Source organism: Methylobacterium sp. A54F, from assembly GCF_053346035.1.
In genome coordinates, this window is the sequence record NZ_JBKFBF010000007.1 from 108129 (window position 1) to 218282 (window position 110154).

The following is a 110154-nucleotide window of genomic DNA, read 5'->3' on the forward strand; positions in this document are numbered from 1 at the left end:
CAGGCGGCGCACGGTCGAGAAGGACAGGCCGCTGGCGCGAGCGAGGTCGTGCATCGACCAGCCGAGCAGGGCGCGGGCGGCGCGGAGGGAAGGGCTGGTGATCTGCTGCTCCAGGCTCTCCTTCAAGCCCGCCGTGAGTTCCGGGGTGCCGAACGTGGTCGGGGCGCTCTGCCCGTACCATTGCGTCACAGTTCCGCGTGCATCGTGCAGCGGCACCAGCAAGACCCAGAACCGTGCCGTGTCGCCCGCCGCTAGCGCGTAGTCGTAGGTTCCATAGGTCAGCGTGCCGGTTCGCATGGCCTTCTCGCTCATCGCGGCACCCCTGGCCTGCTGCTCGGGAACAATGGTGGCACCGGGGTTTTCGCGAAGTTCCTCCATCGACTTGCCGGTCAGTACGCTGACTTCGCGGGGTGGGTCGGGGATTGGGGTCGAGTTCATGACGGCCGAGATCACCTGCGCCTGCTCGAACAAGGCCCACTGCCGCCGCCGCTCTGCGGCCTCGGCGCGCGCCAGGACATCCCGGTCGGTCACGTCGAGGACCACCCCGGCCGCCCCGCGCGGCCGCCCGTCCGGCGCGAAGTAGATCTCGATCCAGGTCGACAGGACGCGGACGTCGCCATTCGGCCGGATCACCCGGAGCGTGTGCTCGCCCGGCATGCCCTCCTGCATCACCTGCGCGCTGGTCGCGAGGCCGAGGCGGTCCTCCGGGTGCACGAGGGAGAGGAACCGCTCGTAGCTCGGGCGGACGAGGCCCGGCTCCAGCCCCAGGAGGCGGAAGAGGCCCTGCGACCACGCGTGCTCGTCGGTCGCGAAGGTCCAGCTCCAGTTGCCGGTCAGCCCGAAGCTCTCGATGAGGCGCAGGTGCTCGCGCGACGAGAAGGCGAAAGCCTTTGGGGAGGTCAGCATCGTCATGGCCGCGCGTCTCCGGGCAGCGGCCGCCGGCATTCGATGGATACCGTCGAGATATCCACGATGACGCGTTCGGCCTGCGCGCACGGATGCAGTGTTCGTGCGACGTGCTGCTGCCCCGAGACGTCTGAGATCTGAGGGGCGGCTCGAGCGCCTGCACCGATGCATACCTGCATCCGCGGTTTTACTTCAAACACTAACATTTGATAACATCGGTCCATCGCGATTGCCAAGAGCGATTCCCGGCGATACGCGCGGCGGAGGGGCCGACGCCGCGCCGGGCTTTACAGGGGCGGCCCGCGGCGCCAGATCCTGCGGGCCTTCCCCGCGAGAGACCGATGGCCGACCCGAGCAACCCCACGCCCGCCCTCGACGACGAGACCCTGGCCTTCGCGGCCCGCGTCTTCCAGTACGCGCGCATGGGCCATGCCGACGAACTCGCCGAATTGTTCGGCCAGGGCCTGCCGGCCAACCTGCGCAACGACAAGGGCGACAGCCTGCTGATGCTCGCCGCCTACAACGGCCAGGAGGCGGCGACCCGGGTGATCCTCGAGGCCGGCGGCGACCCGGAGCTCGCCAACGACCGGGGCCAGACGCCGCTCGCCGGCGCGGCCTTCAAGGGGGAGAGCGCCATCGTCCGGCTCCTCCTCGACCACGGCGCGGCGGTCGACGGGGTCGGGACCGGCAGCCGCACGGCCCTGATGACCGCCGCGATGTTCGACCGGACCGAGATCGTCGCGCTGCTCCTCGCCCGCGGGGCCGACCCGGACCGCCGCGACGCCGCCGGCCAGACGGCCGCCGAGATGGCGCAGGCCATGGGGGCGGCTGCCACGCCGGCCCAGCTCGCCGGCGTCGGCCGCGGGCCCGGCTCGCCGCCCGCGGCCTGATCCGCCCGGCCGTCCGGGGCCGACGGCGGCGCTTGTCCTGTGGGCCTTGCCGGCTAAGGTGCGCGCCGGTTCGAGGGGCGGAGTCGGGTGAACGGATGGGCTACATCGAGGTGCCGGCGCTGGCGGAGCGGATGCGGCGCTTCCCGACCTTCGACGCGACGCGCTACGGCGCGCTGAACCCGGGGCTGGCCGAGGCCGCCCCGAACCTGTTCGAGCATTACGTGCAGCACGGCGTCTGGGAGAACCGGCACTTCTGCACGCCGGACGGCGCCGTCGCGACCCTCGTCCGCCTCTCGGAGGCGCTGGAGCCAGCCCCGCCGCCGGCCCTGCCGCCGGACCTCGCCGGCCTCGTGGCGCGCTTCGTCGGCGAGGAGGTCGGCCTCTACGTCCACAGCCGCAGCGCCCTCACGGTCCGCCTCCAGGCCGAGCTGATGGCGCGGGCGCTCGGGCGCCTCGGCATCGCCGCGCGCCTGCGCAACGAGCGCGCCGACCCGGCGGCCCGCGAGGCCCACTGCCTGGTCTTCGCCCCCCACGAGTTCTTCTTCTTCGAGGTCGACCCGCCCTGGCGGACGGACGCGGTGATCGCCGACGCGGTGCTCTGCCCCACGGTTCCGGTCCACGCGGCGCCGCCCTCGCAGATCCTGCCGCTGGCCTTCGCCTGCCGGGGCCTCCTCGACGGCGACCCGCAGAACGGCCTCCTCTACGAGGCCTGCGGCCTGCCGCACGCCGACATGCTCGTCCTGCCCGAGCGCGTGGACGAGCTGTTCGACCCGGCCCTGTTCGACGCCCCCCTCCTGGAATCCCTCGCGGTCCAGCTTCCGCCGGACGGCGCCCCGGCCTGGAGCTGGGCCGAGCGTCCCCTCGACTTCGCCTTCGCGGGTCCGCGGAGCGAGGTCGCCGAGGATCTCCTGAGCCGCGGCGCCGCGCGTCTCTCCTCCCTCGACGGCTTCGTCTGGTATCCGGGCCCTCCGTCGACCTGCGTGCCGGGGGAGGCCGAGCTTCGGCAGACCCTGCAGATCGGGCTCGCCGCCGCCCGGGCCGCCCGGGTGCTGATCGACCTCGCGCCCGGCGAGGTCGGCCCCGTGCACTGGTACGACATGGCGGTGCGGGGCTTCCTCAACCGCACGCTCGTGGTGACGAACCAGCGCTACCGGCACCCGGCCTTCGTGGCCGGCGAGCACTTCCTCGTGGAGAGCCCCCGCCGCATTCCGCGCCTCGTCGAGTGGCTGACGCGCACGCCCGAGGGGCGGGACACCGCCGAGGCGGTGACGGCGCGGGCCTACGCGGCGGCCCGCGCCCACGGGGCGGCCCTGCCGAACGCCGCGCGCGTCCTCGACTTCCTGGACCGGACCCGCAGAAAACCGTCAGGCTGAGGGTCTGGGCCGCATCACGAGCCAGGGCGTCGGGCCCGAGCGCCACTCCCAGCCGGCGAGCAGCTGGTCGAGGTGGTTGGTGGCCTCGAACCACTCGGGCAGGGCGGGGGGCGCCGGCTGGCCGTCGATGCGCCGCACGGCGTGGCTCGCGCGGAAGCGCCCCGCGATCGCCTCGCACAGGCCCGGCGCGAAGACGTCGTGGCACTCGACCAGGATCGTCATGCGCGCCAGCGCCGGGTAGAGGTCCGGGCGCAGCAGCGCGTCCTCGGCACCCTCGATGTCCACCACGACGAGGGTGCGCCGGTCCGCGAATTCGGCGAAGCGCTCGCCCTGGAACTCGCCGCCGACCTCGATCCGGTCGGCGACGCCGTTGAGCGCCGCGAGCTCCCGGCAGGCCTCCTGCGCCGCCGGGTTGGTATCGTAGGCGTAGACCCGCGTCGTCGTGGTGCGCCGCGCGAGGCCGACCGCGTAGTAGCCCTCCGCGCAGCCCACATCGATGATCGCCTCGTAGGCCGAGCCCGCCACCTCCATCAGGAAGCCGTGCAGCGGCTCCTCGTAGGAGCCGAGGAGCTTGGCCGCGAGGCAGCCCTCCGCCGCCTCGCTGCGGAAGCGCATCCCCGCGAAGGGGCCGTTCTGGATCGTCAGGCCGTGGCGGGCGATGATCTCGCGGTCGATCAGCTTCGAGCGCCAGATCGCCAGGAGCCGCAGGCAGCGGTTGAGGCCGGCGGGCGTGTCGAGCGCGCCCTCCGCCGCCATCGCCTTCACGCGCTGCGCGATGATCGCGTTGAGATCCATCGTGTCGGCCGTCCGCTCGCCGCCGTTCGGGGAGGAATGTCGCGACCTTTCCGTGCAATCGCCCCGAAATTCAAGAGTTGCGCATCTCGGCTGATGTGCTCGACGGCCACGGCCGGGCCGCGAGGCAGCCCGGCCAGGGTGTGACCTCCTTCACGCGGGTAAGGGCGGCGGCCTTGCGCCGCGCGGCCCGGTTCTGGCCGGCGCCGGCCGTGGCCTAGCCTGCCGCGGCGAGGGCGGGCCGGACCATGCTGGCCGGGTTGCGCCGCCCAGCCTGCCCCTGCGCCTCGTCCACCACACGCAAGCCCGCCGTTTCGTCCTCGTTCTCCGGCAGGGCGGCGATCCACGCGGGCGTGTAGGCCTCGCCCGCGGCCGTGCGCACGATCCAGTTGCGGCCCGCCTCGGTGTCGAACGGGGTGGAGCCGGCCGGCCAGTCGGTGGCGTCCGAGAGCGCGCCGTCGGCGTCGCGCAGGAGGCCGTTGGGGAGCACCTCGGTGCCGTGCAGGGCCAGCATGTGGGCCGGCGACCAGACCTCGCGCCCGCCCGCGCCCGAGGTTGCTCCGGCCAGGCAGGGGATGCCGGCGCGGGCCAGGCACACCGTCTCCCCGCCCGTCTCGCGGTCGGGGAACACGATCTGGATGGGGGTGTCGTCGATCGAGCCCACAGGGGCCCCGGTGCGGGCACGTAGGACGGCGCCGCCCTGGGCCAGGACGATGGTGCCGTCCTCCTTCAGGATGGTGCTGATCATCTTGAACACGCCCCGGCCGTGGGCGTCGGTCTCGCCGGTGAGAAAGACGTGGCCGGGGGTGCAGTGCAGGCCGCGCAGGTCGACGACGTGCCGGGCGGTGTTCCGGAAGGTGCGGGTGACGGGACGGGGCACCAGGCCACCGCGGCCGTGATCGGCCGAGCCGTCGAAGGCCATGACGAGGTCGCCCGGGCGCACCTCCTCAATGGGCTTCTCGCTGCCATCCGCCATCAGAACAGGCGTGCCAGAAAGGAAACACTTGGGACCCAGTGTATCGGGAGCGTCGGTAAAACCCGCGCTCCTTTGAATCGCGATAATGTCTCTATCGGGTATTAAGATATTGTTTGCGCCAGGTGTAAGTATCCCAATAAAATTCCTTGGTTCTTCCACGCCCAAACAGGCAGCAACCGTTGATGCCACGGAATTGCTGTTTCTGCCTGTAATCTGATACGTCACATCATCAGCTGAGATTCTTTCTGCACATGCTATAGCAGCGTTGATCCGCGTCTCTATTTCTTGTCTCGAACCAGATACAAGCGGAGTTTCGTTGATGACATTGCTAGGATTGTCTCCGAAATACGCTCTATTATCTATGAACACCCTCAAAGGCTGTCCGAAAGTTCCGATGGCTAGGCGTTCTCCATCCGGCCCTTGCGCAAAGCCGTTGATTTCGTACTGGATTGCGCCTTGCTCATCTCGAACTATAAAAAAATTGTGCTTGAAACCAGCAATAGGTACGCCTGCATAGTTCAGAAGGAGCTGTGCCTCCGAGATGGTCCAATTTCCTGTCGCGTCTGGCATATTAATTCCCCTGTTCAACCCTTACTGAGTGTTGAATTACTGATACATTCAGGTCTTCCAAGGAGTTATGTTTGCTTGGCAAATGCAAAGTCACATCCCAAGTCACGTATCTTGTACGAGAAATAGACCCAATACTTGCGTATCTTTTTACAACATAAGTATATAAGCAAGAATTTGATCTATTGAAGCAATGACGGTTTATGGAACGAAGATAATCCAATGTAATGCCAGATTTTATTATTTGCCTTTTGAGGCAAACGTGAGCTGCAGGAGGATAGTAACCATCACAAGCCAGGATAGCAGCTTCTAATTCATTGGCCGGACCATCTGGGTGCGTTACAACTTGAGAGATTGCGGAATCAATCGGAACAACTAACAATACGCACCATGTGCCAATGATGCTGAGTGCCTTCAACTGCAGAAGCTGACCCAGCTTGGCTATGGTACAGTCAAGAGCCTTCGCCATCGCCGCTTTCACCCTGCAATTAGCTGCGCCCACTTCGCTCTGACTTGCGCTACCCGATCTCCGGCGATGCGCCCAGGGTTGCAGCGGGCTGCCGAGGCATTTCCCGTGTCTCTGCGGCTGCTATGCCACGGCGTCACGCTTCGGCCTCCGCTCTTCCGCGGTTAGCGCCTCAGCCTTGCGGGCGGTGGTGGGCGAGGCACGGCGCGGCGAGCCCTCGGTCATCACGCGCCACGGCCGCCGCGAGGCCGTGGTGATCAGCTTCGAGGAGTGGGAGCGCCTGAGCCGGGTTCCATCGTTCGGGAGCCTGCTCATGGCCGCCCCGTCGAGGCCGGCGAAGTGCCCGAACGCGACGCAAGCCCGCCGCGCGACGCGGAGCTGTGAGCGGTGTACCTGGTCGACACCAACGTGATCTCGGCCGGGGCGCCCTCCAAAGGCCAGCGATGGGCCGAGCTGGCGGAGTGGATGAGGACGATCTGCAAGCGTGTTTCGCATAGCCCAACCCTTTGCTGGATCAGGGCTGGCCGGCCCACGCGGAACTCAAGCGCGCCCGCCCGCCGGCCCCGGGCTTGTGGCCCGGGGCCGATCGTGGGATGGCCCGGCCATGATGCCGCAGGAAGCCGACGATCCGGGCCCGCGCCTCGCGATCCTGTTCTGGTTCTACAAGGCCCTCGACACCTGCGAGGACCGCCTGCGGCAGCTGCGCGCCCTCAACCCCGGCACGGCGATCTACGGTCTCTACGGCGGCGCGCCCGAGGGGGCCGCGGCGGCCGCCGATCGGCTCGGGCCCCTCCTCGACGACCACTACGCCTTCGCGGAGGCCCGCGACGACGCCTGGAAGTGGCACCACGGCGACCAGCTCATCGCCGCCTGGTACCGCGACCGCGGGCGCGACCTGCCCTGGGACACCGTCGTGATCGTCCAGTGGGACATGCTGGTGCTGCGCCCGGTGGACGAGCTGTTCGGCGGCCTCGCCCGCGATGAGGCGCTGTTCTCCGGCCTGCGCCCCGCCGCCGAGGTCGAGGGCTGGTGGGGCTGGCTGAAGCCCGCCACCCCCGAGAAGGGGGCGCATCTCGCGGCCTTCAAGGACTGGCTGCGGGAGCGCCACGGCGGCGTGCCGCCCCTCTGGTGCTGCCTGTTCATCGTGGCCTGCCTGCCGCGCAGCTTCCTCGACCGCTACCTCGCGGACGGCCCGCCGGAGGCCGGCTTCCTCGAGTACAAGCTGCCGACGCTGGCCCACCTCTACGGGACGCGGCTCTGCACCGACCATCCCTTCGTGCCGTGGTGGGCCGCGGACCCCGCGACGCGGAACGCCCCGCCCGAGGCGCGCATCCTCAACGCCATGGGGGCGGACGTGCCCCTGGAGGTCGTGGTGGCCGAGCACGCGGCCGGGCGGGCCCACGTCTTCCATCCCTTCCGGGGGGATTTTCCCGCACCCGCGGACGGTCCCCGATGAGGCTCGCGGACTGGGCGGCGCGGCTTGCCGGCCGGCCCGCCTGCCGGGTCTGCGGCAACCGGGCCGGCAACCGGACCCACGTCGCCCGCGAGATGATGTTCGGCCGCCGCGAGCGCTTCCCCTACCTCGCCTGCGCGGCCTGCGGCTGCCTGCAGATCGCCGAGGTGCCGGCGGATCTCGGCCCCTATTACGGCGACGGCTACTACAGCTTCGGCGACCTCGACGCGGAGTTCTCCGACGCGAACCACCGCGCGGCTCTGGGCGAGCGGGTCCGCGCGCTCCTGACCCTCCCGGAGGCGGAGGCCGCGGCGGTCCCCCACGCGGACATGCGCCGGCCGCTCTGGTCGCTCCGCCGCCTCGGCCTCACCCCCGGTAGCCGCATCCTCGACGTCGGCTGCGGCTCGGGACGGCTCCTCTACCAGCTTCGGCTGGCCGGCTACGAGGGGGGCCTCGGCATCGATCCGTTCCTGCCCGCCGACACCCGCTACGCCAACGGCCTCGAGGTCCGGCGCGCCCGCCTCGACGGGACGGAGGGGGCCTGGGACCTGATCATGCTCCACCACGCCTTCGAGCACCTGCCGGACCCCGCCGAGACGCTCGCGGCCGTCGCCGCGCGCCTCGCGCCGGGCGGCACCTGCCTGCTGCGCCTGCCGCTCGCGGATTCCGAGGCCTGGGACACCTACGGGACGGACTGGGTGCAGCTCGACGCGCCGCGCCACCTCTTCCTCCACACCCGGGCGAGCCTCGCGCACCTCGCCCGCGGGGCGGGCCTGCGCGTCGCCCACGTCGCGCACGATTCCTACGACCTGCAGTTCTGGGGCAGCGAGCAGTACCGGCGCGACATCCCGCTCTTCTCGGAGGAATCCTGGCGCTGGGGGCAGGGCGCGCCGCTGTTCACGCCGGACCAGATCGCCGCCTGGCGCGCGGCCGCCGAGCGGCTCAACCGCGAGGGACGCGGCGACCAGGCGGCGTTCTACCTACGGGCGGCGTGAGGCAGCCTTATAGGATTTCGGTCATAGGAAAAGCTTGATGCTTGCCATACCTACGGCTAAGCCGTAGGTATGGACGATGGCTACTTCCAATGGGACGACGCGAAGGCGACTGCCAATGTCGCCAAGCACGGCGTCACCTTCGAGATGGCGCGCGACGCGTTCCGCGACCCGTTCGCGTTGGACTGGCCCGACGAGCGGTTTGCCTACGGTGAATCTCGTTCGATCCTCGTCGGCATGGTCGAGGGCTACCTGCTGTACGTCGCCTACACGATGAGAAATGACGTCATCCGAATCGTCTCGGCCAGAGCAGCAGGACCGCAGGAGAGGCGGCGCTATCATGAAGCCAACGCCTGACACCCTCGATGCAAACGGGATAGCCGACGCGGCGCCTGCCTCATCCCGCGAGCCCGATGCCCCGGGGCTTCCCGAAGCGCCGGCCTGCGGCGCAGCGATGTCGGGGCACGACTGGAGCCGCCTCGACGCGATGAGCGAGGACGAGCGGCACGCGGCGGCGTTGAGCGACCCCGACGCGCAGCCGCTGACGCCGGATCAGCTGGCGACGATGCGGCGCACGCCGCAGGTACGGGTGATCCGCCGGGCCCTCGGGCTGTCGCAGGACGCGTTCGCAGCCCGCTTCCGCATTCCGGTCGGCACCCTGCGGGACTGGGAGCAGGGCCGCAAGGAGCCCGACGCGGCGGCCCGTGCCTATCTCGTCGTGATCGGACGGGACGCGAAGGCCGTCAGCGAGGCGCTCCAACCGCCGTCACCTTAGCCCGGATTGCACGGCATTCCGCCGCCGCCGCTCGCTCCCGCGATAGTCCGATTCTTGACACCACGCCGGAATGACGGGATTGCGGCGTCCATTCGGGCCGGGGCGGGCCGTGGAGGTGACGGGATGCAGGTGATCGCGACCGAGATTCCCGAGGTCAAGCTCGTGCGGCCCAAGCGCTTCGGCGACGCCCGCGGCTGGTTCTCCGAGACCTACCGGGCCGACGCGCTGGCGGAGGGCGGCATCCCGAACGCCTTCGTGCAGGACAACCAGTCCTTCTCGGCCCCGCAGGGCACGGTCCGCGGCCTGCACTTCCAGATCGCCCCGGCCGCCCAGGCCAAGCTCGTGCGGGTGCTCGCCGGCGCGATCCTCGACGTGGCCGTGGACCTGCGCCGGGCCTCGCCGACCTACGGGCGGCACGTGGCGGTCCGGCTCGATGCCGAGGGCGGGGAGCAGCTCTTCGTCCCGGCAGGCTTCGCCCACGGCTTCTGCACCCTCGTGCCGGACACGATGGTGGCCTACAAGGTCGACGCCTATTACAGCCCCGCCCACGACCGCAATCTCGCCTTCGACGATCCGCAGATCGGCATCGCCTGGCCGGTCGAGGCCGGGGCCGCCATCCTGTCCGACAAGGACCGGGCCGCGCCCCGGCTCGCGGACCTGCCCGACCTGTTCTGAGGAGTAGCCCCATGCGCATCCTGGTCACCGGAGGCTGCGGCTTCATCGGCTCGGCCCTCGTGCTGCACCTCGTGCAGGACCTCGGCCACGAGGTCGCGACGCTGGACGCGATGACCTACGCGGCCAACCCCGTCTCCCTGAAGCCCCTCGCGGGCAGCGACCGGCACCGCCTGGTCGAGGCGGACATCTGCGATGCGCCGGCCGTGCAGGCGGCCTTCGCGGACTTCCGGCCCGAGGCGGTGATGCACCTCGCCGCCGAGAGCCACGTCGACCGCTCGATCACCGAGCCCGGCGCCTTCGTGCGCACCAACGTCATCGGCACGCAGGTGATGCTCCAGGCCGCCCGCGCGCATTACGAGGGGCTGCCGGGCGAGGCGAAGGCGCGGTTCCGCTTCCTCCACGTCTCCACGGACGAGGTCTACGGCTCGCTGCCCCCGGACGGCTACTTCACGGAGGAGAGCCGCTACGATCCGCGCTCGCCCTACTCAGCGTCCAAGGCCGCCTCCGACCACCTGGCCCGGGCCTGGCACGAGACCTACGGCCTGCCGGTGCTGGTGACGAACTGCTCCAACAACTACGGGCCGCGCCACTTCCCCGAGAAGCTCATCCCGCTGATGATCCTCAACGCGCTGGAGGGCAAGCCGCTGCCGGTCTACGGCGACGGGCAGAACGAGCGCGACTGGATCCACGTCGAGGACCACGCCAAGGGCCTCGTGGCGGTGCTGGAGCGGGGCCGCATCGGCGAGACCTACCTGCTCGGCGGCAAGGCGGTGCGCACCAACCTCAGCGTCGTGAAGGCGCTCTGCGCGGCCTTCGACCGCCTGCGCCCCGATGCGGGTCCGCACGAGCGGCTGATCAGCTTCGTGGCCGACCGGCCGGGCCACGACCGGCGCTACGCGATCGATCCCGCCAAGGCCGAGGCCGAGCTCGGCTGGTCGCCCGCCAAGGTCTTCGAGCAGGCGCTCGAGGAGACGGTCGCCTGGTACCTCGACAACCGCGACTGGTGGGAGCCGATCCGCCAGGGCCGCTACAAGGGCGAGCGCCTCGGGCTGACCGAACCCGGCCAGGGCTGAGGCGATGGACATCCTGATCCTCGGGGGCGCCGGCCAGGTCGGCACGGAGCTGCGGAACCTGGTCTGGCCCGAAGGCGTGCGGGTGCACGCCCCGGACCGGGCCGCCCTCGACATCACCGACGCGAGCGCGGTCGCCGCGGCGATCGCCGCGCGTCCCTGGGGGGCGGTGATCAACGCGGCGGCCTACACGGCCGTCGACAAGGCCGAGTCCGAGGTGGCGGCGGCCTGGGCGCTCAACGCCGTGGCGCCCGCGCTCCTCGCGGCCGAGACCCACCGGGCCGGCATCCCTCTCGTCCACGTCTCGACCGACTACGTGTTCGACGGCGCCGGCACCGGGGCCTACCGCCCGGACGACCGCATCGATCCCCGCAGCGTCTACGGCGCCAGCAAGGCCGCGGGGGAGATCGCCGTGCGCAGCGCCAACCCGCGCCACGCCATCCTGCGCACCGCCTGGGTGGTGAGCCCGCACCGGGGCAACTTCGTGAAGACGATGCTGCGGCTCGCCGGCGAGCGCGACCGGCTGACGGTGGTCGACGACCAGCACGGCTGCCCGACCGCGGCCGGGGACCTCGCGGCGGCGCTGGCCGCGGTGGCGCTGCGCCTCGCCCGCGAGCCCGATGCGCCGACCGGCACCTTCCACTGCGTCAATGCCGGCGCCACCACCTGGTGCGACTTCGCGCGGGCGATCGTCGCGGGCGGGGCCCGGCGCGGCGGGCGCAGCGTTCCGGTCGAGGGCATCAAGACGAGCGCCTACCCGACGCCGGCCCGCCGCCCGGCCAATTCCGTGCTCTCCACGGAGAGCCTGACGGCGGCCTACGGCATCCGCCCGCGGCCCTGGGAGGCGGCGCTCGAGGAGATCCTCGACGCGCTGCTGGGGCCCGCCACGACGAGATCAGGAGCCTGACCATGAAGGGGATCGTGCTCGCCGGCGGGTCCGGCACGCGCCTGCATCCGGCGACGCTGTCGATCAACAAGCAGCTGCTGCCGGTCTACGACAAGCCGATGATCTACTACCCGGTCTCGGTGCTGATGCTCGCCGGCATCCGCGACATCCTGATCATCTCGAGCCCGGAGCACCTCGACAACTACCGGCGCCTGTTCGGATCGGGCGAGCAGTTCGGGCTGCGCTTCTCCTACGCCGTGCAGCCCCGGCCGGAGGGGCTCGCACAGGCCTTCATCATCGGCCGGGACTTCGTGGGCCAGGACGACGTCGCCCTGATCCTCGGGGACAACCTGTTCTTCGGCGCGGGCATGAGCGAACTGCTGGAGCGCGCCGCCGCGCGCCGGAAGGGCGCCACCGTGTTCGCCTACCACGTCGAGAATCCGCAGGCCTACGGCGTCGTCACCCTCGATCCCGGCGGACGTCCCTTGCGGCTCGTCGAGAAGCCGAGCGAGCCGGAATCGACCTGGGCGGTCACGGGCCTGTACTTCTACGACAACCAGGTGCTCGACATCGCCGCCGGCGTGACGCCCTCGGCGCGCGGCGAACTCGAGATCACCAGCGTCAACCAGGCCTACCTGGAGCGGGGCGAACTCTCCGTGGAGCGGATGAGCCGCGGCTACGCCTGGCTCGACACGGGAACCCACGACAGCCTGCTCGAGGCCTCCGAGTTCGTGCGCACCATCCAGCACCGGCAGGGCCTGCAGGTGGCCTGCCTTGAAGAAATCGCTTTCCTGCAGGGCTTCATCGACAAGGCGCAGCTCGTCGCCCGCGGCGAGCTGTTCGCCAAGACGGCCTACGGGCAGAACCTCCTCAGGCTCGCCCGCGAGTCCTGAGGGGCGGGCCGCCTCACAGGAGGGTGCCCCGGAGGATCAGCAGCGCCACCGAGAAGTAGATCACGAGCCCGGTCACGTCGACGAGGGTCGCCACGAACGGCGCCGAGGCGGTGGCCGGGTCGAAGCCGATGCGCTGCAGCACGAAGGGCAGCATCGAGCCGGTGAGCGAGCCGAAGGTGACGATGCCGACGAGCGCCGCCCCGACGGTCGCGGCGACGAGGGGCCAGTGCGGCCCGTAATCGTAGAAGCCGAGCTTCTGCCAGATCACGATGCGCACCACCCCGATGAGCCCGAGGATGGCGCCGAGGAGGAGGCCGGTGGGCAGCTCGCGCAAGGCCACCCGCCACCAGTCGCGCAGGCGCACCTGGTGCAGGGCGAGGGCGCGGATCAGCAGCGAGGTCGCCTGGCTGCCGGAATTGCCCCCCGAGGACATGATGAGCGGGATGAACAGCGTCAGCACGATCGCCTTCTCGAGCTCCCCCTCGAAGCCCTGCATCGCGGAGGCGGTGAGCATCTCGGAGAGGAACAGGGCGCAGAGCCAGCCCGCGCGCTTCCGGATCATCGTGAAGAAGCCGATGTCCATGTAGGGCTCGGGCAGCGCCTCCATGCCGCCGAAGCGCTGCACGTCCTGCGTCTGTTTCTGGACCATCGCGTCGATCATGTCGTCGACGGTGACGATGCCGATGACGTGGCCCACCGCGTCCACCACCGGGAGCGCCAGGAGGTCGTACTTCGAGATCAGCCGCGCCGCCTCCTCGCGGCTCGCGGTCGGCGAGACCGCCAGCGGCCGCCGGCCCGGCGCCACGGACAGCACGTTGTCGCCGGGGTTCCCCGAGATCAGGCGCCGCAGCGGCACCGCCTTGGTGAGCGCCCGGGTGCGGGGGTCGAGCACGAAGATCGCATAGATCGTCTCGCGGGTCTTCTCGACGCGGCGGACGTGGTCGAGGGTCTGGGCGACCGTCCAGTTGCCCGGCACCGTCACGAACTCCGTGGTCATCAGCGAGCCGACCGTCTCCTCGCCGTAGGCGCTGAGCCGGTCGACGGCGCCGCGGGTCTCGGCATCGAGCCGGGCGCGCAGGTCCGAGCGGCCCGGCTCCTCGATCTCGCGGAAGAGGTCGGTGACGCGGTCCGCCGACATGCCCGACAGGTAGGAGGCCACCCGGTCGCGGGGCAGCATCTCCACGATGTCGGCGGCGCAGTCGAGCTCGGGCTGGTCGAGCACCTCGACCGCCCGCTCGTGCGGCAGGCCGAGGAGGATCGCGGCGGCGACCTCCGGCGCCTCCTCGTTCAGGGCCTCGACGATGTCGGGCGCGCGCTCGTCCGAGAGCCGCGCGGCGAGCACGGAGGGGTCGACGCGGATGTCGAAGGGGGCGATCTCGTTCATGGGCCTTCGCCTTCTGCCGGGCATTCGCGCGGGCCGTGACCGGGCCGCGCGGTGCGCCCCGCCGGGCTCGCGGCCTCAGGTCAGGGCCGGACGGCGAAGGCAGTGCGCACGGCCGGGCACGGCTCGGGCAATCGAGGGGAACTGTCGCTGGGCATCGGTCACGGAAGCGGAACCCGCCGGCGAAGGTGACGGCGCGCGCCGGGGTGGTGCGCCCCGCGCGCGGGCGCGTCAAGCCCGATTCGCGAGGACTGTCCGGGGCCGCCGCGCGGCCGGTTTGCGAAAGCGGCCGTCCGGCACCATATCTCTGATGCGCCTCGCGAATTCATGCGTCCGCCCACGATCGGGCGGGGCCCCGTCGCAGCGGCCGCGCTGCCTGTGAGAAATATAAGTGTAGGGCCCACTTGTATTGCGCCCAACGCATCGACTATCTTCCGGGCATCGAAGGACGGCGAAGGGAGAACGCCATGACCTGGTCAGCACCGATCGTTCAGGAAGCCTGCGTCGGCATGGAAGTTACCAGCTACGAGTCGGCTGAGATCGACACCTTCCACTAAGCCGATCCGGCTCCTCGGAGCCGCTTCGCACCGTCCTCACCCTACAGTCCACATCTCAATCCGGAGAATTATCATGGCCTGGACCGCCCCCGTCGTTTCCGAGATCTGCGTCGGCATGGAAGTCACCAGCTACGAGTCGGCTGAGATCGACACCTTCCACTAAGGCGTGTCCGGCGCCCGCACGGGCGCCGACCCTTACGTGCCCCCTCAACCGAACCCAACCTGGAGAATCATCATGGCCTGGACCGCTCCCGTCGTTTCCGAGATCTGCGTCGGCATGGAAGTCACCAGCTACGAGTCCGCTGAGATCGACACCTTCCACTAAGCCGGCCGTCGCGTCAGCGACCGCTGTTCGGGCGCCGCCCTGCTAAGGGGCGGCGCCCTTTTCATGAGCAGGCCCGGGCAAACCGGCCGCTCGCGCGGCGAAGTCGCGGGATGGAAACGCAAGAGAGCCGGGCAGCGTCAGCGCGCTGCCCGGCTCTCTTGCGTTCGGGGGCCTTCGTCCTCGCTCAGAGGCGGTAGCGGATCTGGTCCGTCCAGAACCGCTCGAGGCGGCCGAGCGCCTGGTTGAGGCGACCGAAATCGTCCTCGGAGATGCCGCCGATCGGCTGGATCGTGCGGGCGTGCTTGTCGTAGAGCCCCTGGATGATCTCGTGCACCTGGCGGCCCTTGTCGGTCAGGCTGATCCGCACCGAGCGGCGGTCGGTCTTGGACCGGGCGTGGTGGAGGTAGCCCGCCTCGACGAGCTTCTTGACGTTGTAGGAGACGTTCGAGCCGAGGTAGTAGCCCTTGGTGCGCAGCTCGCTCGCCGTCAGCTCCTTGTCGCCGATGTTGTAGAGCAGCAGCGCCTGGACGCTGTTGACGTCCTCGCGGCCGCGGCGCTCGAACTCGTCCTTGATCACGTCGAGGAGGCGGCGGTGAAGGCGCTCCACGAGGTGCAGCGCCTCGAGGTAGTGGCCGCCCGCGGCGGGGGCCTCCGCGTCCTTGGTTTCGACAACCTTGATGGCCTGGGACTTCATTGGATGCCTACCCGTCTTGTTCTGGTCGGGCGCCGTGTCGTCCGGCACCGCTTATGGAGGCAACCTACGGGTGGGGAATGAAAAGCGCTTTAAGCGACAGGATGAATTCGCGATTTACTTCTGTCGGTAAATGCAAACTGAAGCAATCGACATAACGCTACATTTACCGCACTTCCCGCGCGGCCAGCCAGGACAGCGCAAAGTAGATCGTAACGATACTTGCCTGAGCCGCGATCAACGCTATCGGCACCGGGAGCAACTGCGGCGTCAGCACCGCGAGCGTCAGGGCCGAGGTGGCGGCGAGCAGCCACATCACGCCGCCCCAGGCGCTCGTCAGCCAGAGCCCCACGGCCGCCGTCAGGTCGATCACCGCGAAGTAGACGATCACCACCTGCCGCCCGACCGGCTCGGCCTCGAACGGACGGGTCCCGGGCAGCACGTCGAGGATGGCCGCCCACGACAGCACCCCCTTGGCGACCCACACCAGCGCGGTGATGCGCATGAACCAGACGAGCGCGGTGTCCCATGTGCTCTTCGGCGCGGCCGCGCCCCGCTCGATGCGGTCGTTGCCGAGATCGCCGATGCCGGCGCGTCCGAGGGGGCCGCGCATCAGCGGAACTCCGGCTCGGGCCGGTCGGCCGGGCCGAAGGCGGCCTCGATCGCGGCGGGGTCGACCGCCTCGATCGTCGCCGGCTCCCAGCGCGGGCGGCCGTCCTTGTCGATGATCACGGCGCGCACCCCCTCGAAGAAGTCGCGGCCCGCCATGACGCGGGTGACGAGGCGGTACTCGGCGAGGATCGCCTCCCGGAACGTCATCGCCGGCCCCTTGCGCATCTGCGCGTGGGCGAGGCACAGGCTCGTGGGCGAGCGCGTGCGCATCAGCGCCGCCGTCTCGCGCGCGAAGTCCGAGCCGTCCGCATCGAGGCGGGCCAGCACCGCGCCGACGGTGTCGCCCGAGAAGCAGGCGTCGATCGTGGCGCGCTCGCGCGCGAGCGGGCCCGGCTCCGGCGGCGCGGCGGCATGGGCCTCCAGCGTCCCGGCGACCGGCGCCCCCTCGGCCAGCGCCGCGAGGATGGCCTCGAAGGCGGCAGCCGGCGCGTGGTGCGTGGCGAGCCCCGCCAGGAGCGCGTCGCCCGGCCCGATGCGGGCCCCCGTCAGCGCGAGGTAGCTGCCGATCCGCCCCGGGAGCCGCGGCAGGGCGTAGGTCATGCCGACATCCGGGAACAGGCCGATCCCGACCTCGGGCATCGCGAAGGCGTAGCCTTCCCCGGCGACGCGGGCGCTGCCGTGGAGCGAGACGCCGACGCCCCCGCCCATCGCCACGCCGCCGATCAGCGCCACGTAGGGCTTGGCGAAGCGGTGGATGCGGGCGACGAGGGCGTATTCGGCCTCCCACAGGCTGTAGACCGCGTCCCAGTCCCCGGCCCGGCCGTTCTGGTAGATGAAGCGGATGTCGCCGCCGGCGCAGAAGGCGCGCCCGCCCGCCCCCTGCACGGCGACGCGGGTGACCGCGGGGTCCGCCTCCCAGGCGTCGAGCTGCGCGTGGAAGGCCCGGCACATGGGGGCCGTGAGGGCGTTGAGCGCCCGCGGGCGGTTGAGGGTGACGAGCCCGAGGGCGCCCCGCCGCTCGAACAGGATCTCGTGCTCCGCCGCCACCTGCGCCGCCGCCTCGCCCGCCATGCCGCCTCCGTGCCACGTCCCCGTGCTCGCGGGGGTTAGAGGGCGCCCGCCCGCCCGCGTCAACTCAGGGGCGCCCCACGCGGGTTTCGCGGCGAATCGCGGATGTGCTAGGCCCGGCGGCGACCCGAGACCCAGCCGCGATCCGACGCCGATGCCGAACGACACCCCCGAACCGCGCCCGCTCGCCGTCGAGGCCGCCCGCCAGGACGCCAGGGCCGAGGGCCTCAAGATCACCCAGCGCCCGCGCCGCAACCGGAAGGCGGAGTGGTCGCGCCGCCTCGTCCGCGAGCACACGCTCACCGTCGACGACCTGATCTGGCCGCTCTTCGTGATCGAGGGCGAGGGCCGGCGCGAGCCGATCGCCTCCATGCCGGGGGTCGAGCGCCTGAGCGTCGACCAGGTGGTGCGCGAGGCCGAGCGCGCCGCCCGCCTCGGCATCCCGGCCGTCTCGTTCTTCCCCTACACGGAGGTGGAGCTGCGCGACGCGACCGGCTCCGAGGCGCTCAACGGCAACAACCTGGTCTGCCGGGCGGTGCGCGCGGTGAAGCGGGCCGTTCCCGAGATCGGGGTGATGACCGACGTCGCCCTCGACCCCTACACGAGCCACGGCCACGACGGGCTCCTCGAGGACGGCGCCATCCTCAACGACGAGACGGTGGCGCTCCTCGTGGAGCAGAGCCTGATCCAGGCCGAGGCCGGCACCGACATCATCGCCCCCTCCGACATGATGGACGGGCGCGTGGGCGCGATCCGGGCCGGGCTCGACGCGGCGGGCTACCGCGACGTGCAGATCATGGCCTACGCGGCGAAGTACGCGAGCGCCTTCTACGGGCCCTTCCGGGACGCCATCGGCACAAGGGCGGCGCTGGTGGGCGACAAGCGCACCTACCAGATGGACCCGGGCAACGGCGCCGAGGCCCTGCGCGAGGTCGCCCTCGACCTCGACGAGGGCGCCGATTCGGTGATGGTGAAGCCGGGCCTGCCCTATCTCGACATCATCCGCCGGGTGAAGGACGCCTTCGGGGTGCCGACCTTCGCCTATCAGGTGTCGGGCGAGTACGCGATGATCGAGGCCGCCGCCCGCAACGGCTGGCTCGACGGCGACCGCGCCATGGTCGAGAGCCTGCTCGCCTTCAAGCGCGCGGGCGCGGACGGCGTGCTCACCTACTACGCGCCCCGGGTCGCCGAGCGGCTGCTCAACCGGGCGTGAGCCGCGCGCGCCTCCGCGGCCTGCTCCTCCTCGGGGCGGCCGGCGGGTTCGGGCTCGGCCTCGCCGCCTGCGAGAGCGCGGTGCAGCGCCAGCGCCTGGACCTCTGCCGGCGGGCGATCCCCGCCCTCGTCCCGCGCGAGACCGGCGTCACCCTCCTGCGCGTCGGGCCGGGCTCCCCGCCCGACAGCGTGCGGGTCGATTACCGGGTGGGCGTGCGCCAGCACTGGGCGCTGTGCCAGTTCAACGCCGGGGCCGAGCTCGTCGGCGTCACCACCGACCGCACCGCGCTGAACGGTGCCGCCCTCTACCTGCTCAAGCGCTACTACCTCGACACGCCGGACGCCGCCGCGGACGATCCCGGACAGCCGCGGCCCGAGAGCCCGTGAGGAGAGCCCGTGAGGAGAGCCCGTGACGAGGGCTCTTGAGACCGCGCGGCCGCGTCCCCAGATCTCCGCCGCGGGCCCGAACCTCGCCCGCATCGGACGCGAACGGCCATGATCAACCCCCAACCCGGCTACGCGCAACGCTTCGAGGCGCCCGGCTACCCGCCGCCGCTGCCGCTGCCCGTGGTGCGGGCGAGCCTCGGTGCGCGCTGCGTCGCCTACCTCCTCGACATCCTGTTCATCTTCGGCTTCACGGCGCTGCTGTGGGTCGCCATCGCGGTGATCGGCCTCGTCACCTTCGGGCTCGGCTGGACGCTGTTCGCGGTCCTGCCCGCGAGCGGCATCCTCTACAGCGCGATCACGGTCGGGGGCTCCCGGCAATCGACGCTCGGGATGCGCATGATGGGCCTGCGCGTGGTGGCGCCGGAGAGCGGCCGGCGGGTCGACATGCTGACGGCGGCCGTCCACGCGCTGCTGTTCTACGTGGCGGTCTCGACCTTCCTGCTCTGGTTCGTCGACATCCTCTTCGGGGTGACCCGCAGCGACCGGCGGCTCGGCCACGACCTGCTCCTCGGCCTCGCGGTGGTCCGCACCGCCTGAAGGTGGGGCAGGGCGCTACCACCAAATAGTGCACGAAGACGTCGCCGGGCCCATTGAGCACGGCGGCGTGAACGTTACACTCCCTTCGTCGGCGCGGATGCCGGGCCGACGACCAAGGCGACGTGAAGCGTGACGAGCCACCCGCGCGATACCCCCCAGTTCTACCTGACCGCCCCCTCGCCCTGCCCCTACCTGCCGGGCCAGGAGGAGCGGAAGGTGTTCACCCACCTCGTCGGCCGGCGGGCCCGCGACCTCAACGAGATCCTGACCCAGGGCGGCTTCCGCCGCTCGCAGACCATCGCCTACCGGCCGGCCTGCGAATCGTGCCGGGCCTGCGTCTCGGTGCGGGTGGTGGTGGCGGATTTCGAGGCGAGCGCCAGCCAGCGCCGCATCCTCGCCCGCAACGCCGACCTCGTCGGCACGCCCGAGCCGAACCGCCCGGCCTCCGAGCAGTACGCCCTGTTCCGCCGCTACCTCGACGCCCGGCACGGTGACGGCGGCATGGTCGACATGAGCGTGCTGGACTACGCCATGATGATCGAGGACAGCCACGTGGACACCCACCTCGTGGCCTATCGCCGCCGCGGACCCGACACGGCGATCAACGGCCGCGGCACCGGCACGCCGCTCGCCCTCTGCCTCACCGACGTCCTCGCGGACGGCCTCTCGATGGTCTACTCGTTCTACGACCCCGCGGAGGCCGCGCGCTCGCTCGGCACCCACATGATCCTCGACCACATCGCCCGCGCCCAGGCGCTGGGCCTGCCCTACCTCTACCTCGGCTACTGGGTCGAGGGCTCCCGCAAGATGGACTACAAGGCCCGCTTCAAGCCCCAGGAGCGCCTGATGGCCCAGGGCTGGGTGCGGGTGGAGTAGGGGCTGCCTGGCCGGGCGATGCCGCCCACGAGGGGACCTCGATGGAGCCTTCCAGGCTTCTCGGCGATCCCTGGATGGCTCCTTCGAGGCTTCGCTTCGCTGCGCACCTCAGGATGAGGTCGCGGGTGGGAAGTAACGTAGGACCCGGCGGATCCCATCCACCCACCTCATCCTGAGGTGCCCCCGCAAGGGGGCCTCGAAGGAGCCCTCCAGGGATCGATCGGAGACCGGCGTCCTCCTCCGAGGGCCGACTGCCCGGCCGTCTCTGGAAAGCATCGGGCGAGGGATCCACGGGCCCGCCGCCCCGTCGATCGCCTCGCTCAGGCCGCCTCTCAGAACCGCGCGATCACCTGCACGCGGATCAGCCGCGGGGCGCCCGGGGTGATGTTGTTGTTGCCGTCGGCGGTGGCGATGTAGCGGCGGTCGAACAGGTTCTCGACGTTCACCTGCGCCCGGACGTCCTCGGTGATCCGGTAGAACACCCCGAGGTCGAAGCGCGAGAAGCCCGGCAGCCGGACCGTGTTGTCCGACGAGGCGTAGACGTGCGTCTGGTTGATGTAGCCGATGCCGAAAGAGAAGCGCTCGGTGACGTCGAACTTGTTCCACAGCGTGAAGGCGTTGAAGGGCACGAGGCCGACCGTGGCGCCGGGCCGGATCGTGGTGGAGCCGGAGGAGAACCCGCTCACGATGCGGGCGTCCGTGAAGGCGTAGCCGCCCGCCACCTGCCACCAGTCGGTGACGTAGCCGTTGGCGCCGATCTCGGCCCCTTGCGTGTTGGTTGACCCCGTCGCCAGGAAGAAGCCGGGGTTGTTCGGGTCGGCGAGGCGCTGGTTGGTGCGGTCGAGGTTGAACAGCGCGCCGGTGAGCTGCAGGCGCGGGCTCACGTCGACCTTGAGGCCGACCTCGGTGTTCTCGAACTTCTCCGGCTGGGTGATGGCGAGCCCCGGCGTGAGCGTCGAGAACTGGTCGCCCGCGCTCGGCAGGTAGGAGACCGCGTAGCTGCCGTAGAGCGCCACGTTCTGGAGCGGCTTGAGGACGATGCCGGCGCGGGGCGAGACGAGATCGTCCACGCGGGCGTTGACGACGCCGGTGCGCCGGTCGCGGGCCGAGAAGTCGAAGTGGTCGTAGCGCAGGCCTCCGATCAGCTGCAGCCAGTCGGTGACGTCGATCTGGTCCTGTGCGTAGAGCGCCGCGAGGCCGAGGCCGTAGGTGCTGTTGGCGTCGGTGCCGCCGGTGGCGCCGTTGTTGGCGAAGCGCACCGGCACGCGCGTGACCGGGAAGAGCGGGTTCACGGCGAGGCTCGTGGCGTTGCCGGTGAGGCCGAAGAAGCCGGTCTGCCGGTAGGCGAGGCCGTCCTGGTAGCCGAGCTCGAAACCGCCGAGCAGCGTGTGCCGGACCGGGCCGGTGGCGAACCGGTAGGTGAAGTCGTTCTGGCTGAAGTAGTTCGTCCGGTTGCCCTCGTTGTTGTAGGCCGAGAGGTTCACGGAGGTGCCGGCCGCGTTCACGGGCCCGCCCGGGAAGACGTTCTGATAGAACTTCTGGTAGTCGGCGAAGCGGAGCTGGCTGTGCATCTGCACGCCGGACTCGAACAGGTGGTCGAGGGTCGCGGTGGCGATGTGGGCGTCCACCCGGGCGTAGTTCAGGTCCGGGTTGCCGAAGAAGGTCCGCAGGTTGCGCCGGTAGTCGTAGGGCCGCCCGAACCGGGAGGGGATGCCGCGGTCGGTGGTGCGGTCGTCGTGGAAGTACTCGTAGGAGAGCTTCAGCGTGGTCGCCGGCCCGAGCAGGAACGTCATCGTCGGGTTCACGCCGTAGCGGCGGATGTCCACGAAGTCGCGGTAGGTCGCGGTGTCCTCGAACACGCCGTTGAGGCGGAAGAAGGCGCTGTCGCTGAGCCGGTCGCCGGCGTCGATCGCCACGCGCTTGTTCGCGTACTCGCCGCCCTGCACGAGGATCTCGCGGAAGGGCACGCCGTCCGCCTCCTTGAGCACGCGGTTGATCACGCCGCCGCCGCCGCCGCGGCCGAAGATCAGGGCGTTCGGGCCTTTCAGCACCTCGATGCGCTGGGTGTTGTAGAGGTCGCGGAAGTACTGCACGTCGTCGCGCACGCCGTTCACGTAGAAGTCGGCGTTCGAGCGCTGGCCGCGGATCACGAGGTCGTCGCGGTTGCCCTCGCCCTGGTGGGGGATCACCCCCGGCACGTAGCGCACCGCCTCCTCGATCGACTGGAAGCCCTGGTCGCGGATCTGCGCCTGCGTGATCACGCTCACCGATTGCGGCGTGTCGAGGAGCGGCGTGTCCGTCTTGGTGGCGCTGCGGGTGCGGGTCGTCAGGTAGCCGATGCTGACCCCGCGCTCGCCCTCGACGCTCAGCTGGTCCAGCGTGACGTCCTGGTTGCCGGCCGCTGGTAGAACGACCGGTGGTTGCGCCAGCGCCGAAGTCGTCAGAAAGGTTCCGGCCAGCAGGATGCCGGCCAGATGTACATTCGTCCCCCGATCCATGGTGGCAGACCCCGTAGTCCCGATCTTGTTCTTGCGTTCTTCGCAGTCGATCCGCCGGGCAGCGGAAATTTTCCTCTACGGGATCAATCGCGCGCCGCAAGGCAGCCAACGCTCTCCTTCCGGGGTGTATTTCTTGAAAGCCTTCTAAGAACGAATTCAAGAAAGCGGCTAAGCGGCGCCGTGCGCTCTGGTTTCGGCGTGCGGTTTTCTTCCTAGAACGTCTCCAGTTTGTTTCCGGAAGGAGGCCGCTGTGTCTTCCGCGCAACAATCCGGTCCGGAGACCGGGCCAGCCCCGCGCGCCGGCGCGTTGAGCCGCATCCGGGCCCATGCTAGGCGCGCGGAGCCACCCTGCACGTCGGCCCGTCGAGACCCCGAGGCGTCCCATGATCCCCCGCTACAGCCGCCCCGCGATGGCCGCGATCTGGTCGCCCGAGACCCGCTTCCGGATCTGGTTCGAGATCGAGGCGCACGCCACCAGCGCGCTGGCCGAGATCGGCGTGGTGCCGCGGGAGGCCGCCGACAAGGTCTGGGAGAAGGGCCGCGACGCGGTGTTCGACGTCGCCCGCATCGATGCCATCGAGGCCGTGACGAAGCACGACGTCATCGCCTTCCTGACCCACCTCGCCGAGATCGTCGGGCCCGAGGCGCGCTTCGTCCACCAGGGCATGACCTCCTCGGACGTGCTCGACACCTGCCTCAACGTGCAACTCGTGCGCGCGGCCGACATCCTCATCGCCGACCTCGACGCGCTGCTCGCCGCCCTCAAGCGCCGGGCCTTCGAGCACCGGCTGACCCCGACCATCGGCCGCTCGCACGGCATCCACGCGGAGCCCGTCACCTTCGGGCTCAAGCTCGCCCAGGCCTACGCGGAGTTCTCCCGCAACCGCGAGCGCCTCGTCGCGGCACGCGCCGAGGTCGCCACCTGCGCGATCTCGGGGGCGGTCGGCACCTTCGCGAACATCGACCCGCGGGTGGAGGCTTACGTCGCCGAGGCCATGGGCCTCGCGCCCGAGCCGGTCTCGACGCAGGTGATCCCCCGCGACCGCCACGCCATGTTCTTCGCGACGCTCGGCGTCGTCGCGAGCTCGATGGAGCGGCTCGCCACCGAGGTGCGCCACCTGCAGCGCACCGAGGTGCTGGAGGCGGAGGAGTACTTCTCGGAGGGGCAGAAGGGCTCCTCGGCCATGCCCCACAAGCGCAACCCGGTGCTCACCGAGAACATCACGGGCCTCGCCCGCATGGTGCGGAGCTACGCGCTGCCGGCCATGGAGAACGTCGCCCTCTGGCACGAGCGCGACATCTCGCACTCCTCGGTGGAGCGCATGATCGGGCCGGACGCCACCGTCACCCTCGACTTCGCGCTGGCCCGCCTCACCGGCGTCATCGACAAGCTGCTGGTCTACCCGGAGGCCATGCAGCGCAACCTCGACCGGCTCGGCGGCCTCGTCCACTCGCAGCGGGTGCTGCTGGCCCTGACCCAGGCCGGGGTCTCGCGCGAGGACGCCTACCGCCTCGTCCAGCGCAACGCCATGCCGGTCTGGCGGGGGGAGGGCGACTTCCTCACCCTGCTCAAGGCCGATCCCGAGGTGACCGCCGCGCTGTCGCCGGAGCAGATCGAGGCGTGCTTCGATCTCGGCTACCATCTCAAGCACGTCGACACGATCTTCGCGCGGGTGTTCGGCGAGAGCTGAACCCCACCCGCATCCCGCCCGATCCGCAACCGCTCCCGCGTCGGAGGCCTTCCCGTGCCGAATCCCCGCATCGTCTACCTGAACGGCGCGTTCCTGCCCTTCGAGGACGCCCGCGTGCCGATCATGGACCGCGGCTTCCTGTTCGCGGACGGCATCTACGAGGTCTCCGCCGTCCTCGACGGCCGCCTCGTCGACAACGCGGCCCACATCGCGCGGCTCGACCGGTCGCTCGGCGAGATCGGCATCCGCAACCCGCACGCGGCCGCCGAGTGGGAACGGCTGGAGACCGAGCTCGTCGCCCGCAACGGGGTCGTCGAGGGCCTGGTCTACATGCAGGTGACCCGCGGCGTCGCCGAGCGCGACTTCGCCTTCCCGCCGGCCGGCACGGCCCCCACCGTGGTGATGTTCACGCAGTCCAAGACCATCGTGGACAACCCGCTCGCCCGCACGGGTGCCCGGATCGTCACCGTCGAGGACCTTCGCTGGAAGCGGCGGGACATCAAGTCGGTGGCGCTGCTCGCGCAGGTGCTGGCCAAGCAGGCGGCCGCCGCGGCAGGCGTCGCCGAGAGCTGGATGGTCGAGGACGGCTTCGTGACGGAGGGCTCCTCCTCCACGGCCTTCATCGTCACGCGGGACGGGACGCTCGTGACCCGCCCGCTGTCGACCGCGCTCCTGCCGGGCATCACCCGCGCCGCCGTCCTGCGCCTCGCCGCCGAGGCGGGCCTGCGCCTCGACGAGCGCCTGTTCCGCCTGGAGGAGGCGCACGAGGCCGCCGAGGCCTTCTACACCTCGGCCTCCGCCTTCGTGATGCCGGTGGTCGAGATCGACGGGCGCACGGTCGGCGCCGGCCGTCCCGGCCCGCACGCCACGCGGTTGCGCGAGCTCTACGTCGCCCTCGCCCGCGGGGCCTGAGCGGGACCGGAACGGATCGCGCAGGCATCGGTTGCTAACCGATTGCGCGCATCCGAACGGAGATTTCCCGATGCCGAAGCTCATCACGGGACTCGCGGCGCTCGCCGCGGGCCTCATCGCCACGGCGGCGCTGGCCCAGAACCCCGACGCCCCCTTGCGCGGGCGCGACACCGACCCGGCCCTGCCCCCCGCCAGCCAGACGCCGCCGGACAAGATCAGGCCGAACGACGGCGCCGGCTCGGCCAGCGACGGCAACCTCAGCGACAAGCTTCAGCAGAACGACGGGGTCATCAAGCCCCCCGGCAACGCCGCGCCCGGCATGGTGGTGAAGCCGCCGGACCCGAGCCCGGGCACGATGCCGGTGATCAAGCCCGGCGAGCTGCCCGGCCAGAACCCGGGCACCGAGGCCAAGTAGCGAAGGCCATCCAGCGAGGCCAAGCCGCGTGGCCGCCGATCCCCACCCGCGATCCCCACCCGCGATCCCCACCAGCATGGCGCCCACCCAGGCGCCTTGCTTGATTTCCCGGGCCGGATCGCGGAAAGACCCTGACGACAACGGGTTATCGGGCGGTCCTCGGGGCCGCCGGAGGCCCCACCGCGGTACAGGTCACGGGTTCAAGCGCGCATGGCGAACGTCGTCGTCGTAGGCGCCCAATGGGGCGACGAGGGCAAGGGCAAGATCGTCGACTGGCTCTCGGAGCAGGCCGACATCGTGGTGCGCTTCCAGGGCGGCCACAACGCGGGCCACACGCTCGTGGTGGGCGAGGCCGTCTACAAGCTGTCCCTCCTGCCCTCCGGCGTCGTCCGCCCGAACACCCTCGGGGTGATCGGCAACGGCGTCGTCCTCGACCCCTACGCGCTGGTCTCCGAGATCGACCGGGTGACCGCGCAGGGCGTCAAGGTCAGCCGCGACAACCTGCGGATCGCCGACAACGCGACCCTGATCCTCTCGCTCCACCGCGAGCTCGACGCGCTGCGCGAGGACAGCGCGCCGGGCACCAAGATCGGCACGACGAAGCGCGGCATCGGCCCGGCCTACGAGGACAAGGTGGGCCGGCGCGCCATCCGCCTGATGGACCTGTCCGAGCTCGACGCGCTCGGCCCGAAAATCGAGCGCCTGCTCGCCCACCACAACGCGCTGCGCCGCGGCTTCGACCTCCCGGAATTCTCCGCCGACGCGATCTACGAGGAGCTTGCCGCCATCGCCGAGCGGGTTCTGCCCTACCAGGACACGGTCTGGCACCTCCTCGACGAGGCGCGCCGCGCCGGGCGCCGGATCCTGTTCGAGGGCGCGCAAGGGGCGCTCCTCGACGTCGACCACGGCACCTACCCGTTCGTGACCTCCTCCAACACGGTCGCGGGCCAGGCCGCCACCGGCTCGGGCCTCGGGCCCGGCGCCATCGGCTACGTGCTCGGCATCGCCAAGGCCTACACGACCCGGGTCGGCGAGGGACCGTTCCCCACGGAGCTCACCGACGCCATCGGCGAGCGCATCGGCGAGCGGGGCCGCGAGTTCGGCGTGGTGACGGGGCGCAAGCGCCGCTGCGGCTGGTTCGACGCCGCGCTCGTGCGCCAGACGGTGCAGACCTCGGGCATCAACGGCATCGCGCTCACCAAGCTCGACGTCCTCGACGGCTTCGACGAGATCCGCGTCTGCACCGGCTACGAGATCGACGGCGCCCGCCTCGATCACCTGCCGGCGAGCCAGGGCGCGCAGGGGCGGGTGAAGCCGATCTACGAGACGATTCCGGGCTGGGACGGGACCACGGCGGGTGCCCGCTCGTGGGCGGATCTGCCCGCGCAGGCGATCAAGTACGTGCGCCGGATCGAGGAGCTGATCGGGGCGCCCGTCGCCCTGCTCTCCACCTCGCCGGAGCGCGACGACACCATCCTGATGCATAACCCCTTCGAGGACTGACCTGCCCTTCGAAGATCGAGCTGCACCTTCCTGACATGCCCTTCGCCGCGTGATCCGGAGCGGCGCCGGACCGGCGAAGGGGCGGACCCGAGACGATGGCCGATTACTATCCGCTCCTGGCGCGCGCGCTCGATGCCCTGCCGGATCGCACGTCCGCGATGCGGCGGGCGGTCTACGACCGCGCGCGCGGCGCGCTGATCGGCCAGCTCCGCTCCCTCGAGCCACCCCTCTCGCAGGCCGATATCGACCTCGAGAGCAAGGCCCTCGACGCGGCCATCGCGCGCCTCGAGACCAAGTATGCGGGCGACGGCGCGCCGCCGAAGGACCCTGCTCCGCCCGCCCCGCCCGCGGCTGCGCCGGAGCCGCCCCGGCCCGATCCGGCTCCGCCGCCGACCCCCCCTGCGCCGCCCGCTGCGCCTCCCTCCGTCCCGTTCGTGGCGCCTCCCGCGCCGCCGGCCGCGCCGCCCCTCGCGCAGCCCGAGCCGGCCAAGGCCGCCGAGGCGCCGAGCGACGGCCTGTTCGAGGCCGAGCCGGCCGCCAGGGCCGAGCCGTTCCTGCCGCCGGCCCCGCCGCCGGACCTCGGCCTCCCGCCGGCGCCCGAGCCGCCCCGCGGCCCGCCGGCAATCGCCATCGCCGCGCGCCGGCCGAAGGGCGCCGACCCGGCCGAGCCCGATGCGACCGCCGACGCGGCCCCCGAGGCGCCGGCCCCGGTCGACCCGCTGCTCGCCGAGGAGGCGGAGGCCGCGCGGGCCGAGGCCGCCGGAAACGGCCGCCAGCGGCCGAAGATCGACGTGGTGGCGCCCCGCGGCAGCCGCTCGCGGATGCTGCGCAACACCTTCGTGGCCTGCGTGCTGGCGCTGGTGATCGGGCTGATCGCCGTCGCGGCCTACCTGCTGCGGGACACCCCGGCCGATCTCCAGACCGCCGAATCCGATGTGGCGGGCACGGCGGCGGACGGCGCCGACGCGAAGTACGGCGACCGCGTCGGCGGCGAGGCCGCGCCGGCCGAGCGCCCGCCCGCCGCGACCCAGGGCGCGGAGGCGCCGGCGCGACCCGCGCAGCCCGGCCAGCCGGACCTCGTCGTGGCCCAGCGCGCCACGCTCATCGAGGAGAACACCTCGGCCCAGAATGCCCAGCCGACCACGATCACCGGGCGCGCCACCTGGCGGCTCGATTCCGTGAGCGGCGAGCAGGGCCAGCCGCTGGAGACCGCCGTCGTCGCGACGGTCGAGTACCCGGAGGCGGGGCTCACCCTCGTGATGACGATCCAGCGCAACCTCGACCAGACGCTGCCGGCCTCGCACACGATCAAGCTCGCCTTCACCACGGGGCCCGGCGGCGAGAAGCGCGCGGTGCAGGATGTCGGGCTCCTGCAGGCCAAGGACGAGGAGAGCGCCCGCGGCTCGCCGGTCTCGGGCCTGCCGGTGCGGGTGCGCGAGAACCTGTTCCTGATCGGCCTGTCGTCGCTGCGCAACGACATCGACCGGAACACCGATCTCCTGCTGCACAAGAACTGGTTCGACCTCGCGCTGCGCTTCACCAGCGGGCAGCGCGCCGTGATCACCTTCGAGAAGGGGAATTCCGGCGCGCAGGCGATGCAGCGCGCCTTCGATCAGTGGCGCTGAGGCGCAGGCCGGAGGCGACGAGGGTCTGTCCGCCGGTCATTGAACCGACGACTGACCCCGCGTCCTTACCGCCTCCCCGGCCCTGACGGAGAGCCGGTTGCCACGTCGCCTGGACTGCCTTTAGGCGCCTGCCCCGGCCCGGGGCAGCTCGCGGGTCGCGAGGTTACGCTTGACCGCCTCCTGGACCTTCTCGAAGGCCCGAACCTCGATCTGACGCACGCGCTCGCGGGAGACGCCGAACTCGCCGGAGAGATCCTCCAGGGTGATCGGGTCGTCGGCCAGCCGCCGCGCCTCGAAGATGCGGCGCTCGCGGGGGTTCAGCACGCCGAGGGCGTCGCGTAGCGCAGTGAGGCGGTTCTGCCCCTCCTCCTCGCGGGCGAGCACGGTCTCCTGGCTCGGGCTGTTGTCCACGAGCCAGTCCTGCCACTCGCCCTCACCCTCCTCGCGCAGGGGCGCGTTGAGGGAGGTGTCGCCGGAGAGGCGGCGGTTCATGTCGATCACGTCCTGCTCGGGCACGCCGAGGCGGGTCGCGATCTGCTTCACCTGATCGGGCTTGAGGTCGCCCTCGTCGAGGGCCGAGATCCGGCCCTTGGCCTTGCGCAGGTTGAAGAAGAGCTTCTTCTGGTTGGCGGTGGTGCCCATCTTCACGAGGGACCAGGAGCGCAGGATGTATTCCTGGATCGCCGCCTTGATCCACCACATCGCGTAGGTGGCGAGCCGGAAGCCCTTGTCGGGGTCGAAGCGCTTGACCGCCTGCATCAGGCCGACGTTGCCCTCCGACACGACCTCGCCGATCGGCAGGCCGTAGCCCCGGTAGCCCATCGCGATCTTGGCGACGAGGCGCAGGTGCGAGGTGACGAGCCGGTGCGCGGCCTCGCGGTCGCCGCCGTCGCGCCAGCTCTTGGCGAGCGTGAACTCCTCCGACGGCTCGAGCATCGGAAACTTGCGGATCTCGTCGAGGTAGCGCGAAAGGCCTCCCTCGTTGGCGAGCACGGGCAATGCGCCTGCCATGGCATACCTCCTTGGTCAGAATCCCCCAGGCGGGCGGACCTGCGTTGCGGACGGCCGCTCCTTGAGCCGGCGGTCCGATTCCCCATCTTAGCTGAGGAACTCACCGATCCGGTAGCGGGTCCACGACGCGAACGTCGTCATCAACGCGTGAGCGGAAGGCTGGGTCTAACCTGTCACGAAAGGTCGCGGCCGGAGGTGCCGTTGCGCACCTGCGTGCGCGGCGTCCTTGACTGTGACGCAGCCGTCACGCCCGTGCGGCTCAGCCCTGCTCCAGGGCCGCCACCAGCGCGGCCATCTCGGGCGGCAGGGGGCTCTCGAAGCGCAGGGCCTCGTGGCTGCGCGGGTGGGCGAAGCCGAGCAGGGTGGCGTGGAGCGCCTGCCGCCCCAACGCCGCCAGCGCCGCCTGGGCGGTGGCGCCGAGCCGGGCCGCCTTGGTCTTGAAGGCCGCGCCGTAGACCGCATCGCCGAGGAGCGGGTGCCCGCGGTGGCTCAGGTGCACGCGGATCTGATGGGTGCGCCCGGTCTCCAGGCGGCAGCGCACCAGCGCGGCCTCGGCGCCGAGCGCGCGCTCCACCCAGTAGTGCGTCACCGCGTGGCGGCCCTGCTCGGGGCGCACCACGGCGATCTTCTCGCGGTTGCGCTGGCTGCGTGCGAGCGCGGCGTCGATGGTGCCGGTGCGGGGCTCGGGCACGCCCCAGGCCAGGGCCAGGTAGGCGCGCTCCAGGGGTCCGTTGCGGCCGTGATCGGCGAACTGGGCGGTGAGGCTCTTGTGGGCCCGGTCGTTCTTGGCCACGACCATCAGGCCGCTCGTGTCCTTGTCCAGCCGGTGGACAATCCCCGGACGCCGCACGCCACCGATGCCGGACAGGCTCGCCCCGCAATGGGCGATGAGGGCGTTCACGAGGGTTCCGGCCTCGTGCCCGGGGGCCGGGTGCACCACGAGCCCCGCGGGCTTGTCGATCACGACGAGATCGTCGTCCTCGTAGGGGATCACGAGGTCCAGCCGCTCCGCCGCGGGCTCGGCGGGCGCCGCCTCCGGCACCGCCACGGCGAGCCGCGCGCCGGGCCCGACCTTCACGGAGGGGTCGCGCACCGCGGCCCCGTCCCGCCGGACAAGTCCCGCCCGCACCAGATCCTGCAACCGCGACCGCGAGATATCGGGAAAGGCGAGGGCCAGGGCCCGGTCGAGCCGCACCGGCGCCGCCTCCTCCGCGACCACCGCCTCCCGCACCGACTCACCCGCCACGCCGCTCCTCCCGCCGCCCGGCCGGCCGTGAAAATTGCGGCGCCGAAGCCCTTGCTCCCATCATGTCCCGTCGCTATACGATCGCCACCCCGCCGGAAAGCTCCCATCGTCTAGCGGTCTAGGACGTCGCCCTCTCACGGCGAAAACAGGGGTTCGATTCCCCTTGGGAGCGCCAGGCGGTGCTGCAAGTCATTGCGGCTCCTCACTAAAATTCAAATTCCCCCAAACTTTCAGGGTGTGGTTTGGGCGGACCTTCCGCCTTTCCAGCCTTCCAGCTTGGTGATCGCGCCCGTCGAAAGGTTCGCCCTGTTGGCCTCGCGGGTGTACCGCTCGGCCTCCGCCAGGGAGCTGTGGCCGAGGACAGCCATGATCTCGTGCGCGGTGCAGCCGGCCTCGGCGAGGCGGCGCCCGGCGGCCTTGCGCAGGCCGTGCGGCTGCGCGGCGAGCGGCAGTTCGGCAGCGGTGATGGCGTCCCGCATGAACCCGGAGAAGCCGTCGACGGTGAAGGGCTTGCCGAACTCGGTGTTGATGATCGTCGCGTGCTGCCGGGCGGTCTGCGCCAGGATGGCTCGCAGATCGGCGTGCAGCGGGATGTCGATCTTGGCGCCGGTCTTCTGCTGCACGACCCGGATGCGATCGCCCTTCACGTCGGCCCAGGTCATCCGGTGCACGTCGGACCGGCGCTGCCCGGTGTAGAGCTGCACGGCAAAGGCGAGGCGCTGCTTGGTGCCGATCGGCCAGCGCGCCTCGAACTGCGCGATCTCCTCATCGGTCCAGGAGCGGATCTCGCCGATCTTCGGCCGGCGGATCGCGACGGACGGATCCGACGTGAGCCAGCCCAGCACGATGGCGCGCCGGATCAGGATGCGGAGCTTCTTCAGCGTGTCGAGGGCGGCCCCCGGCTTGTCCGCCAGCGGGTCGAGGAAGGCCTTCACGATGCGACCGTGCGTCAAGCCCGCCACCATGCGGTGCCCATGCTGAACGCGGATGATCTCCAGGCGCCGCCGGTAGCCGTCCTTCGAGGTCTCGCGCAGCCCGATGTAGTCGGCGCTCTTCTTGTAGGACTGGATCAGCGCCTCGATGCTGCCCACCGCCGCCGCGCGGCGCCTCGGCGTCGCCTTGAGCGTCCGGCCGGCCAGGGCCTCCTGGTACGCGGTGAGGAAATCCTCCGACCCGATCGGGCCGGGCAGGGGCACCCGTGCCCCCTTGTCCTTGCGGAAGTAGAGCCGCAGCTTCCCGTGCCGGTCCCTGAAGGCCTCGACGTAGGGCGGCTTGCTACGCGGCATCCACGTCCTCCCAGGTGGCATCGGAGGCCGCGCCCTGGCCGTCCAGGGGGAGGTTGTCGGCCGCTGCATCGAGCTCTCGGACGCACCAGACTTTCCGGGCATCGATCCGGCGGGCCCGCGGCATCCGACCGTCCCGGACCAATTCGTCGAACTTGTTCGGCGAGATGCACACGTAGGCCGCGGCAGCCTCGCGGCTGACGAGGCGCGGCGCGAGGTTCGGGGGTAGGGCGGCTTGGCGGGGCATTAGGCGTCCTCACCAGAGTGGTTCGACATCTGCCCCAAGCCCGCGCGCACCTGGGCATGGATGAGATGGAGGTCGAGCAGCGTCACCAAGCCGCCGAACCGTGCGAGCGTGTCCGAGAGATCTTCCGGCTTCACGTACAGCTGGAACGACGCGTTCTCTGGTGCCCTCTTCGGCGCGAAGGCGACGATGCCGCTCAGATCGTCACTAAGGTCGTTCGAGGCGGCAAGTTGGAACGGCGTGCGGAGATACCCCTCGGCAAACCAAATTGCATCGCTAGCCGCGATGCCAGAGGTGGTCATCAGCACGACCGCGCGAGCGACGCAGATGTCTATCAAGCTGAAGCGGTTCCAGCCCTGACTTCCTGCCGTCTCGGGAAACAGGCCATTACGGTTGCGCCAAGCGCGCAAGGTGACAGCTTCACAAACCGCCACGCGGGTGAGGGTCGCTGTCGTGAACTGCTTCGCGTCTGCATTCATAGTGCTACAACCGTATCACATTGTGAAAGCGATGCAAGCGTATCGCTCAACAGTGGATGCGCCTCGAGCGTCTCGTTCGCTGGGAAACAGCAAAACCGCTGGTTGCTCTCCGGCAAAGCTGCAACCAAAGGTCTACTCGGCTGTTCTCGCTCCGGCTCTCCTCAGCAGTCTGACTGCTCGGGAGTGGAGCACCTCCGCTCCCAAGCCGCAGGTGCTGCGATGATCGAAGCGGCCGCCACGATGAGCTACGCCAGCGTCGCGCTGCTCGCCGTCAGCATGATCCTACGGGACCTAAGCCGTCCGACCGGCTGAAGCCCGCCCCACAAGCCGACGCGCGAGGTCGACCCGCGCCCGGCTGCGGGCGAGCGTTGCGTCCGATCGGTCGAGCAGGTGGTTTGACCAAGCCATCTCGAGTCTCGCGAGCCGGATCAGCGCGACGGCGAGGTAGATCAGGAGGAGGCGCATGAGCGATCTTCCCTGTTCTTCGGGTGCGTCAGGCGGAAGGCCTCCTCCCATTGAGCTTCGGCACGCATGGCCACGTCCAACAGGGCCTCACCGATGACGTGGATGGTGGTCGGCTCGAGCATCGAGGCGCCGCCGCCGAGGTGGCACAGGACATTGGCCCAGCGCCGGAGGCTGCGCATGTCGTCCTCCATGTCCGCGACGACGCTGAAAGCCTGATCGCTGCGCGATGCGGGGCGGCTCATAACGTGCTCTCCCGCCAGTCGCAGCCGACTGCGCTCAGGACGAGCGCAGCGCGGGTCGAGGGCTTCGGAACCTCTCGCCAGTCTCCATCCGGCGGGATGTGAAATGCATCGGTCCGGCTGCCTGACAGGCATGTGTCGGTCGCACGCGCACGAGACGCGGCGTCTGGGATCAGCTCCCTGAGCAGGATGCGGCGCTCGAGGAGCAGCCAGTCCGCGTAGGCGATCAGTAGGTCCTTGGTGACGGGCTCGGCGACGGCGGAAGGAGTACCGATGAGGGCCACGCTGCCGCCAATGAGCGGAAGGGTGGTGAGGCCGCGCAGGAAGCGGCGGCAAGATGCGGGGCCGCTCATATCGCCACCTCCCAAGGGCGGCAGCCCTGCTCGACCAGGCCATCGTGATCGGCGACGCCGCACTCTGCCTCGTCGTGCTCGCGCTCGTCGTCGCCCTCCGGCTCCTCGCCGGCATCGACCTCAAGATCGGCGTCGCCATCCAAGCTGTCGAGCAACGCCAAGTCCGCCTCGATGCGGTCGGCGATGGCCCGGCGCAGATCTCGGATCCTCTTACGATCTGCGGCGTCGGCTCCAACGGCAGCGCTGACGGGACCGCCAGGGGCGAACAGCCGGCCTGGGGGTGATAAGGGCCAGCGCTCGACCGAGGCAGGACGTAATAAGGGCGTGGTGGTATAGGCGTGCGAAGCCATCGCCGCTCTCCCGAATAGAGTGGTGGGGTTAGGGCCGGAGGGAAGGGCTCAATCTTCCGTCCGGCCCGCGCTTGTGGTACCACTACGTGCAGGGCACGTCAACTATGGTACCACATGCGCACCGGTAGGACCCGTGGGAAGCAGACCGGGATTCAGATCCAGGTGCGCGTTCAGCCCGAGCAGGTTGCATCCCTAGATGCTCTGATCACCGCTCAGCCTGATCCGAAGCCGAGCAGGCCGGATGTCATCCGCGAGGCTCTCAGCGAGCACCTGAAGGCGAAGGGCTATCTGAAGTGAAGAACGCTGCGATCTTCGCGCTGGCGGTGCTCGCCGTCTTCCTCGCCTATCGGCTGACCGAAGTCGAGAATCAGCGCTACGCGCTGACGTTGAGCATGTGCCCTGGAAGGAACGGCGCTCCCGTTCCTGATCTGGCATGCCTGCGGACGGTTCAAACGCGAACTTCGCGCGCTTGGCATCTCTGGTATGCGCTAGCGGACTGAAGCGTTCGGCGTCATCTTCATCGAGGAGAATGGCGAGGGGCCTAGCGTGCGGCTGAGGAAGGGCAAACTTACTTAAACGTGATTTTAAACTTACCAGACAGGTAGGCGATGAAGACGCCCGCCGCGATGGTAAGCAGGGAGCCCAGAACCCAAATCGCGCCCTGCACAAACTTGATCTTGCCGCGCACCTCGTCGATCTTTTTGCTCTGCGAGGACACATCGTCGACGAGCCGATCAACCTTAGCTCCGAGCTCGCCGATCCGCACGAGCACGAACCGGATGTCCGTCATCGGGTACAGCTCGACGGGCGGAGGATTGGCATTCTGGCCGCCAGTCGGCTGGCCGGATTCATGGTCCTGCGGCGGGCTCACGCCTGAGCCCTCGACTGCGCCCAGTCCCACATTTCCTTGTTGTGCCAGCCCCAATAGTTCTCCAGCGGCAACACGATGAGGCGGCCGACTTGGCCCTGATCGCCAATCGCCTTACCGACCTCCTTCGCGATGAGCCCAGGAACAGCCACGAGGTACTGACCCGGGGCAATCAAGAAATAATTCCCCGGGTATTGCTGCCTGATGGCGTGATCCAATGCCTCACTGCCGCTCGGGGCTATGACGGCGAAAACCTTCATGAATCTCCCTCGTTTGGGGAGCATCATATTGTGCGTCTCGGAGCTGAGACAATCGGCCAGCGCCGAGCGTGACACCCGCTCCCTATGCGGCGCTCGTAGGCTCGCAAGGATGATCCGCTCCTCCTCAGCCTTGGGATGGCTCACGCCGGGCTGCTTGTCATCGAGGTCTGCTTTGCGCGCTTCAGCTCACCGACCCGCGTCCGCGCCTCGGCCGCTGAAGGCCCCGCCGCACCATCGTCGCCTCACCTCCGTCCTCACGACCAGCGTTGCGGAGGACTGCAGGGATCTGATCTGTCAGCCACGGGCGGGCGCAACGCTTGGCCACACCTGTCAAGCTCACCCCGACAGCCACGCTACCGCCGATCCGTTACCCTGTAGCGCCGGCCCCGAACCGGCTGTCCGCGCTCGCCGATCCGCACCTGCCCCCGTTAGACCGGTGAGCGCGGATTGACGACCGCGACGCTCAAGCTAGGGTGCGCCAGGGATTCTACCCCGAATCCTCCAAACTACTCAGCCCGCCGGTTCGCGCCGCGCGGGCTTTTTCGTGCTGATTAGCCTGTGTGGGTTCGGGGCTAGCGAAGCCATGCAACGGTGGCGGTACGTCGTGTCACGGCGTGTCCCTGGCAGTTTCCACCGACCCGCCGCCATGGGTTCCTCCCATGTGACTTGCCCCGCGGCCACCCGGCTCGTGGGGCTTTTTGCGGACCGGTTTCATCTGCGTGAATTCGGACGTCGGCAGTGGCAGGCATCGTGCTCTCGTTGGTCAGCCCAACCTGACCGACATCAGCCTCCAGCGTAAATTGCCTACCTTGCTTGGGCGGAGCCGTCGCTTGCCATAGATCGATACGGATAGATCGGCTCAGCTCTGCAGAGACGGCTCCAAAACGTGCTCAGCTGCTTTTAAGCCGCAATCTCTTTCCTTTCAGGAGGCGCTTTGCAAATCCCTTTGCAGATCGCAAAGCGTGGATCACGTTGGTCGTCGTCGAATTGTATTTCAACTCGTCGAATGCTGAAACAATCAGCTTATTCAGGTAGCTGCGCTCGACTTTTTCGTAGCAGTACATGTACGAGATATTGGATTTCCTGCTAAAACCAGCTCGCCGAGCAACCTTGATGAACGGATTGTGGCTCCTGTACAGAAACCAGCTATTGAACGGTCCCGGCTCCCGGCTATCGATATCAAAGACCAGCATCCCTCCAGGCTTCAACGCAGCGTTCAGGCGCTCCATGGTGGCCTGTGGGTGTGGCACGTGCGCGAACGTGTTGAAAGCCGTAATCAGATCGTACGCGTTCGGCTCGAGTTCCTGCTCATCAAGCGCGATGAATTTTGCCGGAACGCCGTGTTGCTTCAATCGCCACTTGGAAAACTCCAGCAGGGGCTTTGAGACATCCGAGACGTCGACGTCCCATCCCAGCTTTGCAAACAACAAGCTTGCGGTCGCAACTCCAGCGCCGAAATCAAGGTGCCGGCCCGGCTTCGTATTCGCAAGCGACTGGGCCACTTGGACGGGAAGAGGAGGGCACGGAACGGTAAGGCCTTCGGCCTGCTTCGCGTGATACGTCAGAGTTCCGAAAACCCAAGGGTAGGCGGCATCGTAGAAATCCTGCAGTGAACGGTCCGACGTGCGATCCGATTTTTCCCATACCGCTTTCGTGAGTACATTGGAGTTTTTTGCTATATATCTTACTTCGTCTTCCGGAAGTGAGGAGTAATCAATCAGTTGTTGAGTAACAGCATCGATAGGCCTCAGGGAGCTGCCCGCCTGAAGGATCTTATACCATTCTAAGTTGATCTGATCGTGGTTCACGACAGGGCGCTCCGAAAATTTGAAACCTACCGAATTCTGCACGCTTGCGTTGTGCGCCTCGTGTATGGCTTTCGATCGGAGCCATAAGACATTGGACGTACGCGAGACGGTCAGGCGCGCGCTTGGCTGTCGGAAATATCCCTACAACCGAAGATTCGCGCTTTGCGACGCTACCCGCCTTGGACGGCTTGGCGTGCCGCCAGCAATCCTTGTCACGCCGTACTCGACGGCCAAGACGTTTGATGCATGGCGTCCGACGAGCGGGGGCAGCGGTGAGGTCCGGAATCTGAGGAGGAGCGCATGCCGCTGCGACGGACGCGCACGACTGATGCCGCGTCGTCACCGGGACCGGCATCGTGACGTCACCGCCGCGGTCGGCCCGCCGGCACGAATGGCGGAGCTTTCTTGGATGGAATGCTGCGGCGCTACCGGATCGACGTCGATCAGCGCGGGTGGGAGCCCCGATGGTTCTGCTGGGCGATGAGGCGGCGACCCAGCAGGAGAAGCGTTGCTCGGCGGCCGAGCTTCATCAGGGGGTAGAGGAACCGCGCGCGGGCCGGGCTCCGCAGCAACCGGGCAAGTCCACGGCCTATCCGCGTCTCGTCCTCGCTCAGTTGCGAGAGCAGGACCAGGGCGTCCGCGCCGAAGTAGAGGTGTTGGCCGTATCGAACGACCATGCCCTTATCCAGGTCGTACCCACGCTGCCGGATGTCCTCCACAAGGGACCCGCCCAACCGGGCATCGATCAGCGCCACCGGGCCAACCGACCGTCGCAGTGCCATCAGGCGCACGTAATTGGAGCAGAAGGGACATTCGCCGTCGTAGACGACCGAGAGGCGTGGATCCTGGGTCATGGCCGCAACTCGATCCTGTGCTCTGCCTCGGACATCACGCGCCGTACCGGGATGCCGTCTTGAACGCCGAGGCAGACTGACTCCCGTCGATAAACGTAGGCGACGATATCGCGCATTTTCAATCCGTCGAAACTAGCACCGTACTGAAGCGGTATGAAAAAGTGATGCGGGTAGAGCGCTGACGGAAAGGTCCCGAGTTTGTCGACGATCGAACTGACCAAAGCGTGATAGCCTCTGATGTATGCATCGACGGCCGTGCGATTGATTTCGTTCTTGGACAAGTCCTGGCCGCCGGCATCGCGTTCCGTCAGGGTGGGGACGTCGCACGCCACGGAGGCGACAACCTTGCGATAGACTTGCGTGCCGCCGTTGGGGTTATCGAGCGCGAACGCCGTGTCCGCATCCGGTGAGCCGTAGGCCATGTGCGCGAACGGGTAGGAGTAGAAGGTGAAGAAGGTGGTCGGGACGTAGTGCCGTCCGCCATCCTTATCGACCGCCTCGAAGTACATCTTATTGTTCGCGAGCGTATCGTACCAGCCGAGCCACGCCTGGCTCATGAACCGACTGTCCGTGAGGATGAAGAGCACCGATAGGATGCCGACGGACAGCGGGGGCCGCTTGTAGTGCCGGCTCACGACCACGGCCGCGATGGCGAGGTTCAGCATGATCCACGGCGCGAAGTTGGCCCCCAGTATCACCACGATCGACAGGTGCATCACGTCGAAGCCGAACAGCAGAAGCAGCAACCAGCGCCGCGGCATCAGAAGGCCGAACAAGGCCGCTCCCTGACCCAGGAGAATGAAGGTATTGGTCAAGGCGCTGGTGTGCTGGAGCAGCAGCTTGACGGCATCGACCGCCCAAGTCCAACCGGAAAAGAAGATGTGGTTGTTGTCGAGGGCGATAAGGAAAAGTTTGCCGGGGTCGTTGTGAAGGACCCAGGATGCAGGGCCGCCGTCCAGCGTCACCTTGGCCAGAAAGGAAGAATAGTAATTCCCCAGGTGGATGCTGATGGCTGCGGCAATGATGATCGGTGCGAACAGCGCGCCGGCCGTGGCCAGGTCCGACTTGACGGCTGTGCTCCAGCCGGACCGCTCGCCGAGCTGCGCGAACAGCCTGGCAACGAGCAGGCCGGCGAGGATGCAGAAGCTGACTTCCGCCAGGGGAACGACGTCGATGACGTGCCCGTGCCAGAGGCCGGTCACATGAACGACGTTGTACCTGCTCCAGACGAGATAGGACGAGCCCACGACCGCGAGTGCGGGCCACCGCAGGCAGAGGGCGCCTGAGACGACAGCCGCCACCCACAAACCCACCAGGCCAACGATAACGACCGTCGCCCTGATCCCGTGATAGACCATGGGGAACAGAGGGTAGTGCAGGAGGGCGTAGACGCCCGAGAGGACGCCGATCAGCTGAAGCAGGCGAACCGACGCGACATGGGCTTCGGCAGACTTCCACCGCGCCATGAATGCGACGATCAGCAGGGGAAATGCGATGCTGACGGTGTTGTTGAACTCATCGAGCGCGCGGACGGTCTTGAGCAGGATCAGGAGCGACGCGATCTGCGCCAGCACGATCAGATAAGGTCTGATCGCTTGCAGCGGCACGGGTCGAGGCAGGCGGATGGTGCCGAGACCGGATGCGGTGCTCGCCGCGAAGCTGTGAAATGCCTTGACCATGGGACTCCTCGCAAGCACGAGCAGGACCTGTGCAGCAGCATCGATTGATCCGTGCGGGCACCTGATCGATCCGAGCCTTCGCTCCAGGTATTGTCGGGTCTTCTGAATGGACTCAGCTGCGCGACGGGGATAATTTTGGCGCTAGCTGCGGGGGTGGCTGGGTCTGTTTTTCCTATGCTGAGCGAATTTTTGGTCGCATGCGGGTCTTGAGAAGGGATGTACTCAAAGCGGGTCGAACTACTACGCCTTTGGGCTAGCTCGGAGATATTGCGCCTCGTCTTTCTTCCTCAATCCGTCTGGCTCGCCTCGGCCATCGCCTTCCCGCGGTTGAGCTTCACGGTCCGGAACAGCTCGCCGCTGCTGCCCATCCGCACGCGGGCGTCGGGGCCGGCTTTGTCGACGTGCAGGGTGACGCTGCCGTTGTTCTCGATCTTCGGGCCGCCTATCACGCCAGAGCGTAGGGCGTTGGTCATCGCCGCGCTCGAGCCGAGCGTCATGGCCTTCCCGCGCTCATCGGCCTTAGCCTGCAGGCGCTTGTAAGTGCCGGCGAAGTCGGTGCCCTCGAAATTGCGCATCGCGCGCATCCGGGCCGAGAAGCCCTCGCCGTCAGCCTGCTCACCATTCGCGGCCGTCTGGCGATCGCCCGCTGCCCCGAGGAGGGCGAGGCCCTTCCGGCGGTGCGGACCCATCTGGTAGTCGACCTTGTCCCGCACGGTGCCCGGCGCTCCACCCGCTGCCGCATCCCGTTGCTGGAGGTGCCAGTCCGTGACGCCGCCCGCATTGATCGCGCCATAGATCTGGTGGATGCCCATGCCCGGCCGCACGCCGCGGTCCCGCAGGTAGCGCGTCACGGCCTTCATCTGCTCTCCCGCCGACATGTCGGCAGTGACCCCATACTGGCGGGCCTGCGGCTCGCCCCACTGGATCAGACCGCGGTGCGTGCCCCACTTCGTGGTCGGACCACGCTTCCACTTGTCGAAGGTGCCGGCCGTCTCGTAGCTGATCACGGTCGCGAGGTCCTCGGCGCTGACCCCAAGGTCCTTGGCCGATTGCTGGATGCCCTCAGCCAGACCCTCCGGGTAGTTCTGAGCCAGCGGGCCGCCTTCACCCCGCAGAGAGCGCCTGACCTGCTCGCCGGGGCCACCCGGGCGCAACTGCATCGGCGGGATCCGTGAGCCCGAGCCGCCACGCCCCTGCAGGTAGCGGCGCAGCGCGTGTCCGGCCTGCCAGGCGGGGCTGCGGCCGCGCATGTCGAGCTCGGCCTGGTCGCCGACCCGGGGCTGCAGCAGCGCGCGCATGTCGATGCCCCGCTCGTCCAGGAACTGCTGGAACTCACGGCCCATCTGCCCGGCCGGGCTGCGACCCTGACCGCCCCCACCCGGCGCGTAGATGCCGTCCTTGCGCCGGCCAAGCAGGCGACCGATGCCGACCATGGCGGCCCCTGGGCTGCCGTAGGAGGCCTTCTGGATCAGGCCGGCGGCCGGCACGCTTCCACTGTCGTCGAACGACTGCTTCTGGACGGTGGCCTCGCCCTCGCGCTTCTGCTGGCTCATGCCCTCGCGCAGGCGCTTCAGCTCGTCCGTGAGCCGGCCCATCTCGCGACGCATGTCCTCGGCCTGGCTGCGCTGCTTGTCCGTGGCGGTGCCGCCCGCGATCAGGGCATCGGCGTTCTGCACCCGCTTCTGGATCGCTTCCAGCCGCTCGCGGAGCGGCGCCGTGCTGGCGTCGAGGGCCGCCTCGCTCTGCTGCCGGCTGAAGTCCGAGGACCGCTGCTCGGAGGTGCGCCCCTTCAAGGCCTTCAAGCGGGCCTCGGCCGCCTCGAGGTCGCGCGCCACCTTCTCGGGGTCGTCGAGCAGCCCGGCGCCGATCTGAGCGCGGCCGATCACGTGCTGGCTGGCCTCCCGCGAGACGTCGAGGAGCTTGCGCAGGCGGTCGACCTGCTCGCTTGCGGCGATCTCGTCATCGCCCTCGCGTGGGGCGAGACGCCGGGCGAGCGAGCCCTCACCGCCGGTCACGGTGCGCAGGGCGTCCACGACCTTGCCCTCGTTCAGCGCGCGGATGGTGCGGGCCACGTCGCGGATGGCACTCGACAGGCCGCCGGCCAGCGCCGTCGAGCCGCGCAGGAAGTCGCCCGCGGTCTTGCCAGCCTCGGTCCAGTTGATGGCGTTGAGCTCGGTGCCGATGTCCTTCAGGCCCTGCCTCAGCGGCGCGGTGATGTCCTGGCGGGCGCCGCTGGCCACCTCGTTCAACCACGTCGTCATGGCCGAGGCGTAGGGCATCGCCTCGGTGGCGATCGCCGTGCCGAGCTTGGTCATCGTCGTGCGCAGGCTCGACATCGCCCTGTCGAAGTCCTCGGCGCTCTTCACCGCGGCAGGGTCGAGTGGCCCGAGTGCCTTGTCGATCTCGGCCCGGAGCTTCCTGATGGAGCCGAGGTGCTTGTCCCCCAGGCGCCCGAGATCGCCGTCGCCGAACAGCTTCTCGGCGAAGCGCTGGCGGTCGACCGAGTCCGGGATCTGCTCGAGGAACTCCTCGGCCATCCGCCGGGCTTCGTCGTTGTTCTTCGATCCCTTGAGCCTTAGGGCGAACTGCGCGACTACGGGGCTCTGGGACTGCAAGAAGCCCATCGTTTCCCCGACACCCTTCCGGATGTCGCGCATGTTGCCCGCGAAGGTCTTGGCAGCCGCCGCAGCAGCATCCCCGGAGATCCCGAATTTGCCCGCCAGCGCCTGAAAGGTCCGCAGCTCGCCAGCCGCCATGTTGGTCTCTCGACCGAGCTGAGCCAGCGCCGAGACCGATCCACCAAAGGAGCGTAGCGCCGAGCCGACACCGACCAGGGCTGCCGTCACGCCGAGGCTTGTGACGCCGATTGCTGCCAGAGCGGGATTCAGGACGGTGGTGGTGGTCTGCCCGGCGCTGCGGGCTGCACTCTCGATCCGGTTGAAGCCTTTGGTCAGGGGCTCGGCATGAGCTGCGCCGTCACGGCTCATGCCCTGGAGCTGCGCACGCAGGTTGCGCAGGGGGCCGCTGAACTTGTCGGTGACCTCGGCCACCATGCGCAGGGATTCGGCTTCGCTCATGGGGCTCTCCTGTCGGTCGGGGTGAGGCGGGGATCCGGCATCAGGCGGGTTTTGATCCGAGATGCCGAGCCGCGAGATCGACGACGGTCTTCTCGAGCTCGCTCAAGGCAGCCTCGAAGGCCTCCCGGACGATGATCTCAGTGTCTGCCACGCTGCGGGCCTCGAGGACCTGCGGAGCAATCAGGGTGGGAACGGCCGCAAGCCTACGCATGGTTCGCTGCACCACCGCGTTCAGCTCGGCGTCGCCGAGGTCCACATCCTGACCCTGCAGGGCTGCCGCTATCAGGTTCTCCATGATGATCCTCAGCCTTCCGTCTGGCGGCCTGCTTGGTTCGTGCGGCCTTGACCGTTCGCAGGTCGCGGCTTTCCGAGATCTCCGCCATCGCCTCATGCAGCCGGCCCTCGACCAGGCGTAGGACAAGGTCGCGCTGATCGGCCGGCACCTGACTGGCCACTCGACTGGGAATGGCGAGGAGCTGGGAGCGCAGGATGCCGAACTGACCAGTCACCTCGCGGACGACGTCATCGACCAGCACCAGCTCTCCGCACGCGAGGTCGTTCTTGATCTCGGTAGCGATCGCGAGTGCCCGGTCCTTGCGGGCGCGCTCCTGCACCGGGTCGAGCTCGCCCGCGGCACCGCCGAGGGCCGCGATGGCAGTCGTCATGAACCACGCTGGCCGGCCTCGGATTTCCCCGTCCGCACGCGCCCCGCTGAGCGCGTCAGCGACAGTGCGGCGGTCGCGCTGGAGCTCGGTGGCCAATCCGTTGATCGACCACAACGTCCGGGTCATCGACACAGGTTTTCGCTCTTGATTGTGGTGGTCTTAGAGGGTGCTGCACCTAGCGAGAGCATGCGCTCGTGCGGACCCTCGGCTCTCCGCCCCCTAAGGAAGGACCCAGAGAACGCGTCTGAACGGTCGTCCTGAGCGCCGTGCGAGGGCGAGTGTGCTAGACTGCTGTGACTGGCGGACCGGTGGGGGTTCCGATGGACATGAAGCAGTCGGTCGAGCTCACGATCTTCGTTCTCATGATCGTCGCGGTAGTCTGGAGCCTGAGGCCACGCAGAACACGGGCGCGGGCCACAAACGACGGCTCCTCGTACAGCTACGTCAGTGCCGACACGTCCGGCAGCTCCAGCAACCACGGGTGCTCTCATCCCAGCAGCGACAGCGGTAGCTGCAGCGACGGTGGCGGCGGGGGAGATGGCGGTGGCGGGGGTGGCGGCGACTGACACGGTCATCGGCCTCGACGCCAAGCTGATCCCCTCTCCGTCGACTCCTCGGCCGTCTCGTGCAGCGTGCCGGGGACGATGGTCCGCTCGGTGCTATTGCCAATGCCGCCAGCATCCCCAGGGTCGACCGGAGGCGGCGTCTCGGGCTCGGGTGCCTGCGTCGGTGTGGTCTTCGTGCTCATCAGCGTGACGCCCTCTCGAGGAGTGGGACCGCAGCACCATGGCGCGCTGCGATCCCGATCGTCTCCCGCAGAGGATCAGTCCCGGGACCAGTCTTGCCGGCCTTGGCATCCGTGAGGACAGGCCGGCTTGTCGATGTTGGGCTGACTGGATCGCCCTCAACGGCGCGGGCAGGAGGCCCGTGAGGGCTGGACCCGCGCAATTCCATGATCCTCAGGCCACCCGCTGCCAGCGCGTGCCGTCCGCGGCGTAGCGCTCGGCGCCGACCGTAAAGGCCGAGCCGGGTGTGACGAGGTCGCTCCGAGTCCGCTCGACGGCGGTACCGGTGACGGGGCGCTCGGCCCCCGCTCGCTCGAGCGCCTGCGCCTTCACCCAGTCGTTCACCCGCTGCGCCTCGGTCTTCGCCCCAGCACCGGGCTCCGGCTTGCGGAGGAGCTTGCGCGCCCAGGCGGCAGCGCCTTCCTCGATATCCTGTCTGTTGACGGTCATGCTGGTCTCCTCACCAGATCGGGGCGGCGTCGCGTCCGAGGCCGGGCAGGCGCACACGGGTCGAGAGCGGGGTGTGGGGCTCGCTGGGGGTGCCGGGCACGTAGACCTTGCGCTCGACCCGCTTGGCGGCGCGGTGCCGGAGATCGTCGCCGCTCATCCCGCCGGCGCGCGAGCCATCCCGGGTGTCGACCCAGACCAGCTCGGAGATTGTCTCGTAGCAGGTCGCCGTGCCCGGCTTGCCGTTGAAGGCCTCGCCCGGCGGCACAAGCTCGGCGTCATCCGGCAGGTTGCGGTTGGCCTGCTCAATCAGCAGCTCGCGCTCCCGGATCTGGCCGAGCAGCACCGCGAGCTTACCGGCCGCCACGACGTAGTCGTCCGCGAGCTTGGCCACCTCGCCGCTCGCCTTCACGGCCTGCTTGCGCAACGCCTTCCGCCGGGCCTGCTCGGCCTCGTGCTCGGCGCGGGCCCTCGCCTCGGCGGTGACGGCGGCGGCGTGCTGCTGCTCGGCCTGGTCGATCCGGATCTTGGCGAGAGCGATGTGGTGATCGAGGCTGGCCACATCCTCGGCGGCGCCGTTCAGCAGGGCCTCGGGGCGAGCAGCCTCCAGGACCTCGCGCTCCGCCAGCGCGGCCTCGCGCTCGGCAGCGATGTCGGCGGAGGTGCGGGACGGCAGGGAGGCAGCATTCGCCGCGATGAGGTCGGGCCTCGGCGCGCTCAAGATGACGCGGGGCGCCACGAAGTCCCGGGGGCGGATGGAGACGGTGCGGACGGGAGTGTTCATGCGGCGTCTCCGATCAGGCGGCCGAGCGCAGGGCAGCAGCCGGCGGATGACGGTCGGGACCGTCGTTGCCGATCGGCGGCAGCGGCACGCCGTCAGCCGCGAGCTGGGCGCGCAGGGCGCGGCGCAGGTACTCGCTGGTCGAGGTCCGACTGCGCCGAGCCGCCTGCATCACGGCGCCGGAGACACCATGCTCCGCGCGGAAGCGGACCATCTCGGGGAAGGTCATGGAACGAGCGACGGTCTGCACAGCACGGCTCCTCAGGGCAGATGTTCAAGCTGCCCTGAGCGTGCCCGAAATGGGATGCGGTGGGATACGTCACGATTTCCGCGACGTTCGCCTGCCCGCCCCGTGCTCCGATGCCGATGAGCACCACCCGGAGTTGTGCGGACTAACCTTAGCGCAACCGGAATCGATGAAATCCACTTAATGTTCGTTAACTACGCCGTACAGCCAAGTCGAACCTGCAATCGGCGACTGCATTGTACAGATATCGAGTTATTATCTGATTCGTGCGACGAAGGAAGAACAATGTCTCATTCTATTCTAATGCGCGATATTAGCCATTTCGGCGGGCGGAGTCCGAAGGTGCTCGCCTACGCATTTCAGAACCACGAGGATGCAAGCGGGATCGTCTCCCGGTTGGCCTGGTCCTATCCCGAGCACGGCTTCAACCCGGAGTCGAAGGTCTACTGGTTCGCCGACGACAAGGGCCTGCATGAGATCTGGGTCGAGCCTCAGTTCTGAGTTGCCGGTCGTGCCGGCCTGGGTCACCGGGCGCCGCAAGGTCGAGCGAGAAGATCCCCCACTCCCTCTTTGACGAAGTAGCTCGCGACGCGCTCGCTGCCCCGATCGCCGGCCAGGTAGGCCCGCAAGGCTCCCTCATCACCGTTCAGGAACATCGCGAGCGCGACCTTGGACACGAGCCAGGGTCCGTTCGCGACGTGCCGGCCGATGTCGTGATCCCGGCACCACATCCGGATCGTGCGCTCGGTACGGTTCGCGCGCTCAGCCGCCTCGGCGGTGGTCAGGCCTTCGCGGCGGTCGAAGGGGATCAGGCAGCGGGGCTGCTGTTCGCAGGTGAGCTGCGCCACGGTGGCGCCCTCCAGGATCTGGCGCTCGTGGTAGCTCATTCCGCAGCCTCCAGGCTGAAGTCGGTGTTTGCAGGATTCGTGTCGGGTCGATCAGCGGTCCAGTGCGGCTGCGCGGCAGCTTGCGATCCGGCGGCCGGCGGCGCGGCAGTCTCTTGAAGCTGGAAACCACCCAACTCCCCGAGGCGGCTCTCCAGCCAAACGCGGATATCGGGAACGACGGCAGGGTCGTACCGACCCGAGCGCCACTTCTGGCGGGCTCCCGGCCGCTGGTACCGGAATTCCACAGCGTGACAGATCCCTTTATAAGACTGCTCTCTATAGGGATCGGTCACAGTGTGAGCCCCGTGGCGCTTGAGCCATTGGCGGGCGGCGTCAGCGGTCGGCCAGATCTCAGGCCAAACAGCGGCCATGTCGGCACCGCTCTCCAGCACCACACCGTCGATCCACATCTCGACCTCCTCGCTGGGTGCTTCCCAGGTCACCACCTCGTCGACCGTCATGGGCAGGGCGACGTTCGCCAGGATGTCGATGTCGAGCGGGGTGGCGGCCGTCCGGTTCACGCCGCGGGCTCGGCCGATGGCCTGGATCAGCTCGCCCTCGCAGACCTGCCAGCGGCAGGCGTCGGCCACGGGATCCGGATGCACGTCGCACTCGACGCCGGCGGGGCTGCCGCTGCGCGTCCGCAGACCCCGGACCGCTTTGCCGTACCAGCCTTCGACCAGGGCGGGCTGTCGACCGGTCAGGGCGCCTGCTAGGGCCTCGACGGCGCTGGGTGACGGCAGGGTCCGGCCGATCACCATCAGCCCGCGCACGTCCCGGTAGCGGTCGAGCCCCGCGAGGTTGTTGAAGTGCTCGACCGCGATGCTGTCTGGCAGGCGACTGCCCCGCAGCCATTCGGCCGTGGCCTTCTGCGCGACGACGAGGAGCGGCGCCCGTCCGAGCTCGATGAACCGGCGCAGGATCTCGCGGTGGATCGCCTTCAGGTTCCGGCGAGCGCCGCCCTCCTCGTCGAGCGCAAGCTTGCCGGCCGCCACGGGCGCGTCGAGCACCTGCCGCACCCGGACGTGAGGCATCGCCGCCTCGACCGCGGCGGCCGCCTCCACCTGCGGGAAGAACGGCTGCAGGATCTCGGGCGACGGCAGCGTGGCATCGAGGATCAGCGTCGGGACGCGCCACTGCTTGGCCACCGCCTTGATGCTGCGGGCCTTCGCGACGCGCACCCGGCCCTCGCCGTCGTCGCGCTCCTCCAGGTAGAGCCGACCCGAGGTCTCGATCGCCTCGTCGTACAAGAGCCCCCGCGCGGCTTCCCAGAGAGCGACGAAGCCCCGGACGTGCCGAGCTCCCGCAGCGGCCTTCGCGGCCTGCTGGCGCGCGGCCTTGGGCATCCCCGGCCAGAGCGGCACCTTCTCCTTCAGGCGCCACTCGGCTGCGATGGCGAGCGTGCAGCCTTCGACCGTCAGCCCACCCTCGACGAGGATCTGGCGGTGGACGCCGCCGAGCTCGCCCTGCCGCCGCAGCGCCTGCCCGAGCCGGGCGCGATAGCTCTCGACGTCGTTCAGGAGAGTGTCCTCCCGGGCGGTGCCGAGCGGCAGGTGCGCCTCAATCTCGTCGAGCGTCAGGCCGCGCTTTGGGATCCGGATGCCGGACTGCCAGAAGCCCTCGTCGATCACGACGAGCTCGACCTCGCCAAGGGCACCTTGCGCCTGCCAGATCACCTGATGGGCAGCGATCCAAACGTCGGGTGTCGCAGCCTTCTGGCGCTGGTAGCTGCAGCTCAGGAAGTGCGGGCAGAGGGCTTCGGTGCCGTCCACCAGCTTCGCCTTGCAGCACGAGGTTGCCACCGTGGCGCCGAAGCTCAGGGCGAGCTCGACCGCCTCGAGATCGTCGCACATCGTCTGGCCCGGCCGGTCCGGATCCGGTGCCTGGCGGCCGCGAAACACCTGCGCCGTGATGCCGTGTTCGGCGAACAACTCCACGATCTCGTCGCCGAGGCGGTGGGTCGGCACGGCGTAGAGGGTGGTCCTCGGGGCGTCGAGCGTCCCGCGCCGGTCGAGCAGGTGGCGCGCGAGGGCCCGGGCCGTGATGCGGGTCTTGCCGACGCCGGTCGAGACCGCCAGCGCGTGCACCGGCGGCTCATCCTTCTCGGTGCCAGCGAGACGGTGGACCGTCGCGGCCTCGAGGAAGCGCACGACGGCCGCCTCGACCCCCTCGCGAGCCTCCTCTACCGGCTTCGCCGCATCCGGATAGTAGGGCTTGGCAGCGGCCTGCCGGATCTCCTCGGCTTCCGCCTCGTGCTTGCCCCACGAGCGGGAGGCTTCCTTCCGAATGCGATTGTAGGGTCGCAAAAACTTGCCAGCGCACCCGTCCGGGAACCGCTCGGCGAGTTCCACGAAATCGGTCAGCGTCAAACCGTCCTTGAAGGCGGCGCGCGCGGCCGAGTGGAAGACTGCGCCCCGCTTCAGGTTGTCCGTTTGCGCTAGGATCTCCTCGGCGCGACGGCTGGTCTTCCCACTCGCGTCTGAGGGTCGTGGACCTGCCTGGGTCGCCTGCGGCTTCTCCTCGGCCGGAAAAGCTGCCCGCAGCTCGTCGGCCGACCAGGCCTTGCCGCTGTGCTCGAGGATCCGCGTCGGGGTCGGAACACGCCCGCGGGCAACCTTTGCTTTGCCCGGGAAGTTCGGGGTGCCGGCGATCCGGAAGGGCTGGGTGATCGTGCCTGTTCCGGAGTCGCCGCCAACCTTCGCGCGGATCGCCGCGCCGAGCGGCTTGGCCTGTTCCGGCGTGAGAGCACGATCGAGAAAGAGCCACTGATGCGTGTTGCCCGGCGAGCTCTCGACCACCAGCGAGGCGGTGATGGCCCGGCGCGCGCCCTTGCCCTTGTCGGCGTCGTCGTCGACTACGAAGGCGAAGACGCCGCGGGTGTCAGCAGCCCTGCCGCGAGCCCTGGCGGTGTCGGAGACCGTCCTCGTTTCGATGTAGCAGTTTGCCCCCGACCCGGCGGACCGCAGGGCCTGCGCCGTCATCCGCTCGACGTCGCCGATGTCGAACTGGAACGAAAGAGTACCCTCGACATCGGGGCGGATCTCCACGAGCTGCAGCACGCCAGGGCGCACGGCTCCCTGAAGAGCACTCGCGGCGGCGCCGTGAATGACCTCCAGGAAGCTACGCACGGCGGTCGGATCCGCCACGATGGGTGAGGCGTCGCTCACCCGACGTCGGGCCCTGACAGCGGAGTGCACGCGCCCTGGAACGAGGCGCCGAGGTCGCCGGCGATGCGCTGCGCCTCGGTCACCGCGTCGTCGAAGCCGAAGGCGTTGCCGACGGTCGCGGCGCTGTCGCCGCTCTCGCTCAGGTGGACGACGTCCCACGAGCCGCCGTCTCGCTCGCTCGCGTCGAGGTAGATCGTCCCGCCACGCCCGCGGCTCTGCGGGCCAGCTCCAGTGTCGAGCGCCACACCCTGGAAGCGGAGTGGAATGCCGAACCGCGCCGCGTAGGCTCGACCATCTGCGAGGGCATGGCGCCAATCGGGCGAGCTCTCCAGGATGCGGTAGCCCTGATCCGTGCGGACCCAGGCGACCATCATGTCGCCGAGCGGCGCGACGACGACCTCGAGGCCGGGGGGCGTCGTGGGTCCGACGCGCGGAGTGTTGGGGAAGGCGACGATGCTCATGCCGCGCCTCCCCGCAGGAAGGTCCGCGCGGCAGACCGGCTGGCGACGATGCCGAGGACTAGGCCCTGCTGGTCGAGGACGGCCACCAGCGCGCTTGTCAGGCCCGGGCGCGCTGCCCTATCCTTCCCCTCGGTTCCTTCCCAGGACCTTCTCTGATCAGCGCCGTTGCGGGCCTTCACCCCCGCAACGGCGCTTTCGTTTGCCGGCCGTCGCTTCCTCAGTTTGGGGGGCGGCGCCGAAAGCCCTTGCGGATCAATGGGGGGGCAATCCCCCAAACCCGATGCTAAGCGTTTGGTTGGCCCTGAGTTTCGGCGCTTCCCTTGGGAGCGCCAGCAGGCCCAATTCCCCCGTCATTTCGCACTCGCACAGGCCTGCCGGTGATCAGCCATCCCGGGTTCGCGTCGGCTGCTCCGCCTCGAGCCCGGAACTCGGCTCAGGCCAGCGGGTTAAGCTCGGCCGGGACGGGCAAGCCCCGGCGGAGACGCGCGGGGATCCGCGCGGCCCGGTGACGTCCGTTCGAGGCAATGAGCGATGATGCGCCCCCGCTGCGTCGGCCTGGCCTGGTATCGCGCCGAGCACTACGAAGACCTTCGCGCGCTCCTGGCGGACGGAGAGCGCCTGCCGACGCGCTACGACGCGTGGCTGGTCTCGGCCGTGCAGGTCGAGGGCGAGGTCAGGCGGAGCGGCGTCGAGGTGGTACGCGTCCTGATCGAACCCGGGCCGTTCGCGGCATGGTGCCGACGGCACGGTCTCGCTCTGGATGGGGCGGCCAGGGCGCGGTTCGCCAGCGAGGCCGCCCAGGCGTCCACGGGCGTGCCGGCCGGCGACGGCTGAGATCGGTCTCATCCCCGCGCGCAGCGGGCCTCCGGGGGGCCCGGGCCGCGGTCAGGCCGGCTGCGCCGGGCCGGGCTGCCCAGGCGTGCCGCAGGCGTAGCAGAAGCGCTCGAAGGTGCTCTTGCGGTGGTCGCAGGCGGGGCACCGTTCGAAGACCCCGATACCGCAATGCGGGCAGAAATTCGCGGCCGGGTTGCCGAGGTCGATGGGGCGCTCGCAGCCGGGGCAGACCTTCTTGGCCAGGCGTTGGAGGGCCTGGTCCGCCGCGATCTCGGTCCGGCGCTCCTCGTTCGATCGAAGCTCCGCGGCGCGCTGGCGCTCATGGTAGGCGTGGAGCGCATTGATGGCGGTTCGGCCGACGATCAGTGTCGCCACGACACCGACGCCGTATTGGACGTAACCGCCGTAGCTCGGCAGGTAGGGCACCAGCTCGACGAAGAACGCGAAGGCCGCCGCGAGGGCGAAGCCCCACACGAAGGGCCAGTTCCGGGTATGGCGGCGCTTCAGCAGCAACCAGCCCGCGAGGGCGAGGAGCGGCAGGGTCAGCGCGAGGCGGTAGGCGAAGACCCGCAGCTCCTGCCCGCGCTCGGCCGCCTCGAGGCGAGCCTGCGCGGCGTTCCGCAGGTCCGTATCGAGGCCGAGCTGGACCGCCTCTCGCTCGGACAGGTCGAGCCTCGATCGATCGAGGGCTTCCAGCCGCTCCTCGACCGCGCGCTCCGCCGCCTTCAGCGCGTCGAGCCGCTCCGTCCGGGCGACGAGGCCGGGGTCCTGATCGACGCGCTGCGTGGCGTCGCGCGTCTTCAGCCAGTTGGCGAAGGTCTCGCGCGCCGCCTCAGAGGCCGCGCGCGCGGCGTCCAGCGCGAGTTGCGCCTGCTCGGACTGCCGCCGGTTATCGTCCTGCTCCCGGCGAATCTGCTTGAGCGCCTCCGCCGAGGCCCTGGCCTGATCGCCCTCGAGGAACTGCTCCAGCGTGAACCGGTGCTCGACCTGCGGCAGGTCGCCGACGATGAGCGAGCCGAGCCCGATCAGGAACCCCGCGAAGGCGAGGGCCACGAGCCAGAGGACGAGGTTGAACCAACGCTCGGAGAGCCGCTTGCCGGATCGCACCGTCACGTTCCCCCGCACCGGACCGTTCGCGCCGAGGCTCGGGCGCTCCCACGGCCTGCTGCACAGCCTTGTGCCGGAAAATCACGGAACCGCCTACGGGCGCGTCGGGCCGCCGCACGCCGCCGGCGGATGCCGTCAGCCTTCCCGGCCCGCACCGAGCCCGAGGTCCCGGATGAGGGAACCGATGGGATCGTCTCCCGGGAGTTCCCCTGTTCGGGTGTCGGGCGCGGCGGGCTGAGCGGTGGCGGCATCACCCGGCGTCCGGACGGGGCGTGGCTCGGCCTGCCGCAGGGCGGCCTGCGCCGGGACATGGCGGCGGGCCCGCTCCGCCCTCGGCCGCCGATCCTGGCTGCTCGCGTCCGGGAGCGTCGGAAGCGCCAGCATGTCGGCGGTGATCAGGGTGAACGCGGCCGGGCGCGGGGCGGGCGCCGGGCTCTGCGAACTGGCCCTCGAGGCATCCGGCGGGTCGACCCAGGCGGAGGCCTGGGCCGGCTCGGCCACGAGGACGGTCACGGAGCGGGCCCGCGGCTTCTCTGCCACGAGATCGCGCGGATGCAAGATGTGGGCGGCAGCAACCAGGCCGAGAGCAGCCACGGCAGTCGTCGCGAGGGTCGAGCCGAAGTGTTCCATGAGCCGATAACGTACGGCCAAGGTAACGGTTCCGCTTGTGGACAGTGCTGCGCCGCGTCGGCGGGAACGAGGATTGTGGGGACCGGGCCGCTTCGCCCGATCAACCCTGCGTCGGACCGAGCAATGCGCAGAGGCCGGCTTCGTTCGCGCACAACGGCGCCGATGGCGGGCCCTTCACCGATGTTCCTGCTGCCGCGACGCTCGCGACAGGGACAGCAGGGACTGGTCGCCCGCTTCCTGGGACGCCCGCCGCTGCCGCGCACGGATCTGCCCGAGATAGATGCCGCACAGGCCCGCGGCCAAGCTGCCCCCGAGCGGCGCGCAGAGGAGTTGCATGATCAGACCAGCATCACGGCACGCGAACAGTGTAGAGACGACTCCGATGAAACCGGCCGCGCAAATTGCGAACATTCAAAGTTATCCGATGAAGAATACGGCTTAGTACTGCCACGCTCCGGCATTCGGAAACATGCAGCAAAGATCATTGTTTCGGTCAATGTCGTGAGAGCACGTAGGGCCGCTGTGGGCGAGCGACAACCCTCGATTGTATGTGCCCATTGCTCCTGCCTTTTGGTGGGGATGGGCAGGGCATGGCGGGGAAGCGCTCGGTGGACGGCAGCCGGGCAGACGCCATCCGGCGTTTCGCCAATGGGTCTTGGCCGGCAGCCTGCGCACCCCTACCGATCGACGGGTGTGCCGGTCCCGAGGGCGGGGACCGGTCCGTAGCGCCGATCCTCGCCGCGCACGGTCGCGCCGGGGGCCGGGAGGGCCACGGGCCCCGCAGGCGTCGCAACCGTGATCCGCCGCAGGTGCGGATGGCGCGACAGGGCCGCCATGTCGTTCACGCTGGCGAAGGCCACGTCCGCCTCCGCGAGGCGGGCGAGGGCTTGCCTCGCGTCGAGGGCCGCGAAGGCGCGGGCCACCAGGGCGTCGGTCTCGGGCCTGTTGCGGGTGCGGGCGAGGTTCGTGGCGAAGCGCGGGTCCCGGCCGGCTTCCGCGTCGCCGAGGAATACCCGGCAGAACGTCTCCCACTCGCGGTCGCTCTGGATGGAGATCAGGACCGGCTTGGCGTCGCGCGTGGAGAACACGCCGTAGGGCGCGATGGAGGGGTGCGCCAGGCCGAGGCGTCCCGGCGGGCGGGCGCCCTCCTGGTGCAGAAGCGGCACGCTCAGCCAATCGGCCATCACGTCGAACATCGACACCCGGATGTCCGCGCCGCGGCCGGTGACGCCGCGGGCGATCAGCGCTTCCAGGATCGCCGCGTGCGCGGTCGCGCCCGTGGCGATGTCGACGATCGAGATTCCGACGCGGGCCGGCGCCTCGGGTCCGCCAGTGATCGAGGACAGGCCGGATTCCGCCTGGATCAGCAGGTCGTAGGCCTTGCGGGCGGCGAGCGGCCCGGCATCGCCGTAGCCGCTGATCGCGCAGGCGATCAGGCGCGGGTGGTCCCGGCACAGGTCCGCCGCGGCGAAGCCGAGGCGGTCGAGCGCTCCGGGGCGCAGGTTCTGGATCAGCACGTCGGCCCCGGCGATCAGCGCCCGCAGCCCTGCGCGCCCCTCGGCGGCGGCGAGATCGAGGACGACCGATTCCTTGCCGCGGTTCAGCCAGACGAAGTAGCTGCTCTGGCCGCCGGGCGCGACGTCGTCGTAGCCCCGGGCGAAGTCGCCCTCGGGCCGCTCGACCTTGATGACGCGGGCGCCCGCATCCGCGAGCCGCGACGAGCAGAAGGGCGCCGCCACGGCCTGCTCGACGGAGACGACGGTGAGACCGTCGAGGGGAAGCCGGCCGGTCATCGGAACGTCTCCTCAGAAGGACCTGGGCAGGCCGAGGACGTGCTCGGCGACGTAGGACAGGATCAGGTTCGTGGAGATCGGCGCGACCTGATACAGCCGCGTCTCCCGGAACTTGCGCTCGACGTCGTACTCGGCCGCGAAGCCGAAGCCGCCGTGGAACTGGATGCAGGCGTTGGCAGCCTCCCAGCTCGCCTTGGCGGCCAGGTACTTCGCCATGTTGGCCTGCGCCCCGCAGGGCTCGCCCGCGTCGTAAAGGCGGCAGGCCTCGTAGCGCATCAGGTTCGCCGCCTCGACCTCGATGAAGCTCTCGGCGATGGGGAACTGGACGCCCTGGTTCTGGCCGATGGGCCGCCCGAACACCGTGCGCTCCCGCGCATAGGCCGTCACCTTGTCGACGAACCAGTAGCCGTCGCCGATGCACTCGGCGGCGATCAGGACGCGCTCCGCGTTGAGCCCGGTGAGAATGTAGCGGAAGCCCTGGCCCTCCTCGCCGATCAGGTTCTCGGCCGGGATTTCGAGATCGTCGAAGAACAGCTCGTTGGTCTCGTGGTTGACCATGTTGAGGATCGGGCGGACGCTCATGCCCTTCGCCTTCGCCGCGTGCAGGTCCACGAGGAAGATCGAAAGGCCTTCGGACTTCTTCGCCACCTGATCGAGCGGCGTGGTGCGGGCGAGGAGGATCATCAGGTCGGAGTGCTGGATGCGCGAGATCCAGACCTTCTGGCCGTTGATGACCCAGCGGTCGCCCTTGCGCACCGCCGTGGTCTTGATCCTCGTGGTGTCGGTGCCGGCAGTCGGCTCGGTCACGCCCATCGATTGCAGGCGGAGCTCCCCGGCCGCGATTCTCGGCAGGTAGTGGCGGCGCTGCGCCTCGGAGCCGTGCCGTACCAGCGTGTTCATGTTGTACATCTGCCCGTGGCAGGCGCCGGAGTTGCCGCCCGAGCGGTTGATCTCCTCCATGATGACGGACGCCTCCGTGAGGCCGAGGCCCGAGCCGCCGTACTGTTCGGGGATGAGGGCCGCCATCCAGCCGGCCCGGGTCAGTGCCTCGACGAACGCCTCCGGGTAGCCGCGGGCCTCGTCGATCCCCCGGTGGTAGGTGGGCGGGAACTCCGCGCAGAGCGCGCGCACCGCGTCGCGGATGTCCTGGTGCTGGCCGTGGTCGATCGTGCGCACCGCCGTCCCCTCGCGTCCCGGAGCCGGTCGCCGTGCCGGCTCGCCCGGTTGAGCGTCGCAGCTCCCGGCCGTGCGGTCGAGAGGGTCGGCCCTTTTCGGTGCCGGCCGCCCATGCTAGAACGAAGAGCGAACACAAGCAGCGTTCGCGGCAGCCGCAGAGGAGCGCGCCATGACCCGCCATCGCCCCCCTGCGACGGACGAGGGTGGGCGCGCGGGCCGCACGCTGTTCTTCTTCGAGAAGCCTTCGGCGATGCGCCAGCTGCAGCGCTTCTTCCGCTCGCCCGGCACCGTCTGCGTCGCGGCGGAGGGGCACCTCCTCGCCGCCGCGGAGCCGGGCAGCATCCGGCCCGAATGGAAGCCCTGGCGCTTCGAGGCGCTGCCCATCGTGCTCGACACCATCCCGACCGGTTGCGGCCAGAACCGGTCCGGCCAGTCGCATGCGCCGAAGATCGCCGCGATCCGGCAGGCGCTCGACGGCGTCGAGCGGGTCATCATCGCGACGGATCCCGGACGCGAGGGCTCGATGATCGCCTGGGAGGTGCTGGAGCACCTCGGCTGGCGCGGGCGCGTCGACCGGCTGAAGCTCGGCGCCCTCGACGACGTTTCGATCCGCCGCGCCTTCGCGGCGCTGGCGCAGGAGCCCGATTCCGGCGAGCGCGACTTCGCCGCCTACCTCGAGGCTCTGTGTCGCCAGTACGAGGACTATCACCTCGGCCTCAACGGCACGCGCGCGATCTCCCTGCGGCTGCGCCCAGCCGCTTTCCGCGAGCCCTGGCGCTTCGGCGGCGTGCAGACACCGACGCTGGCGATCCTGGCCGACCTTGAGGCGCGCATCCGGGCCTTCGTGCCGCAGGACTTCTTCAAGGTCGCGCTGCACCTGCGCACGGAAGCCGACGCCGCCCTGACCCTGTGGCACGCCCCAAAGGAGCGCATCCTCGACCCCGACGGCGCCGAGACGATCCGGGCCGCCGCGGCGGCCTGGGCGGGGCCCCTCGCGGTCGAGCAGCGGGATGTGCGGCGGGCACCCCCGCGGCTGTTCTCGAAGGACACCCTGGCGCGGCGCTGCGCCAAGCGGTTCGGCTGGGACCCGCAGCATACGGCGGGCCTCGCGCAGGAGCTCTACGACCAGGGGTACCTGAGCTATCCGCGCACCGAGTCGGAATACCTGCCGGAGGGTCAGGCCGGCGACGCGTCCGCGGTGATGGCGGCCGTGCTCGGCGCGCTCGCCGAATTGCGCGCCCTCGTCCCGGCTGAGGGCAAGCCCGTGATCCGGCGCGGCTCGCGGGGGCACTACGTCAAGGATCCGGGCGAGCACCACGCCATCGTGCCCCTGCGCAAGGCGCCTGAGCGCGGCCGTCTGACGGCCGACCAGTTCCGGCTGTGGGAGCTCGTCGCCAAGGCCTACCTCGCCGCGCACCTGCCGGACGGCGTCGATGCGCGCACCGCCGTCACGGCCGAGGTCGCGACGCCGCTCGGGCCGAGGCGGTTCGCGGTGAGCGGCAGCGTCGTGCGCGAGCCGGGCTGGCGCGCCATCTACGGCAGCGAGGCCGAGACCGAGGCGGACGTGGTGCCGGGCAAGGCCGCGCGCGAGGCGGAGGCGACGGCCGGGCGCCTGCCGCCCGTGCGCGACGGCGCGCCCGCGAGGGCCGAGGCCGCCGAAATCGCCACCGCGGTCACCGAGCCGCCCCGCCGCATCACCCGCGGCGAGCTGCCGGTGGTGATGGGCCGCCTCGTCGACCAAGTCGAGGACCCGGCGATGAAGCGGGCGCTGGAGAACCCGGCGAACCCGAATGAGCCCAAGGGCCTCGGCACCGCCGCAACCCGCGACACGATCCTGCCCAAGCTCCTGAAGAGCCGCTACGTCACGCTCGCCACCGGCAAGGACCCCGCCATCGCGGCGACGGAGGTGGGGCTCGCCTTCATCGCGGCCGTCCGGCGCGTCTTTCCGGCCTACGGCGACCCGGTGGGGCGGGCCGTGTTCGAGGCGGAACTCGCCGAGGTCGGCCGCTCCGCGACCCGCGCCGAGGCGCTCAGCCGGGCGCAGGCGTTCCGGCAGCGCACCCGCGCGCGGCTCGAGGAGCTGATCGCGACGATCTCGGGTGCCGAGGCCGTCAGCCTCGACCCGAGCCTGATCCCGCCGGCGCAGGGCGACAACCGGCCGCCGACGCCCGCGATGGTGGCGTTCGCGGTGGCGCTCGCCGAGCGCAAGGGTGTGCGGCTGCCCCGGGGCTGCAAGAGCAGCATCAGCGTCTGCCGCGCCTTCCTGGATGCCGAGGCGGGGCCGCGCGCGCCGCAGCCGGCCGGCGCGGCGGACCCCGGGGCCGGGCGGCCCCCGAGCGCGGCGATGCTGCGCTACGCCCGGAGCCTCGCCGAGCAGAAGGGCGTGGCCTGCCCGCCCGATCTGGAGACGAGCTTCGACGCCTGCCGCCGCTTCCTCGACGCGCACGCCGCAGCCGAGCGGCCGCGGGCCGCCGAGGGGACCCGCACGGCCCGGCAAAGTCGCGCCCCGGCCCCCGCGGGCGAGCGCAAGGGCCGGACGGCTCAGCAGCGACGGTCGCCGCCCAGGCGCCGGCAGGCCTGACGGCGCGACCCCGGCAAGTGAGCCGAAGGCGGCCTGCGGCCTCGGTCACCCGGGGCGGATGGCGCGCGCAGCCGCCTCGGCTCCGGCGGCGAGGTCCGCCAGGATCGCTCCGGCCTCACGGGTGACCGCGGGACCTGCCGCCGCCGGGCTGCCGGCGTCGAACGGCGGCTGCGGGGCGTATTCGGCGACGAGCTGGCTCGCCCGGGCGTATTCCGCGCCGCGCAGGCGCGCCGACAGGGCGAGGGCGAAATCGAGGCCGGCCGAGATCCCCGCCGCCGTCACCCGGTCGCGGTCGAACACCACGCGCGCATCCACCGGAACGGCCCCGAGGAGGGGCAGGACGCGGTCACGCACGCACCAGTGGGAGGTCGCGCGGTAGCCCTCCAGCAGGCCGGCCGCTCCGAGGATCAGCGAGCCCGTGCACACGCTGGTGATCCAGCGGGCCCGGGACGCCCGGTCCCGCAGGAAGGCCAGCGTCGCGGCGTGGCGCATCTGCGCCGGCGTGCCGTCGCCGCCGGGAACGAACAGGACGTCGAGGGTGTCCGGGCAATCCGCGAAGCCCGTCGTGGCGACGAGGCTGAGGCCGGTGTCGCTCGCGATCGGGCCCGGGGCCTCGGCGACGAGATGGAGGCTGCCGGGCGCCAGCCCGGCCAGCAGGGCCTGCGGTCCGACGACGTCGAGGGCGGTCATGCCGGGGTAGAGCAGCATGGCGATGCGCACCGGCGCATCGGAGCCCGGCACGACGGATTCGATCGCCCGCGCGGAGCCGGCGGCGAGCACGGCGGCCGCGCCCGCGCCCAATGCGCGCCGGCTCACCACGGCGCGGTGGCGTCCCGGTGGCGGGCCGCGCAGGGCGTCCTCAGGCCGTGGCAGACCGGCTGCGCAGGAGGGCGCGGACCAGCCGGAACGGCAGCAGCGGCAGACGCAGCAGGGCCGTCAGGGCCAGCACGGCGATGACGGTGAGGATTGCGACGACGGAATTGATCACGCGGCGGACTCCCGGAGGGCCGAGGCGTCCCGGACATCGGAGCCGGGCCGCTGGCGGACGCCATGAGGCGCCCTGATCGCGGCGAGACTGTGAAGGGCCTGTGAGGATCGTGGATAACCGCGCCCGATGGCCGCGGGATCAGCCCGACGGAGACGATGCGACGCCGCCGCTGGGCTGATCCCGCCGGAGGACCGCGAAGGCGGACTGGGCGATCGCGTCCTGGTCGGCCTGGACGTCGGCCAGGAACCGGTCGTAGGCGTCCCACAGCACCGGCATGATCTGGACCGGACGGCCCAGATCCCGCCCGAGGCGGACGTAGCCCGCGGCCTCGGCCTCGGCGAACAGGTTGCGGATGTGGGTCCGGGAGACCCCGAGATGGGCGGCGAAGGAGGTGAAGGTCGCCTCGGTGTCGTCGGCCTGCAGCTCGGCCCCGGCTGCCAGCAGGAAGGCGAGGTAGCCCGCGTCCCGGGCAAGGAACATCATGAAGGGCGAGTGCCGCATGAAGGCCATGGCCTGCGGCAGCGCGCGGAAGCCCGTCCGCCGCATGGCGAGCTGCACCCGCAGGTCCGGGGCGCGCGTCCACTCGTAGCCGCGGCCGGGATACAGATCGAGCAGGAAGCGGTGGTAGGCGGCCAGGTGGTCCCGGTCGTGCGCGAGCAGCCGCTCGGTCGGCTTCAGGACACGGGTGCGCCGGTCGTGGGGCAGGGGCGCCACGGTGACGTAGCCCGCCGCCCGGAAGCGGGAGATGAGGTCGTAGACCCGGCGCGGGCTGGCGAGGCGCCGCTCGGCTATCATCATCTGGAGCCGGCTCACCGTCCCCCAGCTGCTGCGATCCTGGTCGTCGTGCGCGGCGTGGCAGCCGACGATCAAGCCCCGCAGGGTGATGGTGCAGGCATCCATCATCATCTCGGCGACGAAGCGGTCGCCCGCGAAGAGCCCGATCAAGGCCTCCACATGCGCCTGGCGCGCCGCGCGGAACCGGGGATGGTCGAGGATGTCCTGGGCGGTCAGGGGAACGGGGGTCGTCAAGCTGTCCTGCACGCGAAGGACGGGGAGCGGTCAGGCGGGTCAGGTTCTACCGGTCGAGGGAGGGCCCGCCCGACGTGCCGCCTGTGCCGGGCGGTCCGCCGGTGGGGGTGCCGCCGATGTTCACGTCGGGCGTGGTGCCCGGCACCGGAGAGTTGCTGCGGTTGGCGGCGTTGCCGGCCGTGAGGGGGCTCGGGCCGAGGTCGCGCGCGCCGGGGCCGACGCCGCCGGTTCCGGGCGGGGCACTCACCCCCGTGTTGCCCGCGCCGCCCGTCACCACCTGGGCCGGCGCGGGGCCGGCCAGCGCGAGGCCGAGGGCGGTTGCGAGGGCGAGAGTGAGCCGCATGGGGGATGCTCCGTGCCGTTGAGGTCGCAGCCCAACCCGCCTGGGCGCCCGAGGTTCAATCCGCCGGCCGCCTCACGCCCGCGGCGCGACCCGCTCACCCGCCCTGCAGCAGCTCCGCGAAATCGTCCGGTATCTCGCCGAACTGCCCGAGGATCGCCGCGCTCTCCACCTCCCCGGTCTCGTCGTCGGCCACGATCCGGATGGCCGCCGCCCCGGGCATCCGCCCGGCCATCGCCTCGGCCTTCTTGAGCGCCCCGCTCTCGGTGGGCGCGGTCTCGCGGTCCCCCGGGCTCAGGCGCTTCCGCTTCAGCACGAAGGTCTGCACGAGGTAGGTCGTCCGCATCGCCATCGTTGCGCCCTCCCGGCGCCAAACCCTATCGACAAGTCCGCCGCAGCTTCATGGGCGCAGCCTCAGCCGGCGTGCCGGCGCTCCGCCGTCACCCGGCGCAGCACGCGCGAGAGCTGTTCGGCCGAGTAGGGCTTGTGCAGCAGCTCGAAGCCGTGCGTGCCCTCCTCGGCGAGGACGTGGCTGTAGCCGGAGGTCAGAACCAACGGCAGCCCGGGATGCCGGGTCCGCAGCGCTTCCGCGAGGGCGAGGCCGCCCATGCCGGGCATCACGACGTCCGAGAACACCACGTCGATGCCGGCGGCGTCGGTCCCGAGCCGCTCCAGCGCGTCCTCGCCGGTGGTGACCCAGTCGGTCGCGTAGCCGAGATCCTGCAGGATCTGCGTGGCGAAGCGGCCGACCTCCAAGTTGTCCTCCACCACGAGGACGTGCTGCCCGGTGCCGTCGACGGTGCCCTCGTCCGTCCGCTCCGCCGCATGGGAGAGCCGAGCCTCCACCTGCGGCAGGTAGAGGGTGAAGGTGGTGCCCCGTCCCACCTCGCTCTCGACATCGACGTCGCCGCCGGATTGCTTGGCGAAGCCGAACACCTGGGACAGGCCGAGGCCCGTGCCCTTGCCGACCTCCTTCGTGGTGAAGAACGGCTCGAAGATGCGCCCGATCCGGTCGGGGGCGATGCCGCAGCCGGTATCGGTCAGCGAGACCGAGACGAAGTGGCTCCGCGAACCGGCATGGCCGCGGATCGGCGGCAGCGGCCGGGCGCAGGCGAGCCGCAGGGTCAGCGTGCCCTCGCCGTCCATCGCGTCCCGCGCGTTCACCGCCATGTTGACGAGCGCCGTCTCGAACTGGCTGCGGTCGCAGCGGATGAAGCAGGGCGCGTCCGGGACGTCGAGGTGGACGCGGATGCGGGCGCCGCTCACCGTGTCGAGCATGTCGCCGATGTCGCGCAGGCAGGCGCCGACGTCCAGGGTCTCGGGCTTGAGGGCCTGGCGCCGCGCGAAGGCGAGGAGCTGGCTGGTCAGCTTGGCGGCGCGGTCCACGGTGTCCGAGACCGCGTCCATGTAGCGGCGTCGCCGCTCCTCCGGGAGGTCGGGCCGGCGCAGGAAGTCCACCGACGAGCGGATGATGGTGAGCAGGTTGTTGAAGTCGTGCGCGACACCACCCGTCAGCTGGCCCACCGCCTCGAGCTTCTGCGACTGCCGCAGCGCCTCCTCGGCGATGGTGCGCTCGTCGATTTCCCGCGCGACGCGGGTCTCCAGCGTCGCGTTGAGGTCGCGCAGCTGCGCCTCGCGGGCGTGGAGCTCCTCCAGCCGCGCCCGCGCCTCGTACTGGCGCCGGCGCCCGCGCAGGGCCGTCTGCGCCAGGCTGACGAGGGTGGTCGGGTGGAACGGGCGCTCCAGGAAGCTCACGTTGCCGAGGAGCTTCGAGAGCCGTGCGGCCACCGGGTTGCGCTCGTGCCCGCCGCCCTGGCGCGTGAGCAGCAGGAACGGCAGGTCCGACCAGGGCGGCTGCTCGGCGATCCAGCGGCTGATGGCGCTGAGGTCGGCGGTGCGGACGGCCTCCTCGGTGAACAGCACCGCCCCCGCCCCCTCGACGAGGCCCCGGTGCAGGCCCGCGAGATCCTCCACGATGACCGAGCGGAGGTCCGCGTCGTCGAGGAGGCCGTGCGCGACGGCCGCGTCGCGCCCGTGCGGCGCGAGGATCAAGAACCGCTCCGACAGCGGGTTGTTCGGGGCGGTCACGGCGCGTCGGCGTCCATCAGGACAACGTCGTTGCCCTGCACCAGCAGGGGCACGCCGCGCAGGATGCCCTGGAAGTTCGTGAGGGGCTGGCCGACCCGCAGGCCCTGCGTGCCGATTCGGTACTCGCGGATCGTGTCCTCGTGATAGCCCGCGCGCTTCTTGACCACCGAGATGGCGCGCCGCACCTGGCCGGTCGCCTCGAAGTAGCGCAGCAGGATCACGGTGTCGGCGAGGTAGGTGACGTCCACGGGGCTCTTCATGTCGCCGACGAGCCCGTGCTGGGCCACCGTGAGGAAGGTCGTGGCTCCCTGCCGGTTGAGGTACTGCAGCAGCTCGTGGACGTGGAGGATGAGGGCGTTCTCCTCGGGCATCGCCGCCTGATAGCCGTTCAGGCTGTCGATCACGACCGTCTTCGCCTGCGCCTCGTCGACCTCGCTGCGCACGAGGTGCGCGAACTCGCCGGGCGACAGCTCGGCGGCATCGACGGAGTGGATCGTGAGGCCGCCGGCCGCGCGCATGGCTTCGAGGTCGAAGCCCATGGTCCGGGTGCGCTCGAGGAGGATGCCGATCTCCTCGTCGAACACGAACAGCGCGGCCCGCTCGCCCCTGGCCACCGCGGCGGCGATGTACTGGATCGTGACCAGGGACTTGCCGGTCCCGGCGGGTCCGAGGATCAGCGTGCTCGACCCGGTCTCGATCCCGCCGCCGAGGAGGGCGTCGAGCTGCGGTACGCCGCTCGTGATCCGGGCGCGGGTGAAATTCGTCTTGTGCTCCAGCGAGACGAGGCGCGGGAACACGCGCACGCCGCCGGTGACGATGGTGAAGTCGTGGTAGCCGCCGCGGAACGCCTGGCCGCGGTACTTGATCACCCGCATGCGCCGCCGCTCGGCGCCGTAGGTCGGCGCCAGCTCCTCCAGGCGGATCACGCCGTGCGCGATGCTGTGCACGGCCTTGTCCAGGGTGTCGGCGGTGAGGTCGTCGAGCATCAGCACGGTGGCGCCGTACCGGGCGAAGTAGTGCTTCAGGGCCAGGATCTGGCGGCGGTAGCGCAGCGAGCCCCCGGCGAGCAGGCGGATCTCCGACAGGCTGTCGAGCACGATGCGGGTGGGCGTAACCTCTTCGATCCGCTCGAAGATCGCCCGGGTGCTCTCGCCGAGCTCCAGGTCCGACGAGTAGAGCAGGCTTTGCTGCTGCTCGGCGTCGAGCAGGCTCTCGGGCGGGATCAGCTCGAAGATCGTGACGCCGTCCTCGATCGCCCAGCCGTGCGAGCGCGCCGTCTCGCACAGCTCCTCCCGGGTCTCCGACAGGCTGATGTAGAGGCCGCTCTCGCCGGCACGCGCGCCCTGCTGCAGGAACTGCAGGGCGATCGTCGTCTTGCCGGTGCCGGGGCTGCCCTCAAGGAGGTAGAGGCGGTTGCGCGCCAGCCCGCCGCCGAGCACGTCGTCGAGGCCGGAAATGCCGAAGGGCGCCTTGATGGGTCCTTTGCCGGACGTCTTCGTGGTGCCTGTCTCAGTGCCGACGGTCATGCTGGTCGAACTTGCTCGCGATGGCAGGGCGAAGGGCGAGCGCCGCCGGCTCGCGCGCCGGCATTTCGGGCTCCGGGCTGCCGGAGCGCGGCCGCACGAGCCCCGGTTCGGCAGGCTTGCGCACGGACGCCACGGCAGATCCCTTCTCGACCGAACCGCTGTAGCCGCCAGCGCGGCAGGCGCCAAGCGCTCACCGTCATTATCGGTTGTGCCCAATCGGTCGCAGGACGGCCGGGGCCGGCCTCCGGCGGGGGGGCGCCCGCGAAGGCGCGGAGCCGTCGCGGACGGCGTCGCTCAGCGGGCCCCCCGCACCGGCACCGTGATCGGCACCCGCGGGCGCGCGGCCGGGCGCTCGGCGCCGGCCCGTACGCGCGGGGCTTCGGGGGCATGGTGGGGCGTGTGGGCCTCCGCTGTGCCCGCGCGCTCGCGCATGGGGGCGTCGAGGATCGCCGAGAGCAGGTCGCGGGCGGCCGGGCGGCTCGTGGTGCGGAACAGGCGGACGAGGTCGAAGACCCGCTCGGCCGAGCGGGCCACGCCCTCGTTGAGGGTCAGGAAGATGTAGACGGCCTCCTCCTCGTGGAGGTCCGCGGCGCGAAGCCCGAGGGTCAGGAGCTCGTAGCGGGTGCCGGCGTCCGGCGCCGCGTTGAGGAAGTTCGCCGGCAGGCCGAGGCCGTCCGCGAGGGACTGGATGAAGCCCTTCACGTCGTGGGCCGCCGAGAGCCCGGTGAGGATCGCGCCGATCTCGCGCGGTGCGGGCGGACAGGGCCGCAGCGCCGCGGTGCGGGCGAGTGCGGCCCGGATCGCCTCGCGGCGGCCCGGATCGGCGTGGAGGTAGAGCGGCGCGAGGTCGGCGGGGTCGAGGTCGGCCCGTCCGAGGAGGAGCCCGGCGAGGTCGGCGTCGCGGCAGCCGCGCCCGACCAGGGCAGCGAGGCTCTCGCCGCGCAGCGCGAGTCCGGCATTGGCCGCCAGCGCCCGGTCGATCGCCGGGTCGCCCCGGCCGGCGAGGTCCGCGACCGTTGCGCGGGTGAGGTCGTCGCGGGCGGCGAGCGCAGCCGCGATATCGGACCCGTCCGCGAGCGCCGCCTCGAGGATGCCGCCGTCGAGGCTCGGCGCCTGCGCCACCACGGCGTCACGGATCGCACCGCCGCGGGCGGCGAGCTTGGCCAGCACCGCGTGCGGGGTCTCCGGGCAGGGGCTGAGCTTGCGCGCCACGATCAGCGCAGTCTCTTCGTCGACGGTGGGGATCAGCCCGCAGGCCAGGGATTCGAAGGCGGCCCGGTCCGGCTGGTTGCCCTGCACGAACAGGTCCGTCTGCACCCGCAGGATCACGGGCTTCAGGTCGAGATGCGCGGAGCGCGACAGTTCGATGAGCCCGGACAGGTCCGGCGCAGCCTCGGCGGATGAGGGCATGGCAGCTTCGGTTACGCGGATACTCAAGGTAACCGAAGGCTAAGGGCCTTGCGTGAATCGACCTTTAAGCCGGCCGGCGGCCCGAGTCCCGCCCTGCGCCAAGCCGTGCCCTGCGCCAAGCCCTGCCGCGAGCGGGCGCCGCGCCGCCGCGGGCGGCCGCCCGTGCGAGCGCGTGCCCGCGTCGCGGACCCGCCTCAACCGAAGCGGCGGGCCTTGGCCTCCGCCTCCTCGGGGCCGGCGGCCTCGTCGGGCTTCGGGGGCAGGGGCAGGACCACGGGGATCGGCGAGCCGGTCGCCATTGGCCCAGGGGTCGGAGCGGGTGTCGACCCGGGAGCCGGCCCAGGCGTCGGCCCAGGTGTCGGGGTAGGCGGAGCGGCTGCCACGGGAGCCGGCGTCGGCTCGGCCGGGCGGGGCGGCGCCAGGGGGGCGATGGATCCCTCGGTGTGATCCTCGGCGGCGGGGCCGGCCAGGATGTCCGGGGGGGCCTTCCACACGAAGGCGTCGAGCCGGCCCGAGACCGGCGAGACGGGGGCCCAGGTCTCCGAGGCGATGCCGTCGGCGATCCAGAGCGGGTCGCGCGGGGCGTGGGCGGCGCGGGACAGCCACTGGCGGGCCTGGCCCGAGCCGGCGCCGTGCTCCGCCTCCTCGATGCGGGCCATCATCAGGCAGGCGCGCACCGTCGGCCGGTCGTTGAGCAGCGGCTGCAGCGCCTCGCGGGCCTGCCCGAACTCCCGCGCGTCGAAGGCGGCCTGGGCGATCGCGAGCCGGGCCTCGGGGTGCCAGGCGGAGGACTTGGCGAGCGTCTCGGCGCGGGTGAGGCGGTCGCGCACGGAATCGCCCGTGCGCAGCGACAGGTAGGTCTTGGCGAGGTCCGGGTGCGGGTTCGCCCGCCAGGCGGCCTCGACGATCTTGGCGGCCTTGCGCAGGTCTCCGCGGCGGGCGAGCAGCCGTCCGGCCAGCACCGCGGCGGGCACGAGGTCGGGAGCGAGCTTCACGGCCCGGAGCACCCGCTCGGCGGCGGCTTCCGGCTCGCCCGCCTCGCGGGGCTGCGCGGCTGCGGTGAGCAGCACCGCACGCTGGCGGCGCGCCGTTGCCTTGTCCAGGAGGCCGAGGGAGGCCCGGCGCTCCACGATCTCCAGGGCGCCGCCCCAGTCGCCGTCGGCGCACTGCGCCTCCAGCACGGCCTCGTTCGCCCAGGTGACGCTCGGGGCGAGGCGGGCGGCTTCCGCCGCATAGGCGCGGGCCGCCACCTCGTCCTCGCGGCGGCGGGCCTCCACGAACAGGCCGCGCAGGCCGAGGACGCGGGTCTCCGGATCGTCCACCATGCGCTGGAAGGCGTGCTCGGCGGCCTCCCGGTCGCCGGAGATCTGCGCGGCCTGCGCCTTGAGGAGCAGGGCCAGCGGCTCGGCACCAAGGAGGCGCTCGGCGTCCCCCGCGTGGCGGCGCGCCGCGAGCGGATCGCCGGAGCCGACCGCGACCATGCCGCGCGACAGGGCCGTGAAGCCCTTCTCGCGGCGGCGCTTGCGCGACCCGCTCGCCATGGTGCCGGGCAGCTGGATGACACCCCGCACGATGGCCCAGATCAGGCCGAGGACGATGGCTGCCACCAGCACGCCCACGAGGGCGATGGCGAGGCTCGTCGCCACCTCGTAGCCGTTCCAGACGATGGTGACCGTGCCGGGCCTGTCGGCGATCCAGACCGCGCCGTAGGCGGCCAGTGCGAGCAGGGCCAGGAAGGCGAGAGCGCGCCACATGGGACGGGGAACTCCTGTCAGCGGCCTGCGAGAGGCTCAAGAATCGTGCGGTGCGCGGGGGCTTTCGCCCCCGCGGCGCGGTTCGCGCGGCGCGCAGATGCGCGCCAGGGTTTCAGCGGCCGGCCTCGGCGGGGGCCGGCAGGCCCTTGAAGGCATCCGACAGGAGCGCCTGGGCGGCCCGGGCGGCCTCCGCGCGGGCCTTGAGGCGCGCGCCGAAGTCGCCGGCCTCGGTGCGGATCTCCTCCGGCATCGCCGCGAAGGCCTGGGCGGCCTCCTGCAGGGCGCCGCGGTCGAGGGCCGCCTGGACCTTGGCCGTCGGATCGCCTCCGCCCGCCGCGTCGGGTGGGGCGGGCGTGTCGACCTTGCGCACCTGCACGATCGACTCCGCCATGCTGAGGAAGCGCTGCTTGATGTCGCCGGTCGTCGCCACGGACCGGGCCTCGGCGGCCCGCCGGCTCGCCGCGAGCCGGTCCGCGATCGTCCGGAACTCCGCGGCGAGCTGCGCCGCGCTCGGGGCGCCGCTCTCGGCGAACGGGCCGAGGGCGTCGATGCGGCTCGCATCCCCCGCTTCGAGCTTGCGCAGGGTGGCGAGGGGCTCGGCGTAGGGCGCGCCGCTGGCGAGCGCCGCCGCGATGCGGTCCGCCGTGACGACGCGGAGCGCCGCCTGCACGGTGCTCGCCTGCGCGCGCTGGGCGAGCGCCGCGTCGAGCGCCGCGAGCCGGTCGGCCTGCTCCTTCAGGCGTCGGTCGAGGGCCGCGGTGGTCTCCTGCGCCTGCGTGCGGCCGGCTTCCGCCGCCTGCTGGGTGGCTTGGGTCGCCGCCTGCACCGCCTCGGTCGCCGCCTTCACGCGGGCGTCGAGGGCCTGCTGCAGCTTGTCGAGCCGCTCGCCGAGCGCCTTCTCGGCCTCCGCGTTCGCCTTGGTCCTGGCCTCCACGTCGCCCTGGAGCGCGGCGAGGCGGGCACCGAGGTCGGGCTGGCCGTTGCGCTGCGGCGCGCCGGCCTTGCCCTCCAGCGCCTTCAGGCGCTCGTCGAGGGCGGCGAGCTGCTTGGCGTCGGCATCCGCCTGCGTCGTCGCACCGAGCTTCGCGTCCCCGCCCTGCTCGCGGCCGGGCTCCTCTTGCAGCGCCGAGACGCGCTGGTCGAGGCTGTCGAGGCGCGCCGCGAGGTCGGCGGGCAGCGCCGGAGGGGCGGAGGCCTCGCCGGCGGGCGTCCCGGTCGCGGGAGCGCCGGCTGCAGGCGCCGCACCGGCCTTGGCGAGGGCCTGGCCGGCCGCGTCCTCGGCGCGCTTCACGGCGTCGGGCAGCGGCTTCAGGGCCGCCTCGTTGGCCGCGACGCGCTTCTCGAGGCCGCCGAGGGCGTCCCGCGGGGCGAGGCCGGCGAGCCGCTGGTCGAAGCTCGAGAACTGGCTGGACACGCGCTGGTCGAGGGCCGTCATGCGCGCATCCGCGCCGCGGTCGCCGAGGAGGCCGGCCTGCTCCGCGCCGAACAACAGCCCCGCCCCGATGACGCCGCCGAGGAGGCCCGCCGCCGCCACCGAGCCGAAGCCGGGGCCGCGCCGCTCCGCCGCCGCGGGCGCCACGTGCGGCGCCGCGCCCGCGGGCTTCGGCGCCTCGGCCCGCGGCCCATCCTTGGCACTCGCGGCGCCGGCCGCCGCGGCGGCACCGCCGAGACCGGCGGCCGCGGCCTTGCCGTCCTTGTCCGCCGGCTCGGGAACGCGCTTCGCCTTCAGGTCGATGATCGGGCCGTCCGTGACGGCGCCACCTGGGCGGGCAGGGCCGCCGGGACTGGAACCGCCGGTGCTCGGCCCGCTCGCGGCGCCGAGCCTGTTCGGGTCCGGCTTGCCCGGGTCGGCTTTGCCGGCCTCAGGCTTGCCCGGCTCCGCCTTGTTGGGCTCCGCCTTTATGGGTTCCGCCTTGGCGGTTTCGCCCTTGCTGGGGTCGCCTTTGCCCGGCTCCGCCTTCGGGCCACCCGGGGGCGTCCCGGGCGCCATGGTGCTGACGGGCCCGGTGGCGGCCTTCGGAGGCTCGTTGGGCTTGCTCGCGTCGGTCGGCTTGGCGGGCTCTCCAGGCCCGGGGGGAACCGTGGCTCGGGCGGGCTCGCCGGGCTTCCCGGCAGCCGGGCTCGCGGCCTTCGGGTCGGCGGCCGCAGCGGCAGGCTTGGCGGGTTCCGGCTTGCTCGGATCAGGCTTGCTCAGGTCGGGCTTGCTCAGGTCAGGCTTGCCCGTCGCAGCGCCGCCCGGTGCCCCGGCGGGGGTCGACGGGCCGAGGCCGATCGGGCTGCCGGTGGCGGGGCCACCCTGCGACGGCGCCTTCGGCGCGTCCGGCCCTCCCTGCGGCGGACGGCCCGCAGCGGGCGGCGCTGCGGGGCCGCCGGTGGGCTTGGCCGCCTCGGGACCCTTCTGCGAGCCGGGCGCTCCCTGAGGAGCGCCCCCGCGCCCGGACGACGTGGAGGGGTTCGGCCGGTTGGCGTCGCCTGAGGGTGGTTTCACGGCCCTTCTTCTCCCTTCTCGGCACCGCTCCGCCGCTCCGCGCGGGGCGATGCCCGGAGGAGGCCGGCGCGCGGTGCCGTGCCGTTGCGGCACCCCTGCGGGGCCGCGCGATGGCCCCTCCTAGCACCGCCGGGCTCGCGGCGGCGAGCCCCGCGGGACCGAGGAGGGCCTGTCCTGTCACCCGGCCGCCGGCCCCCCGCGGGGCGACGATGACCGCATCAATCGAGACCGGCGAGGAGGTCGCCCTCCCGCGGCCGCGCCGGGACGAAATGGGCCACGATGCCGGCCTCTGCCAGGGGGGCGGCCACGTCGGCCGACAGGCAGTAATGCCTGAGGGCCGCAAAGGCTCCGCCGAGCGTTGCCATGGCGGCGAGGTCGCGGGCAACCTCGGCCGAGCGGCGCGAGTAGTGGAGTGCCCCGTCGAGGTGTCCGCGGCGCAGCGCCTCGGACACCGCCTCCGGCAGCGCGGACAGCGCGGCCGCCGCGTAGGCCACGAGGGTGGTGACGCGGTAGCCCGCCGCCGTCAGGGAAGCGGCTGGCTCCGCCTTCCGGTCCGCCCCGGCCGGGTGCAGGAGGCGGGCTCCGGGGCCGAGCCGCGCGCGCACGAGACCGACGAGGTCGCCTGCGCCACCACCTGCATCGTGGACCGGCCCGAGGCCGGCGGCGGCCGCCGCCTCGGCCGTGCGCGTTCCGACGGCGAAGACCGGCAGGCCGCGCAGGGCGGCCGCATCGAGGGTCGCGACCCCCTGCGCGCTCGTGAGGATCAGCGCGTCCGGCCGCTCCGGCGGCAGCGCGGCCCCTGTCGCGCGTACCGTGAGGACGGGGGCGACGAGGGCCGCGTGACCGCGCTCGGCCAGAGCCGCGGCGGTGCGCGAGGCGCCCGGCTCGGGCCGCGCCACCCAGATCCGCACGGCGGCCTCAGCCTTCGAGGCTCAGGCGCACCCCGTGCCGGGCGCTCGTCCCGGGGGCGAGGCTGCGCTGGCTGTCCCGCGCGGCGAGCTCGCCCGTGAAATCCGCCCAGTCGGCGTGCCCCGTCCAGCATTCGAGGGAGAGGAAGGGTGCCGTGGGCTTCGTCCAGACCGCGAGGTGGGGAAAGTCGAACACCTCCATCCGGATCGCCTTGCCGGGGCCGGTGAAGCGCAGGGTCCGGCTGCGGGCGTCGCGGAACACCAGAGCCTCGGTGAAGATCGCCGGGTCGAGGGGCAGCGTGGCGCCGTCGAGGGGAATGGCCCGCTCCTCGCGCAGCAGCAGGCCGCCCGCGCCGACCTCCGGCGCGTAGGGGCGCTCGGCCGCCTCGAAGGCGACCGCGTAGCCGCCATCGGCCGCGCGCGTTCCCCCCGCGAAGGGCCACGGGAAGGCCGGATGGAAGCCGAGCGCGTACGGGAGGGGGGTCTCGCCGGGGTTCTCCACCACCACCTCGAAGTCGAGCCCGGACGGGCGCACCCGGGCGTTGACGTCGAGCCGGAACGGGAAGGGATAGTGCTGGCGGGTCTCCGGGCCGTCCGTGAGGCGCAGGGTCACCCAGTCGGCGCCGCGTCCGACCTCCCCGAAGGCCAGGTCGCGGGCAAACCCGTGCTGCGCCATCGGGTACGCGTGGCCGTCGACCCGCACGACGCCGCCCGCGGAGGCGCCGACCACCGGGAACAGCCAGGGGGCGTGGCGCTCCCAATGGGCGGGGTCGCCCTCCCAGAGGTACTCGCGGCCCTGCACCCGCCAGGAGACCGGTTCGGCCCCGTCGAGGGCAAGGCTCGCCGTGGTCCCGTCCGCAGCCGCGAGGTCGATCGTCTGGCGTATCGGCATCCTGGGTCTCCGTGCCGGGCCTTCCTAGCGCGAGGCCCGGCCGAACCCAAGGTGACCGGAGCAGGGCGGGGCGGACCTGCGCACGCGGCCGGCCCTGGTCCCAGGAGCGTCGGGCCGTCGCCTCAGCGGCCCCAGGCCCGCCGCCAGGCTTCGAGGGTCAGGAGGGGCCACAGGCCCACCGCGTGGTTGCGGGTGCGGGCGAGGTGCTCGTCCAGCATCCGCCGCACGCGGTCGCGGTCGAGGAAGTCCCCGGCCTCCGGGGCGAGCAGCAGGTCGCGGGCATAGTCGCGCAGCGGGCCCCGCAGCCAGGCGGCTAGGGGGGGCGCGAAGCCCTGCTTCGGGCGCTCGAACAGGGCGGGGGGGACGTGGCGGGCAAGCAGGTCCCGCAGCGGGGCCTTGGCCCGGCCGCCGCGCACCAGCAGCGCGTCCGGCAGCGCCCAGGCGAACTCGACCACGCTGCGATCGAGGAGGGGCACGCGGGCCTCCAGGCCCACCGCCATGCTGGCGCGGTCCACCTTGGCCAGCACGTCGTCCGGCAGGTAGGCGAGGCTGTCCAGGCGCCGCATGCGCGCGAGGGGGGACAGGTCGGGATCCGCCGGCGCGTCCATAGGGCTCGGCAAGCCGGGGACGCCGCGGGCGAGCGCCGTCGCGTCCGGGTTGAGGGTGAGGAGCCGGGCGTAGAGATCGAAGCCGGTGCCGGGAAGCTGGGCGCCGGCCTTGCGCAGGCGGTCCACCGCCTCGGGGCCCCGCCAGCCTGCGGGCAGCCCGCGGGCAAGGAGGGCGGCTGGGGCCCCCGGCAGGAGGCGGATCGCGGTGGCCGCGAGGCGGCGCAGGGGCCGCGGCACCGGCTCGACGCGGCGAGCGAAGCGCGCCGCCAGGGCGTAGCGGTCGTAGCCACCGAACAGCTCGTCGCCGCCGTCGCCCGACAGCGCCACCGTGAGGCCGGCCCGGCGCGTCGCCGCGCAGAGGAGGTGGGTCGGCAGGCCGGAGGGATCGGCGAGCGGCTCGTCGAAGATCGCCGGGAGATCCGTGACGAGCGCGAGGGCATCCGCCTCCCGCAGGGGAATCGTGGTGTGGTCGGTGCCGAGGTGGCGGGCCACGGCCTCGGCGTGCGGGCTCTCGTCGAAGCGCGGATCCTCCGGGAAACCGACCGCGAAGGTGCGGGGGCGGCGGCCGCCCGCGGCCATCAGGGCCGCCACCGTCGTGGAATCGACCCCCCCGGACAGGAACGCGCCGAGGGGCACGTCGCTCATCAGCTGGCGCTGCACGGCCGCGCCGATGAGGGCTTCCAGGACGTCGGCGGCCTCGGCGGGCGTGCCCGCGAACGGGGCGGCGCACCCCCCCGCCACGGCATCGTCGAGGCGCCAGTACGGGGCGATCGCCGCCGCCTCGCCCGGCCGCCAGGACAGGATCTCCCCCGCCCCGAGCTTGCGCACGCCGGAGTGGATCGCCCCGGGGGCGGGCACGTAGCCGTGGCGCAGGAGGCTCGCCACGGCGCGCGGGTCGATGCCGGGCGCGAAGCCCGGGCAGGCCATCAGGGCGGCGAGCTGCGAGCCGAACAGCAGGCGGCTCCCCGTCTCGGCATAGAACAGCGGCTTCACGCCCATCCGGTCGCGGGCGAGCCAGAGGCGCTGCTCCGCCCGGTCCCAGGCCGCCAGGGCGAAGATGCCCTCGACCTGCGCCAGCGCCCCGGCGACGCCGTGCCGGGCGATCAGCTCGACGAGCACCTCGGTGTCCGAGTCGCCCCGGAAGGCGTGGCCCGCCGCCCGCAGAGCCGGCTGCCGGTCGAGGGCGTCGTAGAGTTCGCCGTTGTAGCTGATGACCCAGCGCCCGTCGCCCGAGGCCATCGGCTGCGCCCCGGCGACGCTCAGCTCGACGATGGCGAGGCGGCGGTGGGCGAGGCCCGCCGGGCCCTCGCACCAGACCCCGTGCCCGTCCGGCCCGCGCCGGGCGAGCGCCTGGCCCATGGCGGCCGCCGCCGTCCTGCGGGCGTCGGCCGAGAGGCCAGGATCGACGAGGCCGGCGATGCCGCACATGGATCAGGCCGGCTCCGCGGGGTCGAGACGCCCGCCGACCCCGGGCAGCACCGCCGCGGGCGGGCCCGAGGCGACGAGGCGGCCGGCCTCCAGCAGGTGCACCGTGTCGGCCCGTTCGAGGCTCGCGAGGCGATGGGCGATGAGGATGATGGTGCGGCTGCCGGACAGGCCGTCGATCGCTGCCATCACCGCCGCCTCGGTCTCGCCGTCGAGGGCGGAGGTGGCCTCGTCGAACACGATGACGTCGGGGTCGTGGTAGAGGGCGCGGGCGATGCCGAGGCGCTGGCGCTGGCCGCCGCTGAGCCGGGCGCCGCGCTCGCCCACGGGCGCCGCGTAGCCGCCCGGCAGGGCCGCCACGAAGGCGTGGGCGCCCGCGAGCCGCGCCGCCCGCTCCACCGCCGCCGGATCCGGCGCGGCGACGCCGAGGGCGATGTTCTCCGTCACCGTGCCGTCGATCAGGAAGATGTCCTGCGGCACGTAGCCGATGCGGTTCTGCCAGGCCGGCAGAGCGGCCGCGTCGAGGGGACGGCCGTCGACCGTGATGCGCCCGCTTCCCGGCACGAGCAGACCGAGGAGCAGGGCGACGAGGGTCGACTTGCCGGAGCCCGTGCGGCCGACGAGGCCGACCGTGGTGTGGGCCAGGACGGCGAGATCGATCCCCGTCAGGGTCGGCCGCCCGGCCGCGTAGGCGAAGCCGACCCCCTCGAACCGGATCTCCCGCGCGAAGGGCAGGCGCTCGCCGGTGCGCGGCGCCGGAGCCTGCTCGCCCGCGAGCCCGTCGACGATCAGCCGCACCGCCGGCAGGTAGAAGCGCAGCAGCGCGAGCGACGTGAAGATGTTCTGGAAGGCCGGCAGCATCCGGTATCCCGCGAAGGCGAACAGGCCGAGCAGCGGCAGGATGCCCGCCGTGTCGAGGCCCTGGGCGAGCGCGTACAGCACCACCACGATGACGCCGCCGAAGGCCAAGGCCTCGATGACGAAGCGCGGCGTCTGCCCGGTCAGCAGGCTCTCGGCGGTCGCCCGCGCGTAGGCCCGGGCCGGCGCATCGAAGCCCCCCGCGAAGGCCTCCGCCCGTCCGTAGAGCTTCAGCTCGGTCAGCGCCCCGAGGGTCTCCTGCACCACGCGATAGCGCCGCTCGTTGTCGGCGACTGCCCGCGCCCCGAGGCGGGCGAGGCGCGCCCGCATGGCGAGGTAGAGTGCCACGTAGAGCCCCCCGAAGCCGCCGCCGAGGATCAGCGCGAGGCGCGGCGCGTAGGCGAGCAGGAAGGCGATGACGGCGAGCGCCGAGACCGCCCGCGAGGCGATGACGGTGGCGGGCGTCAGCACGCCGACAACGAGGCGGTCGGTTTCGCTGAGGATGGTCTTCGCGAGCTCCGCGCTGTTGGCCTGTGCGAAGAACAGGCGGTCCCGGGCGATCGTGCGCGCCAGGAGCCGCCGCGCGAAGCCGTACCCGGTCAGGTGCGTGAACAGGAGCTGCGCGTAGGTCAGCCCCGCATTGACGACGCTCGTCGTCAGGATGGCCCCGAGGGCCGCGAGGCCCGTGGCGATCAGGAAGGCGCGGTCGTCCACGAGCCCGAGGGCGTCGCGCAGGGCGCCGAGCCAGGGCAGCCGCCCCGCCGCGGCGGGATCGCCAACCAGGGTCAGGAACGGCACCACGGCGGCGACGCCCACCACCTCGAGCAGGGCCGCCAGCGCGAGCCCCGCGGCGATGAGCCCGAGGCGCCGCCGCTCGTGCGGGCGCATGGCGCGCACGAGGTCGATCAGCGCGCGCATGGCGGGCGGGGATGAGCGGCCGGCTTCACGCAGACAGCGCATAGAGCCCGGGCCGCGCCCTGTCCATGAAGGGGCGCGCGGCCGAGGCGCGGATCCTCAGCCGGCCGTCTTCAGCGACCCGAGGTCCACCGGGCCGTTCTGGCTCCGGAATGTGAGCGTGCCGCCATCCGCCTGGGCCACGCCGTCGATGCGGTGGTCGCTGCTGTCGTAAGTCGTGGTGGTGCCGTCCCGCTCGATCACGAGGCGGTGCCGGTCGGGGAAGAAGGCGTAGCGCATCCCGTTCTGGGCGCCGCTGGTCGCGGGGGTGCCGAGATCCTTCGGCCACCAGGCCTCCCCGCCGGACATCGGCTTCATGGGCTCCATGGGTTTCATCGGTTCCATGGGCTTCATCGGTTCCATCGCGGCCTCCCGGTTCGTACTGCCGGGATGACGCGGCAGGGCCGGAGTGGTTGCCTGCCGCGTCGCGGGCCTAGAACACCCGCTTCTCGCGGATCCCGCCGTCGAAGCCGACATGCAGCTGGCGCTCTCGGCCGTCGCTGCCCTTGGCCGCCACGTCGAGGTGGCGCGGGCCGCGCCCTGTGACGCGGACGTCGGAGTAGCCGGCCGCCGTCACCGCCGCGGTGAGCGCGGGGATGTCCGCCTTCGGGCCGAGGCCGACCTTGTCCTTCGCCCAGTCGAGGCCGCCGGGGGGCGGGCCGCCGGCGGGGCCGAGGGCGAGGCGGCTGCCGTCCGCCCGGACGAGGATCCGGGCGTGCAGGAAGCCCTTCTCGAAGCGGCCCTGCACCGTCACGGTGTCGCCCTTGGCGACGAGGGCGCCGTCCTCCCCCTGCCGGCCGGTCTCGACCAGCGTGCGGCCCGAGGCGTCCTGGAGGATGAACTTGTTGCCGAAGATCTCGGCGACTTCCCCCTTCGCCGCCGTGGCGCCGGAGGGCTGCAGGCTGGCGATGGCCACCGGCTCCACCGGGGTCGGCTGCACGGTGCCGGTCTGGGCGAGCGAGAGGCCGGCGGCGCCGAGCGCGAGCGGCCCCGCGATGGCGCCGATGACGAGGGTGCGGCGCGGCAGGCGGCGCTTCGGGGGCGCGGCCGAGGCGGGGCCGGTCTCGATCCCTTTGGGCTCGGAATTGCCGGTGTCCGCGGTCTTGGTCTCGGTGTCCGCGGTCTTGGTCTCGGTGTCCATCGGTCTGTCCTGTGTGGTGTGGGCCCTTTCGGGTTGAGCGGGTTTTACGAGCCGGCCGCCAATCCGGACTGAACCGCGCGGTTCAGCTCCGGTTAAACCGCCGCGCCTAGCCGGGCCGCGACGGGGGACGCCCATGAAGATCCTGCTGGTGGAGGACGACGCCGCGCTGGCCGCCGAGATCCTGCGGGTGCTGCGGGCGGAGAACTTCGCCGTCGATCATGCGCGCAACGGCGAGGACGGCGCCCATCTCGGCGAGACCGAGAGCTACGACGCGGTCGCCCTCGACCTCGGCCTGCCGAGGCGCGACGGCGTGTCGGTGCTGCGCGGCTGGCGGGAGGCGGGGCGCACCATGCCGGTCCTCGTCCTCACCGCCCGGGACGGCTGGAGCGACAAGGTCGCGGGCTTCAAGGCGGGGGCGGACGACTACCTCGTGAAGCCGTTCCGGGTGGAGGAGCTGGTGATCCGGCTGCGCGCCCTGGTGCGCCGCGCCGCGGCGGCAGGGGTCCACCGCCTCGTCTGCGGCCCGCTCAGCTACGATCCGGGCCTCGGCAGCTTCGAGCACGAGGGCCTGCCGCTGCGCCTCACCGGCCTCGAATGGCGGGTGCTCTCCTGCCTGATCCTGCGCAAGGACGCCGTGGTGCCCCGCGGCCAGCTCATCGAGCGGGTCTACGACGGCGACGCCGAGGTCGATTCGAACTCCGTCGAGGTCATCATCACGCGCCTGCGCCGCAAGATCGCGCCCGCCCGCATCGAGAGCGTGCGCGGCCACGGCTGGCGCCTCCACGCGGAGCAGGCCTGATGCCGCGCTGGCGCCCGCCGCCGGGCTCCCTCGCGCGCCGGCTGCTGCTCGGGGCCCTGGCCTTCGTCACCGTGGCGCTACTGGTGGCGGGGCTCGCCATCGGCCTGATCCTGCACCGCTTCGTGCGCGGCCAGATCGACGGCCGCCTCGACGGCCAGATCGTAGCGATCCGCTCGGCGCTCGAGCCGGGACCGCGCCTGCGCCTCGACCGCGACCTCGACGGGCCGCCCTTCGACCGGCCGTTCTCCGGCTGGTACTGGCAGGTGCAGCGCGGCGCCGAGCGCCTCGGCTCCCGCTCCCTCGACGGCGGCGCGCTCGCCCTGCCGCGCCTGCCCGATCCGGACCCCGACCGCCCGAGCCCGGCCGACGGGCGGGGCCCCCGCGGGGAGGGGCTGATCCTGCGCGTCCTCGTGCTGCCCGCCGAGGCGGGTGCCGAGCCGACGCGCATCGCGGCGGCGGCCCCCGAGGCGGCCCTGCGGCGGCCGGTGCGCGAGGCCCTCGTCAGCCTCGCCCTGGCGCTCGGCGTGCTGGGGCTGTGCCTCGTCGGCGGCGTCCTCGTGCAGGTCCGCCTCGGCCTGCGTCCCCTCGGGCGCCTGCGCGCGGACCTCGCGGCGGTGCGGGCGGGGCAGCGCGAGCGCGTGCCGGCCGAGCAGCCGGCCGAGATCCGCCCCGTGGTGCGGGAGCTGAACCTCCTCCTCGACCAGAACGCCGCGAACCTGGAGCGGGCGCGCACCCACGTCGCGAACCTCGCGCACGGCCTCAAGACGCCGCTCGCCACCCTGAGCCTCGCGCTCGCCGAGCACGACCCGGACGGCCGCCTCGGCCGCCTCGTCGGCGCCATGGACCGCAGCGTGCGCCACCACCTGCGCCGCGCCCGCGCCGCGGCCCTCGACGGGGCGAACCGGACCCGCGCGGATCTCGCGGCCCACGTCGCCGACCTGCGCGCCACGCTGGAGCGCCTCCACGCCGACAAGGCACTCGCGATCGAGGCCCGGGTGCCCGCGGGGCTCGCCGTCGCCTGCGACGGGCAGGACCTCGACGAGATGCTCGGAAACCTCCTCGACAACGCCTGCCAGTGGGCCCGGACCCGGGTCAGCCTCACGGCCGAGGTGGCGGACGCGGTCGTGCGCATCGCCATCGCGGATGACGGGCCGGGGCTCGGGCCGGACGACCTCGCGCGGCTCGCGCAGCGGGGGCGGCGCCTCGACGAATCCGTGCCGGGCCACGGCTTCGGCCTCGCGATCACGACGGAGCTCGCGGAACTCTACGGCGGCACTCTGGTCCTCGACCGGGCACCCCTCGGGGGCCTGCGCGCGGTGCTGAGCCTGCCGGCGTGAGTCCCCGCACAGGGCGGCGCCGCGGAGGCTTCCGCCCCGGGGTGCGCTTCGCCTATGATGCCCGGGTCAGACCGGAGACCCGAGCCTCGATGACCCGACGCGCGTCATCAGCCCTGCCAGGAGGCACCCGCGCCGCGGGGGCCCGCCTGCGGCTGCTCGCGCGGTTCCTGGGCCTCCTCGCGGTGCTCTGCCTCGCCCTGCCCGCCGTCGAGGCGCATCCCGCCGCGGCGGCCGGGCCGGCCTTGGCGGCGCATCTCGGCCTCGACGTCGCGGGCGCCGCCCCGGTCGATCATCCCGACGGCGCGACGCATCACTGCGCGCAATGCGGCTGCCATCAGGCCGTGACGGCCGAACTCGCGACCGCACCGCCCCCCGCCTGGACCGCCCTGCGCCGTCCCGCGGCACCCGGCCATGCCCCGCCGGCCTGGGCCTTCTCCCCACCGGACCGTCCGCCCCGCGCCTGAGCCTGCGCGCCGCCGCGGTCCCACCCGGGGTGCCCTCGTCGGCGCCGCCTGATCCCTCACCCGCCTTCTGCGATAGCAGACCTCTCCCGTGTCGGGCGAGGGCCGGGGCGCGGGACATCGGGCTTCCGGACGGCGCCCGCCCCGCACCCGCACCCGAAGCGCCCGTGCTGCCCCGGATCGATCCCCCGGCGGCCCAAGCTGCGCTCTCTTCCGATGTCAGGACGTATCACCATGGTCAGGTTCCTCGCCCTCCCGGCCGCCCTCGCGGCGGGCGTCGCGCTCGCGGTGCTCGTGCCGGAGGTGTCCTCCGGCGCCCGCACGCTCCTCGCCGGCTGGACCTCCGGCCCGGCACCGGCGGCCGAGTCCGGTGCCCCCGCGGCGCACGGCCACGGAGATCACGACCACAAGGATCACGACCACGCGGATCAAGACCAGGCGCCCCGGGCGGAGGGCGGCGATCACGACCACGACCACGCGGAGGCGGGTGCCATCGCCCTCTCTCCCGAGCGGATCGCGGCGGCCGGCATCGCGGTCGAGGCGGTCTCGGGCGGGGTCCTCGGGCGCAGCCTCACGGTGCCCGGCACGGTGGCGCCCGATGCGCAGCGGGTGGCGCGGGTGGCCGCCAAGGTGTCCGGCACGGTGGCGGAGCTGCGCAAGCGCCTCGGCGAGCGGGTGGAGCGGGGCGAGATCGTCGCGGTCCTCGACAGCCGCGAGGTGGCCGACGCCAAGAACGACTACCGCGCCGCCCTCGTGGGGCACGAGCTGCAGCAGACCCTGTTCGAGCGCGACCACGCCCTGTGGGACCGCAAGATCTCCGCCGAGCAGCAGTTCCTGCGCGCCCGCACCAGCCTCGTGGAGGCGCAGCTCAAGGTGGACCTCGCCCGCCAGAAGCTCTCGGCCCTTGGCGTGCCGGACGCCGACATCCAGGCCCTCGACACCTCGGGCGTGTCGAAGCTCGCGGCCGGGGACGACGAGCACATGGTGGGCCTGCGCCGCGTGCCCGCGACGGGCCTCCAGCGCTACGAGCTGCGCGCGCCGATCGCCGGGCAGGTGATCGAGCGCCGCGTCGATCTCGGCGCGCCGCTGGGCCAGGAGGGGCAGGAGCAGGAGATCTACACCATCGCCGACCTCTCCCGCGTCTGGGTGGAGCTGGCGGTGCCGCCCGCCGAGGCGGCCGCGATCCGGGCCGGCCAGGCGGTGACGCTGGCCCGAGGGACCGGGCAGGGGGCGGAGGCGCCGACGCCGGGTCGCATCGTCTTCGTGCACCCGATGCTCGACCCTCTGACCCGCGCCGCGCGGGTGATCGCCGAGGTCGAGAACCCGGATCTCGCCTGGCGGCCGGGCGCCTTCGCGACGGTCCGGGTCGTCCTCGCGGAGGAGCCCGTGCGGCTGCGCCTGCCGCGGGCCGCGCTCCAGACCGTCGCCGGCCAGGCGAGCGCCTTCCGGCGCACCGAGGCCGGGTTCGAGCGCCGGGCGGTGACGCTCGGCCGGGGCGACGAGGCCTTCGTGGAGGTGCTCGACGGCCTCGAGCCGGGCGACCGGGTCGCCACCCAGAACAGCTTCGTCCTCAAGGCGGAACTCGGCAAGGCCGAGGCCGAGCACGCGCACTGAGGGCCCCCGCCATGATCCGTCCCATCCTCGCCCTCGCCGTCCGCCGCCGCTGGCTCGTGCTCCTCGCGAGCCTCGCCGCCGCGATCCTCGGCCTTGCCGCCGCCCTGCGCCTGCCCATCGACGCGGTGCCCGACATCACGAACAACCAGGTCCAGGTGAACGCCCTCGTGCCCCAGCTCTCCCCGGGGGACGTCGAGCGGCAGGTCACCTATCCGCTGGAGACGGCGCTCGCGGGCATCCGCGGCCTGGAGCTGACGCGCTCGCTCTCGCGCAACGGCTTCGCGCAGGTCACCGCGGTCTTCTCGGACGCCACCGACGTCTACTTCGCCCGCCAGCAGGTGGGGGAGCGCCTCGCCGGCGTGCGGGCGAGCCTGCCGCCGGGGGCCGAAGTGACCCTCGGGCCGATCGCCACCGGGCTCGGCGAGGTGACGATGTGGAGCCTCGCCTTCGCGCCGCCGCAGGCGCGCAGGCTCGCAGAGCCCGGCCGCCCCGGCTTCCAGACGGACGGGCGCTACCTGACGCCCGAGGGCCAGAGCCTCGCGCCGGGCTTCGAGCAGGCCTCCTACCTGCGCACCGTGCAGGATTGGATCGTGGCCCCTCAGGTCCGCACCGTGCCGGGCGTCGCGGGCGTCGACAGCATCGGCGGCTACCGCAAGCAGTACCGGATCGAGCCCGACCCCGCGAAGCTCGTCGGCTACGGGATCAGCCTCGCCGACCTCGCCGAGGCGGTGGAGGGCAACAACCAGAACCGGGGCGCCGCCTTCATCGAGCGCAACGGCGAGGCCGCGGTGGTGCGCGCGAACGGGCGCATCGAGGGCCCGGAGGAGATCGGCGCCATCGTCGTCGCGACGCGCAACGGCGTGCCGATCCGGATCGCGGATCTCGCGACGGTCGGGATCGGGCGGGAGATCCGCACCGGATCGGCGAGCGCGGACGGCGCGGAGGCGGTGATCGGCACGGCCCTGATGCTGATCGGCGAGAACAGCCGCACCGTCGCGGCGGCCGTCGAGGCGCGGCTCGCCACCCTGCGGGCCAACCTGCCGCCCGGCGTGGAGCTGCGCACGGTCCTCGACCGCACCACGCTGGTGGACGCCACCATCCGCACCGTCGCCCGCAACCTCGCGGAGGGGGCGCTCCTCGTCGTCGCCGTGCTGTTCCTGATGCTCGGCAACGCGCGCGCGGCCCTCGTCGCCGCCCTCGTCATCCCGCTCGCCATGCTGATGACCATGGTGGGCATGGTCCAGGGGCGCATCAGCGCCAACCTGATGAGCCTCGGCGCCCTCGATTTCGGCCTCATCGTGGACGGCGCCGTCATCATCACCGAGAACGCCCTGCGGCGCCTCGCCGAGCGGCAGGCGCGGGACGGCGTGCTGTCCGCGCAGGAGCGCCTCGCCACCGTGGAGGCCGCCGCCGCCGAGATGATCGGCCCCACCGTCTACGGGCAGGCCATCATCATCCTCGTCTACGTGCCCCTCCTCACCTTCACGGGGGTCGAGGGCAAGATGTTCGCGCCGATGGCCCTCACGGTGATCCTGGCGCTCGCCGCGGCCTTCGTGCTCTCGCTCACCTTCGTGCCGGCCATGATCGCGATCCTCATCACCGGCCCGGTGCGGGAGCGGGAGAGCCCGGTCGTGCGGGCCCTCGCGCGCCTCTACCGGCCCCTCCTCGACGGGGCCCTGCGGGCGCCCCTCGCGACGATCGGCCTCGCCGCCCTCCTGTTCGCCGGGAGCCTCGGCCTGCTCGGCCGCCTCGGCCAGGAGTTCATGCCCCAGCTCGACGAGGGCAACGTGGCGCTGCACGCCATGCGGATCCCCTCGACGTCGCTCACGCAGTCGCAGGCCATGCAGGCGCGCGTGGAGCGCGCCGTCGCGGGGCTGCCGGAGGTGGCCTACGTGTTCTCGAAGACCGGCACCGCCGAGATCGCCTCGGACCCGATGCCCCCGAACGTCTCCGACACCTTCGTGATGCTGAAGCCCCGCAGCGCCTGGCCGGACCCGGCCCTGTCGCGCGAGGCGCTGGTGGCGCGGATCGAGGCCGCCGTGGAGGCCCTGCCCGGCAACGCCTACGAGTTCACCCAGCCGATCCAGATGCGCTTCAACGAGCTCCTGGCCGGCACCCGCGGCGATCTCGCCGTCAAGGTGTTCGGCGAGCGCTTCGAGGCGCTGCTGCCGGCCGCCAACGCGCTGGCGGGCATCCTGCGGGCGGTGCCCGGCGCGGGGGACGTCAAGGTCGAGGCGGTGGAGGGCCTGCCGGCCCTGGAGATCCGCATCGACAAGGCGGAGATCGCCCGCCTCGGCCTCAGCCACCGCGCCGTGCAGGACGTGATCGGCGCGGCGGTCGGCGGGCGCGAGGCCGGCCTCGTCTACGAGGGCGACCGCCGCTTCGCGATCGTGGTGCGCCTCTCGGACGCCCTGCGGGACGATCCGGACGCGCTCGGCCGCCTGCCGGTGCCGCTGCCGGGCGGCCGGGCCACGGTGCCGCTCGCGCAGGTGGCGCGCCTCGTCCTGACGGAGGGGCCGAACCAGATCTCGCGGGAGAACGGGCGCCGCCGCATCGTCGTCACCGCCAACGTGCGCGGGCGCGACATCGCCTCGGTCGTCGCCGAGGCGCAGGCGCGGGCCGCGCGCCTCGCCCTGCCGCCCGGGGCGTGGCTCGCCTGGGGCGGGCAGTTCGAGAACCTCGCCGCGGCGCGCGCCCGGCTGGCGCTCGTGGTGCCGGGCTGCTTCGCCCTGATCCTGCTGCTCCTCTACGCGGCGCTCGGGCGCGCCCGCGACGCCGCGCTGGTGTTCAGCGCGGTGCCGCTCGCGCTCACCGGCGGCATCCTGGCGCTGTGGCTGCGGGGCATGCCGCTCTCGGTGCCGGCGGCGGTGGGCTTCATCGCCCTCTCGGGCGTGGCGGTGCTCAACGGCCTCGTGATGCTGACCCGCATCCGGCAGCTCCGGGCCGAGGGCCTGGCGCCGGCCGCGGCGATCCGGCAGGGGGCGCTCACGCGCCTGCGCCCGGTGGCGATGACGGCCCTCGTGGCTGCCCTCGGCTTCCTGCCGATGATGCTGGCGACCGGCACCGGCGCGGAGGTGCAGCGGCCCCTCGCCACGGTGGTGGTCGGCGGGCTGGTGAGCGCGACGCTGCTGACGCTGGTGGTGCTGCCGGCCCTCTGCCTCGCGCTCATGCGCCGCGAGGGCACGGCTCCGGCGGGGCAGGCAATCCCGGCCGGGCAGGGCGCTGCGTGATCGCCCCAAGAAAAAAGGCCACTCCCGAAGGAGCGGCCTGAAGTCTAGGGAGGAAACGCCCAAGAAGGGCACACGGCCGCGACGCCATCGCGTCCGTGCTGGGAGGTTTCTCGCACGCCGCGTTGCGCTGCACCATCGCCAATCTCGGGGGCCTGGCATACCACCAGCGCATGGTAACGTTTTCAGCTTCGCCGTTCGGGGATGGCAGCCTGCCTGCGGTCAGGGGCCGGCGGCGTCCTTGTCGCGGTCGAGCTGGCTCAGCAGCTCGGCGAGCCGGGGGTCGATCGGCTCGTCGACGACGGGGTCGTAGAGGGCGCGCAGCTGCCGGCCGAGGCGCTCCCGCGTGTTCGCGTCGAGGAGCGGGGCGTGGTCGGCCGAGGATTCGACGGGGCGGTACGGCGCGGGCGTCATCTCACCTACGGTGTGTCGCGAACGGCCTGGATGGTCGCCTGAGGTGCCTGACTCCGCAGGACCAGCCGCCCACGAGGGCGCGTGCCGGGGCCCCTCCACCGCCGCGGATCCGTCCCGGTCCGCGGTCAGCCCGCGAGGGCCGGCGCGGCGGTCTGCGGGAACTTCTCGGCCAGCGCCCGGCGCAGCTTCTCGAGCGCCCGGTTCTCGATCTGGCGGACGCGCTCCTTGGAGATGCCGAGGCGATGGCCGAGGGCCTCCAGGGTCGCCTGATCCTCGGCGAGGCGCCGCTCGCGCAGGATCCGCAACTCGCGCTCGGAGAGGACCGTCAGGGCCTGCTGCAGCCAGATCAGGCGGCGCTCGCCGTCGACCGTGGCGGAGACCGTCTCGTCCGGCAGGGCGGCGCCGTCCACGAGGAAGTCCATGCGCTCGGAGGACACGTCGCTGTCGTCGCCCACCGGGGCGTTCAGCGACATGTCCGGGCCGGACAGGCGCGCGTCCATCAGCGCCACGTCCTCGCGCGAGACGCCGATCGCGGTGGCGATCCGGCGGTGGATCTCGTCGCCGACGCGCTCCTCCGTGGATTGCATTAGGCGGGCGCGCAACCGGCGCAGGTTGAAGAAGAGCGCCTTCTGGGCCGAGCTGGTGCCGCCGCGGACGATCGACCAGTTGCGCAGGATGTAGTCCTGGATCGAGGCTCGGATCCACCAGGTCGCGTAGGTCGAGAAGCGCACGTCGCGCTCGGGCTCGAAGCGGGCGGCGGCCTCCATCAGGCCGACATGCCCCTCCTGGACGAGGTCGGCCATCGGCAGGCCGTAGTGGCGGAAACGGCCCGCCAGGGCGATGACCAGGCGCATGTGGGCGGAGATCAGGCGATGCAGGGCTCGCTCGTCGCGGTTGTCCTTCCAACGGACGGCGAGGCCGCGCTCCTCCTCGCGGGCGAGGAATGGAGCCTCCATGGCCGTGCGGATGAACTGCCGCCGGATCCCTGCGATTTCCGCCATCCCCGCCTGCCTCTTGTTCGAGTGCTCTTGATGGCGGGGGACGCGCATGACGGTGCCGACGGCACCGGCGCGGACCGACGCCAGGCAACGATCAACGGAGGGGCGAAGCGAAGGTTCCGCGAAAGATCGTGCGCAATCCGGCTCCGGCGATCACGCGACCGTGACGGATGCGCAAAAGAAAAGGCCCGGCGCGTCGGCGCCGGGCCCTGAGAACCGCCGGTGAAGTCCGCCCTCAGGCGGCCTCCTCCTGGATGTCGTCGCCGTCGCCCTCGCCATCGGCTTCCGCCTCGGCCTCGTTCTTGGCGCGGCGGGGCGACTTCGCGAGGCTCTGCTCGATGAGCTTCAGCGCCTCCGTCTCGGTGATGCGGTTCACCGAGGAGATCTCGCGCACGATGCGGTCGAGGGCGGCCTCGTAGAGCTGGCGCTCGCTGTAGGACTGCTCGGGCTGCGCCTCGGAGCGGAAGAGGTCGCGCACCACCTCGGTCACCGAGAGGAGGTCGCCTGAATTGATCTTGGCCTCGTATTCCTGGGCGCGGCGCGACCACATGGTGCGCTTCACCCGGGCGCGGCCGGTCAGCACGTCGAGGGCCTTCTTGACGAGCTCGGGCTCGGCGAGCTTGCGCATGCCGACGCTGTTGGCCTTCGCGGTGGGGACGCGCAGGACCATCTTGTCCTTCTCGAAGGAGACGACGAACAGCTCGAGCTTGTAGCCGGCGATCTCCTGCTCCTCGATCGCGACGATGCGCCCGACGCCGTGCGCCGGATACACGACCGCCTCGCCGGTCTTGAAGCCTTGGCGGCCTGCCGTCGTCTTCTTGGCTGTGGTCATGCGAGAAGGGCCTCCAGATCATCGCGCGGTCGTCAGCCGTGGCGCCGCGCCGAACCGTTTCTCCGGGCTGGGACACCCGGCTCGAGCCATCACCGGTCCCGTTGCGCCAAGAGCGCGCGCGGATCCCGGTTCCCAGGCGCAGCCGTTCGCGTGACGTGAGCGATCAGCCATCGAAGGCGAGCCTTCAATGGACGATCACATGCGACCCCGTTTCCATGAGAAGCCTGGAACCGCGTTTTGCGGCGCGGAGGGAGCACGTCAGGCACGCGCGACGGCAGAAGGATTGTGTATCACAATCCGGGCGCCGAATCAAAGGATTGCCGACTGGTGCGCGCGACTACGCCCCCTGCAGCCGGGCGTTGTTCACGGCTTTCCGGCTGAGGGCACGGCCCATCGGAATCAGGCCAGGAAACTAGGCCAGTCGACTGGTACCGGTCGAGCCCGCAGGATCGTGCGCGGGGCTGGCATGCGCCCCGCGGGGGGCTCTCAGTCGCCGGAGCCGGGATTGGCGGAGAAGTGCGCCTCGAACTTGTCGGCCACGCCGTCCCACGTCTTGGCGTCGGCGGGCGCGTCCTTCTTCTGCGTGATGTTCGGCCAGCTCTTCGAATAGTCGGCGTTGATCTTGAGCCACTGCTCCAGGCTCGGCTCGGTGTCGGGCTTGATCGCCTCGGCCGGGCACTCGGGCTCGCAGACGCCGCAGTCGATGCACTCGTCGGGATGGATGACGAGCATGTTCTCGCCCTCATAGAAGCAGTCGACGGGGCAGACCTCGACGCAGTCCATGTACTTGCACTTGATGCAGTTGTCGGTGACGACGTAGGTCATGGGCCGATTTTCGTCCTCGATCCGCGCAGGGTCCCGCGAGGCACGCCACGGGGGATGACCCCTCGGGCCGTCGCGTCGGGCGCGCGGCTCTCCGTTGCGGGCACGCTGTCTCGGGTGCCGCGAGGGGCCACCCGGAATTCGGAACGCCTCTAACCCCTGCCATCGGGGCTGACAAGCGCGCCTGCGTCGCGGGTGCCGCCCGGAGGGATCAAGGCGCGGGGGTGTCGCCCGGCTGCACCAGCCCCGCGGGGTCGCCCGCGTCCGGTCCGTCCTGCGAAAGCTCGGCGTAGAGGCGTCGTGCCTCCGGCGCCGGGCCCCGCCGGGTCCCGAGATCGACCACCCGGAGCACGGCGGTGACGTGGGCGGCGGCCACCGTGACGACGTCGCCGACCGCGAGCCCCTTGGCGGGCGCCTCCGCGCGCCGGCCGTTGATGCGGACGCGGCCCTCCGTCACGAGGCGGGCCGCGAGGGTCCGCGTCTTCGCGAAGCGCGCGAACCAGAGCCACTTGTCGAGGCGCTGCCGCTCCGCCGTCATGCGGCGCGCGGCGGCCCGGGGGGCAGGGATCGGCGCGTCGCGCTCAAGGGCGGTCCCGCATCGGCCGGTGCACCCCTAGCGCTTGCCGTTGCCGCCGGATTCCAGCTGGGCCTTGAGGGCCGCGAGCTTGGCGAAGGGCGAATCCGGATCGGGCGCGCGCTCGCGCCGCGGCGGCCGCTGGTCCTCCCGCGCGCCGAACCGCTCCTCGCGCCGCTCTGGCCGGCCGCGGCCGCCCTCGAAGCGCTCGCGCGGCGGGCCGCCGGGCGGCCCGCGCCGGTTGCCCTCCGGGCGATCGGGCTTCGGGCCGCGCTCGCGGGCCTCGGCGCCCTGCGCCCGCTGGCGCTCGGGCCGGTTCCGGCCCGGGCCGTCGCGGCGCTCCTCGCCCTCCGGGCGCTGCCGGCCCTGGCCGCCGTCGCGGCGCTCGCCGCGGGGCCGGTTATGCCGGGGCTGACCCTGGCGCTGATGGCGCTGCAGGCGCCAGACCTCCACGGTGCCGGGATCGGAAGGCGCCGCCTCCCCCGTCTCCTCGGCCGTACCCGACGCGGACGTGTCGACCTCCGCCGCCTGGGCCGCGCCCGCCTCGGCCTCGGGCTGGTCCGGCGCGGCCTCGGCGGCCGGGTCCGTCCCGGCCGGAGCGTCCGCACTCTGCGCATCCGGCGCCGGGCCGGCCGCCTCGTCGGCGGTCACCGCGACGGCGGGTTCGGGCTCGGCGGAAGGTGCGTTCTCGTGGGCCGGCTCCGCCTCGACGGTCGCCTCGGGCTCGGCCGGGGGCTGAGCAGACGCGACTTCCGGTTCGTCGCTCGCCGGCTCTTGGCTCACCGGCTCTTGGCTCGCCGGGGCGGGCTCGGCCTCGGGGTCCGCCGCGGTAGCCTCCGCCGGTGTGGGCTCGGCATCCTCGGAGGACGCCTCCGGGGCAGGAGCATCGGGGGCGGGCGCCTCGTCCGTCGCGGCGGCCTCCGCGGTCTCCTCGGCGGTGACGGCCTCGGCGGCGGCGTCGGCAGGCGCGGCCGGGCGCGCGGGCTCGGTGGCGGCAGCGGGCAGCAGCGGCACCGTGATGGCGGGGCCGGGCCGGGTCTCGGCCGCGTAGCCGAGCGATTTCAGGATCGAGGCGAAGTCCTCGCCCGAGCAGCCGACGAGCGAGGTCATGCCCACGGTCGCCACGAAGCCGTCGCCGTCCGCGGTGCCGGCCGGCGCCGCGCCGGGCGTGGTGCCGGGCCGGTAGGCCACCGCCGGGCGGATCAGGTCGGCGAGGCGCTCCAGGATGTCGACGCGCACGGCGCGCTCGCCGCAGACCCGGAAGCCGGCGGCGCGGTAGAGCCCCTTGGCGATCTCCGGGTTGACCTTGATGGAGGTGCGGCCGGAACTCGCCAGGTGCGCGATCTCGTCGAGGCCGCCCTGGTCGAGGCCGCCGCTGCGCAGCGCCCAGAGCTGCGCCGCCAGCGTGCGCGGCGCGGGCTTCAGCAGGGCGGGCAGGAAGATGTGGTAAGCGCCGAAGCGGACGCCGTGGCGGCGCAGGGCCGCGCGGCCGTCCTGGTCGAGGCTGCGCATCTCGTGCGTGACCCGCGCGCGCTCCAGCACGCCCAGGGATTCGACGACCTGGTAGCCGATGCCCTTGGCGAGCCCGGTGAGGTCGGCGGCGGTCTCGATCTCCATGAGCGGGCCGAGGAGGCGCACCACGTAGGCCCGGAGCCAGGCGGTAAGCCGCCCCTCGACCTTCTCCCGGGCGGGGCCCGCCAGGCTCTCGTCGGCGATCAGCCGCACCTGGGGCTCGAACAGCTTGTCGCCCGCGACGAGCTTCGCCACCGGCGCGCCGGTCCAGCGGATCACGCCGTCGTGGCTGAGCACCAGGGCGGCATCCGCTGCGGAGGCGAAGCGCTCGGCGCGCGCCTCGATCTCGCCGGCGAGCGCCTTCTCGGCGGCGCTCCTCAGCGTCTTGGCCTCGTGCCCCTCGGCGCCGGGGTCCGGCACGAACTGGAAGCCGTGAAGATGACCGACATGTTGACCCTCGACGGTGACGTCACCGTCGGCGGTGATCTGGGCTTCCAGCATCGTGTTCTCTCTCAGGCGCCGCATCAGGACGCTGGTGCGCCTGTCGACGAAGCGGCTCGCGAGGCGTTCGTGCAGGGCGTCGGACAGCCTGTCCTCTACCCGACGCGTCTCGCCCTGCCAATGTTCGGGATCGATGAGCCAGTCGGGGCGGTTCGCCACGAAGGTCCAGGTCCGCCCCTGCGCGATGCGCTGCGAGAGGGCGTCGATGTCGCCGTCCGTGCGGTCGATCATGGCGACGTGGCGGGCGAACCAGTCGTTCGGGATCCGCCCCGCCATGCCCCGCATCAGGAAGCGGTAGAGCTGCGCCACGAGGTCGGCGTGGGTCTGGGGGTGGACCTTGCGGTAGTCGGGCACGCCGCAGACGTCCCACAGCCGCCGCACGCCGGCGGGGCTCTGCGCGAGGTCCCGGATGTCGTCCTCGCGCATCAGGATCTCGAGCGCCTGCTGATCCTCGCCCATGGGCGCGCGGGTCAGGCCGGCCTCGCGGGGGTGCTCGTCCAGGCTCTCGCGCAGCGCGTCGAGGGAGCCGAAGGCGAGGTCCGGGTTGCGCCATTGCAGGATGCGCAGCGGATCGAAGTCGTGATTCTCCAGCGCCTCGATCATCTCGGGCTCGAAGGGCGGGCAGCGCCCCGTGGAGCCGAAGGTGCCGTCCGAGAGGTGCCGGCCGGCGCGCCCCGCGATCTGGCCCATCTCGGACGGGGTCAGCTTGCGGAAGCGGGTGCCGTCGTACTTCCAGTTCGCCGCGAAGGCGACGTGGTCGACGTCGAGGTTGAGGCCCATGCCCACCGCGTCGGTGGCCACGAGGTAGTCGACGTCGCCGGACTGGTAGAGCTCGACCTGGGCGTTGCGGGTACGGGGCGAGAGCGCCCCGAGCACCACCGCTGCGCCTCCGCGCTGGCGCCGGATCAGCTCCGCGATCGCGTAGACCTCCTCGGCCGAGAAGGCGACGATGGCCGTGCGCCGCGGCAGGCGGGACAGCTTCTTCTCCCCCGCGAAGGTCAGCTTCGAGAGGCGCGGCCGGGTGGTGGTGTGGACGTTGGGGATCAGCGCCTGCACCAGCGGCAGAATGGTCGAGGAGCCGATCAGCAGCGTCTCCTCGCGGCCGCGCTGGTAGAGCAGGCGGTCGGTGAAGACGTGGCCGCGGTCCATGTCGGCGGCGAGCTGGATCTCGTCGATCGCCACGAACGCCACGTCGAGGTCGCGCGGCATCGCCTCGATCGTGGCGATCCAGTAGCGCGGCCGGTCCGGCTTGATCTTCTCCTCGCCGGTGACGAGGGCGACCTTCTCGGGGCCGACCCGGGCGACGACCCGCAGGTAGACCTCGCGGGCCAGGAGCCGCAGCGGCAGGCCGATCATGCCGGTCGGATGGGCGAGCATCCGCTCGATGGCGAGGTGGGTCTTGCCGGTGTTGGTCGGGCCGAGCACCGCCGTGACGCCGCGCGAGCGGGCCTGCGGGGGAAGCGAGCGAAGGGGCATCAGGGTCGGACTGTCCCTTCGGCGTGGGACCGGACAGGTCCGGACGCGTCGGAGGTCGGAGGGCCGGCGCCTCGCGCGGGGGCCGTCAGTCGCGCGGGCCGGGTCGCCACGGCCGGCGCCGGGGCTGATCCCCATATGGGGCGCCGGTGCCCCCGGTGCCAATCCCGGTGCCGGTCCCGCTGCCAGTCTCGGTCCCAGTCCCCACCCCGGTGCCCGGAACGCCGTAGATGTCGATGTTCACGGCGGGCCGCGGGCCGTCGAGGTCGGCGCAGAGGGTGTCGGGCACGCTGGTGATGGGCCCGTGCCGGGCCGGGCGTCCCTCGATGACCTGGGCGGAGGAGTAGGCGTTGCCGCCGCAGGCCGATCCCGCCGCGAGCGGCTTGCCGGCGGCGGGGAGGAGCCCCGACGCCGCCCACAGGGCGCCGGCCAGCAGGCCGGCCGAGAGGCGTGCAGGGCGGGCCACTGCCTTAGCGACCGGCGAGGCTCGCGACGCTGCCGGTGGCCGCCGGGCCCTCCGCCGCGGCCGCGGTGGCCGGCGCGGCGCCGGCGCGCGCCCAGCGCGTCGCCTCGATGATGTTGGTGCCGAGCGTCGTGCGCACGGAGATCCGCAGGGGCAGGAGGACCCGCGTCCCCTCGACGGGGGCGAGCCAGACCGACATGTCCCGGTTCTCCTCCATGAAGCGCACGCCCGGCCGGTCGGGGCGATGGCCGGCGATGGCCTGGTAGCGGGCGTTGCAGACGAGGACCGGGCCCGCGTAGCCGGGCTTCTCCACCGTGCGGGTCTCCGCGTAGCTCAGCACCACGTTGAAGCGCGTCGCGCCGTCGAAGACCGGCAGCGTCCGGTTGCAGTTCTCGGGGTCGGTCAGGTCGCCCCGCGCGTGGGCCGGCATGATCAGGGCGCTCGCCGGGTCCATCACGCCGCGCTTGTTGGCCGCGCTCACGGGCACCCGGTCGCCCATGTCGATGAGCGGCGGCGTGACCTCGGACTGCACCACGTTGCCGCGGGACAGGGCCATGCGCACGGCGATGCCCGAATTCGCCGTCCGGGTGGCGATCGAGAAGGCGTTCGGCTGCGGGCCCGCGGCGATGACGCCGCTGGCGCGGGCCGAGCCCATGCCGCCCGTGATGGCGCCCACGAGGCCCGTGAGGGTGGCGGAGACGTCCATGCGGTAGCGCGCGCCCTCGACGGCGCCGGAGAGCTGCGCCGTGCCGATCGGCAGGCCGGCGAGGTTGATGCCGTAATCCACGGTCACCGTGGCGGGCGCAGCCCGGCCCGGGCGGCGGGCCGCCTCGGCGGGCGCGAGGCCCGCGGCGAGGCCGAGGCCGATCAGGGCCGCGCGGCGGAGGGTGGCCGCGGCGGGGCGGCGGGGCTTCGCGCCCAGGGGGGACTTGGCGCTCATCTCGAACTTGGCGCTCATGGTGCGGACTCGGATCCTCGACGCTCGCGCAACGCACCGACGGGCTGCTGCGGGATGCGGCCAGCTTAGCATCCGGTATGGTTAACAGACGGTTGGGGCGCGCGCAGTCGCCCGGGGGGCACATCGGCCGCGGATCCGAATTCGGCGGTCTCGCCTTGACGCACGGGCCCCCGCTCGCCTATAGGCTCGCGCCTTCTACAGGACTCCGCTGGACCTGGAATCACGCTTGGGCGCGGCCCGCGGCCTGCGCCGCGCCGGCCGTCACGGTCCGAGTCTTGACCGCCCACGGAACGATACGGGATTTTTGAGCAATGTCGCGCCGCTGCGAACTCACGGGCAAGGCCGTGCAGGTCGGTCACCTCGTCAGCCACTCGAACCGCAAGACGAAGTGCCGGTTCCTGCCGAACCTCTGCAACGTCACCCTCACCTCCGACGCGCTCAACCGCCGCGTCCGCCTGCGCGTCACCGCGCACGCGCTCCGCACCGTGGAGCACCGCGGCGGCCTCGACGCCTTCCTGGTGAAGGCCCGCGAGACGGAGCTGTCGCAGACGGCGCGCCTCCTGAAGCGCGACATCGAGAAGAAGCTCGCCGAGGCCGAGGTTCCGGCCGCCGCCTGAGGGCGTTACCGACTGAGATCGAGCCGCCGCGCGGGAGACCGCCCGGCGGCTTTTTCGTGCCCGGGTGAGAGGGGGCCGTCGCGCCGCGCGGGCCGCCTCAGCGCCGGCCGCCGGCGGCGCGCAGCGACGGGCGCAGGGGCTGGCCGGCGCCGTCCTCGTCGAACAGCTCGGCGAGCTTCTCCGTCATGGCGCCGCCGAGCTCCTCCGCGTCGATGATCGTCACGGCCCGCTTGTAGTAGCGGGTGACGTCGTGGCCGATGCCGATGGCCAGCAGCTCCACCGGGGAGCGCGTCTCGATGTCCTCGATCATCCAGCGCAGGTGGCGCTCCAGGTAGTTGCCGGCGTTCACCGAGAGGGTCGAGTCGTCCACCGGCGCGCCGTCCGAGATCACCATCAGGATCTTGCGCTGCTCGGGGCGTCCGAGCAGGCGCTTGTGCGCCCAGTCCAGGGCCTCGCCGTCGATGTTCTCCTTGAGGAGGCCCTCGCGCATCATCAGGCCGAGGTTGCGCCGCGCGCGGCGCCAGGGCGCGTCCGCGCTCTTGTAGACGATGTGGCGCAGGTCGTTGAGGCGGCCCGGCGAGGCCGGCTTGCCGGCCGCGAGCCAGGCCTCGCGGGACTGGCCGCCCTTCCAGGCGCGGGTCGTGAAGCCGAGGATCTCGACCTTGACGCCGCAGCGCTCCAGCGTCCGTGCGAGGATGTCCGCGCAGGTCGCCGCCACGGTGATGGGGCGCCCGCGCATCGAGCCGGAATTGTCGAGGAGCAGCGTCACCACGGTGTCGCGGAAGTTCGTGTCCTTCTCCTGCTTGAAGGAGAGGGGCTGGAACGGGTCCATCACCACGCGCACGAGGCGGGCGGGGTCGAGCTGGCCCTCCTCGAGGTCGAAGGCCCAGGCGCGGTTCTGCTTGGCGAGGAGCCGCCGCTGCAGGCGGTTCGCGAGGCGCCCGACCACGCCCTGGAGGTGGGCGAGCTGCTTGTCGAGATAGGTGCGCAGGCGCGCGAGCTCGTCCGCGTCGCACAGGTCCTCGGCGTGGATGACCTCGTCGAAGCGGCCGTTGAAGACCTTGTAGTCGGGGCCCCGCTGCTCGTTCGACCGGGCACTCGGCGGGCGCCAGGATTCCGAGGCCTCCTCCGAATCCGCCTCGTCGGCCTCGTCGGGCAGCTCGCCCGAGGGCGCGTCGGCGGCTTCCTGCGCGCCCTCCTCGATCTCGTCCGAGCCCTCTTCGGAGACCTCGATCTCGGCGCGGTCGCCCTGGGACTGCTCCTCGGCCTCGCCCTCGCTCGGGGCCTGCTCGTCGGCCTCGCCCTCGTTCTCGTCCTCGTTGTCCTCGTCCTCCGGGTCGAAGGGCGTCTCGTCGGCCATGTCGAGGGCGCTGAGGAGGTCCCGCACCGAGCGGGCGAAGGCGCGCTGGTCCTCGATGGCGCCGAGAAGCCCGTCGAGATCCTTGCCGGCCCGGTCCTCGATGTGGGGCCGCCAGAGCTCCACGATCTTGCGGGCGGCCTGCGGGGGCTTCTGCCCGGTCAGACGCTCGCGCACCATCAGGGCGACCGCGTCCTCCATGGGCGCGTCGGCCCGGTCGGTGATGTCCTCGTACTTGCCGCCGCGGTGGTAGCGGTCCTCCAGCATCGCCGAGATGTTGCTCGCCACGCCCGACATGCGGCGGGAGCCGATCGCCTCGACGCGAGCCTGCTCGACGGCGTCGTAGACCGCGCGGGCAGCCGCGTTCTCGGGGGCGAGGCGGCGATGAACCCCGGTGTCGTGGCAGCCGAGGCGCAGGGCCATCGAATCGGCGTTGCCGCGCAGGATCGCGACGTCCTCTGCGGAGAGCTTGCGGGGCGGCTCGGGCAGGCGGGCCTTGTCGCCGGTGAGCGCCGGGCGGTCGCTCGCGTAGGTCACCTCGACCTCGGAGCGCCGCGCGATGGCCCGCAGGCATCCCGCCACGGAACGCTTCAGGGGCTCGGCGACGGGCTCGCGGCGCTCGCCGGTCTTGCGGTTCGAGATGGACATGCGGGCTACCGGTCGTCGACTTCGAAGGGACGGTTCAGGATCTCGTCCCAGCTGTAGGGGCACGCATCGGGAAGCGTCTTGACCGAGCGCTTCATCTGCCGTGCCGCACCGATGCGACCGAGGCGGAAGGCCTGCCGCTGCACCTCGGCGAGGCTGGACTTGAGGCCGGGACTCTTCTCGAGCTGCATCAGCGCACGCTCGCGATGCTCGGCGATGCTGAGCGCCCAGCTCCGGCCGCGACGCTCCGGCTGGTGGTCCCACTTGAGCATGTGAAGCAGGACGATCTCGATCGCGCTCCGCAGCCTATAATACTCGCTCAGGCCCACGTCGCTCAGCTCCTCGGCGATGTTGTCGAGGTCGAGCGCGTCCACCCTGCCCGCACGCAGCAGCGCCACCTGCTCCTGGACCCAGGTGTAGACGTCGTCCGCGTAGCGCGTCCGGCCTTCGGCACGCGGTGTCGCCGGGGCGTCCTCGCGGGTCGGGGCCGGGTGCGCCATGGCGTCCTCCATGCGGATCAGCTCAGCGCCACGTTCAGCGCGCTTTCGGGCAGCTCCTTGCCGAAGGCGCGCTGGTAGAACTCGGCGACCAAGGGCCGCTCCAGCTCGTCGCACTTGTTCAGGAAGGTCACCCGGAAGGCGAAGCCGATGTCGCGGAAGATGTCGGCGTTCTCCGCCCAGGTGATCACCGTGCGGGGGCTCATGACGGTCGAGAGGTCGCCGTTCGTGAAGGCGTTGCGGGTGAGGTCGGCGACGCGCACCATGCGGCCCACCGTGTCGCGGCCCTGGTCGCCCCGGTAGTGGGTGGCCTTCGAGAGCACGATGTCGACCTCGCGGTCGTGGGGCAGGTAGTTGAGGGTCGTGACGATCGACCAGCGGTCCATCTGGCCCTGGTTGATCTGCTGCGTGCCGTGATAGAGGCCCGAGGTGTCGCCGAGGCCCACCGTGTTGGCCGTGGCGAACAGCCGGAAGGCGGGGTGGGGGCGGATCACCCGCTTCTGGTCGAGGAGGGTCAGGCGCCCGGACACCTCGAGCACGCGCTGGATCACGAACATCACGTCGGGCCGGCCGGCATCGTACTCGTCGAAGACGAGGGCGACGTTGTTCTGGAGCGCCCAGGGCAGGATGCCGTCCTGGAAGGCGGTGACCTGCTGGCCGTCCTGCAGCACGATCGCGTCCTTGCCGACGAGGTCGATGCGCGAGACGTGGCTGTCGAGGTTGATCCGCACGCAGGGCCAGTTGAGCCGCGCCGCGACCTGCTCCACGTGGGTGGACTTGCCGGTGCCGTGGTAGCCCGTGATCATCACGCGCCGGTTGCGGGCGAAGCCCGCCAGGATGGCGAGCGTCGTCTCGCGGTCGAAGATGTAGTCCGGATCGAGGTCGGGGACGTGCTCCTCGGGCTCCGCGAAGGCCGGCACCTTGAGATCGATGTCGATGCCGAAGACGTCGCGGACGGAAACGGTGCGGTCGGGCAGCGCGGCGGGCTTGTCGTCAGAAAGCATACGTGACCTCGTCGGGGCGGGCTCCGGCGTGCTCGGGCACGGAAGCCTCGCGGGTATCTCACGGCTGGCGCTCGCCCCGATGCGGCGCCGGAGCCTTCCTTACTCGGCGGCGCGGGTCGGCGCTACAAGGGGCGAGACCGGCATATAGGGTGCCGCCGGCGGTTTGGCGCCTCCCCGCGGACATGAGCGGCCCCCGGCCGGTGCATCGATCGTGCCGGCCGCCTCAGCACAGGCCCGCCGCCCGCAGCACGTCGTGCGCGCGGATGATGTCGCGCAGGCGCTCCTCGAAGGAGCGGTCGCCGCCGTTGGCGTCGGGGTGGAAGCGTTTCACGAGGGTCTTGTACTGCGCCTTGACGGCGGCGGTGTCGGCGCTCTCGTCGAGCCCCATCACGTCGAGCGCCTTGCGCACGGCGGCCGAGTGGCGGGGCCGCGGCGGCTCCGCGCGTGCCCGCGCCCGCGTCTCGCCGACGCCCTCCGCGCGCAGGACGCCGAGCGGGTCGACGTAGGCCCAGTCGCGCTCCGTGCCCGCCTTCGCCTTGTCCTCCCCGGCGCGGTTCATGCCCATCGCCCAGGTCGGGCGATGACCGATGATCGCGTCCTTCTGGTAGGCCTGGACGGCGGCGTCGTTCATGCCGTCGAAGTAGTTATAGGTCGCGTTGTAGGCGCGGACATGGTCCATGCAGAAGCGCCAGTACTGGCCCTCCGCCTTGCGGCCCTTCGGGGCGCGGTAGAGGCCGGGGGCGCCGCAGCCGGGCGTCTCGCACACGGGCTCGGCCGTCTTCGGCTCGTCGCAGGACGGCTTGATGCGGATGCTGTCGAACAGGCGCGAGTTGAGATCCATGGCGGGGCGATTATGAGGGGGCGGACCGGAGACACAAGGGCGCCGGGCCTGATGACGCATGTGCGGAACGGGGCTTGACCGGTCCGCGAAGCGGGCGGGCGCCGAAGAGGGACGCGGGATGGCCGAGAACGGCACGCTGAAGGACTGGATCACCGGGCGGCTCGCCGCCGAACTGGCGCCGGCGCACCTCGCGGTGATCGACGAATCCCACCTGCACGCGGGCCACGCGGGCTGGCGCGAATCGGGTGAGACGCATTTCCGGCTCGACGTCGTGTCGGACGCCTTCGCGGGCAAGAGCCGCGTCGAGCGCCACCGCATCGTCAACGGCCTCCTGGACGAGGCGTTCAAGCGCGGTCTTCACGCCCTGGCGGTGCGGGCCCGCACCCCGGCGGAAGCCGCCTGAGCGGCGGGCTCGGCCGAAAGGGGAGGGGGGAGGCCGGTGGCCCTGCACTGCACGCCCCACATCGCCATCGACGAGGCGGAACTCGACGAGAGCTTCGTGCGGTCCTCCGGGCCGGGCGGGCAGAACGTCAACAAGCTCTCGACGGCGGTGCAGCTGCGCTTCGACGTGCGCCGCTCCGCGGCCCTGCCGGACGCCGTGGCGGTGCGCCTGATGCGCCTCGCGGGCCGCCGCCTCACGGCCGAGGGCGTCCTCGTCATCACCGCCCAGCGCTTCCGCACCCAGGAGCGCAACCGGGCGGACGCGCGCGAGCGCCTCGCGGCCCTGGTGGCCGAGGCCGCGGTGCCGCCGACCCCGCGGCGCGCCACGCGGCCGACCCTCGCCTCGAAGAAGCGCCGCCTGGAGGAGAAGTCCCGCCGCGGCGCCACCAAGCGGCTGCGGGGCACCGCGCCGGGGGATTAGCGCCCCCGCCCGGCGATGCCGGGACCGCTCCGACCCCGGGCGGACCGGGTATTTAGTGGATCGCGTCCACCGGCTTTGCGTGCGGGGCGGCGTCCGGCGCCGGCGAGCTGCCCGCGACGAGTTCGCTGCCGGGCTTGGCGATCGTCAGCACCACCGCGATGAGGGCCAGGAGCCCGGCGAGCGCTGCGGGGAACAGGAACGCGGTCTCGCCGAAGCGGATCTGCAGGAGGCCGCCGATCACCGCGCCGGTGCTCAGCCCCGCCCACAGGGGCGCCTGGATCCAGAACGAGGACGCCACGGTGCCGAGCATCAGGTTCGCGATGCCGGTGCCGAAACGGACGACCGCGCCCGTCACGTAGGTGAGCGCGAGGCTGCGGCCGGCTGAATCCTGCAGCGTGGCGTTTTGCAGGCCGAGGGCCAGCACGATCGGGTAGGCGTGGAGCGGGAAGGCGTAGGCGCCCCAGGGCATCAGCAGGCCGATCGTCATCAGCAGGGCCTGGATGCTGAGGAGGACCGAGAGCCGCCAGCGCCCGACCCAGGCGGCGATCAGCGTGCCCAGGAACGCCCCGAAGCAGAACACCAGGATGGTGCTGGCGACGCGGGTGACGTTCTCCCAGTCGGCATTGGCCACCGCGACGCCGAAGCGGGTGGTGTTGCCCGACATGAACGACATGAAGAGCTGCGAGAATTCGAGGAAGCCGATGGAGTCGGCGCAGCCGGCCAGGGCGGAGAGTGCGATCGCGAACGGGATGCGCGTCGTCGCGCTCGCCGGAAACGACTTGTCCTGCTGGTCCGCCATGTCTCTCCCTCGTGCAAGGCCCGAGCTTTAAGCCCGCACGGGCGGAGAGGTTGCAGTGGCAATGAAACGGGCCCCGACTTTTTGCGGCGGCCGGAGACCGGTCAGGCAGCCGGCGCCGGCCCGCACGGCTTCCGGACGGTGACGACGCGCCCGGGCACGTCGAGGCCGCGCTCCCGGCGCACGGCGGCGGGCGTGCTCGCCAGGACCGCGAGGCCCGCCGCCTCGGCTGCGGCCGCGACGTGGTCGTCGCCATGCGCGAATCGGGCATCCGGCCCGAGCCGGACGCCGGAGGCCGGGTGCCACTGGGTGCTGAACACCGCAAGCCCGCCGGGCCGCAGGGCACGGGCGATGCCGGCGAGCGCGGGCACGAGGTCGCCGAGGTAGATGAACACGTCCGCCGCCACGACGAGGTCGGCGGACGCCGCCGGCTCCGCGGCCAGGAAGTCCCCGAGTTCGCCGGCCTGGAGCCGGTCGTAGATCCCCTTGCGGGCCGCGAGCGCCAGCATCGCGGGGGAGAGGTCGACCCCGGCGATCCACCCCGCCCGGCCGGCGAGCGCCTGCCCCATCAGCCCCGTGCCGCAGCCGAGGTCGAGCACCCGGGCGAAGCGGGCATCGGGGCCCGCCGCACCGTCGAGGGCTTCGGCGAGGAGGGCGGGTCCCCGATAGGCGAGGTCGCCGACGAGGTGGCGCTCGAAGCGGGGGGCGTAGCCGTCGAACAGTGCCCGCACGTAGGCCGGCGAGATCGCACCCGACGCGTCCCCGTGCCCGAGCCGGGCGAGGGCGAGACGGATCCCGAGGCCGTCCGCCGGGTCGAGGTCGAGGGCGGCCGCGTAGGCCGCCACGGCGCCGGCCCGCTCCGCCTCGCCGCCGCCTGCCGCGTGGCGCGCCTCCCGGGCCCGGCCGAGGAGGGCCCAGGCCGGCGCGAAGCCGGGGGCGAGGTCGAGGACCTGCTCGGCCATCTCGGCGGCGGCGGCCGCGTCGCCCTCGGCGAGGCAGCCCTCCGCGTAGGCGTAGCGGCGGTCGGCGCGGAGATCGCCTGAGGAGTGCTGGCGTGACATCGGGGCCGGTGGGAGGGGCAGGGGGTGAGGCGGCGGGTGAGGCGGCGGGCGCGGGCGCCCTATATACGGGCTCCCCGATCCTTACGAGTGCCATGCCGCTCCGCGCCAGCGACCTCCTCACCCTCACCCGCGAGGGCCTCTATTGCCCGCTCGGCGACTTTCACGTCGACCCGACCTGGCCCGTCCCCCGGGCGCTCATCACCCACGGGCACGCCGACCACGCCCGCTCGGGCCACGGGCAGGTGCTCGCGACGCCCGAGACGCTGCGCATCATGGCGGTGCGCTACGGCGAGGATTTCTGCCGGACGCGCCAGGAGGCGCGGCTCGGGGCGGCGATCCGCATCGGCGACGTCACCGTGCGCTTCGCCCCCGCCGGCCACGTGCTCGGATCCGCGCAGATCGCGATCGAGGCGCAAGGGGTGCGGGTGGTGGTGTCGGGCGACTACAAGCGGGCACCCGACCCGACCTGCCTGCCCTTCGAGCCCGTGCCCTGCGACGTGTTCATCACCGAGGCGACCTTCGGGCTACCGGTGTTCCGGATGCCGGACACCCGGGGCGAGGTCGCCCGCCTCCTCGAATCCGTGCAGCTCTTCCCCGAGCGGGCCCACATCGTCGGCGCCTACGCGCTCGGCAAGGCGCAGCGGGTGATGGCCCTCCTGCGCGAGGCCGGCTACGACGCGCCGATCTACCTGCACGGGGCGATGGAGCGGCTGACCGAGCTCTACAAGCGCGAGGGCATCCCCCTCGGCGAGACCCCGAAGGTGGTCGCGGCCGAGCGGGGCAAGCTGCACGGCGCCATCGTGCTCTGCCCGCCTTCCGCGATCCAGGACCTGTGGTCGCGCAAGTTCCCGGACCCCGTCACGAGCTTCGCCTCCGGCTGGATGCGGGTGCGGGCCCGCGCCCGGCAGAAGGGGGTGGAGCTGCCCCTCGTCATCTCGGACCACTCGGACTGGCCGGACCTCTGCCGGACCATCCGGGAGACCGGGGCCGGGGAGGTCTGGGTCACGCACGGGCAGGAGGACGCCCTGGTGCACTGGTGCGGGACGCAGGGCATCCGGGCGAAGCCCCTGCACCTCCTCGGCTACGGCGACGAGGAGATCGAGGCGGCCGAGCCCGCCGAATCCGCCGAGGCGGCCGCGTGAACGACTTCGCCCACCTCCTCGACCGTCTCGCCTACGAGCCGCGCCGCAACGCCAAGCTCCGGCTCCTGCAGGATTACTTCGCGCGCACGCCGGACCCCGAGCGCGGCTACGCGCTCGGCGCGATGACGGGCTCACTGAGCTTCCGCGAGGCGAAGCCCGCACTGATCCGCGGCCTCGTGGCCGAGCGGGTCGACCCGGTGCTGTTCTCGCTCTCGCACAACTACGTGGGCGACCTCGCCGAGACCACGGCGCTCATCTGGCCGGAGCCGGTCCCCGCGGAGGGGGGCGGCCCCGTGGGCCCCGGCCACAACAACCCGCCGCCCCATCTCTCTTCACTCCACCTGCCGAGCCTCGCCGAGGTGGTCGAGACCCTGGCGGAGACCCCGAAGCGGGAACTGCCCCAGCACCTCGCCCGCTGGCTCGATGCGCTGGACGAGACCGGGCGCTGGGCGCTCCTCAAGCTCGTCACCGGCAACCTGCGCGTCGGCGTCTCGGCCCGCCTCGCCAAGACGGCCGTGGGGGCGCTCGGCGGCCACGAGGCGGACGCGGTCGAGGAGGTCTGGCACGGCCTCGCCCCGCCCTTCGCGGAGCTGTTCGCCTGGGTGGAGGGGCGGGGGCCCCGCCCCGAGACCCTGAACCCGGCCCCGTTCCGCCCGCCGATGCTGTCCCACCCCATCGAGGAGGAGACCGACTTCGACAGGCTCGAGCCCGAGGCCTTCTCGGCCGAGTGGAAGTGGGACGGCATCCGGGTGCAACTCGCGGGCGGGCGCGACCGCGCGGGGCATCAGGTCGCGCGCATCTACTCGCGCACCGGCGAGGACATCTCGGGCGCCTTCCCGGATCTCGCCGAGGCGATCACCTTCGAGGGCTGCCTCGACGGCGAGCTGCTGATCCTGCGCGAGGACCGGGTGCAGAGCTTCAACGTCCTGCAGCAGCGCCTCAACCGCAAGGCGGTGACGGGCAAGCTCCTGGAGGAGTTCCCCGCGCATGTGCGGGCCTACGACCTGCTCGCCGCGGACGGCGCGGACCTGCGCCCGCTCCCCTTCGCGGAGCGGCGCGCGCGCCTCGAGGCCTTCGTGGCCCGCCTCGACCACGCCCGCATCGACCTCTCGCCCCTCGTCCCGTTCGGGACCTGGGCGGACCTCGCCGCCGCCCGGGCCGACCCGGCCGCCGCCGGCGCGGGGGCGGACGCCGAGGCGATCGAGGGGGTGATGCTGAAGCGGTGCACCAGCGCCTACCAGCCCGGCCGCCCCAAGGGCCCCTGGTGGAAGTGGAAGCGCGAGCCCCACATCGTCGACGCCGTGATGATGTATGCCCAGCGCGGCCACGGGAAGCGCTCGTCCTACTACTCGGACTACACGTTCGGCGTGTGGCGGGAGCGGCCCGAAGGGGGCGCCGAGCTGGTGCCGGTGGGCAAGGCCTACCACGGCTTCACGGACGCCGAGCTGCAGAAGCTCGACCGCTACGTCCGCAACCACACCGTGAAGCGGTTCGGACCCGTCCGCGAGGTCGCCTACGGGCCGGAGGCCGGCCTCGTCCTGGAGATCGCCTTCGAGGGCGTGCAGCGCTCCACCCGGCACAAGTCGGGCGTGGCGATGCGCTTCCCCCGCGTCAGCCGCATCCGCTGGGACAAGCCCCCGGCGGAGGCCGACCGGATCGACCTTCTGGAACGCATCCTGGCCCGCGGCGAGCGCGAGATCGCGCCCGGCCAGACCCTCGATGCCGCGCAGCACCCCGGAGACGACGCATGAGAGCCGGCCGCATCGGTCCCCTGGAGGCCTACTCGGACGGCCCGGTGAGCCGGCGGGCGCAAGCCCGCCTCACCGTGGCGACCGCGGGCCCGGGCTTCACGGACATCACCGCCCCGGTCGCCGACTTCGTCCGCCGCAGCGGCCTGCGGGAGGGCCTCGTCACCGTGTTCTGCCGGCACACCTCGGCCTCCCTGACGATCCAGGAGAACGCCGACCCCGACGTCCAGGCCGACCTCCTCACCGCCCTCGGCAGCCTCGCGCCGCGCGGTGCCGGCTACGTCCACGGCGCCGAGGGGCCGGACGACATGCCGGCCCACATCCGCACGCTGCTCACCGATGCGAGCCTCTCGATCCCCCTCGCGGACGGCCGGATGGCGCTCGGCACCTGGCAGGGCATCTACCTGATCGAGCACCGTGACCGGCCGCATCGCCGGGAGGTGGTGCTGTCGGCCGTCGGGGCGTGAGGCCCGGCCTTCGCCGATCCTGAAACGGGTCGCGCGGGATGCCGGAGGCACCCCGCGCGAGGAAACGTTCAGGCGTGCGCGCTCAGTCGAACATGTCGGGCTGGGTCGCCGCGATGTGGCTGTAGAGCGTCTGGAAGTGCAGCCAGCCGATGTAGTCGCTGCCGACATGCTCGCGGCTGTACTGGGCGGTCTTCTGCGATATCGTCTGCGGCTTGATGCCGGTGGACTCAACCAGGATCTGCTGCTGGCAGGCCCGCTCCAGGGCGATGAACCAGAACGCCGCGTCGTCGATGCTGTGATGCGAGCAGGTCAGGAGGCCGTGGTTCTGGTGCAGGACGCCGCGGTTGCGGCCGATCTCCTTGGCGACCGACCAGCCGCTCTCCTTCTCGACCGCGACGGCGCCGGCCGAGGCACCGATCACCGCGTGGCTGTTGTAGAACGCCGCTGCGTCCTGGCTGATCATGTCGAGGGGGCGGCCCGTGGCGCACCAGGCGGTGCCGTACATCGTGTGGGCGTGGCACATCGCCATCACCTCGGGGTACTCCTCGTGCACGGCGGCGTGCAGCACGAAGCCGGCGCGGTTGATCGCGTGGGTGCCCTCGACGACCTCGCCCTTGTGGTCGGCGAGGATCAGGTTCGACACCTTCACCTGCGAGAAGTGCACGCACATCGGGTTCGTCCAGTACAGCTCCGGGCGCTCCGGATCGCGGACGGTGAGGTGGCCGGCGAAGCCGTAGTCGAAGCCGTGCATCGCGAAGGCGCGGCAGGCGGCGACGAGGTGCTGCTTGCGGTACGCGCGCTCCTCCGCGAAGGTCTTGAACTCCGGGGTCTCGGGGAAGATCAGCCCCTCCTGCTCGGGCTGGTAGATCGAGATCCGCTTGCGGCCGGCCCGGTCCGGGGCGAGCGCGATGGCGACGTCGTGATCGTGGTCGTGATCGTGGTCCAGCATGGCGGTTCCTTCTCGGGTGTTCGGGGGGATTTCAGCGGTTGACGAGGTGCTTGGGCATCGTCAGCGCGAGGAGGCTGCCGACCACCAGGCATCCGGCGAGGGTGTAGACGCCGAGGCTCGTGGACTTGGTCTGATCGACGATCCAGCCGATCAGGTAGGGGCTGACGAAGCCCGCGAGGTTGCCGACCGAGTTCACCACGGCGATGCCGGATGCGGCCGCGGCGCCCGCCAGGACGGCGGTGGGCAGGCACCAGAACTGGGCGAGGGTGACGAGGACGCCCATGGTGGCGACGGTCAGCGCGATCTCGGCCACCACGATGTCGGTGCTGTAGCGGATGCTGATCAGCCAGCCGACCGCGCCGATCATGCCCGGCACCACGATGTGCCAGCGCCGCTCCCCGGCCGCGTCCGACATGCGGCCCACCACGATCATGGCGATCGCCGCGGCGCCGTAGGGGATCGAGGACAGGAACCCGATCATCAGGGTGTCGGTGACGCCCGCCCCCTTGATCAGGGTGGGCAGCCAGAAGCCGACCCCGTAGAGGCCCATGATGAAGAACAGGTAGATGCCGCTGAGCAGCCAGACCCACGGGCTGGTGAAGCCGTCCCGCAGGCGGTGCGCGGTGGCCCCGCCCGTGTCGGCCTCGATGTTGCGGATCAGCAGCGCCTTCTCGTCGCCCGTCAGCCACTTCGCCTTGGCGATCCCGTCGTCGAGGTAGGCGAGCACCACGAAGGCGAGGAGGAAGGACGGCAGCGCCTCGATGAGGAACATCCACTGCCAGCCGGCGAGGCCGTAGGCGCCCGACATGCTGTGCATGATCCAGCCGGAGAGCGGGCCGCCGATCAGGCCGGCGATCGGGATGCCGGTCATGAACATCGCGATGATGCTGCCGCGCCGGGCCGCCGGGAACCAGTAGGTCAGGTACAGGATCACGCCGGGAAAGAGGCCCGCCTCGGCGACGCCGAGCAGGAAGCGCAGCACGTAGAACATCGTCGGCGTGGTGACGAACATCATCGCCGCCGAGATCACGGCCCAGGTGAACATCACCCGCGCGATCCAGATGCGCGCGCCGACCTTGTGGAGGATGATGTTGCTCGGCACCTCGAACAGAAAGTAGCCGATGAAGAAGATCCCCGCGCCGAGGCCGTAGACGGTCTCGCTGAACTGTAGGTCGCTCAGCATCTGCAGCTTGGCGAAGCCGACGTTCACGCGGTCGAGGTAGGCGGCCACGTAACAGACGAACAGGAACGGTATCAGTCGCCAGGTCACCTTGCGGTATACACGCGTCGTCTCGTCGACCATCACCCCCGGAAGGGCGACAACTCCCTGTGCCATCGCGGCGTCTCCTCGAACATTTTCTTGTCGTGCCGCGCGCTTCCGGGCGGTGGCAGGATAGTGCTGATCGCCCGGAGCTTTGACAAACGACGAATTTTCACGGATCCATGAATCAGATTCGTGAATCCGCTCCCCGGACGAGGCCGTTGCAGCAGACGCCGAGCCTCCACGCGCTTCGTGCCTTCGAGGCGGCCGCGCGCCTCGGCAGTTTCGCGCGCGCCAGCGAGGAGCTACACCTCACCCCCTCCGCCATCAGCCATCAGGTGCGGGCGCTCGAACAGCATTTCGGGCGGGCGCTGTTCCTGCGGGCGAGCCGCCAGGTGATCCTGACCCCGGACGGCGAGCGCCTCCTCGCCGTCCTCTCGCAGGCCTTCGGCGCCATCCACGCGGTCTGCGCGGAGTTCAGCCCGCCGGCCCATGCGCGGGACCTCGCCGTGCACTGCACCCCGAGCTTCGCCGCCAAATGGCTCGGCCCCCGCCTGCCGGGCTTCATCGCGAGCCAGCCCGGCATCAACATCCGGCTGTCGTCGAGCGCCGAGCCCATCGACCTCCTGCGCCAGGAGGAGATCGACGTGGTGATCGCCTACGGGGCGGCCCCGCGGGGCGCGGGGCTGACCACGCGCTCCCTCGGCGAGGAGGAGATCGCCGCGCTCTGCTCGCCGGACTTCGCACGGGACTTCGCGCAGAACTTCGCCCGCGACGACGAAGCCGAGGGGTCGGCGGGGTTCCGAAGCCTCGTCCGGCTCGAATCCTCCTTCAGTCCCGTGCGCTGGTCGGACTGGTTCGCGCTGAACGGCCTGCCGATGCCGGTTTCGCGCACGGGCCCGTCCTTCGACCGGGGCTCCCTCGTGGTCTCGGCCGCCGTGCAGGGCCTCGGCGTCGCCCTGGAGACGCTCCGCTTCGCGCGGCCCGAGCTCGAAGCCGGCCTCCTCGTCCCGTTCGGGGGCGCGCGATACCGCAACATCCGCCGGGAGATGCACTTCCTGTGCTGCCGCACGCGGGACCAGGATTCCACCAAGGTCCGGGCGTTCCGCGAATGGATCCTGGGCGAGTCGCTGGCCGAGGCGGGGTGAGGGGCCGGCCGGCGCGGCAGACCGTTACAGGAACTTCGCCGGGTCCGGCTCCGGCGGGGGCGGCGCCACGTCCACGCGGTTCCACCAGCCGCCGCCCAGCGCGGTGAACAGGGCCGCCGTGTCGGCATACTGCGTCGCCCGCGCGCCCGCCGAGGTGACGAGGGCCGAGAGGTAGCCCTGCTGGGCGATGAGCACCTGCGTGCCGTTCACCGCGCCGGCCGTGTACTGCTTGCGGATCAGCTCCAGGCTCTCGCCGGTGGCCTTCTCGGCCGCGGCCGCGGCCGCGACCGCACGGGCGTCGGACTGGAGGGCGCGCAGCGCGTCGGCGACGTTCTGGAAGGCAGTGATCACCACCGCCCGGTACTGGGCCTGGGCCTGCGTCAGGCCCTCCTCGGCGGCGCGCTGGCGGCGGTAGAGGGTGCCGGCGTCGAAGATCGGCTGGGTCACCGCGCCGATGATCGTGAAGAAGCCGGCGCCGGGGTTGGCGAGCTGCGCCAGGCGCACGGCGCTGGCGCCGCCCGTGGCGGTGATCGCGAATTGCGGCAGGCGGTTCGCCACCGCGACGCCGACGCCGGCGCTCGCCTGCTGGACGAGGGCCTCGGCCGCCTTCACGTCGGGGCGCTGCTGCACGAGGCGCGAGGGCAGGCTGACGGGGAGCTTCGTCGGCAGCCTGAGGCTCGCGAGGGTGAAGGTCTCGGCGACCTCCTCGCTCGGCAGGCGGCCGGCGAGCGCGGTGAGGAGGTTGCGCTGCTGGGCGAGCTGCTTCTCCAGCGGCGGCAGCAATTGCTGGGAGAGAGAGAGCGCGGCCTGCTGCTGCACCACGTCCGAGCCCGAGATCTGCCCGAGCGCCAGCTGCTTGTTGTAGAGCTGCAGGAGCTCCGTCTGCGCCTGGATCACCCGCTTCGTGGCGTCGATCTGGGCGCGCAGGGCGGCCTCCTGGATCGCCGCCGCGACGACGTTCGCGGTGAGGCTGAGGTAGGAGGCCTCGAGCTGGAAGCGCTGGTTCTCGGCCTGGGCCTCGAGGGACTCGATCTGGCGCCGGTTGCCGCCGAACACGTCCGGATTGTAGGCGACCGTCACCTGCGGCGTGTACAGGCTGTAGAAGTAGTTGGTCTGGTCGAGGAGCGGCGATTGCAGTGAGAGGCCGGGCGCCTTCTGCTCGGCGATCTGGGGAACGGCCGTCACGGTGGGGAACAGGGTCCCGCGCTGCGCCTCGACGTTCTGGCGCGCGATGCGCAGGGAGGCCTGGGCGGCCTCCAGGTTCGGGTTGTTGGCCAGCGCCTCCGCCACCAGGCGGTTGAGGGCCTTCGAGCGGAACAGCGTCCACCACTGGCCGGGAATGTCGGCGCCCGAGACGAAGCTCTGATCGGCCGAACCGCCGTGCACGGTACGCACGTTGTCGGCCGCACTCGGGTTCGCGAGCGGCTCCCGCGTGTAGCGGCTCACCGGCGGGTCGGCGGGGGGCAGGAAGTTCGGCCCGACCGCGCAGGCCGACAGGCCGCCCGTGAGGCCGAGCGCGAGGCCGCCGCACAGGAGCGCGCTGCGCACGCCCGCACCCCCAACCACCATGATGCCCCCGCCCGACCGCATGGCATTGACCAGGGGCCGCGCGGGCCCGCCTGTCAACGCGCACCGGCCCGGCGCCCGCCCGAGGCCGGGTGGCTGTGTCGCCCACGTCACGGCCACCTCAGGCGGCCCGGCTGTGGTGCGCGGCCGGGCGCGCGGCGGGGTTCGGGCGCCGCCGCGAGAAGATCGAGATCAGGACCGGCACGACGACCAGGATGAGGTTCGGGGCGAGCAGGATGCCGCCGACGACGACGAGGGCCAGGGGCTTCTGCACCTGCGAGCCGATGCCGGTGGAGACCGCCGCTGGCAGCAGGCCGACGCAGGCGGCCACGCAGGTCATCATCACCGGCCGCATCCGCACGATCGAGGCGTTCCAGACCGCGTCCGCCCGCGCCCAGCCCTCGTCGAGGAGCTGGTTGTAGTAGGCGAGCAGGATCACGCCCTCCATGGTCGAGATGCCGAACAGGGCGATGAAGCCGATCGCCGCCGAGATCGAGAACGGGGTCGCGGTGAGCGCCAGCGCGAAGATGCCGCCGATCATCGCCATCGGGATCACGCTCAGCACCAGCAGCATGTCGGTGACGGAGGAGAAGTTGATGAACAGGAGCAGCGCGATCAGCGCCAGGGTGACGGGCACCACGACCGTGAGGCGCTGCACCGCGTCCTGCAGGTTCGTGAACTGGCCGACCCATTCGAGGTGGTAGCCGGCCGGCAGCTCGACCTCCGCCTCCACCCGGGCCTGCGCCTCCAGCACCGCCGAGCCGAGGTCGCGCCCGCGCACCGAGAACTTCACCGGGATGTAGCGCTCCTGGTCCTCCCGGTAGATGAAGGCCGCGCCCGACACGAGCTCGACGGTGGCGATCTCGGAAAGCGGCACCTGCACCACCCCACCGTTGGGGTTCGTCGCCCCGACCGTGATGTTGCGGATGGTCTCCAGCGAGCGGCGGAACTCCCGGGC

At 71.6% G+C, this 110154-nt stretch carries 107 protein-coding genes and 1 tRNA gene (2 of these 108 running past the window's edge); 41 read left to right on the forward strand and 67 right to left on the reverse strand.

Annotated elements, in window-relative coordinates; genetic code table 11:
* Positions 1 to 912, reverse strand: the 5' portion of a protein-coding gene (locus tag ACLBXP_RS13310; protein WP_447668192.1) for a PAS domain-containing protein. The gene continues 120 nt to the left of window position 1, outside the view; the window shows 912 of its 1032 coding nt (coding positions 1-912); it begins with the start codon at positions 910 to 912; the stop codon falls past the left edge of the window.
* Positions 913 to 1247: 335 nt separating this feature from the next.
* Here ACLBXP_RS13310 and ACLBXP_RS13315 point away from each other — a divergent pair, with 335 nt between their 5' ends.
* Together ACLBXP_RS13315 and ACLBXP_RS13320 are read left to right on the forward strand one after the other, a co-directional pair.
* Entirely contained in the window at positions 1248 to 1796 is a 549-nt protein-coding gene (locus ACLBXP_RS13315) for an ankyrin repeat domain-containing protein (protein ID WP_447668193.1), read from the forward strand.
* Between the two features lie 95 nt (positions 1797 to 1891).
* Positions 1892 to 3169: a hypothetical protein gene (locus ACLBXP_RS13320; RefSeq protein ID WP_447668194.1), complete on the forward strand. Its 1278-nt coding sequence runs from the start codon at positions 1892 to 1894 to the stop codon at positions 3167 to 3169.
* Here the strand turns inward: ACLBXP_RS13320 and ACLBXP_RS13325 are convergent.
* Both ACLBXP_RS13325 and ACLBXP_RS13330 read right to left on the reverse strand, forming a co-directional pair.
* The gene (locus ACLBXP_RS13325) at positions 3161 to 3964 is read right to left on the reverse strand and encodes a 50S ribosomal protein L11 methyltransferase (protein WP_447668195.1); all 804 of its coding nucleotides are present in this window, start codon (positions 3962 to 3964) and stop codon (positions 3161 to 3163) included. The two genes, ACLBXP_RS13320 and ACLBXP_RS13325, sit on opposite strands and share 9 nt — an antisense overlap.
* Before the next feature lie 214 nt (positions 3965 to 4178).
* Positions 4179 to 5507, reverse strand: a complete 1329-nt coding sequence (locus ACLBXP_RS13330) for a Hint domain-containing protein (RefSeq protein WP_447668196.1) — start codon at positions 5505 to 5507, stop codon at positions 4179 to 4181.
* Between the two features lie 653 nt (positions 5508 to 6160).
* Here ACLBXP_RS13330 and ACLBXP_RS13335 point away from each other — a divergent pair.
* The 9 genes from ACLBXP_RS13335 to rfbA all read left to right on the forward strand — a co-directional run bounded on the left by ACLBXP_RS13335 (position 6161) and on the right by rfbA (position 12714).
* A complete protein-coding gene (locus ACLBXP_RS13335) occupies positions 6161 to 6382 on the forward strand; it encodes a type II toxin-antitoxin system prevent-host-death family antitoxin (protein ID WP_447668372.1) in 222 nt (73 codons plus the stop codon).
* 192 nt (positions 6383 to 6574) lie between these two features.
* Positions 6575 to 7426: a hypothetical protein gene (locus ACLBXP_RS13340; protein ID WP_447668198.1), complete on the forward strand. Its 852-nt coding sequence runs from the start codon at positions 6575 to 6577 to the stop codon at positions 7424 to 7426.
* On the forward strand, positions 7423 to 8418 hold the full coding sequence (locus ACLBXP_RS13345) for a methyltransferase domain-containing protein (protein WP_447668199.1): 996 nt from the start codon (positions 7423 to 7425) through the stop codon (positions 8416 to 8418). Before ACLBXP_RS13340 ends, ACLBXP_RS13345 begins: the two co-directional genes overlap by 4 nt.
* A gap of 69 nt (positions 8419 to 8487) precedes the next feature.
* Positions 8488 to 8772: a BrnT family toxin gene (locus ACLBXP_RS13350; RefSeq protein WP_447668200.1), complete on the forward strand. Its 285-nt coding sequence runs from the start codon at positions 8488 to 8490 to the stop codon at positions 8770 to 8772.
* Positions 8773 to 8902: 130 nt separating this feature from the next.
* A complete protein-coding gene (locus tag ACLBXP_RS13355) occupies positions 8903 to 9190 on the forward strand; it encodes a helix-turn-helix domain-containing protein (RefSeq protein ID WP_447668201.1) in 288 nt (95 codons plus the stop codon).
* Between the two features lie 123 nt (positions 9191 to 9313).
* Positions 9314 to 9865, forward strand: coding sequence for a dTDP-4-dehydrorhamnose 3,5-epimerase (gene rfbC, locus ACLBXP_RS13360; protein WP_447668202.1), 552 nt, complete (start codon positions 9314 to 9316; stop codon positions 9863 to 9865).
* An 11-nt stretch (positions 9866 to 9876) separates the two neighbouring features.
* On the forward strand, positions 9877 to 10938 hold the full coding sequence (gene rfbB, locus ACLBXP_RS13365; RefSeq protein ID WP_447668203.1) for a dTDP-glucose 4,6-dehydratase: 1062 nt from the start codon (positions 9877 to 9879) through the stop codon (positions 10936 to 10938).
* A 4-nt stretch (positions 10939 to 10942) separates the two neighbouring features.
* Positions 10943 to 11842, forward strand: coding sequence for a dTDP-4-dehydrorhamnose reductase (rfbD, locus tag ACLBXP_RS13370; RefSeq protein ID WP_447668204.1), 900 nt, complete (start codon positions 10943 to 10945; stop codon positions 11840 to 11842).
* A 2-nt stretch (positions 11843 to 11844) separates the two neighbouring features.
* Positions 11845 to 12714 (forward strand): glucose-1-phosphate thymidylyltransferase RfbA, encoded by an 870-nt coding sequence (gene rfbA / locus ACLBXP_RS13375; protein WP_447668205.1) that lies wholly within the window; start codon positions 11845 to 11847, stop codon positions 12712 to 12714.
* Positions 12715 to 12727: 13 nt separating this feature from the next.
* Here the strand turns inward: rfbA and mgtE are convergent, their stop codons facing one another.
* Positions 12728 to 14098 (reverse strand): magnesium transporter, encoded by a 1371-nt coding sequence (gene mgtE / locus ACLBXP_RS13380; RefSeq protein WP_447668206.1) that lies wholly within the window; start codon positions 14096 to 14098, stop codon positions 12728 to 12730.
* Positions 14099 to 14562: 464 nt separating this feature from the next.
* On the opposite strand from mgtE, the gene pqqA (ACLBXP_RS13385) reads away from it, so the two are divergent.
* The 3 genes from pqqA (ACLBXP_RS13385) to pqqA (ACLBXP_RS13395) all read left to right on the forward strand — a co-directional run bounded on the left by pqqA (ACLBXP_RS13385) (position 14563) and on the right by pqqA (ACLBXP_RS13395) (position 14977).
* The gene (gene pqqA / locus ACLBXP_RS13385; RefSeq protein ID WP_447668207.1) at positions 14563 to 14652 is read left to right on the forward strand and encodes a pyrroloquinoline quinone precursor peptide PqqA; all 90 of its coding nucleotides are present in this window, start codon (positions 14563 to 14565) and stop codon (positions 14650 to 14652) included.
* Positions 14653 to 14725: 73 nt separating this feature from the next.
* Positions 14726 to 14815, forward strand: a complete 90-nt coding sequence (gene pqqA / locus ACLBXP_RS13390) for a pyrroloquinoline quinone precursor peptide PqqA (protein ID WP_447668208.1) — start codon at positions 14726 to 14728, stop codon at positions 14813 to 14815.
* A gap of 72 nt (positions 14816 to 14887) precedes the next feature.
* On the forward strand, positions 14888 to 14977 hold the full coding sequence (pqqA, locus tag ACLBXP_RS13395) for a pyrroloquinoline quinone precursor peptide PqqA (RefSeq protein WP_447668208.1): 90 nt from the start codon (positions 14888 to 14890) through the stop codon (positions 14975 to 14977).
* 184 nt (positions 14978 to 15161) lie between these two features.
* Here the strand turns inward: pqqA (ACLBXP_RS13395) and ldtR are convergent, their stop codons facing one another.
* The 3 genes from ldtR to ACLBXP_RS13410 all read right to left on the reverse strand — a co-directional run bounded on the left by ldtR (position 15162) and on the right by ACLBXP_RS13410 (position 17351).
* Positions 15162 to 15671 carry a transcriptional regulator LdtR gene (gene ldtR / locus ACLBXP_RS13400; protein ID WP_447668209.1) on the reverse strand — a complete coding sequence of 170 codons (510 nt, stop codon included), beginning with the start codon at positions 15669 to 15671 and terminating at the stop codon, positions 15162 to 15164.
* A gap of 163 nt (positions 15672 to 15834) precedes the next feature.
* The gene (locus ACLBXP_RS13405) at positions 15835 to 16281 is read right to left on the reverse strand and encodes a DUF6163 family protein (RefSeq protein WP_447668210.1); all 447 of its coding nucleotides are present in this window, start codon (positions 16279 to 16281) and stop codon (positions 15835 to 15837) included.
* Positions 16281 to 17351 carry an enoyl-CoA hydratase/isomerase family protein gene (locus tag ACLBXP_RS13410; RefSeq protein WP_447668211.1) on the reverse strand — a complete coding sequence of 357 codons (1071 nt, stop codon included), beginning with the start codon at positions 17349 to 17351 and terminating at the stop codon, positions 16281 to 16283. The genes ACLBXP_RS13405 and ACLBXP_RS13410 overlap by 1 nt, the downstream gene beginning before the upstream one ends.
* A 151-nt stretch (positions 17352 to 17502) precedes the next feature.
* Between ACLBXP_RS13410 and hemB the strand changes: the two genes are divergently transcribed.
* From hemB to ACLBXP_RS13430, 4 genes are all read left to right on the forward strand, one after another.
* Positions 17503 to 18561 (forward strand): porphobilinogen synthase, encoded by a 1059-nt coding sequence (gene hemB / locus ACLBXP_RS13415; protein ID WP_447668213.1) that lies wholly within the window; start codon positions 17503 to 17505, stop codon positions 18559 to 18561.
* The gene (locus tag ACLBXP_RS13420) at positions 18558 to 18947 is read left to right on the forward strand and encodes a hypothetical protein (RefSeq protein WP_447668214.1); all 390 of its coding nucleotides are present in this window, start codon (positions 18558 to 18560) and stop codon (positions 18945 to 18947) included. The genes hemB and ACLBXP_RS13420 overlap by 4 nt, the downstream gene beginning before the upstream one ends.
* Positions 18948 to 19055: 108 nt before the next feature.
* Positions 19056 to 19544, forward strand: coding sequence for an RDD family protein (locus tag ACLBXP_RS13425; RefSeq protein ID WP_447668216.1), 489 nt, complete (start codon positions 19056 to 19058; stop codon positions 19542 to 19544).
* Between the two features lie 129 nt (positions 19545 to 19673).
* Complete coding sequence (locus ACLBXP_RS13430) at positions 19674 to 20420, forward strand: arginyltransferase (RefSeq protein ID WP_447668217.1); 747 nt, start codon at positions 19674 to 19676, stop codon at positions 20418 to 20420.
* Positions 20421 to 20752: 332 nt separating this feature from the next.
* Here ACLBXP_RS13430 and ACLBXP_RS13435 read toward each other — a convergent pair whose 3' ends face one another.
* Entirely contained in the window at positions 20753 to 22918 is a 2166-nt protein-coding gene (locus tag ACLBXP_RS13435; protein WP_447668218.1) for a TonB-dependent receptor, read from the reverse strand.
* A 383-nt stretch (positions 22919 to 23301) separates the two neighbouring features.
* Here ACLBXP_RS13435 and purB point away from each other — a divergent pair, with 383 nt between their 5' ends.
* The 5 genes from purB (at position 23302) to ACLBXP_RS13460 (ending at position 29064) form a co-directional block, all read left to right on the forward strand.
* Positions 23302 to 24609: an adenylosuccinate lyase gene (gene purB / locus ACLBXP_RS13440; RefSeq protein WP_447668219.1), complete on the forward strand. Its 1308-nt coding sequence runs from the start codon at positions 23302 to 23304 to the stop codon at positions 24607 to 24609.
* Between the two features lie 54 nt (positions 24610 to 24663).
* A complete protein-coding gene (locus tag ACLBXP_RS13445) occupies positions 24664 to 25521 on the forward strand; it encodes a D-amino-acid transaminase (protein WP_447668221.1) in 858 nt (285 codons plus the stop codon).
* 70 nt (positions 25522 to 25591) lie between these two features.
* A complete protein-coding gene (locus ACLBXP_RS13450) occupies positions 25592 to 25936 on the forward strand; it encodes a hypothetical protein (RefSeq protein ID WP_447668222.1) in 345 nt (114 codons plus the stop codon).
* A gap of 210 nt (positions 25937 to 26146) precedes the next feature.
* Positions 26147 to 27439: an adenylosuccinate synthase gene (locus ACLBXP_RS13455; protein ID WP_447668223.1), complete on the forward strand. Its 1293-nt coding sequence runs from the start codon at positions 26147 to 26149 to the stop codon at positions 27437 to 27439.
* A gap of 95 nt (positions 27440 to 27534) precedes the next feature.
* Positions 27535 to 29064, forward strand: a complete 1530-nt coding sequence (locus ACLBXP_RS13460; protein WP_447668225.1) for a histidine kinase — start codon at positions 27535 to 27537, stop codon at positions 29062 to 29064.
* 120 nt (positions 29065 to 29184) lie between these two features.
* Here the strand turns inward: ACLBXP_RS13460 and rpoH are convergent, their stop codons facing one another.
* Positions 29185 to 30075, reverse strand: a complete 891-nt coding sequence (gene rpoH / locus ACLBXP_RS13465) for an RNA polymerase sigma factor RpoH (protein WP_447668227.1) — start codon at positions 30073 to 30075, stop codon at positions 29185 to 29187.
* A gap of 259 nt (positions 30076 to 30334) precedes the next feature.
* On the reverse strand, positions 30335 to 31321 hold the full coding sequence (locus ACLBXP_RS13470) for an RluA family pseudouridine synthase (protein ID WP_447668228.1): 987 nt from the start codon (positions 31319 to 31321) through the stop codon (positions 30335 to 30337).
* A gap of 99 nt (positions 31322 to 31420) precedes the next feature.
* Between ACLBXP_RS13470 and ACLBXP_RS13475 the strand changes: the two genes are divergently transcribed.
* Positions 31421 to 31496: transfer RNA gene (locus tag ACLBXP_RS13475), tRNA-Glu, on the forward strand.
* Positions 31497 to 31551: 55 nt separating this feature from the next.
* On the opposite strand, the gene ACLBXP_RS13480 is transcribed toward ACLBXP_RS13475, so the two are convergent.
* The 6 genes from ACLBXP_RS13480 to ACLBXP_RS13505 all read right to left on the reverse strand — a co-directional run bounded on the left by ACLBXP_RS13480 (position 31552) and on the right by ACLBXP_RS13505 (position 34734).
* Complete coding sequence (locus tag ACLBXP_RS13480; protein ID WP_447668230.1) at positions 31552 to 32607, reverse strand: tyrosine-type recombinase/integrase; 1056 nt, start codon at positions 32605 to 32607, stop codon at positions 31552 to 31554.
* Positions 32597 to 32851, reverse strand: a complete 255-nt coding sequence (locus ACLBXP_RS13485; protein WP_447668231.1) for a hypothetical protein — start codon at positions 32849 to 32851, stop codon at positions 32597 to 32599. The genes ACLBXP_RS13480 and ACLBXP_RS13485 overlap by 11 nt, the downstream gene beginning before the upstream one ends.
* Positions 32851 to 33327 carry a hypothetical protein gene (locus ACLBXP_RS13490; protein WP_447668232.1) on the reverse strand — a complete coding sequence of 159 codons (477 nt, stop codon included), beginning with the start codon at positions 33325 to 33327 and terminating at the stop codon, positions 32851 to 32853. Before ACLBXP_RS13490 ends, ACLBXP_RS13485 begins: the two co-directional genes overlap by 1 nt.
* A gap of 449 nt (positions 33328 to 33776) precedes the next feature.
* Positions 33777 to 34034, reverse strand: a complete 258-nt coding sequence (locus tag ACLBXP_RS13495; protein ID WP_447668233.1) for a hypothetical protein — start codon at positions 34032 to 34034, stop codon at positions 33777 to 33779.
* Entirely contained in the window at positions 34031 to 34384 is a 354-nt protein-coding gene (locus ACLBXP_RS13500) for a hypothetical protein (protein WP_447668234.1), read from the reverse strand. The genes ACLBXP_RS13495 and ACLBXP_RS13500 overlap by 4 nt, the downstream gene beginning before the upstream one ends.
* Entirely contained in the window at positions 34381 to 34734 is a 354-nt protein-coding gene (locus ACLBXP_RS13505) for a hypothetical protein (RefSeq protein WP_447668235.1), read from the reverse strand. Before ACLBXP_RS13505 ends, ACLBXP_RS13500 begins: the two co-directional genes overlap by 4 nt.
* A 114-nt stretch (positions 34735 to 34848) precedes the next feature.
* Between ACLBXP_RS13505 and ACLBXP_RS13510 the strand changes: the two genes are divergently transcribed.
* Together ACLBXP_RS13510 and ACLBXP_RS13515 are read left to right on the forward strand one after the other, a co-directional pair.
* A complete protein-coding gene (locus ACLBXP_RS13510; protein WP_447668236.1) occupies positions 34849 to 35031 on the forward strand; it encodes a ribbon-helix-helix domain-containing protein in 183 nt (60 codons plus the stop codon).
* Positions 35028 to 35234 carry a hypothetical protein gene (locus tag ACLBXP_RS13515; RefSeq protein WP_447668237.1) on the forward strand — a complete coding sequence of 69 codons (207 nt, stop codon included), beginning with the start codon at positions 35028 to 35030 and terminating at the stop codon, positions 35232 to 35234. Before ACLBXP_RS13510 ends, ACLBXP_RS13515 begins: the two co-directional genes overlap by 4 nt.
* Before the next feature lie 68 nt (positions 35235 to 35302).
* Here ACLBXP_RS13515 and ACLBXP_RS13520 read toward each other — a convergent pair whose 3' ends face one another.
* From ACLBXP_RS13520 to ACLBXP_RS13565, 10 genes are all read right to left on the reverse strand, one after another.
* Positions 35303 to 35605: a hypothetical protein gene (locus ACLBXP_RS13520; RefSeq protein ID WP_447668238.1), complete on the reverse strand. Its 303-nt coding sequence runs from the start codon at positions 35603 to 35605 to the stop codon at positions 35303 to 35305.
* Positions 35602 to 35862: a hypothetical protein gene (locus tag ACLBXP_RS13525; protein ID WP_447668240.1), complete on the reverse strand. Its 261-nt coding sequence runs from the start codon at positions 35860 to 35862 to the stop codon at positions 35602 to 35604. The genes ACLBXP_RS13520 and ACLBXP_RS13525 overlap by 4 nt, the downstream gene beginning before the upstream one ends.
* An 890-nt stretch (positions 35863 to 36752) precedes the next feature.
* The gene (locus ACLBXP_RS13530; protein ID WP_447668241.1) at positions 36753 to 37670 is read right to left on the reverse strand and encodes a class I SAM-dependent methyltransferase; all 918 of its coding nucleotides are present in this window, start codon (positions 37668 to 37670) and stop codon (positions 36753 to 36755) included.
* Positions 37671 to 38113: 443 nt separating this feature from the next.
* Positions 38114 to 38524 carry a DCC1-like thiol-disulfide oxidoreductase family protein gene (locus tag ACLBXP_RS13535; RefSeq protein ID WP_447668242.1) on the reverse strand — a complete coding sequence of 137 codons (411 nt, stop codon included), beginning with the start codon at positions 38522 to 38524 and terminating at the stop codon, positions 38114 to 38116.
* Entirely contained in the window at positions 38521 to 40203 is a 1683-nt protein-coding gene (locus ACLBXP_RS13540) for a hypothetical protein (protein ID WP_447668243.1), read from the reverse strand. The genes ACLBXP_RS13535 and ACLBXP_RS13540 overlap by 4 nt, the downstream gene beginning before the upstream one ends.
* A gap of 287 nt (positions 40204 to 40490) precedes the next feature.
* Positions 40491 to 43280 carry a hypothetical protein gene (locus tag ACLBXP_RS13545; protein WP_447668244.1) on the reverse strand — a complete coding sequence of 930 codons (2790 nt, stop codon included), beginning with the start codon at positions 43278 to 43280 and terminating at the stop codon, positions 40491 to 40493.
* A gap of 203 nt (positions 43281 to 43483) precedes the next feature.
* Entirely contained in the window at positions 43484 to 44071 is a 588-nt protein-coding gene (locus tag ACLBXP_RS13550; protein WP_447668245.1) for a hypothetical protein, read from the reverse strand.
* 833 nt (positions 44072 to 44904) lie between these two features.
* Positions 44905 to 45180, reverse strand: coding sequence for a hypothetical protein (locus tag ACLBXP_RS13555; protein WP_447668246.1), 276 nt, complete (start codon positions 45178 to 45180; stop codon positions 44905 to 44907).
* 10 nt (positions 45181 to 45190) lie between these two features.
* Entirely contained in the window at positions 45191 to 45961 is a 771-nt protein-coding gene (locus ACLBXP_RS13560; RefSeq protein ID WP_447668247.1) for a hypothetical protein, read from the reverse strand.
* A 13-nt stretch (positions 45962 to 45974) separates the two neighbouring features.
* Positions 45975 to 46208, reverse strand: coding sequence for a hypothetical protein (locus ACLBXP_RS13565; protein WP_447668249.1), 234 nt, complete (start codon positions 46206 to 46208; stop codon positions 45975 to 45977).
* A 339-nt stretch (positions 46209 to 46547) separates the two neighbouring features.
* Here ACLBXP_RS13565 and ACLBXP_RS13570 point away from each other — a divergent pair, with 339 nt between their 5' ends.
* Complete coding sequence (locus ACLBXP_RS13570) at positions 46548 to 46706, forward strand: hypothetical protein (RefSeq protein ID WP_447668250.1); 159 nt, start codon at positions 46548 to 46550, stop codon at positions 46704 to 46706.
* A gap of 23 nt (positions 46707 to 46729) precedes the next feature.
* Here ACLBXP_RS13570 and ACLBXP_RS13575 read toward each other — a convergent pair whose 3' ends face one another.
* The 3 genes from ACLBXP_RS13575 to ACLBXP_RS13585 are packed head-to-tail and all read right to left on the reverse strand — an operon-like array spanning position 46730 to position 50720.
* Entirely contained in the window at positions 46730 to 47092 is a 363-nt protein-coding gene (locus ACLBXP_RS13575) for a helix-turn-helix domain-containing protein (RefSeq protein ID WP_447668252.1), read from the reverse strand.
* Positions 47089 to 50220, reverse strand: coding sequence for a hypothetical protein (locus ACLBXP_RS13580; protein ID WP_447668253.1), 3132 nt, complete (start codon positions 50218 to 50220; stop codon positions 47089 to 47091). Before ACLBXP_RS13580 ends, ACLBXP_RS13575 begins: the two co-directional genes overlap by 4 nt.
* 35 nt (positions 50221 to 50255) lie before the next feature.
* On the reverse strand, positions 50256 to 50720 hold the full coding sequence (locus tag ACLBXP_RS13585; protein ID WP_447668254.1) for a hypothetical protein: 465 nt from the start codon (positions 50718 to 50720) through the stop codon (positions 50256 to 50258).
* 531 nt (positions 50721 to 51251) lie between these two features.
* Between ACLBXP_RS13585 and ACLBXP_RS13590 the strand changes: the two genes are divergently transcribed.
* A complete protein-coding gene (locus ACLBXP_RS13590; protein ID WP_447668256.1) occupies positions 51252 to 51554 on the forward strand; it encodes a hypothetical protein in 303 nt (100 codons plus the stop codon).
* A 51-nt stretch (positions 51555 to 51605) separates the two neighbouring features.
* Here the strand turns inward: ACLBXP_RS13590 and ACLBXP_RS13595 are convergent, their stop codons facing one another.
* The 4 genes from ACLBXP_RS13595 to ACLBXP_RS13610 all read right to left on the reverse strand — a co-directional run bounded on the left by ACLBXP_RS13595 (position 51606) and on the right by ACLBXP_RS13610 (position 56260).
* Positions 51606 to 52661, reverse strand: a complete 1056-nt coding sequence (locus ACLBXP_RS13595; RefSeq protein ID WP_447668373.1) for a serine endopeptidase — start codon at positions 52659 to 52661, stop codon at positions 51606 to 51608.
* Between the two features lie 135 nt (positions 52662 to 52796).
* Complete coding sequence (locus tag ACLBXP_RS13600) at positions 52797 to 53291, reverse strand: hypothetical protein (protein ID WP_447668257.1); 495 nt, start codon at positions 53289 to 53291, stop codon at positions 52797 to 52799.
* Positions 53292 to 53968: 677 nt separating this feature from the next.
* Positions 53969 to 55084, reverse strand: coding sequence for a CaiB/BaiF CoA transferase family protein (locus tag ACLBXP_RS13605; protein ID WP_447668258.1), 1116 nt, complete (start codon positions 55082 to 55084; stop codon positions 53969 to 53971).
* A 12-nt stretch (positions 55085 to 55096) separates the two neighbouring features.
* Positions 55097 to 56260, reverse strand: coding sequence for an acyl-CoA dehydrogenase family protein (locus ACLBXP_RS13610; RefSeq protein ID WP_447668259.1), 1164 nt, complete (start codon positions 56258 to 56260; stop codon positions 55097 to 55099).
* A gap of 169 nt (positions 56261 to 56429) precedes the next feature.
* On the opposite strand from ACLBXP_RS13610, the gene ACLBXP_RS13615 reads away from it, so the two are divergent.
* Entirely contained in the window at positions 56430 to 58841 is a 2412-nt protein-coding gene (locus ACLBXP_RS13615; protein WP_447668261.1) for a type IA DNA topoisomerase, read from the forward strand.
* 45 nt (positions 58842 to 58886) lie between these two features.
* On the opposite strand, the gene ACLBXP_RS13620 is transcribed toward ACLBXP_RS13615, so the two are convergent.
* From ACLBXP_RS13620 to ACLBXP_RS13695, 16 genes are all read right to left on the reverse strand, one after another.
* Positions 58887 to 59549, reverse strand: a complete 663-nt coding sequence (locus ACLBXP_RS13620) for a DJ-1/PfpI family protein (RefSeq protein ID WP_447668374.1) — start codon at positions 59547 to 59549, stop codon at positions 58887 to 58889.
* A 151-nt stretch (positions 59550 to 59700) separates the two neighbouring features.
* Positions 59701 to 59829 carry a hypothetical protein gene (locus ACLBXP_RS13625; RefSeq protein WP_447668262.1) on the reverse strand — a complete coding sequence of 43 codons (129 nt, stop codon included), beginning with the start codon at positions 59827 to 59829 and terminating at the stop codon, positions 59701 to 59703.
* Positions 59830 to 59967: 138 nt separating this feature from the next.
* Positions 59968 to 60858, reverse strand: coding sequence for a hypothetical protein (locus ACLBXP_RS13630; RefSeq protein ID WP_447668263.1), 891 nt, complete (start codon positions 60856 to 60858; stop codon positions 59968 to 59970).
* A 46-nt stretch (positions 60859 to 60904) separates the two neighbouring features.
* Positions 60905 to 61201, reverse strand: coding sequence for a hypothetical protein (locus ACLBXP_RS13635; protein ID WP_447668264.1), 297 nt, complete (start codon positions 61199 to 61201; stop codon positions 60905 to 60907).
* Positions 61202 to 61295: 94 nt separating this feature from the next.
* Positions 61296 to 61550, reverse strand: coding sequence for a hypothetical protein (locus tag ACLBXP_RS13640; protein WP_447668265.1), 255 nt, complete (start codon positions 61548 to 61550; stop codon positions 61296 to 61298).
* Positions 61551 to 61612: 62 nt separating this feature from the next.
* A complete protein-coding gene (locus tag ACLBXP_RS13645; RefSeq protein WP_447668266.1) occupies positions 61613 to 63286 on the reverse strand; it encodes an ATP-binding protein in 1674 nt (557 codons plus the stop codon).
* Positions 63283 to 64812, reverse strand: coding sequence for an ATPase domain-containing protein (locus ACLBXP_RS13650; RefSeq protein ID WP_447668267.1), 1530 nt, complete (start codon positions 64810 to 64812; stop codon positions 63283 to 63285). Before ACLBXP_RS13650 ends, ACLBXP_RS13645 begins: the two co-directional genes overlap by 4 nt.
* Positions 64813 to 65106: 294 nt before the next feature.
* Positions 65107 to 66222 (reverse strand): DUF2336 domain-containing protein, encoded by a 1116-nt coding sequence (locus ACLBXP_RS13655; protein ID WP_447668268.1) that lies wholly within the window; start codon positions 66220 to 66222, stop codon positions 65107 to 65109.
* 194 nt (positions 66223 to 66416) lie between these two features.
* The gene (locus ACLBXP_RS13660; RefSeq protein ID WP_447668269.1) at positions 66417 to 67976 is read right to left on the reverse strand and encodes a heme biosynthesis HemY N-terminal domain-containing protein; all 1560 of its coding nucleotides are present in this window, start codon (positions 67974 to 67976) and stop codon (positions 66417 to 66419) included.
* Between the two features lie 112 nt (positions 67977 to 68088).
* Positions 68089 to 70464 carry a translation initiation factor 2 gene (locus ACLBXP_RS13665; protein ID WP_447668270.1) on the reverse strand — a complete coding sequence of 792 codons (2376 nt, stop codon included), beginning with the start codon at positions 70462 to 70464 and terminating at the stop codon, positions 68089 to 68091.
* Between the two features lie 218 nt (positions 70465 to 70682).
* Positions 70683 to 71375 carry a uroporphyrinogen-III synthase gene (locus ACLBXP_RS13670; protein WP_447668271.1) on the reverse strand — a complete coding sequence of 231 codons (693 nt, stop codon included), beginning with the start codon at positions 71373 to 71375 and terminating at the stop codon, positions 70683 to 70685.
* 7 nt (positions 71376 to 71382) lie between these two features.
* Positions 71383 to 72264: an aldose 1-epimerase family protein gene (locus ACLBXP_RS13675; RefSeq protein WP_447668272.1), complete on the reverse strand. Its 882-nt coding sequence runs from the start codon at positions 72262 to 72264 to the stop codon at positions 71383 to 71385.
* A gap of 122 nt (positions 72265 to 72386) precedes the next feature.
* Complete coding sequence (asnB, locus tag ACLBXP_RS13680) at positions 72387 to 74300, reverse strand: asparagine synthase (glutamine-hydrolyzing) (protein ID WP_447668273.1); 1914 nt, start codon at positions 74298 to 74300, stop codon at positions 72387 to 72389.
* 3 nt (positions 74301 to 74303) lie between these two features.
* Positions 74304 to 76073 carry an ABC transporter ATP-binding protein gene (locus tag ACLBXP_RS13685; RefSeq protein WP_447668274.1) on the reverse strand — a complete coding sequence of 590 codons (1770 nt, stop codon included), beginning with the start codon at positions 76071 to 76073 and terminating at the stop codon, positions 74304 to 74306.
* A gap of 96 nt (positions 76074 to 76169) precedes the next feature.
* Positions 76170 to 76454, reverse strand: a complete 285-nt coding sequence (locus ACLBXP_RS13690) for a hypothetical protein (protein WP_447668275.1) — start codon at positions 76452 to 76454, stop codon at positions 76170 to 76172.
* A gap of 88 nt (positions 76455 to 76542) precedes the next feature.
* Positions 76543 to 77250 carry a DNA-binding protein gene (locus ACLBXP_RS13695; protein ID WP_447668276.1) on the reverse strand — a complete coding sequence of 236 codons (708 nt, stop codon included), beginning with the start codon at positions 77248 to 77250 and terminating at the stop codon, positions 76543 to 76545.
* A gap of 133 nt (positions 77251 to 77383) precedes the next feature.
* Between ACLBXP_RS13695 and ACLBXP_RS13700 the strand changes: the two genes are divergently transcribed.
* From ACLBXP_RS13700 to ACLBXP_RS13720, 5 genes are all read left to right on the forward strand, one after another.
* On the forward strand, positions 77384 to 78049 hold the full coding sequence (locus ACLBXP_RS13700; RefSeq protein ID WP_447668277.1) for a response regulator transcription factor: 666 nt from the start codon (positions 77384 to 77386) through the stop codon (positions 78047 to 78049).
* The gene (locus ACLBXP_RS13705) at positions 78049 to 79386 is read left to right on the forward strand and encodes a sensor histidine kinase (protein ID WP_447668278.1); all 1338 of its coding nucleotides are present in this window, start codon (positions 78049 to 78051) and stop codon (positions 79384 to 79386) included. The genes ACLBXP_RS13700 and ACLBXP_RS13705 overlap by 1 nt, the downstream gene beginning before the upstream one ends.
* 89 nt (positions 79387 to 79475) lie before the next feature.
* A complete protein-coding gene (locus ACLBXP_RS13710) occupies positions 79476 to 79850 on the forward strand; it encodes a hypothetical protein (RefSeq protein WP_447668279.1) in 375 nt (124 codons plus the stop codon).
* A 231-nt stretch (positions 79851 to 80081) separates the two neighbouring features.
* Positions 80082 to 81461 (forward strand): efflux RND transporter periplasmic adaptor subunit, encoded by a 1380-nt coding sequence (locus ACLBXP_RS13715; protein ID WP_447668280.1) that lies wholly within the window; start codon positions 80082 to 80084, stop codon positions 81459 to 81461.
* A gap of 11 nt (positions 81462 to 81472) precedes the next feature.
* Complete coding sequence (locus ACLBXP_RS13720; protein ID WP_447668281.1) at positions 81473 to 84691, forward strand: efflux RND transporter permease subunit; 3219 nt, start codon at positions 81473 to 81475, stop codon at positions 84689 to 84691.
* Positions 84692 to 84910: 219 nt separating this feature from the next.
* On the opposite strand, the gene ACLBXP_RS13725 is transcribed toward ACLBXP_RS13720, so the two are convergent.
* The 8 genes from ACLBXP_RS13725 to ACLBXP_RS13760 form a co-directional block, all read right to left on the reverse strand.
* Complete coding sequence (locus ACLBXP_RS13725) at positions 84911 to 85102, reverse strand: NepR family anti-sigma factor (RefSeq protein ID WP_447668282.1); 192 nt, start codon at positions 85100 to 85102, stop codon at positions 84911 to 84913.
* A 125-nt stretch (positions 85103 to 85227) separates the two neighbouring features.
* Entirely contained in the window at positions 85228 to 86103 is an 876-nt protein-coding gene (locus ACLBXP_RS13730; protein ID WP_447668283.1) for an RNA polymerase factor sigma-32, read from the reverse strand.
* A 232-nt stretch (positions 86104 to 86335) separates the two neighbouring features.
* Positions 86336 to 86932 carry a CarD family transcriptional regulator gene (locus tag ACLBXP_RS13735; protein WP_447668284.1) on the reverse strand — a complete coding sequence of 199 codons (597 nt, stop codon included), beginning with the start codon at positions 86930 to 86932 and terminating at the stop codon, positions 86336 to 86338.
* 486 nt (positions 86933 to 87418) lie between these two features.
* Positions 87419 to 87757, reverse strand: coding sequence for a ferredoxin FdxA (gene fdxA, locus ACLBXP_RS13740; protein WP_447668285.1), 339 nt, complete (start codon positions 87755 to 87757; stop codon positions 87419 to 87421).
* Between the two features lie 208 nt (positions 87758 to 87965).
* Complete coding sequence (locus ACLBXP_RS13745) at positions 87966 to 88292, reverse strand: RNA-binding S4 domain-containing protein (RefSeq protein ID WP_447668286.1); 327 nt, start codon at positions 88290 to 88292, stop codon at positions 87966 to 87968.
* A gap of 75 nt (positions 88293 to 88367) precedes the next feature.
* Positions 88368 to 91817, reverse strand: a complete 3450-nt coding sequence (locus tag ACLBXP_RS13750; protein ID WP_447668287.1) for a helicase-related protein — start codon at positions 91815 to 91817, stop codon at positions 88368 to 88370.
* Between the two features lie 85 nt (positions 91818 to 91902).
* A complete protein-coding gene (locus ACLBXP_RS13755; protein WP_447668288.1) occupies positions 91903 to 92280 on the reverse strand; it encodes a hypothetical protein in 378 nt (125 codons plus the stop codon).
* A 4-nt stretch (positions 92281 to 92284) separates the two neighbouring features.
* The gene (locus ACLBXP_RS13760) at positions 92285 to 93199 is read right to left on the reverse strand and encodes a DUF3108 domain-containing protein (RefSeq protein WP_447668375.1); all 915 of its coding nucleotides are present in this window, start codon (positions 93197 to 93199) and stop codon (positions 92285 to 92287) included.
* A gap of 347 nt (positions 93200 to 93546) precedes the next feature.
* Between ACLBXP_RS13760 and rpmB the strand changes: the two genes are divergently transcribed.
* Positions 93547 to 93852, forward strand: a complete 306-nt coding sequence (gene rpmB, locus ACLBXP_RS13765) for a 50S ribosomal protein L28 (RefSeq protein WP_447668289.1) — start codon at positions 93547 to 93549, stop codon at positions 93850 to 93852.
* Positions 93853 to 93949: 97 nt separating this feature from the next.
* On the opposite strand, the gene cobT is transcribed toward rpmB, so the two are convergent.
* From cobT to ACLBXP_RS13785, 4 genes are all read right to left on the reverse strand, one after another.
* The gene (gene cobT, locus ACLBXP_RS13770; RefSeq protein WP_447668290.1) at positions 93950 to 95857 is read right to left on the reverse strand and encodes a cobaltochelatase subunit CobT; all 1908 of its coding nucleotides are present in this window, start codon (positions 95855 to 95857) and stop codon (positions 93950 to 93952) included.
* 5 nt (positions 95858 to 95862) lie between these two features.
* Entirely contained in the window at positions 95863 to 96354 is a 492-nt protein-coding gene (locus ACLBXP_RS13775) for a DUF29 domain-containing protein (RefSeq protein ID WP_447668291.1), read from the reverse strand.
* Between the two features lie 17 nt (positions 96355 to 96371).
* Positions 96372 to 97355, reverse strand: a complete 984-nt coding sequence (gene cobS / locus ACLBXP_RS13780) for a cobaltochelatase subunit CobS (RefSeq protein WP_447668292.1) — start codon at positions 97353 to 97355, stop codon at positions 96372 to 96374.
* 223 nt (positions 97356 to 97578) lie between these two features.
* Positions 97579 to 98196, reverse strand: coding sequence for a J domain-containing protein (locus ACLBXP_RS13785; protein ID WP_447668293.1), 618 nt, complete (start codon positions 98194 to 98196; stop codon positions 97579 to 97581).
* Positions 98197 to 98314: 118 nt separating this feature from the next.
* On the opposite strand from ACLBXP_RS13785, the gene ACLBXP_RS13790 reads away from it, so the two are divergent.
* Both ACLBXP_RS13790 and arfB read left to right on the forward strand, forming a co-directional pair.
* Entirely contained in the window at positions 98315 to 98599 is a 285-nt protein-coding gene (locus tag ACLBXP_RS13790; RefSeq protein WP_447668294.1) for a BolA family protein, read from the forward strand.
* Positions 98600 to 98635: 36 nt separating this feature from the next.
* The gene (gene arfB, locus ACLBXP_RS13795; protein ID WP_447668295.1) at positions 98636 to 99058 is read left to right on the forward strand and encodes an alternative ribosome rescue aminoacyl-tRNA hydrolase ArfB; all 423 of its coding nucleotides are present in this window, start codon (positions 98636 to 98638) and stop codon (positions 99056 to 99058) included.
* A gap of 52 nt (positions 99059 to 99110) precedes the next feature.
* Here the strand turns inward: arfB and ACLBXP_RS13800 are convergent, their stop codons facing one another.
* Both ACLBXP_RS13800 and ACLBXP_RS13805 read right to left on the reverse strand, forming a co-directional pair.
* Positions 99111 to 99857, reverse strand: a complete 747-nt coding sequence (locus ACLBXP_RS13800; RefSeq protein ID WP_447668296.1) for a YoaK family protein — start codon at positions 99855 to 99857, stop codon at positions 99111 to 99113.
* A gap of 101 nt (positions 99858 to 99958) precedes the next feature.
* On the reverse strand, positions 99959 to 100915 hold the full coding sequence (locus ACLBXP_RS13805; protein ID WP_447668297.1) for a class I SAM-dependent DNA methyltransferase: 957 nt from the start codon (positions 100913 to 100915) through the stop codon (positions 99959 to 99961).
* Between the two features lie 92 nt (positions 100916 to 101007).
* On the opposite strand from ACLBXP_RS13805, the gene ACLBXP_RS13810 reads away from it, so the two are divergent.
* Genes ACLBXP_RS13810 through ACLBXP_RS13820 form a run of 3 tightly spaced genes read left to right on the forward strand, consistent with a single transcriptional unit; the run spans position 101008 to position 104272 of the window.
* Positions 101008 to 102057, forward strand: coding sequence for a ligase-associated DNA damage response exonuclease (locus tag ACLBXP_RS13810; protein ID WP_447668298.1), 1050 nt, complete (start codon positions 101008 to 101010; stop codon positions 102055 to 102057).
* The gene (locus tag ACLBXP_RS13815; protein WP_447668299.1) at positions 102054 to 103808 is read left to right on the forward strand and encodes a cisplatin damage response ATP-dependent DNA ligase; all 1755 of its coding nucleotides are present in this window, start codon (positions 102054 to 102056) and stop codon (positions 103806 to 103808) included. Before ACLBXP_RS13810 ends, ACLBXP_RS13815 begins: the two co-directional genes overlap by 4 nt.
* A complete protein-coding gene (locus tag ACLBXP_RS13820; protein WP_447668300.1) occupies positions 103805 to 104272 on the forward strand; it encodes a secondary thiamine-phosphate synthase enzyme YjbQ in 468 nt (155 codons plus the stop codon). The genes ACLBXP_RS13815 and ACLBXP_RS13820 overlap by 4 nt, the downstream gene beginning before the upstream one ends.
* Positions 104273 to 104354: 82 nt before the next feature.
* Here the strand turns inward: ACLBXP_RS13820 and ACLBXP_RS13825 are convergent, their stop codons facing one another.
* The gene (locus ACLBXP_RS13825) at positions 104355 to 105221 is read right to left on the reverse strand and encodes a class II aldolase/adducin family protein (protein ID WP_447668301.1); all 867 of its coding nucleotides are present in this window, start codon (positions 105219 to 105221) and stop codon (positions 104355 to 104357) included.
* Positions 105222 to 105252: 31 nt separating this feature from the next.
* Positions 105253 to 106557 carry an MFS transporter gene (locus ACLBXP_RS13830; protein ID WP_447668302.1) on the reverse strand — a complete coding sequence of 435 codons (1305 nt, stop codon included), beginning with the start codon at positions 106555 to 106557 and terminating at the stop codon, positions 105253 to 105255.
* 146 nt (positions 106558 to 106703) lie between these two features.
* Between ACLBXP_RS13830 and ACLBXP_RS13835 the strand changes: the two genes are divergently transcribed.
* On the forward strand, positions 106704 to 107630 hold the full coding sequence (locus tag ACLBXP_RS13835) for a LysR substrate-binding domain-containing protein (RefSeq protein ID WP_447668303.1): 927 nt from the start codon (positions 106704 to 106706) through the stop codon (positions 107628 to 107630).
* 24 nt (positions 107631 to 107654) lie between these two features.
* On the opposite strand, the gene ACLBXP_RS13840 is transcribed toward ACLBXP_RS13835, so the two are convergent.
* Both ACLBXP_RS13840 and ACLBXP_RS13845 read right to left on the reverse strand, forming a co-directional pair.
* A complete protein-coding gene (locus ACLBXP_RS13840; protein WP_447668304.1) occupies positions 107655 to 109220 on the reverse strand; it encodes an efflux transporter outer membrane subunit in 1566 nt (521 codons plus the stop codon).
* Positions 109221 to 109317: 97 nt separating this feature from the next.
* On the reverse strand, positions 109318 to 110154 hold the 3' portion of the coding sequence (locus ACLBXP_RS13845; RefSeq protein ID WP_447668305.1) for an efflux RND transporter permease subunit. The gene runs 2313 nt beyond the window's last position; only the last 837 of its 3150 coding nucleotides appear in the window; the start codon falls outside the window, past its right edge — the gene reads right to left on this strand; it ends in the stop codon at positions 109318 to 109320.

What these genes read in the sequence shown, in the direction of transcription:
- ACLBXP_RS13545 (WP_447668244.1), bottom strand. Translation starts at nt 43,280, where the DNA reads ATGAGCGAAGCCGAATCCCTGCGCATGGTGGCCGAGGTCACCGACAAG.
- ACLBXP_RS13605 (WP_447668258.1), bottom strand. Translation starts at nt 55,084, where the DNA reads ATGACCGGCCGGCTTCCCCTCGACGGTCTCACCGTCGTCTCCGTCGAG.
- ACLBXP_RS13775 (WP_447668291.1), bottom strand. Translation starts at nt 96,354, where the DNA reads ATGGCGCACCCGGCCCCGACCCGCGAGGACGCCCCGGCGACACCGCGT.
- ACLBXP_RS13340 (WP_447668198.1), top strand. Translation starts at nt 6,575, where the DNA reads ATGATGCCGCAGGAAGCCGACGATCCGGGCCCGCGCCTCGCGATCCTG.
- ACLBXP_RS13435 (WP_447668218.1), bottom strand. Translation starts at nt 22,918, where the DNA reads ATGGATCGGGGGACGAATGTACATCTGGCCGGCATCCTGCTGGCCGGA.
- ACLBXP_RS13495 (WP_447668233.1), bottom strand. Translation starts at nt 34,034, where the DNA reads ATGAGCCGCCCCGCATCGCGCAGCGATCAGGCTTTCAGCGTCGTCGCG.
- ACLBXP_RS13345 (WP_447668199.1), top strand. Translation starts at nt 7,423, where the DNA reads ATGAGGCTCGCGGACTGGGCGGCGCGGCTTGCCGGCCGGCCCGCCTGC.
- ACLBXP_RS13750 (WP_447668287.1), bottom strand. Translation starts at nt 91,817, where the DNA reads ATGCCCCTTCGCTCGCTTCCCCCGCAGGCCCGCTCGCGCGGCGTCACG.
- ACLBXP_RS13690 (WP_447668275.1), bottom strand. Translation starts at nt 76,454, where the DNA reads ATGGAACCGATGAAACCCATGGAGCCCATGAAGCCGATGTCCGGCGGG.
- ACLBXP_RS13660 (WP_447668269.1), bottom strand. Translation starts at nt 67,976, where the DNA reads ATGTGGCGCGCTCTCGCCTTCCTGGCCCTGCTCGCACTGGCCGCCTAC.
- ACLBXP_RS13330 (WP_447668196.1), bottom strand. Translation starts at nt 5,507, where the DNA reads ATGCCAGACGCGACAGGAAATTGGACCATCTCGGAGGCACAGCTCCTT.
- ACLBXP_RS13455 (WP_447668223.1), top strand. Translation starts at nt 26,147, where the DNA reads ATGGCGAACGTCGTCGTCGTAGGCGCCCAATGGGGCGACGAGGGCAAG.
- ACLBXP_RS13685 (WP_447668274.1), bottom strand. Translation starts at nt 76,073, where the DNA reads ATGCGCGCGCTGATCGACCTCGTGCGCGCCATGCGCCCGCACGAGCGG.
- rfbD (WP_447668204.1), top strand. Translation starts at nt 10,943, where the DNA reads ATGGACATCCTGATCCTCGGGGGCGCCGGCCAGGTCGGCACGGAGCTG.
- asnB (WP_447668273.1), bottom strand. Translation starts at nt 74,300, where the DNA reads ATGTGCGGCATCGCCGGCCTCGTCGATCCTGGCCTCTCGGCCGACGCC.
- hemB (WP_447668213.1), top strand. Translation starts at nt 17,503, where the DNA reads ATGCCGAACGACACCCCCGAACCGCGCCCGCTCGCCGTCGAGGCCGCC.
- ACLBXP_RS13725 (WP_447668282.1), bottom strand. Translation starts at nt 85,102, where the DNA reads ATGACGCCCGCGCCGTACCGCCCCGTCGAATCCTCGGCCGACCACGCC.
- ACLBXP_RS13600 (WP_447668257.1), bottom strand. Translation starts at nt 53,291, where the DNA reads ATGGAACACTTCGGCTCGACCCTCGCGACGACTGCCGTGGCTGCTCTC.
- cobS (WP_447668292.1), bottom strand. Translation starts at nt 97,355, where the DNA reads ATGCTTTCTGACGACAAGCCCGCCGCGCTGCCCGACCGCACCGTTTCC.
- ACLBXP_RS13745 (WP_447668286.1), bottom strand. Translation starts at nt 88,292, where the DNA reads ATGACGGCGGAGCGGCAGCGCCTCGACAAGTGGCTCTGGTTCGCGCGC.
- ACLBXP_RS13540 (WP_447668243.1), bottom strand. Translation starts at nt 40,203, where the DNA reads ATGGTCAAGGCATTTCACAGCTTCGCGGCGAGCACCGCATCCGGTCTC.
- ACLBXP_RS13535 (WP_447668242.1), bottom strand. Translation starts at nt 38,524, where the DNA reads ATGACCCAGGATCCACGCCTCTCGGTCGTCTACGACGGCGAATGTCCC.
- rfbC (WP_447668202.1), top strand. Translation starts at nt 9,314, where the DNA reads ATGCAGGTGATCGCGACCGAGATTCCCGAGGTCAAGCTCGTGCGGCCC.
- mgtE (WP_447668206.1), bottom strand. Translation starts at nt 14,098, where the DNA reads ATGAACGAGATCGCCCCCTTCGACATCCGCGTCGACCCCTCCGTGCTC.
- ACLBXP_RS13715 (WP_447668280.1), top strand. Translation starts at nt 80,082, where the DNA reads ATGGTCAGGTTCCTCGCCCTCCCGGCCGCCCTCGCGGCGGGCGTCGCG.
- ACLBXP_RS13450 (WP_447668222.1), top strand. Translation starts at nt 25,592, where the DNA reads ATGCCGAAGCTCATCACGGGACTCGCGGCGCTCGCCGCGGGCCTCATC.
- ACLBXP_RS13405 (WP_447668210.1), bottom strand. Translation starts at nt 16,281, where the DNA reads ATGCGCGGCCCCCTCGGACGCGCCGGCATCGGCGATCTCGGCAACGAC.
- ACLBXP_RS13825 (WP_447668301.1), bottom strand. Translation starts at nt 105,221, where the DNA reads ATGCTGGACCACGATCACGACCACGATCACGACGTCGCCATCGCGCTC.
- ACLBXP_RS13320 (WP_447668194.1), top strand. Translation starts at nt 1,892, where the DNA reads ATGGGCTACATCGAGGTGCCGGCGCTGGCGGAGCGGATGCGGCGCTTC.
- pqqA (WP_447668208.1), top strand. Translation starts at nt 14,726, where the DNA reads ATGGCCTGGACCGCCCCCGTCGTTTCCGAGATCTGCGTCGGCATGGAA.
- ACLBXP_RS13355 (WP_447668201.1), top strand. Translation starts at nt 8,903, where the DNA reads ATGAGCGAGGACGAGCGGCACGCGGCGGCGTTGAGCGACCCCGACGCG.
- ACLBXP_RS13635 (WP_447668264.1), bottom strand. Translation starts at nt 61,201, where the DNA reads ATGCGGCTCACTCTCGCCCTCGCAACCGCCCTCGGCCTCGCGCTGGCC.
- purB (WP_447668219.1), top strand. Translation starts at nt 23,302, where the DNA reads ATGATCCCCCGCTACAGCCGCCCCGCGATGGCCGCGATCTGGTCGCCC.
- ACLBXP_RS13640 (WP_447668265.1), bottom strand. Translation starts at nt 61,550, where the DNA reads ATGGCGATGCGGACGACCTACCTCGTGCAGACCTTCGTGCTGAAGCGG.
- rpoH (WP_447668227.1), bottom strand. Translation starts at nt 30,075, where the DNA reads ATGGCAGGCGCATTGCCCGTGCTCGCCAACGAGGGAGGCCTTTCGCGC.
- ACLBXP_RS13510 (WP_447668236.1), top strand. Translation starts at nt 34,849, where the DNA reads ATGCGCACCGGTAGGACCCGTGGGAAGCAGACCGGGATTCAGATCCAG.
- ACLBXP_RS13350 (WP_447668200.1), top strand. Translation starts at nt 8,488, where the DNA reads ATGGACGATGGCTACTTCCAATGGGACGACGCGAAGGCGACTGCCAAT.
- ldtR (WP_447668209.1), bottom strand. Translation starts at nt 15,671, where the DNA reads ATGAAGTCCCAGGCCATCAAGGTTGTCGAAACCAAGGACGCGGAGGCC.
- ACLBXP_RS13620 (WP_447668374.1), bottom strand. Translation starts at nt 59,549, where the DNA reads ATGCTGCTCTACCCCGGCATGACCGCCCTCGACGTCGTCGGACCGCAG.
- ACLBXP_RS13505 (WP_447668235.1), bottom strand. Translation starts at nt 34,734, where the DNA reads ATGGCTTCGCACGCCTATACCACCACGCCCTTATTACGTCCTGCCTCG.
- ACLBXP_RS13655 (WP_447668268.1), bottom strand. Translation starts at nt 66,222, where the DNA reads ATGCCCTCATCCGCCGAGGCTGCGCCGGACCTGTCCGGGCTCATCGAA.
- ACLBXP_RS13575 (WP_447668252.1), bottom strand. Translation starts at nt 47,092, where the DNA reads ATGAGCTACCACGAGCGCCAGATCCTGGAGGGCGCCACCGTGGCGCAG.
- ACLBXP_RS13675 (WP_447668272.1), bottom strand. Translation starts at nt 72,264, where the DNA reads ATGCCGATACGCCAGACGATCGACCTCGCGGCTGCGGACGGGACCACG.
- ACLBXP_RS13710 (WP_447668279.1), top strand. Translation starts at nt 79,476, where the DNA reads ATGACCCGACGCGCGTCATCAGCCCTGCCAGGAGGCACCCGCGCCGCG.
- rfbA (WP_447668205.1), top strand. Translation starts at nt 11,845, where the DNA reads ATGAAGGGGATCGTGCTCGCCGGCGGGTCCGGCACGCGCCTGCATCCG.
- ACLBXP_RS13830 (WP_447668302.1), bottom strand. Translation starts at nt 106,557, where the DNA reads ATGGCACAGGGAGTTGTCGCCCTTCCGGGGGTGATGGTCGACGAGACG.
- ACLBXP_RS13555 (WP_447668246.1), bottom strand. Translation starts at nt 45,180, where the DNA reads ATGACCGTCAACAGACAGGATATCGAGGAAGGCGCTGCCGCCTGGGCG.
- ACLBXP_RS13720 (WP_447668281.1), top strand. Translation starts at nt 81,473, where the DNA reads ATGATCCGTCCCATCCTCGCCCTCGCCGTCCGCCGCCGCTGGCTCGTG.
- ACLBXP_RS13550 (WP_447668245.1), bottom strand. Translation starts at nt 44,071, where the DNA reads ATGACCCGGACGTTGTGGTCGATCAACGGATTGGCCACCGAGCTCCAG.
- ACLBXP_RS13315 (WP_447668193.1), top strand. Translation starts at nt 1,248, where the DNA reads ATGGCCGACCCGAGCAACCCCACGCCCGCCCTCGACGACGAGACCCTG.
- pqqA (WP_447668208.1), top strand. Translation starts at nt 14,888, where the DNA reads ATGGCCTGGACCGCTCCCGTCGTTTCCGAGATCTGCGTCGGCATGGAA.
- ACLBXP_RS13730 (WP_447668283.1), bottom strand. Translation starts at nt 86,103, where the DNA reads ATGGCGGAAATCGCAGGGATCCGGCGGCAGTTCATCCGCACGGCCATG.
- ACLBXP_RS13695 (WP_447668276.1), bottom strand. Translation starts at nt 77,250, where the DNA reads ATGGACACCGAGACCAAGACCGCGGACACCGAGACCAAGACCGCGGAC.
- ACLBXP_RS13585 (WP_447668254.1), bottom strand. Translation starts at nt 50,720, where the DNA reads ATGAGCATCGTCGCCTTCCCCAACACTCCGCGCGTCGGACCCACGACG.
- rfbB (WP_447668203.1), top strand. Translation starts at nt 9,877, where the DNA reads ATGCGCATCCTGGTCACCGGAGGCTGCGGCTTCATCGGCTCGGCCCTC.
- ACLBXP_RS13650 (WP_447668267.1), bottom strand. Translation starts at nt 64,812, where the DNA reads ATGACCGTCGGCACTGAGACAGGCACCACGAAGACGTCCGGCAAAGGA.
- ACLBXP_RS13705 (WP_447668278.1), top strand. Translation starts at nt 78,049, where the DNA reads ATGCCGCGCTGGCGCCCGCCGCCGGGCTCCCTCGCGCGCCGGCTGCTG.
- fdxA (WP_447668285.1), bottom strand. Translation starts at nt 87,757, where the DNA reads ATGACCTACGTCGTCACCGACAACTGCATCAAGTGCAAGTACATGGAC.
- ACLBXP_RS13790 (WP_447668294.1), top strand. Translation starts at nt 98,315, where the DNA reads ATGGCCGAGAACGGCACGCTGAAGGACTGGATCACCGGGCGGCTCGCC.
- ACLBXP_RS13490 (WP_447668232.1), bottom strand. Translation starts at nt 33,327, where the DNA reads ATGAATGCAGACGCGAAGCAGTTCACGACAGCGACCCTCACCCGCGTG.
- pqqA (WP_447668207.1), top strand. Translation starts at nt 14,563, where the DNA reads ATGACCTGGTCAGCACCGATCGTTCAGGAAGCCTGCGTCGGCATGGAA.
- ACLBXP_RS13460 (WP_447668225.1), top strand. Translation starts at nt 27,535, where the DNA reads ATGGCCGATTACTATCCGCTCCTGGCGCGCGCGCTCGATGCCCTGCCG.
- cobT (WP_447668290.1), bottom strand. Translation starts at nt 95,857, where the DNA reads ATGTCCATCTCGAACCGCAAGACCGGCGAGCGCCGCGAGCCCGTCGCC.
- ACLBXP_RS13500 (WP_447668234.1), bottom strand. Translation starts at nt 34,384, where the DNA reads ATGAGCGGCCCCGCATCTTGCCGCCGCTTCCTGCGCGGCCTCACCACC.
- ACLBXP_RS13590 (WP_447668256.1), top strand. Translation starts at nt 51,252, where the DNA reads ATGATGCGCCCCCGCTGCGTCGGCCTGGCCTGGTATCGCGCCGAGCAC.
- rpmB (WP_447668289.1), top strand. Translation starts at nt 93,547, where the DNA reads ATGTCGCGCCGCTGCGAACTCACGGGCAAGGCCGTGCAGGTCGGTCAC.
- ACLBXP_RS13615 (WP_447668261.1), top strand. Translation starts at nt 56,430, where the DNA reads ATGACCCGCCATCGCCCCCCTGCGACGGACGAGGGTGGGCGCGCGGGC.
- ACLBXP_RS13485 (WP_447668231.1), bottom strand. Translation starts at nt 32,851, where the DNA reads ATGCCCCGCCAAGCCGCCCTACCCCCGAACCTCGCGCCGCGCCTCGTC.
- ACLBXP_RS13480 (WP_447668230.1), bottom strand. Translation starts at nt 32,607, where the DNA reads ATGCCGCGTAGCAAGCCGCCCTACGTCGAGGCCTTCAGGGACCGGCAC.
- ACLBXP_RS13805 (WP_447668297.1), bottom strand. Translation starts at nt 100,915, where the DNA reads ATGTCACGCCAGCACTCCTCAGGCGATCTCCGCGCCGACCGCCGCTAC.
- ACLBXP_RS13840 (WP_447668304.1), bottom strand. Translation starts at nt 109,220, where the DNA reads ATGCGGTCGGGCGGGGGCATCATGGTGGTTGGGGGTGCGGGCGTGCGC.
- ACLBXP_RS13800 (WP_447668296.1), bottom strand. Translation starts at nt 99,857, where the DNA reads ATGGCGGACCAGCAGGACAAGTCGTTTCCGGCGAGCGCGACGACGCGC.
- ACLBXP_RS13810 (WP_447668298.1), top strand. Translation starts at nt 101,008, where the DNA reads ATGCCGCTCCGCGCCAGCGACCTCCTCACCCTCACCCGCGAGGGCCTC.
- ACLBXP_RS13735 (WP_447668284.1), bottom strand. Translation starts at nt 86,932, where the DNA reads ATGACCACAGCCAAGAAGACGACGGCAGGCCGCCAAGGCTTCAAGACC.
- ACLBXP_RS13560 (WP_447668247.1), bottom strand. Translation starts at nt 45,961, where the DNA reads ATGAACACTCCCGTCCGCACCGTCTCCATCCGCCCCCGGGACTTCGTG.
- ACLBXP_RS13525 (WP_447668240.1), bottom strand. Translation starts at nt 35,862, where the DNA reads ATGAAGGTTTTCGCCGTCATAGCCCCGAGCGGCAGTGAGGCATTGGAT.
- ACLBXP_RS13425 (WP_447668216.1), top strand. Translation starts at nt 19,056, where the DNA reads ATGATCAACCCCCAACCCGGCTACGCGCAACGCTTCGAGGCGCCCGGC.
- ACLBXP_RS13700 (WP_447668277.1), top strand. Translation starts at nt 77,384, where the DNA reads ATGAAGATCCTGCTGGTGGAGGACGACGCCGCGCTGGCCGCCGAGATC.
- ACLBXP_RS13325 (WP_447668195.1), bottom strand. Translation starts at nt 3,964, where the DNA reads ATGGATCTCAACGCGATCATCGCGCAGCGCGTGAAGGCGATGGCGGCG.
- ACLBXP_RS13410 (WP_447668211.1), bottom strand. Translation starts at nt 17,351, where the DNA reads ATGGCGGGCGAGGCGGCGGCGCAGGTGGCGGCGGAGCACGAGATCCTG.
- ACLBXP_RS13785 (WP_447668293.1), bottom strand. Translation starts at nt 98,196, where the DNA reads ATGGATCTCAACTCGCGCCTGTTCGACAGCATCCGCATCAAGCCGTCC.
- ACLBXP_RS13820 (WP_447668300.1), top strand. Translation starts at nt 103,805, where the DNA reads ATGAGAGCCGGCCGCATCGGTCCCCTGGAGGCCTACTCGGACGGCCCG.